At 34.6% G+C, this 115,343-nt stretch carries 113 protein-coding genes, 1 tRNA gene, 1 pseudogene, 1 riboswitch and 3 other annotated features (1 of these 119 cut by a window edge); of the genes and pseudogenes, 90 read left to right on the plus strand and 25 right to left on the minus strand.

Annotation, left to right across the window (positions count from 1 at the left end; translation table 11 throughout):
- From PGC35_RS06440 to PGC35_RS06460, 5 genes are all read left to right on the plus strand, one after another.
- Nucleotides 1-1,460 carry the 3' portion of a 2-oxoglutarate dehydrogenase E1 component gene (locus PGC35_RS06440; protein WP_375218578.1) on the plus strand. 1,345 nt of this gene lie to the left of the window's left edge, so only the last 1,460 of its 2,805 coding nucleotides appear in the window; its start codon lies beyond the left edge, outside the window; its stop codon occupies nt 1,458-1,460.
- Between the two features lie 30 nt (nt 1,461-1,490).
- Complete coding sequence (gene odhB / locus PGC35_RS06445; RefSeq protein ID WP_375218579.1) at nt 1,491-2,735, plus strand: 2-oxoglutarate dehydrogenase complex dihydrolipoyllysine-residue succinyltransferase; 1,245 nt, start codon at nt 1,491-1,493, stop codon at nt 2,733-2,735.
- Between the two features lie 381 nt (nt 2,736-3,116).
- Nucleotides 3,117-3,314, plus strand: coding sequence for a DUF6501 family protein (locus PGC35_RS06450; RefSeq protein ID WP_053589618.1), 198 nt, complete (start codon nt 3,117-3,119; stop codon nt 3,312-3,314).
- Nucleotides 3,315-3,401: 87 nt separating this feature from the next.
- On the plus strand, nt 3,402-4,265 hold the full coding sequence (locus PGC35_RS06455; RefSeq protein WP_275787020.1) for an AAA family ATPase: 864 nt from the start codon (nt 3,402-3,404) through the stop codon (nt 4,263-4,265).
- A 9-nt stretch (nt 4,266-4,274) separates the two neighbouring features.
- Nucleotides 4,275-6,158 (plus strand): vWA domain-containing protein, encoded by a 1,884-nt coding sequence (locus tag PGC35_RS06460; protein ID WP_375218580.1) that lies wholly within the window; start codon nt 4,275-4,277, stop codon nt 6,156-6,158.
- 51 nt (nt 6,159-6,209) lie between these two features.
- Here the strand turns inward: PGC35_RS06460 and PGC35_RS06465 are convergent, their stop codons facing one another.
- The 3 genes from PGC35_RS06465 to PGC35_RS06475 all read right to left on the minus strand — a co-directional run bounded on the left by PGC35_RS06465 (nt 6,210) and on the right by PGC35_RS06475 (nt 8,404).
- Complete coding sequence (locus PGC35_RS06465) at nt 6,210-7,394, minus strand: toxic anion resistance protein (RefSeq protein WP_375218581.1); 1,185 nt, start codon at nt 7,392-7,394, stop codon at nt 6,210-6,212.
- The gene (locus PGC35_RS06470) at nt 7,366-8,043 is read right to left on the minus strand and encodes a 5-bromo-4-chloroindolyl phosphate hydrolysis family protein (RefSeq protein ID WP_375218582.1); all 678 of its coding nucleotides are present in this window, start codon (nt 8,041-8,043) and stop codon (nt 7,366-7,368) included. Before PGC35_RS06470 ends, PGC35_RS06465 begins: the two co-directional genes overlap by 29 nt.
- Before the next feature lie 79 nt (nt 8,044-8,122).
- Nucleotides 8,123-8,404: an acylphosphatase gene (locus tag PGC35_RS06475; protein ID WP_056829750.1), complete on the minus strand. Its 282-nt coding sequence runs from the start codon at nt 8,402-8,404 to the stop codon at nt 8,123-8,125.
- Between the two features lie 160 nt (nt 8,405-8,564).
- Between PGC35_RS06475 and PGC35_RS06480 the strand changes: the two genes are divergently transcribed.
- The 3 genes from PGC35_RS06480 to PGC35_RS06490 all read left to right on the plus strand — a co-directional run bounded on the left by PGC35_RS06480 (nt 8,565) and on the right by PGC35_RS06490 (nt 10,195).
- A complete protein-coding gene (locus PGC35_RS06480) occupies nt 8,565-8,843 on the plus strand; it encodes a DUF1033 family protein (RefSeq protein WP_375218583.1) in 279 nt (92 codons plus the stop codon).
- 191 nt (nt 8,844-9,034) lie between these two features.
- Nucleotides 9,035-9,235, plus strand: a complete 201-nt coding sequence (locus PGC35_RS06485) for a cold-shock protein (protein ID WP_053589611.1) — start codon at nt 9,035-9,037, stop codon at nt 9,233-9,235.
- 135 nt (nt 9,236-9,370) lie between these two features.
- Nucleotides 9,371-10,195: an STAS domain-containing protein gene (locus tag PGC35_RS06490; RefSeq protein ID WP_375218584.1), complete on the plus strand. Its 825-nt coding sequence runs from the start codon at nt 9,371-9,373 to the stop codon at nt 10,193-10,195.
- 47 nt (nt 10,196-10,242) lie between these two features.
- On the opposite strand, the gene PGC35_RS06495 is transcribed toward PGC35_RS06490, so the two are convergent.
- Nucleotides 10,243-10,881: a hypothetical protein gene (locus PGC35_RS06495; RefSeq protein WP_375218585.1), complete on the minus strand. Its 639-nt coding sequence runs from the start codon at nt 10,879-10,881 to the stop codon at nt 10,243-10,245.
- A gap of 100 nt (nt 10,882-10,981) precedes the next feature.
- Here PGC35_RS06495 and PGC35_RS06500 point away from each other — a divergent pair, with 100 nt between their 5' ends.
- Together PGC35_RS06500 and PGC35_RS06505 are read left to right on the plus strand one after the other, a co-directional pair.
- The gene (locus tag PGC35_RS06500; protein WP_375218586.1) at nt 10,982-11,464 is read left to right on the plus strand and encodes a YkvA family protein; all 483 of its coding nucleotides are present in this window, start codon (nt 10,982-10,984) and stop codon (nt 11,462-11,464) included.
- Between the two features lie 130 nt (nt 11,465-11,594).
- Entirely contained in the window at nt 11,595-12,860 is a 1,266-nt protein-coding gene (locus tag PGC35_RS06505; RefSeq protein WP_375218587.1) for an S-adenosylmethionine decarboxylase related protein, read from the plus strand.
- Nucleotides 12,861-12,917: 57 nt separating this feature from the next.
- Here the strand turns inward: PGC35_RS06505 and PGC35_RS06510 are convergent, their stop codons facing one another.
- From PGC35_RS06510 to PGC35_RS06520, 3 genes are all read right to left on the minus strand, one after another.
- Nucleotides 12,918-14,513 carry an ABC-F family ATP-binding cassette domain-containing protein gene (locus PGC35_RS06510; RefSeq protein WP_375218588.1) on the minus strand — a complete coding sequence of 532 codons (1,596 nt, stop codon included), beginning with the start codon at nt 14,511-14,513 and terminating at the stop codon, nt 12,918-12,920.
- 335 nt (nt 14,514-14,848) lie between these two features.
- A complete protein-coding gene (locus PGC35_RS06515; protein WP_375218589.1) occupies nt 14,849-15,562 on the minus strand; it encodes a collagen-like domain-containing protein in 714 nt (237 codons plus the stop codon).
- 58 nt (nt 15,563-15,620) lie between these two features.
- Entirely contained in the window at nt 15,621-17,660 is a 2,040-nt protein-coding gene (locus tag PGC35_RS06520) for a PKD domain-containing protein (RefSeq protein ID WP_375218590.1), read from the minus strand.
- Nucleotides 17,661-17,974: 314 nt separating this feature from the next.
- Between PGC35_RS06520 and PGC35_RS06525 the strand changes: the two genes are divergently transcribed.
- The 8 genes from PGC35_RS06525 (at nt 17,975) to PGC35_RS06560 (ending at nt 25,304) form a co-directional block, all read left to right on the plus strand.
- Complete coding sequence (locus PGC35_RS06525) at nt 17,975-18,394, plus strand: hypothetical protein (protein ID WP_375218591.1); 420 nt, start codon at nt 17,975-17,977, stop codon at nt 18,392-18,394.
- Nucleotides 18,395-18,528: 134 nt separating this feature from the next.
- Complete coding sequence (locus PGC35_RS06530; protein ID WP_375218592.1) at nt 18,529-18,864, plus strand: hypothetical protein; 336 nt, start codon at nt 18,529-18,531, stop codon at nt 18,862-18,864.
- A 37-nt stretch (nt 18,865-18,901) separates the two neighbouring features.
- On the plus strand, nt 18,902-19,480 hold the full coding sequence (locus PGC35_RS06535) for an SCO family protein (RefSeq protein ID WP_375218593.1): 579 nt from the start codon (nt 18,902-18,904) through the stop codon (nt 19,478-19,480).
- 16 nt (nt 19,481-19,496) lie between these two features.
- On the plus strand, nt 19,497-20,234 hold the full coding sequence (locus PGC35_RS06540; protein WP_375218594.1) for a hypothetical protein: 738 nt from the start codon (nt 19,497-19,499) through the stop codon (nt 20,232-20,234).
- Nucleotides 20,235-20,268: 34 nt separating this feature from the next.
- A complete protein-coding gene (locus tag PGC35_RS06545) occupies nt 20,269-20,559 on the plus strand; it encodes a hypothetical protein (protein ID WP_053589599.1) in 291 nt (96 codons plus the stop codon).
- Nucleotides 20,560-20,577: 18 nt separating this feature from the next.
- A complete protein-coding gene (locus PGC35_RS06550) occupies nt 20,578-20,886 on the plus strand; it encodes a hypothetical protein (protein WP_053589598.1) in 309 nt (102 codons plus the stop codon).
- Nucleotides 20,883-24,527: a multicopper oxidase domain-containing protein gene (locus PGC35_RS06555; RefSeq protein WP_375218595.1), complete on the plus strand. Its 3,645-nt coding sequence runs from the start codon at nt 20,883-20,885 to the stop codon at nt 24,525-24,527. The genes PGC35_RS06550 and PGC35_RS06555 overlap by 4 nt, the downstream gene beginning before the upstream one ends.
- A 69-nt stretch (nt 24,528-24,596) precedes the next feature.
- Nucleotides 24,597-25,304 carry a hypothetical protein gene (locus PGC35_RS06560; protein WP_375218596.1) on the plus strand — a complete coding sequence of 236 codons (708 nt, stop codon included), beginning with the start codon at nt 24,597-24,599 and terminating at the stop codon, nt 25,302-25,304.
- Between the two features lie 78 nt (nt 25,305-25,382).
- Here PGC35_RS06560 and PGC35_RS06565 read toward each other — a convergent pair whose 3' ends face one another.
- Nucleotides 25,383-25,709, minus strand: coding sequence for a hypothetical protein (locus tag PGC35_RS06565; protein ID WP_375218597.1), 327 nt, complete (start codon nt 25,707-25,709; stop codon nt 25,383-25,385).
- Between the two features lie 467 nt (nt 25,710-26,176).
- On the opposite strand from PGC35_RS06565, the gene PGC35_RS06570 reads away from it, so the two are divergent.
- Nucleotides 26,177-26,299 (plus strand): YjcZ family sporulation protein, encoded by a 123-nt coding sequence (locus tag PGC35_RS06570; protein WP_082355197.1) that lies wholly within the window; start codon nt 26,177-26,179, stop codon nt 26,297-26,299.
- Between the two features lie 428 nt (nt 26,300-26,727).
- Here the strand turns inward: PGC35_RS06570 and PGC35_RS06575 are convergent, their stop codons facing one another.
- Both PGC35_RS06575 and PGC35_RS06580 read right to left on the minus strand, forming a co-directional pair.
- On the minus strand, nt 26,728-27,147 hold the full coding sequence (locus PGC35_RS06575; protein WP_056829781.1) for a universal stress protein: 420 nt from the start codon (nt 27,145-27,147) through the stop codon (nt 26,728-26,730).
- A gap of 12 nt (nt 27,148-27,159) precedes the next feature.
- Nucleotides 27,160-28,587, minus strand: coding sequence for a SulP family inorganic anion transporter (locus tag PGC35_RS06580; protein ID WP_375218598.1), 1,428 nt, complete (start codon nt 28,585-28,587; stop codon nt 27,160-27,162).
- Between the two features lie 92 nt (nt 28,588-28,679).
- Between PGC35_RS06580 and PGC35_RS06585 the strand changes: the two genes are divergently transcribed.
- Complete coding sequence (locus PGC35_RS06585; protein WP_375218599.1) at nt 28,680-29,231, plus strand: recombinase family protein; 552 nt, start codon at nt 28,680-28,682, stop codon at nt 29,229-29,231.
- A gap of 25 nt (nt 29,232-29,256) precedes the next feature.
- Here the strand turns inward: PGC35_RS06585 and msrA are convergent, their stop codons facing one another.
- Nucleotides 29,257-29,772 carry a peptide-methionine (S)-S-oxide reductase MsrA gene (gene msrA / locus PGC35_RS06590; protein ID WP_056830297.1) on the minus strand — a complete coding sequence of 172 codons (516 nt, stop codon included), beginning with the start codon at nt 29,770-29,772 and terminating at the stop codon, nt 29,257-29,259.
- Nucleotides 29,773-29,893: 121 nt separating this feature from the next.
- Here msrA and PGC35_RS06595 point away from each other — a divergent pair, with 121 nt between their 5' ends.
- The 8 genes from PGC35_RS06595 (at nt 29,894) to metA (ending at nt 38,364) form a co-directional block, all read left to right on the plus strand.
- Complete coding sequence (locus PGC35_RS06595; RefSeq protein WP_375218600.1) at nt 29,894-30,838, plus strand: LCP family protein; 945 nt, start codon at nt 29,894-29,896, stop codon at nt 30,836-30,838.
- A 70-nt stretch (nt 30,839-30,908) separates the two neighbouring features.
- Entirely contained in the window at nt 30,909-32,102 is a 1,194-nt protein-coding gene (locus PGC35_RS06600; protein ID WP_375218601.1) for an AI-2E family transporter, read from the plus strand.
- Nucleotides 32,103-32,107: 5 nt separating this feature from the next.
- Complete coding sequence (locus tag PGC35_RS06605; RefSeq protein ID WP_053589589.1) at nt 32,108-32,503, plus strand: sporulation protein; 396 nt, start codon at nt 32,108-32,110, stop codon at nt 32,501-32,503.
- Between the two features lie 100 nt (nt 32,504-32,603).
- Nucleotides 32,604-32,819, plus strand: coding sequence for a hypothetical protein (locus tag PGC35_RS06610; RefSeq protein ID WP_053589588.1), 216 nt, complete (start codon nt 32,604-32,606; stop codon nt 32,817-32,819).
- A gap of 65 nt (nt 32,820-32,884) precedes the next feature.
- Nucleotides 32,885-33,016 (plus strand): RAxF-45 family protein, encoded by a 132-nt coding sequence (locus PGC35_RS06615; RefSeq protein WP_305811854.1) that lies wholly within the window; start codon nt 32,885-32,887, stop codon nt 33,014-33,016.
- 111 nt (nt 33,017-33,127) lie between these two features.
- Nucleotides 33,128-34,996 (plus strand): ribosomal protection-like ABC-F family protein, encoded by a 1,869-nt coding sequence (gene abc-f / locus PGC35_RS06620; RefSeq protein ID WP_375218602.1) that lies wholly within the window; start codon nt 33,128-33,130, stop codon nt 34,994-34,996.
- Nucleotides 34,997-35,192: 196 nt separating this feature from the next.
- Nucleotides 35,193-37,199, plus strand: coding sequence for a methyl-accepting chemotaxis protein (locus tag PGC35_RS06625; RefSeq protein ID WP_375218603.1), 2,007 nt, complete (start codon nt 35,193-35,195; stop codon nt 37,197-37,199).
- 69 nt (nt 37,200-37,268) lie between these two features.
- A riboswitch (SAM riboswitch) is annotated at nt 37,269-37,377 on the plus strand.
- 78 nt (nt 37,378-37,455) lie between these two features.
- Entirely contained in the window at nt 37,456-38,364 is a 909-nt protein-coding gene (gene metA / locus PGC35_RS06630; protein WP_053589585.1) for a homoserine O-acetyltransferase MetA, read from the plus strand.
- 54 nt (nt 38,365-38,418) lie between these two features.
- On the opposite strand, the gene PGC35_RS06635 is transcribed toward metA, so the two are convergent.
- Nucleotides 38,419-39,351 carry an aldo/keto reductase gene (locus PGC35_RS06635; RefSeq protein ID WP_375218604.1) on the minus strand — a complete coding sequence of 311 codons (933 nt, stop codon included), beginning with the start codon at nt 39,349-39,351 and terminating at the stop codon, nt 38,419-38,421.
- Nucleotides 39,352-39,488: 137 nt separating this feature from the next.
- Between PGC35_RS06635 and PGC35_RS06640 the strand changes: the two genes are divergently transcribed.
- The 8 genes from PGC35_RS06640 (at nt 39,489) to PGC35_RS06675 (ending at nt 43,979) form a co-directional block, all read left to right on the plus strand.
- Complete coding sequence (locus PGC35_RS06640; protein ID WP_375218748.1) at nt 39,489-40,016, plus strand: DUF1572 family protein; 528 nt, start codon at nt 39,489-39,491, stop codon at nt 40,014-40,016.
- A complete protein-coding gene (locus PGC35_RS06645) occupies nt 40,016-40,660 on the plus strand; it encodes an alpha/beta hydrolase (RefSeq protein WP_375218605.1) in 645 nt (214 codons plus the stop codon). Before PGC35_RS06640 ends, PGC35_RS06645 begins: the two co-directional genes overlap by 1 nt.
- Before the next feature lie 65 nt (nt 40,661-40,725).
- A complete protein-coding gene (locus tag PGC35_RS06650) occupies nt 40,726-41,256 on the plus strand; it encodes a GrpB family protein (protein ID WP_375218606.1) in 531 nt (176 codons plus the stop codon).
- Between the two features lie 12 nt (nt 41,257-41,268).
- A complete protein-coding gene (locus PGC35_RS06655) occupies nt 41,269-41,895 on the plus strand; it encodes a histidine phosphatase family protein (protein WP_375218607.1) in 627 nt (208 codons plus the stop codon).
- Nucleotides 41,892-42,314, plus strand: coding sequence for a metallothiol transferase FosB (fosB, locus tag PGC35_RS06660; protein ID WP_375218608.1), 423 nt, complete (start codon nt 41,892-41,894; stop codon nt 42,312-42,314). Before PGC35_RS06655 ends, fosB begins: the two co-directional genes overlap by 4 nt.
- A gap of 29 nt (nt 42,315-42,343) precedes the next feature.
- Nucleotides 42,344-43,012 (plus strand): HAD family hydrolase, encoded by a 669-nt coding sequence (locus PGC35_RS06665; protein WP_375218609.1) that lies wholly within the window; start codon nt 42,344-42,346, stop codon nt 43,010-43,012.
- The gene (locus PGC35_RS06670; protein WP_375218610.1) at nt 43,009-43,671 is read left to right on the plus strand and encodes an aspartate/glutamate racemase family protein; all 663 of its coding nucleotides are present in this window, start codon (nt 43,009-43,011) and stop codon (nt 43,669-43,671) included. Before PGC35_RS06665 ends, PGC35_RS06670 begins: the two co-directional genes overlap by 4 nt.
- A gap of 17 nt (nt 43,672-43,688) precedes the next feature.
- Nucleotides 43,689-43,979 carry a GNAT family N-acetyltransferase gene (locus tag PGC35_RS06675; protein WP_375218611.1) on the plus strand — a complete coding sequence of 97 codons (291 nt, stop codon included), beginning with the start codon at nt 43,689-43,691 and terminating at the stop codon, nt 43,977-43,979.
- A 226-nt stretch (nt 43,980-44,205) separates the two neighbouring features.
- Here the strand turns inward: PGC35_RS06675 and PGC35_RS06680 are convergent, their stop codons facing one another.
- Nucleotides 44,206-44,370 (minus strand): YvrJ family protein, encoded by a 165-nt coding sequence (locus PGC35_RS06680; protein WP_082355195.1) that lies wholly within the window; start codon nt 44,368-44,370, stop codon nt 44,206-44,208.
- 442 nt (nt 44,371-44,812) lie between these two features.
- On the opposite strand from PGC35_RS06680, the gene PGC35_RS06685 reads away from it, so the two are divergent.
- The 9 genes from PGC35_RS06685 (at nt 44,813) to PGC35_RS06725 (ending at nt 56,398) form a co-directional block, all read left to right on the plus strand.
- The gene (locus PGC35_RS06685; protein ID WP_375218612.1) at nt 44,813-46,117 is read left to right on the plus strand and encodes a tetratricopeptide repeat protein; all 1,305 of its coding nucleotides are present in this window, start codon (nt 44,813-44,815) and stop codon (nt 46,115-46,117) included.
- Nucleotide 46,118: 1 nt separating this feature from the next.
- Complete coding sequence (locus tag PGC35_RS06690; RefSeq protein ID WP_375218613.1) at nt 46,119-46,250, plus strand: hypothetical protein; 132 nt, start codon at nt 46,119-46,121, stop codon at nt 46,248-46,250.
- Nucleotides 46,251-46,683: 433 nt separating this feature from the next.
- Nucleotides 46,684-46,926: a binding site (T-box leader), on the plus strand.
- Nucleotides 46,927-46,979: 53 nt separating this feature from the next.
- Nucleotides 46,980-50,069: an isoleucine--tRNA ligase gene (gene ileS / locus PGC35_RS06695; RefSeq protein WP_375218614.1), complete on the plus strand. Its 3,090-nt coding sequence runs from the start codon at nt 46,980-46,982 to the stop codon at nt 50,067-50,069.
- 790 nt (nt 50,070-50,859) lie between these two features.
- Nucleotides 50,860-51,077: a binding site (T-box leader), on the plus strand.
- Nucleotides 51,078-51,254: 177 nt separating this feature from the next.
- On the plus strand, nt 51,255-52,286 hold the full coding sequence (gene trpD, locus PGC35_RS06700; RefSeq protein WP_375218615.1) for an anthranilate phosphoribosyltransferase: 1,032 nt from the start codon (nt 51,255-51,257) through the stop codon (nt 52,284-52,286).
- Nucleotides 52,283-53,074, plus strand: a complete 792-nt coding sequence (gene trpC, locus PGC35_RS06705) for an indole-3-glycerol phosphate synthase TrpC (protein WP_375218616.1) — start codon at nt 52,283-52,285, stop codon at nt 53,072-53,074. Before trpD ends, trpC begins: the two co-directional genes overlap by 4 nt.
- On the plus strand, nt 53,071-53,691 hold the full coding sequence (locus PGC35_RS06710) for a phosphoribosylanthranilate isomerase (protein ID WP_275786904.1): 621 nt from the start codon (nt 53,071-53,073) through the stop codon (nt 53,689-53,691). Before trpC ends, PGC35_RS06710 begins: the two co-directional genes overlap by 4 nt.
- Nucleotides 53,678-54,880: a tryptophan synthase subunit beta gene (gene trpB / locus PGC35_RS06715; protein WP_275786901.1), complete on the plus strand. Its 1,203-nt coding sequence runs from the start codon at nt 53,678-53,680 to the stop codon at nt 54,878-54,880. Before PGC35_RS06710 ends, trpB begins: the two co-directional genes overlap by 14 nt.
- Nucleotides 54,877-55,668, plus strand: a complete 792-nt coding sequence (trpA, locus tag PGC35_RS06720) for a tryptophan synthase subunit alpha (protein ID WP_375218617.1) — start codon at nt 54,877-54,879, stop codon at nt 55,666-55,668. Before trpB ends, trpA begins: the two co-directional genes overlap by 4 nt.
- 460 nt (nt 55,669-56,128) lie before the next feature.
- Nucleotides 56,129-56,398, plus strand: coding sequence for a YqhV family protein (locus tag PGC35_RS06725; protein WP_053589571.1), 270 nt, complete (start codon nt 56,129-56,131; stop codon nt 56,396-56,398).
- A 50-nt stretch (nt 56,399-56,448) separates the two neighbouring features.
- On the opposite strand, the gene PGC35_RS06730 is transcribed toward PGC35_RS06725, so the two are convergent.
- Both PGC35_RS06730 and PGC35_RS06735 read right to left on the minus strand, forming a co-directional pair.
- Complete coding sequence (locus PGC35_RS06730; protein WP_375218618.1) at nt 56,449-57,690, minus strand: MFS transporter; 1,242 nt, start codon at nt 57,688-57,690, stop codon at nt 56,449-56,451.
- Between the two features lie 95 nt (nt 57,691-57,785).
- Nucleotides 57,786-58,424, minus strand: a complete 639-nt coding sequence (locus tag PGC35_RS06735) for a LysE family transporter (protein ID WP_056829825.1) — start codon at nt 58,422-58,424, stop codon at nt 57,786-57,788.
- 166 nt (nt 58,425-58,590) lie between these two features.
- On the opposite strand from PGC35_RS06735, the gene PGC35_RS06740 reads away from it, so the two are divergent.
- The 15 genes and pseudogenes from PGC35_RS06740 (at nt 58,591) to PGC35_RS06810 (ending at nt 73,936) form a co-directional block, all read left to right on the plus strand.
- The gene (locus PGC35_RS06740) at nt 58,591-59,481 is read left to right on the plus strand and encodes a GNAT family N-acetyltransferase (RefSeq protein ID WP_375218619.1); all 891 of its coding nucleotides are present in this window, start codon (nt 58,591-58,593) and stop codon (nt 59,479-59,481) included.
- 17 nt (nt 59,482-59,498) lie between these two features.
- Nucleotides 59,499-59,984 carry a tetratricopeptide repeat protein gene (locus PGC35_RS06745; protein WP_375218620.1) on the plus strand — a complete coding sequence of 162 codons (486 nt, stop codon included), beginning with the start codon at nt 59,499-59,501 and terminating at the stop codon, nt 59,982-59,984.
- 95 nt (nt 59,985-60,079) lie between these two features.
- Nucleotides 60,080-60,451, plus strand: coding sequence for a cytochrome-c oxidase (locus tag PGC35_RS06750; protein ID WP_053589567.1), 372 nt, complete (start codon nt 60,080-60,082; stop codon nt 60,449-60,451).
- Between the two features lie 147 nt (nt 60,452-60,598).
- The gene (locus tag PGC35_RS06755; RefSeq protein ID WP_375218621.1) at nt 60,599-61,495 is read left to right on the plus strand and encodes an aminoglycoside phosphotransferase family protein; all 897 of its coding nucleotides are present in this window, start codon (nt 60,599-60,601) and stop codon (nt 61,493-61,495) included.
- An 80-nt stretch (nt 61,496-61,575) separates the two neighbouring features.
- Entirely contained in the window at nt 61,576-62,151 is a 576-nt protein-coding gene (locus PGC35_RS06760; RefSeq protein ID WP_375218622.1) for a lysophospholipid acyltransferase family protein, read from the plus strand.
- Nucleotides 62,152-62,300: 149 nt separating this feature from the next.
- Nucleotides 62,301-63,104, plus strand: a complete 804-nt coding sequence (locus tag PGC35_RS06765) for a DUF4097 family beta strand repeat-containing protein (protein ID WP_375218623.1) — start codon at nt 62,301-62,303, stop codon at nt 63,102-63,104.
- Nucleotides 63,105-63,730: 626 nt separating this feature from the next.
- A complete protein-coding gene (locus PGC35_RS06770) occupies nt 63,731-64,537 on the plus strand; it encodes a YitT family protein (RefSeq protein ID WP_375218624.1) in 807 nt (268 codons plus the stop codon).
- A 120-nt stretch (nt 64,538-64,657) separates the two neighbouring features.
- Nucleotides 64,658-65,560, plus strand: a complete 903-nt coding sequence (locus PGC35_RS06775) for an aminoglycoside phosphotransferase family protein (RefSeq protein WP_375218625.1) — start codon at nt 64,658-64,660, stop codon at nt 65,558-65,560.
- A gap of 103 nt (nt 65,561-65,663) precedes the next feature.
- A complete protein-coding gene (locus PGC35_RS06780; protein ID WP_375218626.1) occupies nt 65,664-67,028 on the plus strand; it encodes a sigma-54 interaction domain-containing protein in 1,365 nt (454 codons plus the stop codon).
- Nucleotides 67,029-67,210: 182 nt separating this feature from the next.
- A complete protein-coding gene (gene brnQ, locus PGC35_RS06785; RefSeq protein WP_375218627.1) occupies nt 67,211-68,533 on the plus strand; it encodes a branched-chain amino acid transport system II carrier protein in 1,323 nt (440 codons plus the stop codon).
- A gap of 181 nt (nt 68,534-68,714) precedes the next feature.
- Entirely contained in the window at nt 68,715-70,298 is a 1,584-nt protein-coding gene (locus PGC35_RS06790; RefSeq protein WP_375218628.1) for a spore germination protein, read from the plus strand.
- Nucleotides 70,299-70,337: 39 nt separating this feature from the next.
- Nucleotides 70,338-71,488: pseudogene (locus tag PGC35_RS06795) on the plus strand (Ger(x)C family spore germination protein).
- A gap of 5 nt (nt 71,489-71,493) precedes the next feature.
- Nucleotides 71,494-71,721: a hypothetical protein gene (locus tag PGC35_RS06800; RefSeq protein WP_375218629.1), complete on the plus strand. Its 228-nt coding sequence runs from the start codon at nt 71,494-71,496 to the stop codon at nt 71,719-71,721.
- A 20-nt stretch (nt 71,722-71,741) separates the two neighbouring features.
- Nucleotides 71,742-72,854 (plus strand): GerAB/ArcD/ProY family transporter, encoded by a 1,113-nt coding sequence (locus tag PGC35_RS06805; RefSeq protein WP_375218630.1) that lies wholly within the window; start codon nt 71,742-71,744, stop codon nt 72,852-72,854.
- A gap of 125 nt (nt 72,855-72,979) precedes the next feature.
- Nucleotides 72,980-73,936, plus strand: a complete 957-nt coding sequence (locus PGC35_RS06810) for a tyrosine recombinase XerC (RefSeq protein WP_375218631.1) — start codon at nt 72,980-72,982, stop codon at nt 73,934-73,936.
- Nucleotides 73,937-74,064: 128 nt separating this feature from the next.
- Here the strand turns inward: PGC35_RS06810 and PGC35_RS06815 are convergent, their stop codons facing one another.
- Nucleotides 74,065-75,810, minus strand: a complete 1,746-nt coding sequence (locus tag PGC35_RS06815) for a glycoside hydrolase family 13 protein (protein ID WP_375218632.1) — start codon at nt 75,808-75,810, stop codon at nt 74,065-74,067.
- Between the two features lie 363 nt (nt 75,811-76,173).
- Here PGC35_RS06815 and PGC35_RS06820 point away from each other — a divergent pair, with 363 nt between their 5' ends.
- The 8 genes from PGC35_RS06820 to PGC35_RS06855 all read left to right on the plus strand — a co-directional run bounded on the left by PGC35_RS06820 (nt 76,174) and on the right by PGC35_RS06855 (nt 85,317).
- A complete protein-coding gene (locus PGC35_RS06820; RefSeq protein ID WP_375218633.1) occupies nt 76,174-77,466 on the plus strand; it encodes an extracellular solute-binding protein in 1,293 nt (430 codons plus the stop codon).
- Nucleotides 77,467-77,610: 144 nt separating this feature from the next.
- Entirely contained in the window at nt 77,611-78,891 is a 1,281-nt protein-coding gene (locus tag PGC35_RS06825; protein ID WP_053589554.1) for a carbohydrate ABC transporter permease, read from the plus strand.
- Entirely contained in the window at nt 78,891-79,733 is an 843-nt protein-coding gene (locus PGC35_RS06830) for a sugar ABC transporter permease (RefSeq protein ID WP_375218634.1), read from the plus strand. Before PGC35_RS06825 ends, PGC35_RS06830 begins: the two co-directional genes overlap by 1 nt.
- Before the next feature lie 21 nt (nt 79,734-79,754).
- On the plus strand, nt 79,755-81,284 hold the full coding sequence (locus PGC35_RS06835; protein WP_375218635.1) for an alpha-amylase family glycosyl hydrolase: 1,530 nt from the start codon (nt 79,755-79,757) through the stop codon (nt 81,282-81,284).
- A gap of 84 nt (nt 81,285-81,368) precedes the next feature.
- Nucleotides 81,369-83,033 (plus strand): alpha-glucosidase, encoded by a 1,665-nt coding sequence (locus tag PGC35_RS06840; RefSeq protein ID WP_375218636.1) that lies wholly within the window; start codon nt 81,369-81,371, stop codon nt 83,031-83,033.
- A gap of 129 nt (nt 83,034-83,162) precedes the next feature.
- The gene (locus PGC35_RS06845; RefSeq protein WP_056829866.1) at nt 83,163-84,209 is read left to right on the plus strand and encodes a LacI family DNA-binding transcriptional regulator; all 1,047 of its coding nucleotides are present in this window, start codon (nt 83,163-83,165) and stop codon (nt 84,207-84,209) included.
- 201 nt (nt 84,210-84,410) lie between these two features.
- Nucleotides 84,411-84,977, plus strand: a complete 567-nt coding sequence (locus PGC35_RS06850) for a GNAT family N-acetyltransferase (RefSeq protein WP_375218637.1) — start codon at nt 84,411-84,413, stop codon at nt 84,975-84,977.
- Nucleotides 84,978-85,059: 82 nt separating this feature from the next.
- Nucleotides 85,060-85,317 carry a phage holin gene (locus PGC35_RS06855; RefSeq protein ID WP_053589548.1) on the plus strand — a complete coding sequence of 86 codons (258 nt, stop codon included), beginning with the start codon at nt 85,060-85,062 and terminating at the stop codon, nt 85,315-85,317.
- A 50-nt stretch (nt 85,318-85,367) separates the two neighbouring features.
- On the opposite strand, the gene PGC35_RS06860 is transcribed toward PGC35_RS06855, so the two are convergent.
- Nucleotides 85,368-86,186 carry a GNAT family N-acetyltransferase gene (locus PGC35_RS06860; protein ID WP_275786844.1) on the minus strand — a complete coding sequence of 273 codons (819 nt, stop codon included), beginning with the start codon at nt 86,184-86,186 and terminating at the stop codon, nt 85,368-85,370.
- Nucleotides 86,187-86,459: 273 nt separating this feature from the next.
- Between PGC35_RS06860 and PGC35_RS06865 the strand changes: the two genes are divergently transcribed.
- Together PGC35_RS06865 and PGC35_RS06870 are read left to right on the plus strand one after the other, a co-directional pair.
- Nucleotides 86,460-87,752 carry a CitMHS family transporter gene (locus PGC35_RS06865; RefSeq protein WP_375218638.1) on the plus strand — a complete coding sequence of 431 codons (1,293 nt, stop codon included), beginning with the start codon at nt 86,460-86,462 and terminating at the stop codon, nt 87,750-87,752.
- Nucleotides 87,753-88,093: 341 nt separating this feature from the next.
- A complete protein-coding gene (locus PGC35_RS06870; RefSeq protein ID WP_375218756.1) occupies nt 88,094-88,216 on the plus strand; it encodes a hypothetical protein in 123 nt (40 codons plus the stop codon).
- Between the two features lie 98 nt (nt 88,217-88,314).
- Here PGC35_RS06870 and PGC35_RS06875 read toward each other — a convergent pair whose 3' ends face one another.
- The 3 genes from PGC35_RS06875 to PGC35_RS06885 all read right to left on the minus strand — a co-directional run bounded on the left by PGC35_RS06875 (nt 88,315) and on the right by PGC35_RS06885 (nt 90,850).
- Nucleotides 88,315-88,536, minus strand: coding sequence for a (4Fe-4S)-binding protein (locus PGC35_RS06875; protein ID WP_053589545.1), 222 nt, complete (start codon nt 88,534-88,536; stop codon nt 88,315-88,317).
- Between the two features lie 29 nt (nt 88,537-88,565).
- On the minus strand, nt 88,566-90,236 hold the full coding sequence (locus tag PGC35_RS06880) for a ribonuclease J (RefSeq protein ID WP_275786837.1): 1,671 nt from the start codon (nt 90,234-90,236) through the stop codon (nt 88,566-88,568).
- Nucleotides 90,237-90,778: 542 nt separating this feature from the next.
- A tRNA-Asn gene (locus PGC35_RS06885) sits at nt 90,779-90,850 on the minus strand.
- Between the two features lie 141 nt (nt 90,851-90,991).
- On the opposite strand from PGC35_RS06885, the gene PGC35_RS06890 reads away from it, so the two are divergent.
- The 5 genes from PGC35_RS06890 (at nt 90,992) to PGC35_RS06910 (ending at nt 95,718) form a co-directional block, all read left to right on the plus strand.
- A complete protein-coding gene (locus PGC35_RS06890; protein ID WP_375218639.1) occupies nt 90,992-91,780 on the plus strand; it encodes an ion transporter in 789 nt (262 codons plus the stop codon).
- A 406-nt stretch (nt 91,781-92,186) separates the two neighbouring features.
- A complete protein-coding gene (locus PGC35_RS06895) occupies nt 92,187-93,497 on the plus strand; it encodes an aspartate aminotransferase family protein (RefSeq protein WP_375218640.1) in 1,311 nt (436 codons plus the stop codon).
- Nucleotides 93,498-93,519: 22 nt separating this feature from the next.
- Nucleotides 93,520-94,314 (plus strand): transporter substrate-binding domain-containing protein, encoded by a 795-nt coding sequence (locus PGC35_RS06900; protein ID WP_375218641.1) that lies wholly within the window; start codon nt 93,520-93,522, stop codon nt 94,312-94,314.
- Nucleotides 94,315-94,343: 29 nt separating this feature from the next.
- Nucleotides 94,344-95,003, plus strand: coding sequence for an amino acid ABC transporter permease (locus PGC35_RS06905; RefSeq protein WP_375218642.1), 660 nt, complete (start codon nt 94,344-94,346; stop codon nt 95,001-95,003).
- A complete protein-coding gene (locus PGC35_RS06910) occupies nt 94,996-95,718 on the plus strand; it encodes an amino acid ABC transporter ATP-binding protein (protein WP_375218643.1) in 723 nt (240 codons plus the stop codon). Before PGC35_RS06905 ends, PGC35_RS06910 begins: the two co-directional genes overlap by 8 nt.
- 360 nt (nt 95,719-96,078) lie before the next feature.
- Here PGC35_RS06910 and PGC35_RS06915 read toward each other — a convergent pair whose 3' ends face one another.
- Nucleotides 96,079-97,923 carry a penicillin-binding transpeptidase domain-containing protein gene (locus PGC35_RS06915; RefSeq protein ID WP_375218644.1) on the minus strand — a complete coding sequence of 615 codons (1,845 nt, stop codon included), beginning with the start codon at nt 97,921-97,923 and terminating at the stop codon, nt 96,079-96,081.
- Between the two features lie 282 nt (nt 97,924-98,205).
- On the opposite strand from PGC35_RS06915, the gene PGC35_RS06920 reads away from it, so the two are divergent.
- The 3 genes from PGC35_RS06920 (at nt 98,206) to lysS (ending at nt 101,492) form a co-directional block, all read left to right on the plus strand.
- Complete coding sequence (locus tag PGC35_RS06920) at nt 98,206-99,390, plus strand: GTP-binding protein (protein ID WP_375218645.1); 1,185 nt, start codon at nt 98,206-98,208, stop codon at nt 99,388-99,390.
- 57 nt (nt 99,391-99,447) lie between these two features.
- Nucleotides 99,448-99,597: a 50S ribosomal protein L33 gene (gene rpmG / locus PGC35_RS06925; protein WP_053589536.1), complete on the plus strand. Its 150-nt coding sequence runs from the start codon at nt 99,448-99,450 to the stop codon at nt 99,595-99,597.
- Nucleotides 99,598-99,678: 81 nt separating this feature from the next.
- Nucleotides 99,679-99,944, plus strand: a binding site (T-box leader).
- Between the two features lie 189 nt (nt 99,945-100,133).
- Nucleotides 100,134-101,492, plus strand: coding sequence for a lysine--tRNA ligase (lysS, locus tag PGC35_RS06930; protein WP_375218749.1), 1,359 nt, complete (start codon nt 100,134-100,136; stop codon nt 101,490-101,492).
- Nucleotides 101,493-101,599: 107 nt separating this feature from the next.
- Here the strand turns inward: lysS and PGC35_RS06935 are convergent, their stop codons facing one another.
- Nucleotides 101,600-101,869 (minus strand): hypothetical protein, encoded by a 270-nt coding sequence (locus PGC35_RS06935; RefSeq protein ID WP_056829890.1) that lies wholly within the window; start codon nt 101,867-101,869, stop codon nt 101,600-101,602.
- A gap of 266 nt (nt 101,870-102,135) precedes the next feature.
- Between PGC35_RS06935 and PGC35_RS06940 the strand changes: the two genes are divergently transcribed.
- The 10 genes from PGC35_RS06940 (at nt 102,136) to PGC35_RS06985 (ending at nt 111,137) form a co-directional block, all read left to right on the plus strand.
- Nucleotides 102,136-102,402, plus strand: a complete 267-nt coding sequence (locus PGC35_RS06940; RefSeq protein ID WP_375218646.1) for a Rossmann-fold NAD(P)-binding domain-containing protein — start codon at nt 102,136-102,138, stop codon at nt 102,400-102,402.
- 73 nt (nt 102,403-102,475) lie between these two features.
- Complete coding sequence (locus PGC35_RS06945) at nt 102,476-103,192, plus strand: SDR family oxidoreductase (RefSeq protein ID WP_375218647.1); 717 nt, start codon at nt 102,476-102,478, stop codon at nt 103,190-103,192.
- A 202-nt stretch (nt 103,193-103,394) separates the two neighbouring features.
- The gene (locus tag PGC35_RS06950; protein ID WP_375218648.1) at nt 103,395-104,177 is read left to right on the plus strand and encodes an alpha/beta fold hydrolase; all 783 of its coding nucleotides are present in this window, start codon (nt 103,395-103,397) and stop codon (nt 104,175-104,177) included.
- A 515-nt stretch (nt 104,178-104,692) separates the two neighbouring features.
- On the plus strand, nt 104,693-106,045 hold the full coding sequence (locus tag PGC35_RS06955) for a TRAP transporter large permease subunit (RefSeq protein WP_275786807.1): 1,353 nt from the start codon (nt 104,693-104,695) through the stop codon (nt 106,043-106,045).
- A gap of 23 nt (nt 106,046-106,068) precedes the next feature.
- Nucleotides 106,069-106,326, plus strand: coding sequence for a hypothetical protein (locus PGC35_RS06960; RefSeq protein ID WP_275786804.1), 258 nt, complete (start codon nt 106,069-106,071; stop codon nt 106,324-106,326).
- Nucleotides 106,327-106,363: 37 nt separating this feature from the next.
- Entirely contained in the window at nt 106,364-107,038 is a 675-nt protein-coding gene (locus PGC35_RS06965) for a FadR/GntR family transcriptional regulator (RefSeq protein ID WP_375218649.1), read from the plus strand.
- 24 nt (nt 107,039-107,062) lie between these two features.
- Nucleotides 107,063-107,749, plus strand: a complete 687-nt coding sequence (locus tag PGC35_RS06970; RefSeq protein ID WP_275786798.1) for an RraA family protein — start codon at nt 107,063-107,065, stop codon at nt 107,747-107,749.
- Nucleotides 107,750-107,766: 17 nt separating this feature from the next.
- Nucleotides 107,767-108,813 (plus strand): Ldh family oxidoreductase, encoded by a 1,047-nt coding sequence (locus PGC35_RS06975; protein WP_375218650.1) that lies wholly within the window; start codon nt 107,767-107,769, stop codon nt 108,811-108,813.
- A 162-nt stretch (nt 108,814-108,975) separates the two neighbouring features.
- The gene (locus PGC35_RS06980; protein WP_375218651.1) at nt 108,976-109,920 is read left to right on the plus strand and encodes an HpcH/HpaI aldolase/citrate lyase family protein; all 945 of its coding nucleotides are present in this window, start codon (nt 108,976-108,978) and stop codon (nt 109,918-109,920) included.
- A gap of 5 nt (nt 109,921-109,925) precedes the next feature.
- A complete protein-coding gene (locus tag PGC35_RS06985; RefSeq protein ID WP_375218652.1) occupies nt 109,926-111,137 on the plus strand; it encodes a CaiB/BaiF CoA transferase family protein in 1,212 nt (403 codons plus the stop codon).
- Nucleotides 111,138-111,220: 83 nt separating this feature from the next.
- Here the strand turns inward: PGC35_RS06985 and PGC35_RS06990 are convergent, their stop codons facing one another.
- Nucleotides 111,221-111,376 (minus strand): hypothetical protein, encoded by a 156-nt coding sequence (locus PGC35_RS06990; RefSeq protein WP_375218653.1) that lies wholly within the window; start codon nt 111,374-111,376, stop codon nt 111,221-111,223.
- Nucleotides 111,377-111,493: 117 nt separating this feature from the next.
- On the opposite strand from PGC35_RS06990, the gene PGC35_RS06995 reads away from it, so the two are divergent.
- Nucleotides 111,494-111,658, plus strand: a complete 165-nt coding sequence (locus PGC35_RS06995) for a hypothetical protein (protein ID WP_375218654.1) — start codon at nt 111,494-111,496, stop codon at nt 111,656-111,658.
- 814 nt (nt 111,659-112,472) lie between these two features.
- Here PGC35_RS06995 and PGC35_RS07000 read toward each other — a convergent pair.
- Both PGC35_RS07000 and PGC35_RS07005 read right to left on the minus strand, forming a co-directional pair.
- Nucleotides 112,473-112,757: a hypothetical protein gene (locus PGC35_RS07000; protein ID WP_053589529.1), complete on the minus strand. Its 285-nt coding sequence runs from the start codon at nt 112,755-112,757 to the stop codon at nt 112,473-112,475.
- Nucleotides 112,758-113,078: 321 nt separating this feature from the next.
- Nucleotides 113,079-113,951, minus strand: a complete 873-nt coding sequence (locus PGC35_RS07005) for an LppY/LpqO family protein (protein WP_375218750.1) — start codon at nt 113,949-113,951, stop codon at nt 113,079-113,081.
- Between the two features lie 651 nt (nt 113,952-114,602).
- On the opposite strand from PGC35_RS07005, the gene PGC35_RS07010 reads away from it, so the two are divergent.
- A complete protein-coding gene (locus PGC35_RS07010; RefSeq protein WP_053589527.1) occupies nt 114,603-114,878 on the plus strand; it encodes a hypothetical protein in 276 nt (91 codons plus the stop codon).
- Nucleotides 114,879-115,343: the final 465 nt, after the last annotated feature.

The raw sequence follows: 115,343 nt of genomic DNA on the forward strand, positions 1-115,343 counted from the left end.
ATTTACTTGGATACCGTCGTTATGGTCATAACGAAATGGATGAACCACTTGTAACTAATCCAGCTATGTACCATATTATTCACAAGCATCCAACAGTTCGTGAAATTTATGGGAAACAATTAGTAGAGGAAAATTTAATACAGGATACAGATGTTAAATCATTAGATCAAGATGTTTTCAGCGGTATGCAAAAGGCATATGATCGTGTGAAAGAACTTCCACAATCAACAGCACATGATATTATTATTCCGGAAGCTGTATTAAATGGCATGCCTGAAATTCAAACTGGGGTACCAGAAAGTCAATTAGCAAAAATTAATGAAGAGCTATTAACTTGGCCAAAAGAATTTACTGCATTTAAAAAACTAGAGAAAATATTAAAACGTCGTGAGGAACCATTTAAAGGAAAAGGTAAAGTAGACTGGGGACATGCAGAAACATTGGCATTCGCTACTATTTTACAAGAAGGAAATTCTATTCGATTAACTGGACAAGATGCACAACGTGGGACTTTCTCTCATAGACATTTAGTTCTTCATGATGAAAAAACAGGTGAAGAGCTAACACCAATTCACAGTATTAGTGATTCAAAAGCATCATTCGTTGTTCACAATAGTCCATTAACTGAGGCTGCAATACTCGGTTATGAGTTTGGATATAACCTGGAAGATAGTAACTCCTTATCCATTTGGGAAGCGCAATATGGTGATTTTGCAAATATGGCACAAGTTATGTTTGATAACTTTATCAGTTCAGCGCGTTCTAAATGGGGATTAAAATCAGGGCTGGTTATGTTACTTCCTCATGGATCTGAGGGCCAAGGTGCTGAACATTCTAGTGCTCGATTAGAACGTTACTTACAGCTTGCTGCAGAAAACAACTGGACAGTAGCTAATCTATCAAGTGCGGCAAACTATTTCCATATTTTGCGCAGACAAGCTAAAATGTTAAAAGAAGAAGCAATTCGTCCATTAATCATTGTTTCTCCGAAATCTCTTTTACGCCATCCTTTAGTAGGGGCAGATGTAGCAGAGTTAACTACTGGTCAATTTGAAACAGTTATCGAACAACCAGGTCTTGGGCAAAATACGAAAAAAGTTGAAAAAATCGTTTTCGCTAGTGGTAAATTGGCAATTGATTTAGCTGATAAAGTAAAAGATGGAAAAGGATATGATTATTTGCATATTGTTCGTATTGAACAAATATATCCATTCCCAGCTGAAAAAATTCAAGCCATTATCGAGCGCTATCCTAACGTAAAACAATTAGTATGGGCACAAGAAGAAACAGAAAATATGGGTTCTTGGAATTTTGCTCTGCCATATTTACTAGATCTAGCTAAAGGAAAAGATATTTCGTACGTTGGGCGGGTTCATCGTTCAAGCCCAGCAGAAGGTGATATTGATACTTATAAGTTAGAACAATCACGCATTATTGAAGAAGCATTAAAAAGCAATTAAGGTAAGGTTAGATAAGAGGAGGAAATTAAAGTGGCAGAAATTATTGTTCCAGAATTAGCAGAATCGATTACAGAGGGTACTATTGCACAGTGGTTAAAACAACCTGGTGATACAATTGAAAAAGGTGAGTTTATCGTTGAGCTTGAAACTGATAAAGTTAACGTTGAAGTAATTTCAGAAGAAGCTGGTGTTGTTAGTGAATTATTGTTTGCAGAAGGCGATACAGTACAAGTTGGGCAAGTAATTGCTATTGTAGGAGCTGGTTCAGGCTCTGCAGCTCCAGCAGCACCAAAACCAAGTGCTGAAACAAAAGCGTCAGAAGCTCCTGCTTCTACACCATCTGAAGCGCCAAAAGCAGCAGAAGTTGTTGAAAACAATAATGAACAAGACCGTACTATTGCTAGTCCGGCTGCACGTAAACTTGCTCGTGAAAAAGGTATTAACTTAAGTGAAATTTCTCCGGTAGACCCTATGGGACGCGTACGTGTTCAAGATGTTGCAGCACACGGTTCTGCTCCTGCAAAAGCGGCAACACCTGCTCCAACGCCTGCAAAAGCAGCTGGACAAGAAGATGATGGGCGTTTTACTCGCGAGAAAATGTCTCGCCGTCGTCAAACAATCGCTTCTCGTTTATTGGAAGTTAGACAAAGCACTGCGATGTTAACTACTTTCAATGAAATTGATATGACTAACGTGATGGCTTTACGTTCTCGTAAAAAAGATAAATTCTTTGAAGAAAACGATGTTCGTCTTGGATTTATGTCATTCTTCACAAAAGCTGTAGTAGCAGCACTTAAAAAATATCCTTATGTGAATTCTCAAATTGATGGGGATTATATTGTAAAAAACAATTTCTATGACATTGGTATCGCAGTTTCTACGGAAGGCGGTTTAGTTGTTCCAATCGTACGTGATGCAGATCGTAAAAACTTTGCTGAGATTGAGGGTAATATTGGAGAACTTGCTAAAAAAGCTCGTGATAACAAATTAGCACTTTCTGATATGTCAGGTGGTTCATTTACAATTACAAACGGTGGAGTATTTGGTTCATTATTATCAACTCCTATTCTTAATGGTACACAAGTAGGTATCCTAGGAATGCATACAATTCAAAAACGACCAATCGCTGTTGGCGATGAAGTTCAAATTCGCCCAATGATGTATGTGGCACTATCGTATGACCACCGAGTAATCGATGGAAAAGATTCCGTTGGATTCTTAAAAACAGTAAAAGAACTTCTAGAAAACCCAGAAGACTTAATGTTAAATTCTTAATTAGTAATAAAATGCAGACTCTCATTTTTGAGGGTCTGTATTTTTTTGCGCCAATATTCGATTGTAGGGGTCAGTGAAAATTCTATTTTATAGGTAGAGGGAAAGACTCATGAGGGCACTGAAAAAGTCTAACAGTATGTGAACGACAAGTTGTTCACATAGTCGAATTTTATTTTGGACCCGTTAATTTCCTATTCAGGCGGACGCGTTCCGCCGGCATGGCTTCAGCCGCTTCCCTAGCTACGCTCAGTCCAGGGTCTTCACCTCATGCTATTCCGGCTGGAGTCGCCGCTTGAAACGAAAATCAACTATTATCCGTATTACTTTCGTTTGAAATCTTCTGTGCACCATCGTATACTATAATATAAAGGAAGTGGTTATATGATACATACTAATTGGGCAACAAAGCCAACACTTAAGACGGTAAAATGTGTTCATACAGATGCAAAAAAATTCTTAGTGAGTAACGTTCTTACTGTTGGAAACACATATGAAGTCAAAAATGAAACAGAAGAATTTCTATTTGTCATTGACAATACAGGAAAAGTTGGCGGCTATTATAAAGAATATTTTCAATAAGAGAAAATAATTATGTTAAATGTATGTAGGAGTCTGACAAAAAAGCCGGTGGAAACATCGGCTTTTTTTACATAAGGAGAATTAGAAATGATTAATGTCATCGAACAAGAAAGACAGAATAGATTGCAGAGAACTCATAATGATGGAGACAAGCAATTAATCGGTGAAGGTGGCTATATGTCACCAAATGAACATTTGCTAGAAGATGTATTACTAGCTGTGACATTAAAAAAGCCGGTATTACTAAAAGGTCCTACAGGTGCAGGAAAGACCAAATTGGCTGAAACAATATCTGCATTTTTTCAACAGCCAGTGCAAAGCATTAATTGTTCAGTTGATTTAGATGCGGAAGCATTACTTGGATTTAAAACGATTGTTTTAAAAGAAGGACTTAACTCGATTGAATTTGTGGAAGGGCCAGTTCTCGAAGCAATGAAAAAAGGACATATATTATATATTGATGAGATCAACATGGCAAAATCCGAAACTTTACCTATACTACATAGTGTATTGGATTACAGACGAATGTTAACCAATCCGTTTACTGGTGAAGTCATAAAAGCACACCCTGATTTTTCGGTTATTGCTGCAATCAATGAAGGGTATATAGGTACTACACCAATGAATGAGGCATTAAAGAATCGATTTGTATCCTATTCTATTCCCTATATCTCAGGAGAACTTCTTGAAAAACTATGGATGGATCTTTTTCCAAATTCATCTAAAGAATTGCATGTTTTAATGTTAAATTTAGCAGAAGATCTGATGAATCAAGTGAAACAAGGGTTATTATCAGAAGAGGCGGCTTCGATTAGAAGTATGCAATATGCTATGGAACTAGCTGAATATATTGATCCAATGAGGGCAATCACCTATGCAATTGCAGAAAAATTAGAGGACGATCAAGAGAAAAAGCTTGTAATAGAATTAGCCTCTTCTTGGATGAAGTGAGGGATATAGATGCCTTCTATAGATCGTTTTATACAATTTAATAATGAAACTATTGATGCAAGGCAGTTAATGCATTATGAAAATGTCGCCAAGGCTTTAACTTCAAATTCAATGTTAATGGTAAAAGAGCGTAAGTTAATGGAATTTCAACCAGAAGAGCAGTCTTTGTCAATTAGTGTGTTTTGGAGACATCGTGAAGAAAGCCTAATGAATGCTGGTAGAATGTCTGATATCTATTTACTTGCTGAGGGATTTTGGAAAGATTTCAACCTCCATATATGGAGAGATTACAAAGAAAATCAGCCAGTAACATTTTCAAAATGGATGGATCAATTAGTGTTTTGTTTAGAAGAATTTCGCTTAATTGAAAAAATCCAGAAAAAAAGAGTTGGAACGATTAAAGTATTTGAGAAAAGAATTCAAATGTACTTGTCATTTCATAAACAACAACTAGTTGTAAATAGTCAAAAAGGCTTTTTAGCTGATGCTTTTATTAGTTACTTATATGTTTGTCTTTACGAAGGTACTATGCGTGTAACAGGGCCTGAATTATTTCATAAAGCAAATAGTATTATTCAGAAAGCTTATGAAAATAGCCATACACAATCTTCCATTAGTATGGTATATGAATTTTTTTATCTATTTATGGATGATTTAAAAGAAGATACGATTCATGAATATTATTCGATTATTTCAAGTTCCAATTTACGAGAATCTGATTTTCATTACCATAAAGGTGTGAAAAATTCTGAAACAGGGGAAGAGGAATCGAAAAAAACGATTGAAGAGGTATTTAGAAGTTGGCACCGAGAAAATGAAGATGAAAAAGGACTTCATTTACAATTTGAATTGGAACATGGAAGAGATGGGAAAACTGATCAACGTATAGCCACAGAAGAAGGGCAAGAAGGACATGATATTACAGAAATAGGGAAAGGGCAATCTACTGGTAGCACAGCTGAGCTTAATAGTGACAATCTTTCTTTAAAGGGTTCTGATTCTCTAAAAAAAGCGGGTACTGCTTTTGGTAAAGAGAATGTTCATGTAGTGTATGATGAAAAACGAATAATTACAAATTCTATCGCTCAAGATAATAGATTATTGGAAAATTACCGACAAGAACAAGCACCTTATGTAAAAGCATTTGTTGATGAGATGAAAAAGCGGATGGAACAAAAACAAATAGCTAAGCGTGAGAATTTATCAAAAGGTAGGCTTTCATCAAAACTGTCCGTTTTTTGGACAGAAGAACGACCAAAACCATTTTATAAAAAAACTGCACCAAGCACACAATTAAACGCAGTATTCGGCTTGCTAGTAGATGGTTCCGCATCTATGCAAGACAAGCTTGAAGATACGAAAAAGGCAGTACTACTATTTCATGATGTATTAAGGAAACTACAAATTGCACATGAAATTGTACTACATTACGAAGATGCATATGAAGCATCTGAGTCAAAACAGCCGAACACATTTGAATGGATTCATAAATTGGAAGACGGACAACAAGATAATGGATTAGATATTCTTTCCATAAATGCACATGAGGATAATCGCGATGGATTCGCTTTAAGGTGGATGGGTAAAAGACTAGAACATAGACCGGAGCATCATAAATTTTTGCTTATGTTTTCTGATGGAGAACCTTCCGCATTTGGATATGCCCAAAACGGAATAATGGATACAGCAGAAGCAGTAGTAGAGCTTGAAAGAAAGAATATAACAGTATTACATTTATTTTTAAATGATGCAGATGCAACCGAAGAACAATTAGAGCTGTTCCGCTTAATCTTTGGGAAAAAAACTGCAACCGCTTCCTCATTAGAAAAATTCTCGGAAGATACTTTAAGAATATTAAAAAAAATACTACATCATGTAGTAAAGAGTTCATAAAAAACCGCCTTTTTTGAAGGCGGTTTTGTTTTGAGTATAACTCGTTAGTTGTTAATTCTTTTGAGATTGTTCTGCAATTAATAGGAGACGTTGTTTTAATTCTTCCTCCATACGACCGATTTCAATTTCTGCAGCTTTTCGTTTGACTCTGCCGTCTGCTTGAATACGAATTGTTTCTTCAATTGTTTGTAAAAGGTTTTCTTGGGTTTTCTTCAATGTGTCAATTTCAACAATACCACGTTCATTCTCTTTTGCTGTTTCAATACTATTCACTTTTAGCATCTCTGAGTTCTTTAAAAGTAAATCATTTGTAGTTTTTGTCACTTGTTTTTGAGCTTCTACGGCTTTTGCTTGACGATTGAGTGTTAACGCAATCGCAATTTGGTTTTTCCAAAGAGGAATAGAGGTCATAATTGACGATTGTATTTTTTCAGCTAACGTTTGATTGGTTTGTTGTATCATACGAATCTGTGGAGCACTCTGGATGGTAATTTGTCTTGATAATTGTAAGTCATATACTCTTTTTTCTAATCGATCTAAAAACTGCGCCATATCGTTAACTTCCTGATAAGCCATTTGATCATTGGAAGCTTCTGCTTTTCTACGAAGTTCTGGAATTGTATTATTAATAATCTCTTCTTTTTTTAATTCCGCTGCAGCAATATATACATTTAATGCTTGGAAATAGGTTTTATTTTGCTCATAAAGTTTGTCCAGCATATGAACATCTTCTATAAGTCCTCGTTTGGAATGTTCTAACTGTATACCAATTCTATCAATTTGAGTACTTAACTTTTGATATTTTGTCATCATTTCCTGAACAGAGCGACTAACTCGATTAAATAATTTTTTGAGTCCTGATTTCTTTTGTGTAGTTAATTCTTCTGGATTTATTTCAGAAAGCTTATTCATTAAATCCCCTAAAATATCTCCTACAGGACCAATATCTTTCTTTTGAACATGATCAAGCATTTGATGGGAAAAACGAGAAAGTTCAGTTTGTGCATTAGCCCCATATGTTAATATAGCCTCATAATTTCCAGCAGGAATTTGATCTGCCAATTGCTTCGCTTTTTGCTTTTCAACTTCAGATAAACGATCAATTAGTTTTGTTGGAGCTTGTTCTCCAGAAGTAGTTGTTACTGGCTGTTCTTGAGGCTTTGCCATTTCAAATGGACTTTCTAATAATTCATCCATTAAGAAATCATTATTTGTATTCGATAGTTTTTCGGTCATTTTCTGATTCTCCTTTTAAATATAAAGGTTGTTCTTTTTTGCCAACAGACAATTTAGCGAAATCCAATTCCATTTTTAAATGTTCAATATCTGTGGCGAGGACATCCTTTAAATCTTCCTCCATTTTAGAATTAATAGCTTGTAAAGTATCTCTCGTATCTTGTAGAGCGATTTTCATGTCATTGTTTTTAATAGGCTGACTTACTAATAACGTGTATTTCGAAGTAAGCTCAACTGCTGAGTCTAAATGTGCATAGAAAAAGTTCTCAGCATGATAAAATTTCTTTGGATTTGCTTTAACCAATGAAATAATTCGTTTTGCAAGTCGAGTCATTTCGAAAAGTTGTTTAAATGAACTTATGGATCTAACCTTTAAGTATAGGCTATTTAATGTACGAATTTTAACATTCGCCTCTTTTAACTGCTTTTGAATATGAAAATATTCCGAAACAGTCAGCTGGTGTTTTTTCATAATTCTTCTTTGTTGTAACTTTTTTATACTAAAATTTGATATAAAATAAATTCCAATAGCTAGAGCTGAACTAATAAGAAAACTTGTATCAAATGCAAAAAAGAAAATGAACCAAGATGTGATCATTATAGGTATATTTAAAAAATGTCGAATGAAAGTTTGGGCAACTTCAGTCATAATTTGTAACCTCCTTATATATACAATACATTATACGAATGGGAGACAAGAAGGTTTCATATAAAGAGTGAAAAGGGAATTATACAATATCTGTTTCCATTGTAGTATATCCAATTAAATCGTCAAAGAACTCAATTTCAAAAGAGTTGTTTTTCATAAAAGGAGACACGCCTTTTTGAATAAATTGAATGAATTCTTCCATACTCTTTGTATTCCCTTCAATGTCTATCATTATGTCTTTCTCGTTATTTTGCTTGCACTGCCCTTTTAGTCCAAGAGATTGAGCCTTTTGTTTAACTAAAAAACGAAAACCCACACCATCTACATCACTCCGCATAATAATATGTGCTCGTTTATTCAAAAAATCTTCCCCTTTGAGATGTATAATAACTTGTACATTTTACTTAACTGAAAATTAAAGGATTTTCAATTTATTAATGTTCTGAATAAGTCATTTGAGTAGACTTTCTTAGAGATAGCAGTAAAATATGAAATAACAATATATGTTAGAAGGCGATTAAATGATTGAAATTATTTATATGAAAGCAGATTACGAACCTTGGTATGAATTTGATGGTTGGGAAGAGCATATAGTAGAACTGGTTTCATTTAAAGAAGAAAATGAGGCACTTGAATTTTTAAATAAGAAACTGGAGGAATTTAGACGAAATTTCCCTTTTGAAAAAGTAAAAAGAGATAAATATTGGGCATTTTGGTCAGTAAAAGAACAATGTTTTTGTGATTCATGTGACGAGGATCTCCAAATTTACCATGGTATCATTTGGAATGATCTTCGATAAACGATTTTGAATTATAAAATTATTTGTTGACTAAATTTATCCAACTGATATAATTTAAATAACAATTCATAGTGAGAAGCCGGTTTTGAAATTCACATATCCTATGTAGTGATCGATGTGATGTCGGTACTTCATGGAATATGTGAATTTTTGTTTTTCACATATTGATTAATACTTTTGGAGGTAATAGAATGAAACAAGGTACTGTAAAATGGTTCAACGCTGAAAAAGGATTTGGATTTATCGAAGTAGAAGGCGAAAATGATGTATTCGTACACTTTTCAGCTATTCTTGGAGAAGGCTTCAAATCACTTGAAGAAGGTCAAAAAGTAGAATTTGAAGTAGTTGAAGGAAACCGCGGACCTCAAGCTGCAAACGTAACAAAACTATAATAATAGAAGAGAAGCTCATCATTTCGATGGGCTTCTTTTTTTTTGTAAAATTTATTTATAGTTTATGTTTAAAGATTGCTTAAAAGGGGAAAAGAGAATTCTTGAAAGTATTAATAATTTCTGGGGGGAAATGATTTGGAAAAGGTACTTATAGATGAGGATATAAAAGGGTATTTTAATAAACATAAACAAGATTTTGAAAACCAATTATTGAGTCACGCAGTAAATGTAAGAGATAAAATAAACGACATCTTAAGGGTTGGTGAAATTGACCTTATTAATAATGCACACAAACTAATTAATTTTATCCTTGAAGGCGATAAACAAACAGAACTTAAGTTATTTGCAAAACAAGAAGGAATCGCGTGGGCAACACATTCCTTAACTTTATCTTTTAAACTGGAATGGGTACAAGCGATTCGCAGGACCCTTTGGAGCTTCATGCAGGAACTTAACAAGGAAAAGCAAAAGTTCGATTTAGATTCAATATTCTTATTGGAAAAACAACTCAATAATCAAATTGATGACTTTTTAAATTCATTCTTTATTAACTATTCAACATTTAAGGATGCATTACTTTTATCTCAAAGGGAAGTAGTTGAAAACTTATCTGTTCCAATTATTCCGATAACACCAACTATATGTATACTACCTTTAATTGGAACAATGGACTCATTTAGAACGACTATTCTAGAGGAAAAGGTTTTAACAGAGATTAATAGACTTCATATACAAATATTAATTATTGACTTATCAGGCATAGCTGAAATGGAAAACAAAGTTATTGAAAACCTAATGAAAACTATATACGGTACTTCCATGATGGGATGTCGCACAATTATTACTGGCTTGCGTCCAGATGTTGTTAGACAAATGATTAAACTAGGGATTAATTTTGATAAAGAAACAAAAACTTTTGGTACTTTACAACAAGCTTTAAATGAATTCTTAATAAAATAATTGATCACATAGAAGAAGCTAATCTAATTATGATCAGCTTCTTTAAATTATATTAACTTTTCAAATGTAGAAGTGACGATTACTTCTGCTTCATCTGAAACCATAATAAATTCTCTTTTAATTTCTCCATAGTCTTTTACTAAGAACTTTCGAGTAATATTTCCCTGTTCTTCCTTTTTTTCTATTACAATAACATTTTCAAAGGTTTGGAATTCTGTTTCTACAGTTTCTTTAGTAGAAACAATTTCCCAATCATTGAATCGTGTACCCACCTCAAGTGGAGCAGCTAAATATATATCAATTACTTGCATAGATTCCAATTCTTTAAAAGAAGGTATAACAGGATCATATGCTTCTCCGATTTCTGAGAGCAGACCGATATTGTCTTTTGTAATCCGGTAAATTCTTTGAACAATGGTACCACCATTATCTTCATACGTTACGACGTAGTTTTCATATGGATGTTGTGTTTGCAAAGTGTAAGAGGCATATTCATTTCCTTCACCTTTAAAATTTGCAATAGTTTGATCTTCTTGGAAAAATTCAGCTAAGGTTTTATATTGAATTGTAGTTTCATTTTCTGTACTAGTGGTTGGGTCGTTATTAAGTTCAATGATTTCTTCCTCATTCGGTTGGCAAGCAATAAGAAAAAGAAATGGTATTATTAGAAAAAGTAATCTTTTCATTTTAACCCTCCTATATTTGTTAAAATAGTCGCTTACAAGAGCTGTAATGTTTCAAAATAATTGTTTTTTGGTATAGTAAAATGAGAGAGGGGAGATTCTAATGAGCTTTGAACTAAAAAAAGATATACCAGCTTATGAGGAACAGAAAGATTTTTATGAAAAGTTACGTGTAAAAATGACGGATTTCTTAGAAAGTAAAACAGGAAAAGCGAGTAAATTCGCTCCCTATTTATTATTTGCTCCTGATCTTTTTCATTTATTAGTTAAAGCAATGGTCGATAATCGTATTGATACTAAAAGTAAGACTTTGATTGGTAGTGGAATATTATATTTTATTACTCCAATCGATGTGTTGCCAGAAGGTTTAGTTGGTCCAGGTGGCTTTATTGATGATATTATTGTTGCCACGTTTGTAATTAATATGTTATTAAATAAATTTTCCCCTGACATTATTGAAGAGCATTGGGCAGGGGATCATAAGTTGTTAGATGCTTTAAAGAAAATATCTGAGTCAAGTAATTCGTTGCTCGGTAAGCTTCCTGCAAGATCTTTGCTTAGCAGATTGTTGAAGACTTCAAAATAATCATAATAGAAATGACTTTAAATTTTCTCGTGAATTTAAAGTCGTTTTTTATTTAGGAATCTATAAGTCGTTTGTCTAAACTCTATTAATTTTATCTCATATATTAATAAAAAATATACGAGGTGGTAGAGTGAATTTTAATCATACAGTGATATCAATACTAGGGAGTAGTGGAGGGGTTGCAAAATCCATACTCTCTGTTTTAAATCAGTCGGTGAGTGATACAGAGGATCCAATTCATTGTCATATAAAGCATAGTAAGATTCATTTAATTGATCAAAATCAAAGAGAGGAATGCTATTTTACAAATTTGTTTCCTAATTTAATGAACCAATTCGAAATCCATCAATTTGATTTAAATGATATTAATTATTTTAGGAATCATCTTAAACAATCGATGACAACTGTAGTTATAGATGTTTCTCGTGCAGATACTGTTAAAATGCTTGAAATTTGTGATCAATTAGGTATTAAATATGTAAACACAGCACTAGAGAATACAATAATTGATGGAGATGAAGAGCAAGACGAAAGATTTGGGTTAATTGAGCGATTAAATATTCTAGAAAAGAAGAAAGATTTATTAAATAATTCCACTTCTATAATTGGTTCTGGAATGAATCCAGGTGTAGTGCAATGGATGGCAATCGAGTTACTAAATATGCATGCATCAGAAGGTAAAGCTCTTGGTTGTTATATTGTTGAACATGACAATACATTTTATAAAAACAATAAAATAGCTAAAGAGAATGTCATTTACACTACTTGGTCTCCAGAAAGTTTTTTAGATGAGGCTATATTAAACTATCCTATGTTTATGAAGCAACACACTCCCCATTTCTTATATGAAAAGGTTTATAATATTGAATATAAGGTGAAGTTAGGGGACAAACAGTTTTATGGATGCTTAATGCCGCATGAGGAAGTACTCACATTAGGAAAGCAATATGATTTTGAGTGTGGCTTTTTATATAAGGTAAATGACCATACAACAGAGTTAATCCGTTCGAATATAGATGAATTGCATAAGCTTTGGAGTTTGGAAAAGAAAGTATTGGATCCTCTCGAATCGCCTTTAATTGGAGAAGATTTAATTGGCGTGCTTCTAGTTTATGAGGATAAAGAATGTTTTATATACAATATAGGAAATAATAATGAGATTTTAAAGAAATTCAAAACGAATGCAACCTACTTTCAAGTAGCTTGCGGAGTTTATGCATCATTAGCAGTATTGCTTTTAGACCAAATACCAAAAGGTTCGTATTATGTTGATGAGCTATTGTTGAAAACGAGTAATCATTATGGCAAATATCTTTCCTATTATATGACTGATTTTGTAATAGGTGAAAATAATCAATCAGATGGACTTTTACATCAAAGACTAAATAGACCATAGTAATAAAAAAAGGGTATTCTCATTCGATAAGTATCGAATAAGAATACCCTATTATTTTTATTGTTGTTCTTTCCAATCCAAATATTCATCATATGATAACTGCTTATCTAAGATTGAACCGTCTTCTTTAATTTCAATAACACGATTTGCAATCGTTTGAATGAATTGATGGTCATGAGATGTAAATATCATTGCGCCTTTAAATGCTATTAGTCCATTATTTAATGCTTGAATTGATTCGAGATCCAAATGGTTCGTTGGCTCGTCAAGAAGCAGAACATTTGATTCGGATAGCATCATTTTAGATAACATACAGCGAACTTTTTCTCCTCCTGAGAGGACAGATGGTTTTTTCTTCACTTCTTCACCAGAGAATAACATACGTCCTAAAAATCCTCGAAGGAATGTTTCACTTTCGTCCTCAGGAGAGTACTGGCGTAACCAATCTACAAGTGTAGCTTCGCTGCCTTCAAAATATTTAGCATTGTCGAGAGGGAAGTATGCACGTGAAGTAGTTACACCCCAACGAATGGAGCCTTCTTGTGGTTCCTCCTCTTCAGCAAGAATTCGAAGTAAAGCAGATTTAGCTAATTCATCACCAATAAGAATAATTTTGTCATCTTTATTCATAGTGAAATTTATTTGAGAAAATAATTTTTCTCCCTCAAATGTGTACCCCAAGTCCTGAACTTGAAGAACATCATTACCGATTTCTCGTTTCATCGCAAAGTTTACATATGGATACTTACGTGAAGAAGGCTTGATATCATCTAGTTCAATTTTATCTAACATTTTTTTACGAGAAGTTGCTTGTTTTGATTTGGAAGCATTTGCACTAAATCGAGCAATAAATGCCTGTAGTTCTTTAATTTTCTCTTCTTTTTTACTATTCTGATCTTGCGACATTTTAAGGGCAAGTTGACTTGACTCATACCAGAAATCATAGTTACCAACATAAACTTGAATTTTACTAAAGTCTAAATCAGCAATGTGTGTACATACTTTGTTTAAGAAATGTCGGTCATGGGACACAACAATAACTGTGTTCTCAAAATTAATAAGAAAGTCCTCTAACCACTTTATAGCTTTAATGTCTAAATGGTTTGTTGGCTCATCCAGTAAAAGAACATCTGGCTTACCAAATAATGCTTGAGATAATAACACTTTTACTTTTTCAGAACCAGTTAACTCAGACATTTTCTTTTGATGCATGCTATCTGGAATTCCTAAACCTTGTAAAAGGATAGCTGCTTCGGATTCTGCTTCCCAGCCATTCAAATCAGCAAATTCGCCTTCCAATTCAGCTGCTCGCATGCCATCTTCATCGGAAAAGTCTTCTTTCATGTATATAGCATTTTTTTCATTCATTACTTCATATAAACGTTTATGACCCATTATTACTGTTTCTAAAACAGTATATTCCTCGTACTCAAAGTGATTTTGTTTTAAAATCGCTAGACGTTCATCAGGGTTCATAATTACGTTACCCTCTTGAGGCTCTATTTCCCCAGAGAGAATTTTTATAAATGTTGATTTTCCTGCTCCATTAGCACCGATTAATCCATAACAGTTACCTGGAGTGAATTTTATATTTACGTCTTCAAATAACTTACGGTCACCAAAACGAAGACTAACATTACTTACTGCAATCATACTCGTACCTCCTAAATTCACAATGCTCTTATTATAGCATGGAATTTAAACAAAATAAATAATCCCTTTATTTAAAGGGATTCAAGTTAATTAGCCGAGTGACTTTGACTAGTAATTAATCAGGATTATAAACGACTTTCTGGCACATAAGAGAAAGTAGGGCCTTAGAATAAAATTGTTACGGAGGTAAAGGAGAGGCACAAGAGATAAAAGATACGCAGAATAGGTAATCCAAGTTATTACTACAAAAAGAGTTTTTTAGTTTCTATTGAATTTATAGAAAAAAAGCTACAAATATCGCCTATTAGCTGTAAGTGTAGCTTTTAAATTTTAATTTATCCAACTTGTATAATTAATAATGTTGCCAATCTATAACTAAAACCTTCCTGTAATTCTGCAACTAGCTTAACAATGTCTCCTTCCAATAAAGAAAATAATTCAGTGGAAGTTAGAGTAGTAGAAGTAGTAGATTGTGTCGTTGATGATGCTACCTTAACAGCATCATTGATTTTGATTTGAAACTTTGAAGGAATGTTCGTTTCATCATTTGTTTCCAATATTACTTTATAGCTAATTTGATATACCCCAGCTTTTGCCACCGCAAGGCCATCACGTTTTAATTCAACATCTTGTAATGGACCAGCAATGATAAATTTCACATCACCAGATACAAAACTTTCAGATTCGGAATAGGCAAAGCCATAAGCTGAATCTAAGGTGCCGGCCGGTCCTCGTTCTCCTCTTGGTCCTGGAGGGCCATGTTCCCCTTTTAATCCTGGAGGACCTTGTTCACCCCTTGGTCCTGGAGGCCCTCCACTAGGTCCTGGAGGGCCATCATAGCCTCTTGGTCCTCTTAGTCCTTCTGGTCCTTGTTTACCACGTCCTGTATCTCCTTTTGGTCCTCTTGGTCCTGGAGGGCCTTGTTCCCCTTTTGGCCCTGGGGGACCTTGTTCACCCTTTGGTCCTGGAGGGCCTTGATATCCTCTTGGTCCTCTTGATCCAAGTTCGCATTCACAATACTTCTCGTTGCATTTTGGACATTGATCCATGCGATCTTCTCCTTTCTTTATTAAACTAGTTTAGAATAGCCGAATTTCTCTATTTATCCTAATTACGAATATTGAGTGGGATATTATTGAGTGTTCCACCCGAGCTAGATTGAATCGAAATTGCTCTTGTTTCATCAGGTTGTACGGTAGATCCTGCTACTCGATACTCCCATTCTCCAAGCGTATCTACTGACACTTGTGAGAGTAGACGACCTCCCGACACATTACCGATATAGATGGAAATGATGACTTCAGGACCAGTCACATTCGATGTTCCAGTAATTCGCCATTCAGTATCCCCAGTTCGAAATTCTGCTCGAGTCACAGTAAGGTTTTCGGGGAAGCTTGTTATTTGGATGTCGTCAGACGAAGTGCCTCCAGGACCACTCACGGTTAATCGGAAAGATAGGGTTGTTGATTGTGCAGGAAAGGTAAAGGTAGCTGTTGATGTGTTCGCATTGGTTAACTGAACCGGAAACCCAGAGATTTGTTCCCATTGATAGCTTGTAACACTGCCCGTTGCATTCCCCGCCAACGTTACGACTGATCCTATTGGAACGGTTTGATCCGGTCCTGCAATTGCAATAGGTATTGGTGCAAATTCTATTACTGAAACATTCACTGTGTCTCTGGATGGGCCACCTTCACCGTCAACAGTTAATTCAAATACAAGAGTTGTAGTTGAATTAGGTGCTATAAAGGTTGGTGTTGGAGTATTACTTCCTGTTAATGTAATTGGTGTACCTAAAAGCTGAGTCCAACTGAAAGATGTAATAACTCCAGTCGAGTTAGATCCGTTAAGGGTAACCGTAGAACCGAAAATGACTGTTTCATCTTCACCGGCATTGGCTGCTACAGGAATCGGACCATCTGGTGACCCTGTTACAGTTACCGGAATAGAACTTTTTCCTCCTGCGGTTGAGTTAATGGTCACAATGGCTGGTGCAAAAGTGAGATTTGTCGTACTAATCCCATCTGATGGAATGATTATTTCACCAAAGCCAAAGTCTGCTATTGATAAAATAGGTGCACCAATTGAATCGCTAGATGTAGCGGTGATAATAAGGTCTTGAGTATTCGTGTCATAGTTTGCTGATGCGGTAATAAAGTCAACTGGGACAAATTCTTTTATACTGTTAGGATTATCACTTAAATTAGTAACTGTAATAGTACTGGGAGGACGTGCCCCGGTATAACGAAGACGAGTAAAATATTGGCCGTCGCTACCTTGTAATAATGTAGAGTTAAAACCGGTTCCAGTAACATTAATAGTTTGAGCTGTATCGTCAGAGGTAGCGAATACATCTAACAATCCGCCTAAACTTTCGTTTTGTGTGTAAGTAGCTCTTGTTACATCAACCCCAGAAATTGTTGAGATTTTTCCTAATAACGTAAAGTTGTTCGTTTCAATACAGTTATCTCCGTTAATTCCTGGGGTAGTTGAACGATCTGGTGAGCCGATCCCGATTCCGGGACCTTCAATACGAAAATAGTTTTGAGGCTGACCGAATCGATCAGTAAATAAACTTCCGACAATTGGATGTAAAACAGCAGGGTTGCCAATATATCCTCCAGGGGCACTTGGTGCTACCGACGGATCCCATTGTAAGAAAGGATGCACACGACTATTCAGTGCAAGATGAAACTCGCCACCATTTAATCCTCCAATATCTTCAGTAAAATTAATTTCTCCGAAGCCCTCTCCATCTGGTTCAGCGATGAATGTGTCGACTCCATAAGGGTGTGTAACCGTATATTCTACATTTGGCAGTAATCCTGCAACACGAATACGAACTCTACCAAACACAACCTGCTCATCGTCTCTTGGAACTTCATTTACAAATGCAGCTTCCAATGCCAAAACGAGCCTAGCTCTTTCACCCGTACCCGTTGTCATTTCTGCCTCGGCCTGCATATAAAAAGCCTCTCCTGGATAATTATTTGGGAAAGAGACTGGTTGTGATGGATCTGGTAAATCAGCAGGAGTGATACCTGAGAATGGATCAGTAGGGTCAACGTTTAGTTGAAGCCGTAAACCATTTTCATCTTTATACCATATAGGAAATCCATCAAAAGCGTTAATCGGTCCAACTTCCATAAAATACCTCCCGAATAATAGTAAATAGCATAATAGATTTAGTATTTAAAACAAAGAAAAACTTTTCTTATTCCTCTCTTTATATTAGTAGAATAAAGTGTTTTCGAGTGTTTCCAGTTCTAAGTATATTTATTATGCTTTTAGTCCTCACATATAACGTGAAACTGTACATAGTGTATGAACAATGGATAAAAAGAGTTAAAGAGGTGACTGCTGATCTGTCAGACTGCCTACTAGCTTATATCTCAAAGAGTTTTATATTGGACACGTTTCGTTTTCTTCCAATATTACATAACGTATGTAGAGGTGGGGCTATGGAACATACTAAAATCTTGCTTTTCCTATATTTAGATGTCTGTTTAATTATTGGTTTTTATATGTACTTACGAAAAATCAAGAAACTTATTGGTTTTCAATTAGGGATGAATATTAGTGTTGTTATGGGAGGCATGATTTCTTTATTATTCGGTGTACTTCTAATAATCCAATTTCCTTTTCATTTCACATTAATTACCATTATAGCCACGTCGTTAGGAATGATAACGGGGGGATCATTTGGAAAGTTATTCGATTATCAAACATTTGTGACAGGCTTAACAAATGGAATGCTCGTAGGGTTGATGTCGCCGATGATTGGAACAGTATTAGAAATGCCAACCGTGTTTGTTTGGTTCATGCATATTATTTTTGTTTTAAGTTTAATGACAATTATTATTTCAATAAAAAGGTCGTGATGTAATCCTTGTTAATCATCATGATGTTATTTACGTGGAATCTAATTGAATTAGGCTTTGTTTATAGAATTTTCAAAAAGAAACATTGGATTTTCGATGATCGATTTATTAAGACAATGTGTATGGCCATAACCATGAGTTCTTCATTGGTCTTAGCACTTTATCTTGAACTATTGCTTCCTTCCATAGAAAGAATTTTTTCTCTTCTTCCAGTAGTAATTGGATTATTCATTGGATGGAAATTTAGTGCAATCATGAAGGCTCCTGCTACACTGATTGGTATTTATAATGGCGCAATGGGCGGAGTAATGGGGACAATGCTAGGAGCTGTTCTAAAAAATCCTGCACTATGCAATATTCCGATAGAGTCAGAAACGATGATTGCAACAAATATGTATAGTATTACTATTTTTGCTGCTTGTCTTCATGCGCTCATAAGTCATTTCATCCGTTATTCGTTTAAAGTGTAAAAATACTCTTTTCACAATAAGTTATTTGGAGGGACCAATGAAAGCATTTGTCAGTATATTGATATTAGTTATAGGTTTTATGGCATTCTTTTTCTTATGGCCAAAATCAATTGATTTACCAAATATTGGTGAAGTAAAAGAATGGAAACTGTCTGAAGTGAGTGGAAATGATTTGTCCATAGAGAAAAAACCAAAGCTTATTTCTTTCTACTATACTAATTGCCCGGATATTTGCCCTACCACCATGATGGACCTAATAAAATTGCAACAATTAATGAAGGAAAAGGGGATATCAGAAGATCAGTATATTATCCTATCTGTCACGCTGGATCCAGAATATGATACAAATAAGCGAATCCTGCAGTATAAAAATTTATTTGAGATATCAAGCACTAATTGGTTGTTTTTAAGAGGCTCAGAAGAAGATACTAAAGAATTAACTAATAACTTCGATTTTTACTATAAAAGAGATGAGAATGGATTTCTTACTCACTCCACCTCCATGTATATTGTAGATTCAAATGATCAAATTCGAGCTCATCATGACATGGCGATAGGTAATAAACGAGTAAATATAGAAGAAATTGCAAATCATTTACAACAGCTAATAAAGTGATTGGGGGAAATCATTTATGGATGAAGAGTTTGTGAAAATAGAAAAGATCACACAAGCAGAGGAACGATCGAAGAACCCTCCATCTTTTTCGTCACCTACAAGTGCAGTTTCTATAGAAGAAACAAGAATTCTTACAGAATTTAATAACCAGAAAAATTTATTTAACGTGGTCACTCAAGATGAAACACGCAGGAAGCCTCTTATTCTAAAACAATTTTTTAAAATGAAACGAAATCAAGAAGTAGTCGTTTCTTCTATTATCGAAAAAGATGCAAATATAACAACAGAAGGAAAAGTCGCAACGATTGGAAGAGATTTCATAATGCTAACGAACCTTAAAAAAAGGATTTGGATTCCTTATACTGCAATCGAAGCTGCAAACATCCCTTTCGGTTTTCCTTCCTATTCCAATCCCCATCAACACTTTATATATGATAACCAATTGCAGCAAAAGCTCGTTCTTCAATTTGGAAAAACAGTGGCTAAAAAGGATGCGCTAATTAGACAATTCTTTGAAGAATCTCTACGAACAAATCTTAATTCATGGGGTGGACTGTGGGTTGAAGTGAAGACAGGTGAGAAAATATTTGTGGGAAAAATAACGAAAACAACCAAAAAAGAGCTAATTCTTCATATGTTCAAAACAGAAAAGAAAATCTCACTAAACGAGATTCGATACGTCTCAACGGTTGGTCTTTTTCCTTTATGGAGTAATATATTGAAGTCATATTTAAATAAACTTGATATAAAATGAAGGGTTATGAAATTTAATTATAGGAGGCTTTATATTGGACCAAACGGAAGATAAATTATATTTGGAATTAAAAAAATGGATGGGAGAAGAAGTACTTGTAATTACAGAGGCAGTACAACTTAACTTATTGGGGCAAGTATTTCGTCCCGTTTTTTCAGGAACAATTTCTGACGTCCATCAAGGGCATATAACGCTGTCACCTGTCATTATCAAAATGGTGAATGCGCCTTTTTATAGATTTCCATTTCCACTTAGTATTCCACTTGAGCAGATTGTATCTTATTCAACTGAAGTACCTAGTGACTTGGTGTTCCCATTAGCATAATTGAGGAGGGATGCGTGAATGACTAACCAGAACAAAGCTAGTATAGTTAATGACTATCGAGAAGTAGCTCTAGTCAATCATTTTAGTAAAAATATTGGGCGAAGAGTGTTTATACTGACAGAATCATTTCCATTTATGTTTATCGGAAAAATTAAAGATGTACTTGGAGATATAGTCGTATTGGATGTGCAAACGACATCGGTACCTGCTTTAGAGGGGAAAGAATGGTACGTGCATATCGACTCAATTGATGTGTTCTATATTGAAACGGGGATTGGAGCAAAAATTCCACATTTAAAAGATAATTCGGATGGGGAAGAAATATGAAAAGAAGGTACCACGTAATAGCTATTCCAATTCGAATAGTTTTGAACTCATTTGGTGACCACAATCCAAATGGAATGATGTATGTATTAAAAGAGAATGAACAGAAAGTAAAAGAATTAGTCAAAAAAAATCCTTTCTCAACAGTTGATCTCGTTCAGCCTCTTGTAATCAGGGCGAATGAAGGAGAAACAGTGGAAATTTTACTCGAAAATAAACTGCCATTTAACATTGGGATGCATTTTCAGCAAGCGGAATATGAAGTGGACCGAGCTGACGGAGCGAACGTTGGGTTAAATAAAGATAGTACGGTAGCTCCTCTAGATTCCATTTTATATCGAATAAATGCTGTAAAAGAAGGAACGTATTATTTTTCTGATTTAGGAAATCCTTCTAGCGGTCAAAATGGTTCCAACTCAAATGGTCTGTTCGGAGCATTGTTTGTGGAGAAACGCTTTTCCTGGTGGACAGATCCTGAGACCGGGAAGCCGATGAATAGTGGAGTGTATGCTGATGTACATCATCCGCTTTTACCCTCATTCAGGGAATACGCATGGATATTTCATGATGAAATGGAAGTAGACGATTTAACGGGGAATCGACCAATCAATCATTTAACTAACCAAGAAGAGGAATCTTTTCATGGAGCTAATTATAGATATGAGCCGATAAACAGACGTCAACAACTAATTGCAGAAGGTGTTGTTGGTCCGAATACTGAGGGGGAAGAAGTCCATCATGATTCATGGGTATTTGGAGATCCATCCACGCCTATTTTGCGAGGTTATGTTGGAGACCCTGCAAAAATTCGAGTTATACACGGCGGTACGCAAGAAACGCACGTCTTTCATTATCACGTTCATCAATGGTTGAGCGATCCGCAAGACCTCAACTCGGAAATTATTGATTCACAATCTATTAGTCCTCAATCACATTATACTATTGAGCCTTTATATGGTTTAGGATGCTTACAAGGATCTTTTGGAGATGCTATTGTTCACTGTCATCTTTATCCACATTTTGCTGCTGGTATGTGGGGATTGAATCGTGTTTTTAATACACTTCAGGATGGAAGTCAGTGCTATCCAAATGGGGTTCCCATAAAATCTTTAAAGCCTTTGCCTGACCGAAAAACGCCTCCAAAGCCGACAAAAATAAAACCTGGATTCCCTAATTTTATACCCGGTAAAGTTGGGTTTAAGGCACCTCGCCCACCGCTTAGTATTAAAGGTGGGCGTGGACTAACAGAGTTAGAACGTCACGCTGCTATTAACAATCCTAGACCCGGAGCAGTATTTACAGATCCTTGCCCTGAAGGGACACCGGAGAAGGAATTTAACATCTCAGTAATCGAGCTGCCGATTATATACAATAAACAAGGTTGGCATGATCCAAAAGGAAGAATTTTTGTTCTCGACGAAGATCTAGAAGATGTTTGTTCGGGGAAAAAAGAACCAGAACCACTAGTGATTCACGCCTCAGCACATACTTGCTTTCACATTAATTTTATGAACAAATTACCCCACATTCTCGACGGAGATGCATTTCAGCTCGTCACAAGAACTTATGAAACTGGATTCCATATCCATTTTGTGAAATTTGATGTGCTTGTTAATGATGGAGCAAATGTCGGCTGGAACTATGATTCCTCAGTATTACCTGGAGAAACAATACAGTATTCCTATTACGCAGATGTTGAGTTAAAAGCATGGTTTTTCCATGATCATTTATATCCAAATGCTCATCAGCAACATGGAGTATTTGGATCAGGTGTAGTTCATCCGCGCTTCTCGAAATTCCTCGATTCAAGTTCAGGAGAGAAAGTCGATCATGGAACACAGATTACTACTGTCAATCCATTAATTCCTGATTATCGTGACTTTGCTTTATTTGTCCAAGATTTCACTATGCTGTTTGATAAAAATGGAAAACCACTCCAACCACCAAAATTTCCAGGTTCCGAAGATGACCCCGGACTATTTGGAGTAAATTATAAAAACGAGCCGCTGCAATTTCGTTTAGGACCTGACTGTGATCCAGCTTATTCCTTCAGTTCCTTCGTGAATGGTGATCCGATTACACCAATTTTTAAAGCATACGAAGGTGATCCGATTCGAATACGGCTACTTCAAGGAGCTCAGGAAGAATCACACAGTTTTAATGTTCATGGACTTGTCTGGCATAAAGAGAGAGGCAGTTTGAATTCTAAGTTAGAAGATCAACAGCATATCGGTATTTCAGAATCATTTACTCTGGAAACGTTTATCCCTCGAGCTGGAGATTACTTATGGGCATTCGAGACAGAAGAAGACTTATGGAATGGTCTTTGGGGACTGATTCGAGCATTTGACGAAAAAGTACCAGATTTAATTCCTTTATCAGATCGTCCAGAGCCATTAAAACGATCGAAGCCACTACCTGAATGTGAAGGAAAAAAGCCACCGCAAGCTGAAAATCCTGTTCCTCATAAGGATGAAAACGGACCAATTTGCTATTTTGACATTGTCGCTTTCCAACTACCTATTCCTTACAACGATTTCGGAGATCACGATCCACATGGAATTATTTTTTCATTAAAGGAAGATATGGATGATATATTAAAAGGCACAAAAAAGCCGGAACCTTTAATCATACGTGCCAATGTTGGTGATACAGTAGAAGTTACTTTAACGAGCATGTTGAAATTAGATCTATTCCCCTTCAAAGATGGAATATACCCTTATCCTGAAGTGAAAGAGCAAGCATTTTATCCTCCATCCTTGCGGATCTCGCTTCACCCTCAATTGATTCAGTATGATGTGAAAACTTCTGCAGGGGAAACAGTAGGTTTCAATGGAGACCAAACAGTTGGACCAGGAGAAAAAAGGGTGTACCGATGGTGGGTCGATTCTCAAGTAGGAGCTTGTGGGATGTGGGATATGGCGGATATTCGCAATCATAAATCACAAGGGGCATTTGGTGCCTTTATTGCAGAACCACGGGGAACGACATATCTGGACCCTTATACACTAAAGCCGGTTAAATCAGGAGCTAATGTTGTATTGCGCAATCCTTTCTTACCGGATATTAGAGAGTTTGTCATGATTATGCATGATGGAGTGAGACTGCTTGATAAAAACGATCAGGTTATTCTCGACCCAATTGATGGAATACTCTTGCCGCCGACAGATGCTGAAGAAGAAGTAGTTGACACGTATGATCAAGGATCGAGGGGCTTTAACTATCGAAGCGAACGATTAATCAACCGCTATAAACAACATCCGGTACTACATGAAGTATTTAGTTCACAATTGTTCGGGGATCCGGCAACCCCGTTGTTTGAATGCTATGCAGGGGAACCAGTGACAATTAGGCTAGTTACACCAGCGGAAAGACGAAGAACTCATACGTTTAATCTTCACGGTCACCGCTTTCGCTTTGACGTTACGGATATTAATTCTCGAACAGAATCATTCGTTGGATTCAACGTCGCAGGTGCTAAACGAAACTTAGAACTATTAGGCGGTGCCGGAGCTTATGGAAACTTCCCAGGTGATTATATGTACCGTTCAGGAAACATTCAATGGGATATAGAGCAAGGCATGTGGGGGATTATGAGAGTCCACGATGAGGAAAAAGAACACTTACCCCCGCTAGATCAATAGGTAATTAGGAGAGAAGAGAATTTTCTTCTCTTTTTTCTACATAAACACTAGGAGAAAGGTGGTGAGAAAATGGAAATAGAAAAGGATATGGATTGTTTAATACTTGAACAAGAACAAACTAAAGATTTATGTTTTCCAAAAGATTGTTGCCCCGAACGATTCCCTTCACCAAAACTTCCATCCCCAACGGACTGTCTACAACAAGGAGATCTTAAAAAACTTCAGGAAGAGATTAGAGATGCAAATGAACTTCTTTTGGATCTTGCTTTAGCTGATGAACGCCCTCCAGAGGAAACATTTCAAAAAGCTTTTGATGGTTTGATTGGTTTACGAGTTGAAATTACAAATTTGCTAGGTGAAAAAATCGAGGGAACCGTAAACTTAGCTGGATATAATTTTGTTGTCCTTCGAGAAGAAGAGATGATTATCATTTTTCCTTATAGTCAAATTGAAACAATCAAGCCCTATGGTCGGTTTGCAGAGCTTTACAATGACCCAGAACTGAGTGAGATAGATCCATGCTTCAGACGGGATTTAACATTTCACTTTGGTGAAATAGTTTCATCTTCCCCAGAATTGATTCATTTATTTTTTAGAATCCGTTTAAATATCTATTTACTTAATATGGAAGCTAAACGATTTCAAGTGAAAATAGAAGAATCACTAGTTGACGGAGTTCTTGTAGATGTAAATAAAGAAACGATTGTTTTAAAAATGGAAGAAGAAATAAACATCATCCCAATAGATAGGATCTCACTAATTACAATTAATTCTTAAATAAAAAAGTCAGCAAGTGAAATTTCACTTCACTTGCTGACTTATTTTTTGAAGAAAAAGGAAGTACAACTATCAAAACTAATGACTTGAGATTTGATGGTTAGAACTTGATAATTTAACATTTGCAATTAGTTCGATGGAAAAAATCCATGTTTTACCTTTCCTATGATGTCTTGTTTCAGACTCATTTAGTTTATTTTCTTCTGCTGGCGATTCCTGTGTTAACTCTTTGTCCAAATCTTGCAATGAATCCTCCACTATTTCATCTACTTGCACCTCAATAAAATTAGATCCAACAAAGACAATCATACCCTTAATTATATTCCCGTTATCAAACTCGAACTCAGCTTCGCGCCACAGTTGCTGACTTAGTCGGAAGTTAAGCCCACCTTGTAAACCAGCCAATCGGATTTTAAAATCAGTGCCGCATAAATCTTCACGGCAAAGGTTACAGTGACAAGTTCTGCAACATTCATTGTGGCAACACCGCTTGCATGAACAGTTTTTGTGTTCCAGGCAGTTTTTTTTGTTATGGCATGTTTTTTGGCAGTTACAATTCAAAGAATAATGTTTTTCCATTTATAATCCTCCTTTCCTCTTAATGTAGTAGCATATGAGTTTTCAGATGTAATAAATGGTTAGTAAACCTAAATCTGCATACACTCTATAAACAAAAGGAAGAGTGGATTTCTTAATTCGTTATGAAGTTGAAAAATGTTTTATGAAAGTAACAACCACAAGTAGAAGAGTGCCCATTAAAGCGTTCTAATTAAATACTCCGATATTAGGTAAATAACCTTATCAATTAACCTTATCAATTACATAATCTTTTCATAATCTATAAATAGTAATATGAAAGGAGGGGGTATAAGATGTCTGGATACGGTGGAAGTGGTGGATACGGCGGATACGGTAATAGTGGATCGGGCTTCGTGTTGATTGTTGTGCTGTTTATCTTACTAATTATTGTAGGAGCATCTTTTATTAAGTACTAACAAATTTGATGTACATTATTTGAATTGTTCAAGAGAGTTTCACTCTAACAAGTATTGCTCTTAATAGTAGTGGGCAATTTGTCTGTATTATCGTTTTTAGAGAGATGTTTCATTTTAATTAGTATAAAATAATATCGATACAAACCCATTTTGTATCTTCTCTTCAAAAAAATCGATCGCCTCTCCAGTGAGTTGGTCGATTTTTTGAATCGTTTAGCGGCAGCTATCTTATCTTTAGTTGTACATTTATCATAAAAAAATACACCTCCAATTGTTAGATCGTGTCTAACAATTGGGGTGTAATTCATGAAGAGGTGCTCTTTGACCTAATCACCCGTACATATTGCTGTGCATTTGCCGTTTTTTTGTTTTTATTAGTACTAAACTGGCCACATTAATTTGTATTCGTTACTCTTTTTCATAAGTATCTATTTTACGATAAGCGCAGGACAGTGAACACGTTTCATCACCTTATGGCTTACACTACCTAGCACCATTTCTTGTAGATTATTAAGACCTCTACTTCCTATAATAACAAGATCAACATTTTGTTCATTTGCTTGTTTAATAATTTCTGGTCCAGGAGTACCGTGGAGAATGGACACTTTGTATGCAATATTATTTTTCTTTAGCAGTTGTTCGATATGAAATAATTTTTGTCGACGAGTAACTTCCAAAGCTTCAGGTGAACCAACATGTAACATTTCTGTTTTTACTTTTTCGAAGTCTGCAACATAGACGACTTCAACAAACGATTCTTCTGTGCATCTTGCAATTTTGACCGCTTCCTTTGCAGCACGTAGAGCATTTTCAGAGCCGTCAGCTGCAAGTAAAATATGCTTATACATTAATATCCCCCTTTAGTGGTTAGGTGATAATCCTAACAATATATTATATAGTTTTTGACTAGATGCATTTAGACCTACGATTTCAACTGTCGTCCCTTTATCTTCTAATTTTCTTGCAACTTTCAATACACTACCAACCGCAGATTCATCCCAAAGATTGCTGTTCGTAAAGTCGATTTGAATCTTTTTGTCTTCAACATTTTCAAAAGCTTTGATAAAACTTTCGGTTGAGGCGAAAAACAATTGACCTTCTACAATAAATCTTCCATTACGTTCAATTACACTTATTTTAGAAATATTTGCAACAAAGAAAATAGCACTTAATAAAACACCAGCTATGACACCCTTTGATAGGTCATGAGTTGCAACAACAATTATTACTGTTGAGAGCATCACAAAAGCATCTGTTTTCGGTGCTTTGATAATATATTTAAAGGAGCCCCAATCAAAAGTACCGATGCTAACCATAATCATAATACCTACAAGAACAGGCATTGGAATTTTTACAACAAGATTCCCTAACACAATTATTAAAAACATTAAAAAAAGTCCTGCAATAAGTGTAGAAAGGCGTCCTCTACCGCCAGATTTGACATTAATGACGGATTGTCCAATCATTGCGCAACCAGCCATTCCACCAAAAAAACCATTAATGAAGTTTGCAATTCCTTGACCACGCGCTTCCTTATTTTTATCACTTTCTGTATTCGTCATATCATCCACAATAGATGCAGTTAACAATGATTCAAGTAAACCTACAATAGAAAGAGCAATGGAATAAGGGAAGATGATAGCCAACGTTTCAAGATTGAAAGGGACATTCGGTATTAAAAAGTTAGGTAAAGATTGTGTTAGATTTCCTAAGTCACCTATTGTCTTAAGTTCTGCTCCACTAGATATTGCAACAAATGATAATAAAACAATCGCAATAAGCGGGGCGGGAATTGCTTTAAAAAAGCGAGGTACTACATAAACAATTACAAGAGTTATCGCTACATAAATATATGTTAATGTATTAATACCTATAAAATGAGGAACTTGAGCCATAAATATTAGAATTGCAAGTGAATTTACAAAACCAATCATTACGGCATTGGGAATAAATTTCATTAATTTTGCTATTTTAAAAACACCAAATAATATTTGAATAACTCCAGTTAAAATGGTCGCTGCAAGTAAATAGTCCAGACCGTGTTCTTTAACTAGTGGCACCATAAGAAGAGCCATTGCTCCTGTTGCTGCTGATATCATCCCAGGTCTCCCACCAACAAATGCTATAATGACTGCTATACAAAAAGACGCATATAAACCTACCATGGGATTAACACCAGCGATAATTGAAAAAGCAATAGCCTCTGGAATTAGCGCAAGAGCTACAACGATGCCCGAGAGTATATCACCACGAATATTTCCAAACCATTGTTCTTTGATCGTTTGCATGTTAAAACTCCTTCGATTAAAATTGACTAAAATATCATAGCACGCATATTCCTAAAAAGGAACCTTTATGAGACTGATTTGAGGCGATAAATATGATTTATGGATACAAAAGACCTTTGTATAACGACGAAGATTGTATAGAACAAACCAAAAAATTAAATGATTTTCAAGTAAGTTATGTTTTAAAAGAGAAACACGGCTCACCTAAAAAAAGGGAGGCCTTAGAAGAATTATTGATGACAATGCAAAAAGGGGATGTAATCGTAGTTGAAAAATTCATCGTTCTTGCAGATACTTTGCATCACTTAATGGATTTATTAAAAATAGTAAAAAAAGATGGAGTATCTATTCGATTTATTGATGAAGAGTTATCAAGTGATCAAGTTTTGGAGGAAAGTTTGTCAACTATTTTGTCGTACTTCATACGGTTTCATTCTGAAATTATTAAACAATCAACGAAGCTTGGACTAGAGACCGCAAAGAGCCAAGGGAAAAGTTTAGGACGTCCCAAAAAATCAGATGAAAATATTAAAAAAGCTATTGAAATGTACCATAGCAATCATTACACATTGTTAGATATTAAAAATGAAACAGGCATTAGTAAATCAACATTGTATAGATACTTAGAAAATATGGAAGTATAAAAAAGAGAGCTAGCAAAGCTAGCTCTTATTTCCAGTTTTTCTCTATAAATTCGTCTCTGCCAGATTGGGCTCTGTCTTCTTTGTAATGATTCGGACTCTTTTTATAAAAATCCTGATGGTACTCTTCTGCTTCGTAAAAAGTCTTTGCTTCTCGAATGCTCGTTACAATTGGCTTTGAAAATTTACCGCTTGCTGCAAGTAATTCCTTCGATTTTTCAGCTTGCTTTCTTTGCTCCTCTGAATGTACGAAAATTGCTGTAGTGTAACTTTCACCGCGGTCTTGAAATTGACCTCCAGCATCTGTTGGGTCTATTTGTTGCCAATAAATTTCTAATAATTTTTCATAAGAAAAAACTTCAGGGTTGAATTGAATTTCTACAACTTCTAGATGACCCGATTCACCTTTTTTAACATCTTCATATGTTGGATTTTCTAAATGCCCTCCCATATAACCAGATGTCACTTTATGTATACCATCCCATGAATCAAACGGTTTTACCATACACCAAAAACAGCCGCCTGCAAAAGTTGCTTTTTCTATCAAATTTACCCCTCCTAATCTTCTAAAACTTATTCTATCATTTCAAGTAACGATGCACAAAAAACTGAAACTAAATGTTTCAAAATACGTTATTATTATAATATGAAGGAGAGATTTTAGGATGGATGAAATTCAAGAAAAACAAACAAGGCGAAAGCGCAAAAGAAAACTTAGATTAGGTAGAGTTTTTATTTCTTTATTAGTAGTAGTCATATTAATTGGGGGAGTATATTCTATTGTTCAATATAATATTGGATACAAATTAAGTAGCAATAATAGTAATAATAATCCTTCAGAATTTAAGGGTGATGTACTTGCTTCTGGGGAAAGGGAAAATATTTTAGTTCTCGGTGTGGATTCTCGTGGACAAGATAAAGCTCGTACAGATACTATGATGATTATTTCTTGGGATAAAAAGGAAAATGATGTGAAAATTATTTCTTTTATGCGAGATATATATGCAGATATACCAGGGCATAAATCATATAAACTAAATACTGCCTATTATTTAGGAGAAGTTCAATTATTGACAGAAACACTCAAAGGAATGTTTGATATACCAATTCATCATTATGCGCTTATTGACTTTAGCAGTTTTGAATCATTGGTAGATATAATTGCTCCTGAAGGGGTGCCGATAAAGGTTGAAAAAGATATGTCAGAAAAAATTGGTGTTTCTTTAACTAAAGGCCAACAGAACCTAAATGGTAAAGAATTGCTTGGTTATGCAAGATTCCGCTCTGATGAAGAAGGAGATTTTGGAAGAGTTTCTCGTCAGCAAATCGTTATTGAGGCATTAAAGGATGAAATGCTTTCTTTTCAAAGCTTACCGAATGTACCCAAATTTGTAGGTGCTATGGAGGGTTATATAGAAACAGACTATTCTAAAACCGATAAGGGAAAACGAGTGATTGATGCTATTACAAGTGGAAAGCTTGAAATTGATAAATTAACGATTCCAGTGGAAGGGTCGTATTCCTTTAATAGCTATTCTCATGCTGGTTCTGTTATTGAGATTGATACAGAAGAAAATAAAACAGCCATTACGAAATTTTTAGAAAAGTAAATCGTATACGTTGCTAAACTTTTTTTTCCTCCGTAAAATAAGAATATATAGAAAAGGGAGTTTGATAAAAGTGGAGCCTGAAAAACCTTCTTTTTTTTCTACGAGATACATAAAATTTCTAGGTGGACGTAATACTTTCTTTACACTAATTATGCTTTTGTTAATCGGACTTGTCATTATGATATACGACAAGATATCATTTATATTTGTTCCGTTAACTGTTTTTTTAGGTAATGTAATTTTACCTATCATACTAGCAGTCATTGTATATTATTTGCTAAGACCATTACTACGCATGCTCGAGCGTATTAAAATTCCGAGAGTATGGGGTATATTAATTATCTTCTTAGCATTAATTGGTATTATCACCCTACTTGTCTTTTTAGTCTTTCCTTTTTTAAAGGCACAGTCTACGAAGCTGGTTGCAGAGTTCCCTGGGTATTTTATACAATTGTTTAATTCACTTGATACTTTTTTACGAACATCTATAGTTTCCGATTATTATTCACAAATCGAAACTCAAGTAAATACCATTTTAAAAGATCTTCCAGCTGAAATAGGTGAGTTTATTCAAAGCACTGTAACAGGGATAGCTACTGGTTTATCTTCATTAGTAGGTATGTTGACTAGCTTCATTTTGGCAATTGTAACTGTACCATTTATCGTATTCTATTTATTAAAAGATGGTGAAAATCTACCAAAATATGTTATGAAGCTTTTTCCACCACGTATGCGAGATGATTTACAATCCGTTTTCCATAATATCGATAAACAAATTAGTTCATACATTCAAGGACAGATTTTAGTTTCGATATGTATAGGATTTATGATATTTATCGGTTTCTCCATTATTGGAATGGATTATGCATTACTACTTGGAGTTATAGCATCTGTAACAAGTGTCGTACCATATTTAGGGCCAGTGATAGCAATTACACCTGCTGCAATAATTGCTCTTGTTACTTCTCCTTTAATGTTAGTAAAGCTTGCAGTAGTATGGACAATAGTACAATTAGTAGAAGGGAAATTTATCTCTCCACAAATAATGGGTAAATCTCTACATGTACATCCTATAACTATAATATTTGTTTTAATTACCTCTGGATCTTTATTTGGTGTACCAGGTGTAATACTAGGGATTCCAGGGTATGCAATATTAAAGGTTATAATTTCACATTTTTATACTTTATTTAAAAGACGTTACAATAAATATGAACCACTTATAGAAAATCATTATGAGTATACAAATAACAAGGTGGATTGAGAGTAATGGCGAGGAAATTTGAATCTTGCATTGAGGTACAATCAATAAAAATAGAAACAGTAGTTGATCATCCATATATTGAACATGGTATTAACTTATCAGGGACAATATATATTAACGGAGTACATGATGATGAATCAATTGAAAATATCAAACTAGAGGTTTTCAAATTAGTAAATGGGGAAGTTACAAAAGTTATCTCCAAGCATTCGATTGAACTTGTCGGAGCTGTGGCTTCTAAAGATGTTCAAATGATTCCCTTTGAAATAATGCCAGATGAAAGATGGCTTCCAGATGGCGATGACGACGTAAGCAATCTTATACTTAGAACTACCGTATTATTCGAAAATGGTTCTGAATATAATGACGAAGATGAAATTCACTTTGATATTGAAGAATAACCAAACGGTTTCATTCACTCCAATACATTTTGTATTGGAGTTTTTTTATGGATAAATGTTGTGGATTTGAGCAATCTAATCAAAAACGAGGAGACATTTTATGCGAAAATTTATAAGCGTTACTCTAGTTTTTCTATTGCTCAGTCTATCTGCTTGCGGTTCAAATCGTGATACAAATGGTCCGCCAAAACCGGAAACGCAGCTTGATAGTAAAACAGGTAATAGTCCTGTTACCGGTAATGAAGATGTAAATATAGAAAATGAAGAAGGTGTTATTGATAAAAACAATGACAATGATCATCTAATTGATAAATGATTATTGTGTTGGAAAAAATTATGTGTTAGAATATTCGTAACTAACTGAACGGAGGTGAAGAAAGAATGAAAAACACTGTGAATGCACATGGATTTATATTGGAATTTTTATCCACTTCGTGTGCGATTACTCATGAAATTTCTAACAACGGGATAAGTCTGCCCATTTTTAGCAAATTACATGTAATTCACAGCTGATAAGTCATTCTTTCTGAACCATAATATGTGGGAAAGACTGCTTTTTAAGCAGTCTTTTTTTATGCAGAAAAATGCTTCCAGCTATATTGAACTTGAAAGGAAGCGGAAATAATGATTTGTACAATTAAAGATGTAAGCAAAATGCTCGGAGGAAATACCATTTTTGAAAGCTTATCATTGTCGATTAAAACTGGAGAAAAATTAGGTATTGTTGGAAGAAACGGCTCAGGTAAAACGACACTTTTTAAATTAATCATCGGTACGGAGGCACCTGATAAAGGTGTTATCAGCTTTAAAAAAGGAACTAAAATTGGATATTTAGCACAGATACCTACCTTTTCAGATGAAGTAACAGGAATGGATGTTTTAAATAGTGCATTTGAAAAGCTAAAAGCACTACAAACAAAAATGCAACAATTAGAAGAAAAGTTATCGTGTACCGATCAACCTAATATGGAAAAATTACTCCAGGAATATGGAGATGTGCAAGAGGACTTTACTAATCAGGGCGGTTATTCTTTGGATTCAGAAATAGATAAAGTCATCCAGGGTTTACAATTATCTTCATTTGTTCATCAATCTTTTACAAACCTAAGTGGAGGAGAGCAAACAAAGATAATGCTAGGTAAATTATTGTTATCACAGCCTGATTTACTGTTACTAGATGAACCTACAAATCATTTAGATTTATTTGCAGTTGAATGGTTGGAGCAATATTTAGTTAACTACACAGGTACAGTTGTAATTATTTCGCACGATAGATTTTTCCTAGATCAAGTAATTACAAAAGTAGCTGATTTAGAGGATGGAGAACTAACTCTCTACCATGGTAATTATTCTTCTTATATTGTTAACAAGGAAGAACGACTCATGCGGGAATTTCAAGAATATGAGGAACAACAAAAAAAGATAAAGAAAATGAAGGAAGCCATTAAACGGTTAAGACAGTGGGCAAATGAAGCTGTTCCTCCAAATCCAGGTCTTCATCGGCAAGCTAGGAACATGGAACGTGCATTGGAAAGAATGGAGAAACTGAGAAAACCAATTATCGACCCTAAAAAGATGAGTTTATCATTCGAAGCTGCATCTAGAAGTGGAAAAGAAGTTGTCATAATGGATAACGTTTCTAAATCATTTGGCAATAAGGTTTTGCTTCATAAATCAAATTTGTATGTGTATTGGAAAGAAAGAGTTGCGATCGTTGGTAGAAATGGAACTGGAAAATCAACAATTTTACGATTATTGCTAGGAGAAATTTTGGCTGATGAAGGAAATGCTAGAATAGGCAGTAATGTTAGGATCGGATTTCTTTCACAACACTTTGAAATATTGAATCCAAAAGAACGTTTAATAGATGTATTTAGAAGTGAAGTGAGTGTTGTTGAAGCGGAAGCACGGCATATTTTAGCTAAGTTTATGTTTTATGGTCCTGATGTCTTTAAACGAGTTGGGGATTTAAGTGGAGGAGAACGTATGCGTCTTCGTCTTGCTCAACTAATGCACCAAGATATAAATTTGTTGATATTAGATGAACCAACAAACCATTTAGATATTGAATCGAGAGAAGTATTGGAAGATGCTCTAGAAGATTTTCAAGGAACAATCCTATGCGTTTCTCATGATCGATACTTTTTAAATAAGTTATTTCATCGTACAGTTTGGTTAGATTCCGGTCATTTGACAACTTTTGAAGGTCCCTATAATTGGGCTCGAGGGAAATGGAACGAGTTACTAGTAAAACAGGAGTCGATCAATACAGTAGAAAACATGGATAAGGTAAGAACTTATAAAAATAGAGATAAAAAAGAAAAATCAACAGAAGAACAAATTTTTGAATTGGAAAACGAACTAAGTAAACTAAAGAAAGAAAAGGATATTCAGAAGGACTGGAATGATTATGAAAAATTATTATTGTTGATTGACGATAAGGAACAAAAACTAGAGAAATTAATAGAGATCTGGTTGGAGAGACAAGAATGATGAATGTTAATGGTTATAAAGTCCACTTAATTCAAAAAAATGTGAGATAGTCCCTATTAAATTAAAAATTCAATATTAACTTTCTCGTTTTTAGCCGATATAATCAGAAAGATATACTATGTCCTAGTTTTAGAAATAGTAAATTTATCCTTATTAAGGCAATTATATCTTAAAAAAAACAGAAAGTAGATGAAATATGAAAATTTCTATCAAATGGAAAATAATTATTACTGTAATGATTTTAATTGTAATTAGTATGACTGCATTAAGTTTTATAAGTACTTTTACGATTAAAGACAAAACGGAAGAGAGTTTAACTGATCAAAGTCATGTATTAGTGAACGAAATGTCCTCTTCCATTCAAAATTATCTCAGTGTCTATGAAAAGGGGGTTATGCAAATATCCACTACAAAGGAAGTGGTGGATTTTCAAGCGGAATCTAGTACTTCAGATGCAATCATTGCTTCACAGCTAGAGAAACAATTAGATTCTAAATTTACTGAGTTTACAACGTTGTACGACGCGGTTGCTTCCGTTTACTATGCATTACCGAACAAACATATTGAAATAATACCTGAAGCTGATTTAGGGAAAGACTTCGACGCAACAACGAGAGATTGGTATAAAAATGCAGTAGCCAATAAAGATGATTTTAATTGGTCCAAACCTTATTTAGATGCTGCAACGGGAGAATATGCAATTTCTGGTGCAAAAGCAGTACTTAAGAAAGGTCAAGTTGTTGGAGTTGTCGGAATTGATATATTACTTTCGAAGTTAACAGAAACAATTTCATCCAATGAGTTAGGATTTGAAGGTTTTCCGATTATCGTGGAGAACGACGGCACAGCAATTGTTCATCCTACCATGTTTGGTGAGAATTTGTCAGAATATGCTTATATTAATAAAATATTTTCTAGTTCTTTAAATGAAGGAGTAGTCAAAGATACTTCCGAAGGACTTTCAACGGTTACTGTATTTACGACAATACCTGATTTGAACTGGAAGCTTGGTGCAGTATACGAGCAAGAAAAAGTTAATCAAACAGCTGACAGTATTCGAAATCTCATTTTAGTTATTACTGCTGTTATATTAGTGCTGATGTTTATTGTGCTATATTACACTACCCATCACATTTTAAAACCGATAGATCAATTAAAAAAACTAATGGATTCGGTTGCAGAAGGAGATTTAACTGTTCACGCGAACGTAAAGTCATCCGATGAAATTGGACAATTAGCTAAAAATTTCAATAAAATGACGGAGAGCATGCATGAAATTATTCAAGTAGTAAAAGAATCTGCAAGTAATGTTCAAGTAAGTTCTGAAAGTCTTAGTGCAGTTGCAGAGGAAACAACTGCATCATCAGAACAAGTATCCGTAGCTGTGGGTGAAATAGCTGAAGGTGCTTCAAAATCTGCTGAAGATGCGGAAGAAGTAACAGATAGCTCTTCACATTTAAGTAATCAAATTAATTTAATTAATGAAAAATCGCTTGTAATGACTGATATTGCTACGAAAGCAAATAAAATGAATGCAAATGGCCAAAAACAAATGGGTGAACTTAAATCATCCTTTAACAATTGGGAGTCCAATTTAAAGTCTATGTCTGATGTAGTCGATACTTTAGAAAACAAAGTAAAAGCTATTGGAGGGGTTATGGAAACCATCATGGAGATTTCTGCTCAAACAAATCTACTTGCATTAAATGCAAGTATAGAAGCAGCAAGAGCTGGTGAACATGGAAAAGGTTTTGCGGTAGTAGCAGAGGAAGTAAGAAAGCTTGCTGAGCAATCTGCCAGAGCGACTGAAGATGTTAAAAAGACTATTACTGAATTACAGAAAGAATCCGTTTTAGTAAGCCAACAAATGACTGAAACTAGGGAAACTTTCCGTATACAAGGGACAGTAGTTACAGATACGGAAATAACATTTAGTGAAATCTCAAATTTAATGGAGAATATGCAATCCTCTATTGATGAGGTTTCCGACGAAATTAACCAAGTTTCTAAATACAAAGAACAAGTAGTTGAAACGATTCAAATGATGGCAGCGACTTCTCAACAAACTGCTGCTGCATGCGAGGAAGTTAGTGCATCTTCAGACGAACAGCTTCGGGCAATCCAATCCGTTGCAGATGCTTCTGAAACATTAACAGAACTTAGCGATAAATTAGCAGAAGCAGTGAATCGTTTTAAAGTATAATAATCCATTGCTTAAATGTTCAGAAAATGATAGTATAAAAAATAATGTAGTAGAATAACAAAAAATATACTCTTATCAAGAGAAGCAGAGGGAAATGGCCCTGTGAAGCTTCAGCAACCTCTGACACATGTCAGAAAGGTGCTAACTCCTACAAGATATCAATCTTGAAAGATAAGAACTGAGAGCATTTGCTTACCCTCTTTTCTTATTTATTAGAAGAGAGGGTTTTTATTTTTACGGAAATGAGGAGAAATGTATGCCAATTAAGATTCCCAAACAATTGCCAGCAGCTGAATTGCTGAAGAAAGAAAAGATTTTTATCATGGACGAGGAGCGCGCAATTGCTCAGGATATCCGTCCTCTAAACATAATTATATTAAATCTAATGCCAGAAAAAGAAAAAACGGAATTACAACTACTAAGACTATTAGGTAATACACCATTACAAGTGAATGTTACATTTATGAATACAGCAACACATGAATCCAAAAATGTAAGTAAAACGCATCTAGACACTTTCTATACTACTTTTGAAGAGATTAAACTTCGCAAATATGATGGGATGATTATTACTGGAGCACCAATTGAACATTTGAATTTTGAAGATGTAAATTATTGGAGTGAGATGACAGAAATAATGGATTGGTCGAAAACAAACGTCACTTCTGTCTTACATATATGTTGGGGTGCACAAGCTGCACTTTATCATCATTATGGAATTGGTAAATTTGAATTGTCTAAGAAATGCTTTGGTGTATTTTCTCACCGTTTATCCGATCCAACTGTGAATTTAGTCCGTGGTTTCAATGACGAGTTTTATGCGCCCGTTTCTCGTTATACTTCTGTTTCATATGATGAAATAATAACTGATTCCAGACTTAATCTGCTTTCTAATTCTGAAGATGCAGGGGTATTCCTTGTAATATCAAATGACGAAAAGCATATCATGATTACTGGTCATTTAGAATATGATGCAACAACTTTAGCGGAAGAATATGCTCGGGATGTGAATAAAGGTATTGAAATCGATGTACCTGAAAATTATTTTCCTAATAATGATCCTTCGACACAACCATTAAATTCTTGGCGTTCGCATACTCATTTATTGTTTTCTAATTGGTTAAATTATTATGTCTATCAAGAAACGCCATACGAATGGGAATAATTCAGAAGAGGCTGAGAAAGACTTTTCTTTCGTTCAGCCTCTTGTTCTATTTTTTTATTGAAATATTTGGTCAATTCTATCTATTTCTTGTTTTGTTAATTGAACATCTACAGTTTTCAAATTATCTATAACTTGTTCAGGTTTTTTAGCCCCTGGAATAATCACATCAATATTTTCTTTTGTTAAATACCATGCAAGCACAATATTAGAAACACCTACATTTTTATCAATGGCAATTTGGCGAAGCTGCTCTACCTTTTCTAAGTTGTTAATATATGTTTCTCCTTGGAATAACGGATTTTTTGTGAGACCTTCTCTAAAAGTACTGCCTTTATCATACTTACCTGTTAATAAGCCCGAAGCAAGCGGAAAATAAGGAATAAAGGAAATATTACGTTCATTTGTATATGGAAGCAAATCCTTTTCTGCATCGAGTTTTAATAAGTTATATCCAGATTGAAGAACTTCAATATAACCATCTTGGTTACCTTCTTTTAACTGTTCTAAAGTAAAATTGGATACTCCAATTGCACGGATTTTTCCTTCTTCCTTTAAACGTTGAAGAGTACCAACTGCTTCAGCTTTTGGTGTGTTTTCATCGGGGAAATGAATATAGAATAAATCAATATAGTCCGTTTGAAGACGTTTTAAACTGTTTTCCACAGTTTCTCTTAAAAATGCAGGTGAGTTGTCAATGACTACTTTTTCACCGGTCATTTTATGTGCGCCCTTAGTAGCAAGAATTATTTCACTACGTTTCTTCGTTTCTTTTAATACTTCCCCAATTAACTCTTCTGATCTTCCGATGCCGTAAATAAAGGCAGTATCTAGAAAACTAATCCCATGATTAAGTGCTGTAAGCACAATGTCTTTTCCGGTTTCATCATTTAAATTCGGAAATAAATTATGGCCACCAACTGCATTTGTTCCAAGGCCAACGGGATTTACAAATAATCCGGTTTTACCAATTTCTACTTTTTTACTCATAGTAGTAAAAACAACTCCTTTTCAATATATTCTAGTATAATATTACCAATAATGTCCTTTTACTCAAAGAATTTTGGTTTATCAAAAGAAATGGGGAAGGAGGTTCATAATATTTATTGAACTATGTTTTAAAGGAGATGATTAGATTGTCAAATTCAACTAATTTTCATGCTGACTTTATTCGAAATATACGGTCAAAATTGGAGGAATTGAAAAGTGATACAAAGAAAGCGATCATGCAAATGGAGGAAGAATCCATTTTTTGGTCACCAAACGAACAATCAAATAGTGTAGATGTACTGGTGAAGCATATGAGTGGAAACTTAAATTCTCGTTGGACAGACTTTTTAACAACTGATGGAGAAAAAAAAGACAGAGATCGTGATAGTGAATTCGAAAGTACGATAGAATCACGGGAAGAGTTGCTTAAAGTGTGGGAAAATGGGTGTGATGCATTTTTCAAAGCGATAGACAGTATAGAAGAAAAACACTTACTTCAAACTATTTATATTCGCAATAAACCACATACTGTTTTGGAAGCAATCATTCGGAGTATTACACATATTTCAATTCATGTGGGACAGGTAATATATATAGCCAAACAAGTTACACCAGAAGACAAGTGGACAACTTTGTCGATACCTAAAAGAAAGGATAAGAAGTAATGAATTCAAATTTTACTTATATTCATAGTTCTCCACAAATTTCAGATGAGAATAAAAAATATCCAGCATTATTTTTATTGCATGGAATGGGAAGTAATGAAAACGATTTGGTTGGACTCGTTTCTAACTTAAAGGAGAAATGCCATATATTTAGTATACGTGGGCCAATTTCTCAACCACCTGGATATGCCTTTTTCACGATAGAGGGTCTCGGAAAACCTCATCGTGCAGTATTTGATCAGGTAGTACAAGATCTTCAGTCATTTATCGAAGAAATAACTAATAATCATTCGATTGATTCAAATAAACTCTTCCTTCTTGGTTTTAGCCAAGGTGCTATATTGACTCAATCATTAGCATTAGTAATGGGTGATAAAATAAAAGGAATTGTTGCACTAAGTGGCTATATTCCGTCGTTTGTGAAAGATGAGTATGCACATCAACCCGTAAATAAATTAAATGCATTTATATCTCATGGCGAATTTGATAATATGCTTCCATTTGAATGGGGAACTGCTAGTAGAGACTATTTCTTAGAAAAGGGAGCAAGTGTTACCTTTAAGAACTATCCTGTTTCACATGGTGTTGCACCAGAAAATCAAAGAGATTTAGTTACCTTTTTAGACGAACTATTAGTGAAATAAAGGATTATCCTCCCCTCTTGAAGAATATGTAAGAGGGGTAATTTTATGAAAAAGGAGTGTTTTTCATGAGGCTAGGATTATCTAAAGATGAAGTAAAACTAAATAAGTATACGACTGAATGGAATACAGAATTTAATAGTGTTAAAGAAGAAATCATGTTGGTAACTAAATTAGAAACAAAACGAATAGAACATATTGGTAGTACAGCAATTAAAGATATGGTGGCAAAACCAATCATCGATATTTTAATCGGCATTGAAGATATAACACATATAGATAACAACATGATGAAAGCTCTGCAAAATATTGGTTTTCTTCCATTGCGAGTGGAAAGGCCGGGAGAAATTGTATTAGCAAAATTTATAGATGATACATACAAAGTAAAAACACATTATATCCATTTAGTCGATTACGATAAAGAGCTTTGGAAAAACTTCATTTTTTTTAGAGATTACTTAAATACTAAAGAAGAGGCAAGAGATGAATATAAAAAGTTAAAAGTAGCTTTAGCTGAAAGAAAAAGTATAAATATAACAACGTATACAAATTTAAAAGAACCTTTTGTGAAAGGTATATTTTCTTTACGTACAAATTAAGAGGTGAAAATTATGATTACAAATTTATATTTTGTTAGACATGCGCATTCTACATATACTACGAATGAACTTGAAAGACCACTATCAGTCCAAGGAAAAGAAGACGCAAAGTTAGTAACCGAACGATTAAAGCTAGAAAACATTGACTTTGTCATTTCTAGCCCATATAAACGGGCGATTCAAACAGTTGAAGGTATTTCCGAGTACCTTGGCTGTAACATTGAGATTAAGAAAGATTTTAGAGAACGAACTTTGTCTTTACTTCCTGTAGAAGATTTTAATAAAGCTATATCAAAAGTATGGTCAAACCCTGATTTCTTTTTTGATGGTGGTGAGTCGAATAAAAAAGCACAACAACGAGGGATTACAGCAACCATGCAAGTTCTAGATGAATACAAAGGAAAAAATGTTGTTATTGGTACACATGGTAACATCATGGTTTTGATCATGAACTTCTTTAATCAGCAATATGATGTTCATTTTTGGGAGATGCTCGCTATGCCAGACATATATAGGCTATCTTTTTATGAGAATCACTTAATAGAAGTTAGAAGAATAGATGAGAATAAAAAGAACTCGTTAAATACCGGATACACCATATATAAACCTATAGAAATTAGTAACGAGGGTAAGAAGTGAAGATTAAAGGCTTAAATCATTTTTTATTTTCAGTATCCGATTTAGAGCAATCAATCAAATTTTATCAAGATGTATTTGATGCAAGGCTACTGGTGAAAGGAAAAAGTACCGCTTATTTTGATTTAAGTGGAATGTGGCTTGCATTAAATGAAGAAAGAAACATATCACGAAATGAAATTAATGAGTCCTATACACATATTGCTTTTACAATAGAGGAAGCCGACTTTGAAAATACACACGTTAGATTAATGGAGTTGGGAGTAAATATACTTGTAGGAAGAGAAAGAGACAAAAGAGACAAGAAGTCTATTTACTTCACTGATCTAGACGGACATAAATTCGAATTTCATACTGGTACATTACAAGACAGACTTGATTACTATAGACTTGAAAAAAAGCATATGGAATTTAATGATTAAATAATATAAACCATAAGGGGAATCTTAAAATGAAAGCCATTATTTTTGATTTTGACGGAACGCTAGCGAATACATTGCCAATTTGTTACTACTCTTTTCAGAGTGTTTTCAAAGAGTTTGATAATAAAGAATTATCTTCAGAAGAAATTAAAGCTATGTTTGGTCCTTCTGAGACTGGAATCATTAGAGAAAACCTTATAAATCATAACAAAGAGAAGGCAATTGAGAAGTTTTATGAAAGCTATTTAGAAAAACATCACCATTTTGTAGAAAGTAACTTAGAAATAGAAGATTTACTAACTTATATAAAAGGATTGGGTATAAAGCTTGGAATCGTTACAGGTAAAGCAAAGAGAAGTTTAGATATTTCTTTAAAAGCGCTCCAAATGGAGGAACTATTCGATGTAATAATAACAGGAGATGATGTACAATTCCCAAAGCCTCATCCAGAAGGAGTAAATAAGGCATTGTCTATTCTAAACGTTCAAAAAGAGGAAGCGGTATTTATCGGAGATAGCGAGGCTGATATTTTAGCAGGCGTTCAAGCAGGAATTTTTACAATTGGAGTACAATGGTTAGAAAATTATCAAGCAGATGATTTTATTACAAAACCAAATCAGATATTCACTAAAATTATGGATTTCAAACATTCTCTCAAGAATCTAAATTACAGCATGTATTCAGGAGAGCTAAAATGAAATTAGCATGTTTACACGCACATCATTCAAATATCGAATATATAGAATCTGCTTTAGTGTCTTATGAAATAGAACTAGTTCATTTTGTAGACCCTGGTCTTGTGAATAGGGTTACTCATGATACTAGTTTCTGTATTTCAGATGCTCAACAAAAAGTTAAGGAACAAATAGAATGGATTTCAAAAAGTAACGTAGATGCAATACTTATAACTTGTACTAACTACGTTGCATTGCTTAATGAGGCTGATCATTTATTATCCATACCAATTATCAAAATCGATGAACCTTTTTTCGAAGTAATAGCTTCAATTGATGAACCACAAGTTATTCTGTTTACTAATCCTGCAACTGTCGAAGGTACTTTGGATAGATTAAATAATTATTTAAGTGATCGTCACAAGAATATAGAGATGGATGTTGTCATAATTGAAGATTCATTTGAACTACTTATGCAGGGTCTAAGTGAGAAATACTATGAAGCAATATCTAAATGCATACATAAATTATTGGAAGCGGAAAATAAAATTATTTCAGTTGCCCAATTATCGATGGTGAATGCTTCTATTCAAGTGGAGAAGGAGACCTCTATTACTATTATTAATCCGCTTCATACTTTAATAGATTCATTGGCTATTCAGTTAAATCTTAAGCATAAATGAGAAGAGCAAGAATCAACATGCAAAAGTTGATTCTTGCTCCATTTTCATTTGAACAATGGAAGATGAAAGTATCATTTGGATTGTACGTTAGTGTGTATTCAGGTGTATGGGAGGTCAGTATTTATATATATCCAAATGCAAAGGGGAAAGGGATCGGTAATTTACTACTGCAAGCACTAACCAAAAAGTCGGAAGTAGCCGGTTATTGGACTTTGCAAGCTGCGATCTTCCATGAAAATAATACAGGAAAAATGGTCGTGAGAGGATTGCAAAAGGGAATGGAATATGGAGGGATAATCTTTTTTTAGAAAGAAGGAGTGTTACAGTTGGTGTAGATCTATTATTGACATGAAAAAAGTAATCCATGTCTGAGTTATCACTCGTGATGGATTACTTTTCACTACTGTCGATCTTCATAAAAGAGTATCGTTGGTCCAGAGTGAAAATAAGCTAAACTGCCGTATGAAAAAAGTAGTTTATTTTAAAAAAATTTATTTAATCAACAGGATATCAGTTTTCGTCCATGTTACACCATCACTTTCTTTTTTCAATACTATTGTTAACAACATTTGCTATATTGTGAATGGTATTTTCAAGAGACTCTATTTTATTCTCAAATCGGTGTAATAAATAAATAGTGACTACAATGGGAAATCCGAAGTTGCCAATTAATTGTACGATGTTTCCCTCCCCAATCATGAGTATCCTCCTTTCTTTATTTTATTTCACCATTCTTCTAACTACATGATATACCTGTTGAGAAATACATTATCATCATGACAAACTGACTTGTCCGAAAAAAATAATACTTCTAACTACCTCAAATACCTTTCATTGATAAAATAATAAATCTTTATTAGATTATACTAATTTTTTCGTATTTTTAGAATAATTATAAGTTGGGAAATAACCTTTTTTTTCCTGGATTATTACTACTAAAATCAAACAAATTTCATGTAATAATGAAATATTACTATTTTGTAATAAAAATTGGATATTGAAATCGCCTATATTCAACAATCTTCTACCTATTAATATGAATTTCTACAATGAAATAGTCGTTTTGAGTCGAGCGATTAAGAAAGGATATTTATTTTATTTCAAGAATTAGTACATTACTAATTCATAAGGGGTGAAGAAAATGAGTAGTATAGGTCATATAATAAAATCAGAAAGAATAAACCAAAGTATGAAACAAAACACATTGGCCAAGGGAATCTGCTCTACATCCTATTTAAGCAAAATTGAAAATAATACAACAGTTCCAAGTGACGAAGTTATAAGGCTTTTACTCAAAAGGCTTAAAATAGAAATAGATCAAGTTTCAAGTGAAGAAGAAAATAAGGTAATTGCATTGTTATTTGAGCTGTATGAAACTGGCATTTTGAGCAGGGATAAAAATTTAATAAGAACATCCTTGAAAGAGTTTACGAAAAGAAAGCATTACTTCTTACAATTAAATAATTTCTATAGTTATCACCTATTTATGTTTCGTCTCCAGTTAATTTTAAACGAAGAGGAAGATAACCTTCAAACGACCTACAACGTTCTTGTGAAAATAAAAGATGATTTAGACGATAAACAAAAGTTTGTTATGAATCTTAATCTTGGACTGTATTATTATTTGGATGGAAATTATCAAAAGGCATTAAATCAATTGGAAAAATCATTAAAATTCGTAAATAAGGAAACAAATGAAGAATGGGAGATCGCTGATTACTATAATGTACTAAGCTTAACGTACTTTAAATGCAATGAATTTTTTAACGCAATAAACTATGCTTCTAAATCTTTGGTCTACTATAAGGACAATCTCTTGTTCGAAAGAGCAATTGATAATTTCATCGTTATAGGAATTTCACATAAAAGAATGAGGAAATATGAAGAAGCAGAAAAGAATTATAATTTTGCTGGAAAGCTAGCAATAGATTATAAACTTATACACTATGAGGGGGTGATTTATCAAAATCTAGGTTCATTACACGCTATTCAGGGGAGTCATGAAAAAGCCATTGAGTTCTATGAGCGTAGTTTGAGATCCAAGGAAAAAATATGTAATACAGAAAGATACCTAATAACTATTCTTTCCATTATTAAAGAGTATTCAAAGCAAGCGGATCATGAACAAGTTCTAAACTGGTGTCAAAAAGGCTTAGAAAGGATAGAGGTGGGAAAAAATTCTAGCAATGAAAATATTTCATATTATTTTCATATAGAAATATATAGAACTTTCCATAGTTTATCCGAAGAACTTGAACTGGTACTAAAAGAAGCTATCCATCATTTTGAAAATATCCAAGATGATCGACATGTTCAAAAGTATTCTATTTTATTAGCAAATTACTATTTTAAACAAAATAAATTTAAAGCAGCTGGTTTATATTATCAAAAATCAAATCAGATTTTATTTAAAGAAAAATTTATTAATAAATGGGAGGATTTATAAATTGAAAAAGAGAATTGTATTTTTAGCCCTTTCTAGCATGGCCATCTTAGCTTTGAGCTTTACAATTAATTCAAAACAGATGGTCGAAGAAGAAACTCCAAGACCAACAACTATAGAAAATTCGTATATTTGAAAATTTTACAAGTGAAGAGATTTTGAGTACTGAAACGTGACACTCATTAGCTTGAAGGAGACATTGAATAGATTCTTCCTCTTGGCTCCAACAAACTTATGAGTGTCTTGTTAGTTTTAACCATATTACATAAATTGGGTTCATCTTTATGTAAAATTAGTGAGAATCGGATGGTTCCCATGGAAAATCGGGTGGTTCAACTGATTAATCGGTTGGATCTTTCAAATAATCGGGTGGCTATATACTAAAATCGGATGGTTTCATCAGAGTTTTCTATTGAAAATGATGAATGGACAGATTTTTTGATTTATTTTCAAAATAATACTGGAGTAGATAAAGTTAGAAAATAATTTGAGTAACTGGAACAAATTAAGCATATATTAAATTGACAGAACAATTTGATGTATGTTAAATTTATCCACAATAAAACCATACAAATTCGTTGATGAGAAAAAGTAGTTGTTGAAACTGTTCCAAAGAGAGCCGGCAAATGCTGAAAGTCGGTGTTCAGTTCATAGATGAAAATCCTCTCTGAGAAGTCGAGCTGAAAATGAGTAAGTGAGACCGGGTGTCTACCGTTAAAAGGAACACGTATGATTGTACGTGGCTAAGTGCTATTGTGTAACGAGAGTTCCAATAGAATTAGGGTGGTATCACGGTTAAACCCGTCCCTTTATACAGGGACGGGTTTTTTGTATGTTTTATTAATAAAAATAGGAGTGATATCGAATGGTTAAATCGAACGAAAAAGAAACTGTTCTACAAAGAGAAGCACGGATTCGAGCGCAATGGTTGAAAGGTGAAACCTTTAAGAAATCCATTGAGTACAGAGAAGATAGCCCGTCTTTTGTCTTTTATGAAGGACCACCTACTGCTAATGGCTTACCTCATGTAGGTCATGCATTAGGTCGGACAATTAAAGATGTCGTTGCAAGGTATAAAACAATGACAGGATATCAAGTAATACGTAAAGCTGGTTGGGATACACATGGTTTACCAGTCGAGCTTGGAGTAGAAAAGCAATTAGGCATTTCTGGGAAAAGCGAGATTGAAAAGTATGGTGTAGAGGCTTTTATTGAAAAGTGTAAAGAAAGTGTATTTACTTATGAAAAGCAGTGGCGAAATTTTACTGAACAGCTGGGTTATTGGGTAAATATGGATGACCCATATTTAACATTAAGTAACACTTATATTGAAAGTGAATGGAACATACTAGGTACAATTCATCAAAAAGGATTACTTCAGAAGGGTCATAGGGTTTCTCCATACTGTCCTAGTTGTCAAACTTCTCTTAGCTCACATGAGGTATCACAAGGTTATAAGACTGTGAAAGACTTATCTGCTACCGCAAAATTTAAAATAACAGATCGAGAAAATGAATATTTTCTAGGATGGACAACGACTCCTTGGACATTACCAGCAAATGTTGCTTTGGCAGTTAACCCTTCGATGAAATACGTTAGAGCAAAACAAGGGCAAAACATATATATTGTTGCGGAAGCTTTAGCTAGCACTGTATTAACAAAAGATTTTGAGATACTTTCTATTCATTTTGGGGAAGATTTAAAAGATATTTCTTATATACCTCTATTTAATTTTGTTGATGTGGAAAAAGGACATAAAGTGGTATTGGCTGATTATGTATCATCAGAAAGTGGAACAGGCATCGTTCATATTGCTCCAGCTTACGGAGAAGAGGATTATAAAGTAGTGAAAGAAAACGAATTATCCTTCATCAATGTTGTAGATGAAAAAGGAATGTATACTTCTGATGTAAAAGGTTTTGAAGGAAGGTTTGTAAAAGATTGTGATGTGGATATTGTTCGTAATCTTGCGGAAAGAGAATTACTTTTCAATAAAGAAAAATACGAACACAGTTATCCGCATTGCTGGCGTTGTGATTCGCCTCTTTTGTATTATGCAAGTGAAAGCTGGTTTATCAAAACAACAGCTCTAAAAGATCAATTTTTACGTAATAATGAAGGTGTCACTTGGCACCCAGAGCATATTAAACATGGCAGGTTTGGAAACTTTTTAGAGCAGATGGTAGACTGGAACATCAGTCGAAAACGCTATTGGGGAACACCTCTGAATATTTGGGAATGTGAGGAATGTAAGCATGAAATTGCACCCAAAAGTATTGAAGAATTAAAACTTCTCTCAATACAGCCTTTTGATTACATTGAATTGCACAAACCATATGTAGATAACATAAAGTTGAATTGTGTAAGTTGTAACGGCACGATGATTAGAACACCTGAAGTAATTGATGTTTGGTTTGATAGTGGTTCAATGCCATTTGCACAATATCACTATCCCTTTGAAAATAAAGAGTTATTTGAAAAACAATTTCCTGCAGACGTAGTTATTGAAGGAATCGATCAAACTCGAGGGTGGTTTTACAGCTTACTCGCCGTATCCACTTTATTTACGGGAAAAGCACCTTATAAACGTGTAATTTCTACAGGTCATATTTTAGATGAAAATGGACAAAAAATGTCTAAAAGTAAAGGGAATGCACTAGATCCAGTAGAGTTAATTCAAAAATACGGAGCAGATGCATTAAGATGGGCGTTATTAGTTGACAGTGCACCATGGAATACTAAACGTTTTTCAGAACGGATTGTACAAGAGGCTAAATCCAAATTAGTCGATACATTAGATAATGTGCATAGTTTCTATTCTTTATATACTAATTTGGATAACTATAGTCCAGATGAGCAATATGAAGTAAAAAATAACAAATTGGATGAATGGATATTATCACGATTGCATAGCACTATTAAAATAGCTCGAATGAACTTTGATGCTTATCATTTTACAAACGCTGCAAGGGAAATCGCAAAGCTATTAGAAGAACTAAGCAATTGGTATGTTAGACGATCACGAGAACGATTTTGGTCAAATGGCATGAATTCGGACAAAGCAGCTGCATATAAAACGCTCTATGAAGTTTTAACAAAAACTAGTCAATTATTAGCACCATTAACGCCGTTTATAGCAGAAGATGTGTTTATGGACTTGACAGGTAAAAGTGTACATTTATCAGATTTTCCTAAATCTGAAGAACACTTCATAAATCATAAGCTTGAGAAAGAAATGGATGCAGTCCTTCAAGTAGTGGAGTTAGGAAGGAGTATAAGGAATACAACTTCATTGAAAATAAAACAACCATTAGGTAGTTTATCTCTAATGAGTTCGCATCAAGATGTAAACTGGGACTTATATGAAGATATCATCAAAGAAGAGTTGAATGTAAAGCTATTTCGAGTAATAGATAATGATGATCAGTTTGTTTTTACTAAATTAAAGCTGAATTTTAAAAAATCTGGTTCGAAGTTTGGAAATCAATCTAATGCAATTAATACTTTTCTACAAAACTTAGACGAAGAACAAGTGAAAAAATTTATACAAATTGGTTATTTAAATATGAGAAACGCTGAAGAATTAAAAGTTTTAGTAGAAGATGTGCAGATTGAAAAAGTAGCGAAGCAAGGCTATGCTTCTGCTACTAGTGGCGATTATACAGTTACATTAGACCTTTCATTAACCGAAGAACTGATTCAAGAGGGAATGGCACGTGAATTAATAAGAGCGATACAGTCATATAGAAAACAGTTAAAGCTACCAATAGATATGCGTGTAGATATAATAGTAAAAACGGATGATGAGCTACAAATTGTAATTGAAAAGTTTAAGAACATGCTGCAACAAAACTTGTTGATGAATAGTTTAACATTTACTCAAAATGAAATGGTTGGTACAGAAATTGTAATAGGAAATCATACAATATTAATACAACTTGTTCCGAAAAATTGAAACTATGCGATAGAGAAATCAGGCTTTCAGAAGCTTACCGCTCGCTTTGCGCGGGCGTGCGGCGAGCTCGCTTGGCCCAACACGATGTTGGTCATGCAATCGTTGCCGCAAAAGTTCTTTTGCGACGAGCTTTGCGCAGGAGCAGGATGCGGCGAACTTAGATCGCCTTCCCCTCAACTGCGGGGTCTTCGGCTAACGCTATTCCCGCAGGAGTGTCGACTTTTTCAACGATTTTCTATAAATACTAATGAAATATAAGTGATAAAAACTTGCTCTATTATGTATGAAGATTTCGTAATTGAAAAGGGGATAATAGTTAATTGAAGTGGAAGGCGGCGACTCCAGCCGGAATAGCAAATGTTTTCTGCACCGAAAGCGAAGCGTCAGGTGCATGAGGTGAAGACCCTGGACTGAGCGTAGTGAAGGAAGCGGCTGAAGCCATGCCGGCGGAATGCGTCCGCCTGGAACGTAATTTAACGGGTCTAACATAAAAATCAGTATGTGAAAACTTTGGTTCACATACTGTCATGATATCTCATTGAGGATTTTTTCAGTTACTCGCTACGCTCCTGCAGGGTCACGTCTGTCTAGCTTTTTCTATAGGAATTGAGCTAACGCTTCTCCAAACCAATAAATGCTACACTAAATAATTTATTATAAAAATATAATTTGACAATTGTAAGTATTCCTACTATCATAGTAGTAACTTTTATGTTCGGATACGGGTAGAAGGAACCGAGAGCGGTTTCGCCCATTGAACAGACGAGCCGAGACTAGATGAGCATAGCTGAGAAATTGTTTGAATAAGAAGAGTAGCATTAGTTTGCAATGAAGAGAGTCAGTGGCTGGTGAGAACTGATTTGTATCTAGTGTGAATGGACTTATGAGAGCTATCTTGAGAACGAATATTCGTTTTAGAGGTGGACGTATTTCCTACGTTACAGGATAATGAAGTGGGAGCATTAAGCTCCAACTAGAGGTGGCAACGCGGTCAAAACCGTCCTCTTCAAAGGGATTCTTCTGAATTCCTTTGAAGAGGGCTTTTTTTGTTTTTAAGAAATCAAAGCACTTGCAGTTGTCTCAGATTTTTTATTAGAAACAACCCATTAAATAAATCGAGACACAGATATGCAAATGCATATTGATTATAAGAATTTAGTTGAGATGAGAAGAGGAGAGATTGAGATGAGAGATTTTATTGAAAAAGTAGAGAAGCAAGAGCAATTATTGTATGACGAAATGGTGGAGGCATCTCGTCTGATGTTTCAAGAAAACACCAATTTACAAGATATTGTTGATTTTTTAAATGCTCTTTCGAAAAAAGGAGAAACAGCTATGGAAGTTGCTGCTCTTGCTACAGTAATGAAGTCTTTTGCAATCCAGCTTAATGAACCACCAGGGGAGTATATGGATAACTGTGGTACAGGTGGAGATGGTTTAAATAGCTTTAACATTAGTACAACATCAGCATTTGTTCTTGCAAGTTCCGGAGCGACTATTGCCAAGCATGGAAATAGGAAAATCTCAAGTGCAGCAGGTAGCTCAGATGTATTAGAAGCTATAGGAATTCAACCTTCTATCGGGGCTGAAGCATCAATTGAACTGTTAAAACAAGAAGGTCTTACTTTTTTATATGCACCGAATGTTCATCCAAAGTTAAAACGTATTAGTAATGCGCGAAAGCAAATAGGAAAACCAACTATATTCAATCTAGTTGGACCTTTAACGAATCCTGTGGCACTTAAAACACAATATACAGGAATAAATAGAACAGATTTCACGATGGAATATGCAGAAGTACTACGAATACTTGGAAGAGAAAGAGCTATTGTCGTAAGTGGAGCTGGAGGTATGGATGAAGCATCCTTAGCAGGTAAAAACAAATTGGTTCTCGTAGACAAAGGTGATCTTATCCCATTTACCATTACACCAGATGATGTTGGATTATCATCTGCCCCTGTTACAGCAATACGTGGAGGAGACGGAGAAGCAAATGCAAAAATTATGCGAAAAGTTCTTCAGGGAGAAAGTAGTCCTTATTTAGATACCGTCCTATTCAATAGTGGTATCGGCCTCTTTGCGAGCGGCATCGCAAGCACTATCCAAGAAGGAGTTAAAATAGCGTCTGATACTATTCTATCTGGAAAAGCGCTAGAAAAATTAGAGGCAGTAATTGCTTTCAGTGAAAAAGCGGTTATGCAGGAGGTTGTGTCATGACAACTATTTTAGATAAGATTCTAGAAAAGAAGAAGGACCAAATTGAGGAAATGTTGAAAGAGAATTTGCAAAAGAAAAATATACAAATTACAAGACCTTCACTTTTTGAAGTTATGTATCAAAATAATCATTTACAAGTAATTTCGGAAATAAAACGTGCTTCCCCGTCGAAGGGATTGATAGCAGAAGGTGTAAATCCTAGCGAACAAGCTACAGCCTATTACCAAGCTGGAGCTGCTTGTATATCCGTATTAACTGATACCCCCTTCTTCAAAGGAACTTTTTCTGATTTAGAAGAGGTAGCACAAACTGTGCCAATCCCAATATTGTGTAAAGATTTTGTAATACATCCTATTCAAATAGATTACGCTAAAAATGCAGGTTCCTCTGTTGTTTTACTTATTGTAGCGGCGCTCAGTGAAGAAGAGTTAGCTAAACTTTATTCGTATGCAAAAGATCAAGGGCTTGAAGTATTAATGGAAGTACATGATGTAGAGGAATTGAAACGTGCCCTACAGCTCGATGCGAAGCTTATTGGGGTAAATAATCGAGATTTGCGTACATTTGAGGTCGATTTAGCTCGTACCGAAGAAATTGCATCTATCTTTCCTTTCCATGAGGAACGTGTATTAATAAGTGAAAGTGGTATTTGGACTTCTGAGGACGCATCCAAAGTTGCAGGATATGGAGCGAGTGGTGTCCTTGTAGGAGAATCGCTTATGAGAAGTGGAGATATCAAAAATGCAATAAGTTCTTTACAAGTGAAGCGTGGTGTAATAGCCAAATGACGAAAGTAAAAATTTGTGGATTGATGGAAAAAGAGGATGTAAGAGCAGCGATTGATGCTGGTGCTGACGCAGTTGGTTTTGTATTTGCACCAAGTAAACGAAAACTTACGATTAAACAGGCGAAAGAATTAGCCAAAGAGGTTCCAGTAGGCGTATTAAAGGTAGGGGTATTTGTTAACCCTACAGCTCAGGAATTAGAAGATACTGTAAGGGAAGTAGCATTAGATATTGTTCAGTACCATGGCATTGAAACGCCAGAATTCATTCAAGTGCATAATTACCCTTCCATAAAAGCATTTTCTGTAAGAAGTGAGGAAGATGTTGAGCGAGCCAAGCAGTACGACACAGATTATTTATTGTTTGATGCCCCACAAGCTGGTAGTGGTATTGTGTTTGATTGGCGATTAATGAAAGGGCACGAGGTTAAGCAAGAAAAGATAATATTAGCTGGAGGATTAAATCCTACAAATGTGAAAGAGGCCATAAAACGTGTAAATCCTTATATGGTAGATGTCTCAAGTGGGGTAGAAATAGACGGTAAAAAAAATAGCGAGTTGATTCGAGCATTTATTAAAGCTGTTAAAGATGAGGAGAGAGAAGCAAATGGTCAAAACTAATGAGGAAGTAAAAGCTGGTAGATATGGTCGTTTTGGGGGACAGTACGTTCCTGAAACTTTAATGACTGCATTGAATGAATTAGAACTAGCGTATGATGAGGCAATTGCGGATCCATCTTTTTTAGAAGAATTGAATTACTATTTAAAGGAATATAGTGGACGTGAAACACCTCTTTATTTTGCAGAAAGACTTACACAAGCAATTGGTGGAGCGAAAATATACCTAAAACGAGAAGATTTAAACCATACAGGAGCACATAAGATCAATAATACGATTGGTCAGGCAATACTTGCAAAACGTATGGGGAAAAATAAAATTGTTGCAGAAACAGGAGCAGGTCAGCATGGTGTTGCAACTGCAACTGTATGTGCATTATTCGACATGGATTGCGTTGTTTTTATGGGAAAAGAAGATGTCCGTAGACAAGAATTAAACGTATTTCGGATGGAGTTGCTTGGGGCGAAGGTCGTTTCAGTTGATCAAGGCTCAGGGACTCTTAAAGATGCTGTCAATGAAGCACTTCGGTACTGGGTATCCAATGTAGAAGATACCCACTATATTTTAGGTTCTGCCCTTGGGCCACATCCATTTCCTAGAATTGTACGAGATTTTCAACGTGTAATAGGTGTTGAAACTCGAAAGCAAATTTTCGAAAAGGAAGGAAGATTACCAGACGCTGTAGTTGCATGTGTAGGTGGCGGAAGTAATGCAATCGGTATGTTCCACCCTTTTGTTGAGGATGATACAGTATCTTTATACGGTGTAGAGGCAGGCGGAAGTGGTATCGCTTCAGGTTTACATGCTTCAGCAACTGCAGAAGCAAAAGAAGGCGTATTGCATGGAGCATATATGTATATTTTACAAGATGAAAATGGATTTATCCAAGAAGCACACTCTATTTCAGCAGGTTTAGATTATCCAGCAGTTGGACCTGAACATAGTTATTTACATGATATAGGACGTGTGAAATATACATCTGTAACAGATTCAGAGGCACTCGAAGGCCTACAATTACTTTCAAAAAAGGAAGGTATTATTCCAGCTTTAGAGAGTTCTCATGCTGTTCATTTTGCTGCAAAATTAGCGAAGGAAATGAATGCAGAACAAATTTTGGTAATATGTTTATCTGGACGTGGCGATAAAGATGTTCAAACAGTACGAGATGCGTTAGGAGGTGCAGGGAAATGATTAAAACAAAACTAACAGCGGAAATTGAGGCAGTACTTACAAAAGGTGAAAAAGCGTTTATTCCGTATATAATGGCTGGTGACGGAGGTCTTGAATTATTACAAGAGCAAATTCTCTTTCTTCAAGAAAATGGAGCAACGGCCATTGAAGTGGGAATTCCTTTTTCTGATCCTGTAGCAGATGGTCCTACAATACAAAGAGCTGGAGAACGTTCACTTGCCAATGGTACAAATCTTCGATTAATTATTCAAGCGTTAGATTCTTTTCATGAAAAAGTTCATATTCCACTTATATTAATGACATATTTCAACCCGATTTTAAGTTATGGTTTAGAAACATTTTCGAAAGACTGTCAACGAATTGGTATTGCTGGATTGATCGTTCCGGATGTACCTGTCGAAGAAAGTAATCAACTAAGAGTGTCCCTTCAAGATACTGATATAGCACTAGTTCCGCTAGTATCTTTGACAAGCCCACCTGAGCGTATTGCAAAAATTATTGCATTAGGGGAAGGTTTTATTTATGCAGTTACTGTAAATGGTATTACTGGCGTTCGAAATGGTTTTGATGAACAGCTAGAGCAACATTTAATATTATTAAAAGAACTATGTCCTATTCCAGTACTCGCAGGATTCGGAATCTCCTCGCCAGAACAAGTAGTATCCATGGGTGCTATTACAGATGGTGTAATTGTGGGAAGTGCAATAGTTGAAGCGTTCCACTTGAATAACAAGGAGAAAATAGTCGAGCTTATACAAGCTTCCAAAAAACAAGTTTCCATATCATAATCTATCAACGATTAATACTTATAAAAATTTGCATATAGAGATTTAAATAGTTATGCATTTACCTATTCGAATGGTTTTTTAGAAGGTATTAATAATTCAGTTATTAAAATGACAATGGTTATCGTATGTTCGAGTATTTTAAGGCGAAGATTTTACTTAGTCATTTATATAAAAAAGTAGGAAATCATCTTGGATAGCAGCGTTGTATGTAGCGAAAGGGAGACGACACCACCGGGAACAGCACGAGCTGAAAAAAATTAGTTGAAGCCGTGCCCGGGGTAAGCGTCCGACCCGTAGCGAAAATCATCGCGCCCTTATTAAGAAAGGGTGCAGTGAAATTGTTTGAACAATATTACCACACCCCAACTTTAGATTTAGCACCTTTTTAATTTGCATAATCGTTTGTATTAACTCGTATATATATAGTAGTGGGTTATAATAAGTTGGGGAGCGGGTATTCATTTTAATAGAAAAGGCGCTATTTTTTATCATTTTACTAAGATTGATTTCAGGAAGTATAGAAATAACAGCTGCTTTATTTATGCTAAAATTTAATGATTTAGAAAAAGCATTTTATATTAATACATTACTTGCTCTAGTTGGACCAACTGTTTTAATCGTTACTACAGCAATTGGACTATCTGGATTAGCTGAAAAAATATCTCTTACACGAATTATTTGTCTTTTTGCAGGAATATTCCTTATCATTTTTAGTTTAAAGTCAGATTAAATAATATAAAAAGGATCGCTTCAGCGTATTATGCTGTTCGATCCTTTTCTTTATTTTGACGTCGATTTGCTTTCAAACTCATCAACTTTAACGTATTTAAATACCAAAAATAAAAGAAGAAGGCCAATGATCCCTCCAATAATATAACTTAAATTGAGGTAGTTTTTCATTACTAAAGACATGATAGGAGGGCCAGCAGCAACACCTATAAACCTTGCAGAGCTATAAAAAGAAGAGACTGTTCCACGTTCTTCTTTTCTAATGTTCTCCGTTATAATTGCATCTAGAACGGGTAAAAGTGCACCTATAGCAATACCTACAATACTCGTTACGATTAATAGAAGAATAAGTTTTTCTTTTACAAAACCGACGAAGACGACACTTGCAGAGGTAATAATTAAACTTAGTACCATCATTCTTTTGATGGTCTTAATATCACCCTTAATGTTTCTACCGGTAATAAATGATGAAATACAAAGTAACAGTAGAGGAATAGCAATTACGAAACCTTTCTTAATCCCTTTTATGTTGTGTGTTATTTCTAGCATCTCGGATAAAAAGAAAAGAACTCCAAATAATATAAGCATTACGAAAGCTCCATTAAGAAATACGGTAAATAACCACTTACCTTCTTTTTTGAATGTTTTCTTTACATTACCAATAAATTCTTTGAGTTTTACAGGTTCATCGGAGTCTTTTGGCACTTTAACAAAGAAAAATATTAGGATAATGGAAATCAAGCTGAATAAAGAGATAGAAAAGAACGGTAAAAACCATAGAATGGCTGCAAAAACAGATCCTAATATAGGACTTAACACTTTTCCGAAGGTGTTCGAAGTTTCAATTATTCCTAAACACGAGCTTGTTTTTTCATCATCATCTTTATATAAGTCTCCGACTAGTGGTAATACTATTGGCATGGCTCCAGATGCTCCAATTCCTTGTAGAATCCTTCCTATAATAATCCATGTAAAAGGATTCTCCATTTTCCATGATGCATATCCAGCTATCAAACCACCAATAAGTGCAAGAATAAGACTCGGTAAGATAATTTTTTTCCTTCCCAGACGGTCAGATAAATAACCTGCTACGGGAATAAGTAAAATTGCAGCAATTGAATAACTTGTTATGATCATACTGGATTGAAAAGATGTAATTCCAACTTTTTTCTCTAAAATAGGTAGTACGGGTATAAGCATGGAGTTTCCAAGAGTCATGACGAGGGGGATTGATGCCAAGCTGACGATACACCATACACTAACCTGTGAATCCCCTCTGTTTATGTTATTCATTATCACACCTCAACTTCTTATTGTTACAGGTATGATTCCCATGCACCAACGTATTATCCTTGAAAGTATTTTTTAAAAAACGTAAAATATTTTATTTAGTTTATTAAATTTATAAGGGAACGATAAGCTTGAATACCAAAATATATTCCAAATCCAATCATGGATAACGAGGAGATAAGGGAAATAATTTTCAAAAATGGGCTCGATAAGATTTTTCGCGTGCTACTCGATAGGATGGACATTATTAAGTCTACTAAAGAGATACCGACTAATATGGTTAAACTGTAAATGATCACTTCATATCCAGTTAAATTCCCATTTCCCCCAATAAGTATCGAACCATAAATCCCTAACCAAAATAGAATAGTTAAAGGGTTCATTAAAGCCATTAAGAACCCTGCTAAAATAGAGTGTCTTAAACGGATAACTTTTCGAAATTTTGGATCCGTTGATATAGTATGGAGAGTCATGATATTTTCAATCCCTGTATACGTTAAGACAAAAAATCCGAAAGACCAAAGAAATGTCTTCATATAGGGAGAGTCAATGAATTGGGCTACTCCAAAATACACCATTAGCATATAAAGTATGTCTGTTACAATTGCACCTAAACCAAAAAACCAAGCATGATAAAACCCATTTTTAATACCAGTATTTAATAATGTTGCCTTAACAGGGCCGATAGGTGCTGCTAACGAAACACCTAATAGGAAATAGGTAATTAAAGAATTCATTTATTAGCCCTCCGAAATGTGATGTCTTAGAATCATATTCAAAGTGAACGAGCTATACGACTACTGCAAAGAAAATAAATAATGAAAATTTTTTGTTGTTTCTGTTATTCTAAAATTATAAATAATTTCAGAGAATTCAAATATCACTTCAAATGAGGGTTAGAAAATGACAATAACATTTACCATTCCAACAGATTTAAAAAAACTGGCACACTTTCTAGCAAGCTTAAATAGTAATTCGAACTACCATATTGGTTATTGTGGAGAAAATGAAAATGAAATTTACCAAACACTTCTTAGCGATTTTTCTGTTTTAGAATCTTCAAATTCGTTCATTGTCGCATATGAAAATAAGGAAATCTTAGGAGCATTAGGCCTTGATATAGACGAAGAAAATAAACAGGCAGAAGTGTGGGGTCCTTATGTTAAAGATCCAGAGAGGTTTCAAGTTATAGCAACTCAATTATGGAGCAAGCTGTCTATTCTAAACCAAAAGAACGTAAAAAAGTATTCATTTTTTATAAATACAGAAAACACCTTAGTAAGACAATTTGTGTTGGATATGAATAGCATCGAAAATGGAAATTATTTCATTTTGCATGCAAGTGCAGATAACATTGATTGTGAAGAAGAACAAGAGATTATTTATTATGGTCCATCCTATTATGATTCTTTTGTAAATCTACATGAACTATCTTTTCCAGACACTTATTTTAAAGCGGATGAAATCATAAGACGCATAAATGATCATAACCACTTATTAATTTACAAGGATAAAGATGAAGGGATAAAAGGATATGTGTATGTTGAAGCTGACCCAAAACATGGAGAAGGCTCGATAGAATATGTATCGGTTAATCCTGAATATCAAAAACAAGGAGTTGGCACAAAGCTTGTACGAGCGGCTTTAAATCATCTAATCTTTAAGGACTCATTAAACGAAATTACTTTATGTGTTGGAGCAGAAAATGAAAAAGCAGTCCATTTATATAAAGCATCGGGATTTCAAGTTAAACACGAATTAACTTATTTTAAAAGAGAAATCCCATCTACGTAACCCTGGAGGAACAAAAATTGAATGAAAAAATGGAGATTGCGCTTAAATTAAGAGAAGAAGGAAAGAATAAGGAATCAAATCAGTTGTTGATCAAGTTATCAGAAGCATTTCCTACTGATGCTATACTTCAATATCAATGTGCCTGGAGCTTTGATGTTTTAGGGGAAGAAGCAAAAGCTGCACCCTATTACGAAAGAGCGATTGAATACGGACTCCCTACAAGAGAATTAGAAGGTGCTATATTAGGTTTGGGAAGTACATATAGAACATTAGGAGAATACGAGAAATCAAAAAAGATATTTCTTAAAGGGTTGAACTTGTTCCCAAACAATAAGGCAATAAAAGTATTTTACTCGATGACTCTTTACAACCTAAACGAACATAATAAGGCTATGGAAATACTACTATCCAGTTTGCTGGATTCTACAAACGATGAAGAAATTATACGTTACCAAAAAGCGATCCGTTTTTATTCAGATAAATTAGATGATACGTGGAATTAATAAGTAACTGTGATAAGAATACTCACTTTATTCTCCTAATAGAATATATAAGCACTTATTTTATTATTCTATTTCAATGGAGGAAAACGAGAAAAATGGGTATTAAATTTATTAAGATTTCGGTTGTTTATTTTGCCATAGGGGTTATCCTAGGTCTTTACATGTCAATGGTGCATGACTATGCATTAAAAGGAGTACATGTACACATCAATCTGATAGGATGGGCTTCTTTTGCTCTAGCAGGTTTTGTGTATCACTTATTCCCAAGTACAAGCAACAACTTGTATGCTAAGTTACACTTCTGGAGCAGCAATATTGGGCTTCCTATGATGATGATAGCTTTGGCAGTTCTAATATTAAATGGAGCTCAAATAGCAACTGTTTTTACAGCAATCGGTGGGGTATTAGTTGTGTTCAGCGTTATTATGTTTGCTATAAACGTGTTCTTGAATTTGAAAGCTGTATAAAAAATTCGGATTCATTTTAAAGCCAGTCTCTTTTCTTTTAAAAGAAGAGCAGATTGGTTTTTTTGTTGTGTCATTGGGTGTAATAATTTAGTAATATTAATGCTAGTGTTGGAATTTTTAAAAAACAAAATTAGAAGGAGGTAAATGATGTTTAAACCAGATATTCCATTTCTAAAAAAATGTACATCTTATCAAAAAATAGATGAAGGTTATTCGGAAGACGAGAAATGGTGTGTAGATGGAATATATTTACTTCGTTTTTCTCCACAAACAGATATAAAAAAGTTAGAAATGCAAGCGGAACTAATAAATGCTGTTCATGCACTCGATTCCCATATTCCATTTGTACATAATATCGGAGTTTTTAATGACAAAGCCTATATGATTTTGGACTATATAAATGGAGAAAATGGGGAAACTGCCTTGCCGAGTAAAAGCGAAACGACTCAATACGAAATTGGCCTGCAGGTAGGAAAGACACTTAAGAACATGCATAGTATTTCAGCTCCTGTAGGGTATCCAAGTTGGGATGAAACATGGGGAAATAGAATAGCTAGACAAGCACCGCTGTTTGAAGAAATTGTTAAAAAAAATCCTAAATATAAATGCATATTGCCATTTATAAAGGAAAATCTTCATTTATTAAAAAATCGACCAAGTAGTATTCAACATTATGATTTTCATCCTGGTAATATATTAATCGATGAAAACCGATTTTCAGGCTTAATTGATATGCAAAAAATACGATATGCGGATCCTATCAATGAATTTTATAAGATGGAATATTTTAATGTACAGACAAGTAAAGCCTATTCATGTGGAGTAGTAGATGGTTATCACAACATGGAGGAGATCCCTTTCTCTTTTTGGGAATTACATCGGTTGTATGCAGCCATGCATATTGTGTCTGCAGAAGTATGGGGCCATGAAATTGCAATTAAACAGTTGGAGAAGTTTCAAGGATATACAAGGTTTACACTAGATCAGTTTGACAATTTTACGTTAGACGTTCCTAAATGGTACAACAAACCTAATTATTTTTAACCTTAAGTCTAGTTTTTTTAAAATTATTCTTTATAATTAGCACTAGGTACTAAAACTAGATGATAAAAAAGGTGAGAATTATGTATCGATTTACATTAACATTAGCAAAAATAGTTGTACGGTTGTTTGGGAAAGTAGAGGTTCAAAACAAGCATTTGTTACTTAAAAACGAAGGATATATTGTTACTTGTACACATAGAGGATGGTTAGAAATAGTAATTCTAGGGATGTGTATCCCAAGTCCGATTCATTTTATGGCAAAGAAAGAGCTTTTTCAAAATAAAATAGTTGGTTCATTTTTGAAAAAAATAAATGCATTTCCTGTGGACAGAGAAAATACTTCTCCAAGCAGCATAAAGAAACCTGTAAAATTATTAAAAGCTGGAGAAGTAGTTGGAATATTTCCGAGCGGCACACGCACTGCTGAGGAAGTGCCTCTAAAAAGAGGTGCTGTTACGATAAGCAATTTAGCTAAAGCACCAATTATTCCTGCACTTTACGTTGGACCGCGTACACTAAAAGAGTTATGGAATATGAAAAAAGCAACGATTATCTTCGGTGAACCAATATATATAAAAACCAATAACAAAGAAGAATTGACCGTATATACAGAGCTATTAAACGAAAAAACGAAAGAATTAGAACAACAGATTTAGTATTTCAACTTAGTTTCTCCAATTATATACGTACTTTTAAATACGTCTTAAGGCTGAGATCATTTCACTTCTTCAGGCCATTGGAATGATTTCTGCCTACCGTATAATAAGGTTATAACAAGTAAACCATTAATTGGGGGATATAGAAGATGAATCTAAAGAAAATTGCTATCATATCATTGTTTATTTTATTGGCGGGAGCAGCAATTAATATTGTCTTGAACTTAAAAGATACACTCGTGCTGAAATCAGACGAAATAATTGTGAAAGATCAATCATACAACAATATTCAGATAACGTCAGATAATGCTACTGTAGAACTTTTACCTTCGAAAAGCGAAGAAGCAAAAGTTGTATTCTCAGGAAAATCAAAAAAAAGAACGAAATACAATTTTTCCGTTGATGTAAAAGGAGATACGTTGGAAATTGAATTAATAGAAAAGCGCTGGGATTTTATTCAGTTTGGTTTTTCCTCTCTAAATACTAAGTTAACAGTATATGTACCAGAAAAAGAATACAATGAGTTAAAAACAGAGTTGGAAAATGGACGTATCATAGTGGAAAATGCGCATTTCAAAGATGCATTTCTAGTTACTAACAATGGTTCTATCCAATTAAAAGATATTCAAGCAGAGAACGTAAATGTTGAATCTGATAATGGACAGATACTAATGGAAGAAGTAAATGGTAAGATTAAAGCGGAAACAAACAATGGACGAATCATATTTCTTTCAACTAATTTAGAAAGATCTATTGAGTTGGAAACAGATAATGGATTTATTGAAATACAAACTGACAAAGAACCTCAAAATGTTACAATTGATGCAAATGTAGATAACGGTAAGATTGATATCTTCGGTTCATCCAACAAACAATCTATATTTGGAAACGGTGAAAACTTAATCAAGTTAGAAACAGATAACGGAAAAATTACGGTTAAAAATACAAAATAGCAAAAAATGTTTGAGTATAAAATTTATAGATAAGACTGTAGACAAACTTCAAGGATTTTGAGTTTTTCTATAGTCTTTTTTCTATTAAAATAAAAAAATTGATAAATAGAATTACGATTTCCGCTCGCGGCGGACGCTTTCCGCGGGCGGGGCCGAGCCGCTTCCTTCGCAAAGCTCAGTCCAGGGTCTCGGCTGTCCCGCTTTTCCCGCTGGAGTCGCCGCCTCCGCTCCAATCGTTATATTGGATAATTACAATGATATAAGTTATGGATTTACATTTGCTGCCATGAATTTGAAGAAACTCACCACTTTGAAATGGCTACAAGCTTAAGTATAGGGAAAAATGCTCAAAAAGTATTCCCTAAACTTAAGCTTGGTTTTTTCCTCGCCAAAATACATAATTATTGGCAAAAGGTATCGAGAGAAAGACCACTCGATACCTTTTGTCGACAATCTGATCTATTGATTAAAATCTATCGGTTTCTTCTTGTTGACTTGCTTAATTTTCTCTGATAAATTAAATTCTATCTAAATTTATAATGAATAAAACCTGTAAAAGATGTGAAAACTCGTCCTTTAATGAGGGCGAGTTTTTTTATGAAAAGGTAAGAAGGAGTATTAATTTTATGAAAAACTTAATAATTATCATCAGTTCACTCATTATAGCATTTGGTTTCAATTGCTTCCTAGTTCCGCATGGTATTTTGAGTAGTGGAATCAGTGGAATCGCTATTTTGCTTGGAATAATTACACCATTTGATACTGGTATCTTGAACTTTGCCCTAAATTTACCTATTGTCATTTTAGGTTATTTTAAACTTGGAAAAATGATAACCTTTAATACGCTTTTATGCGTTGTTTCTCTTTCTTTTTTCTTGTATATAATACCAACTGAACCAGTTACAAATAACATTTTGCTTTCATCTATTTTTGGTGGGATTATAGGTGGACTTGGAGTAGGGATTATCTTAAAGTACTCAGGTACTTCAGGTGGTTTAGATATCATTGCCATTATTGTATCAAGAATGAGTAATGTAAGTGTTGGCATGTTACTAACGGCCATGAATGGACTGATTGTTTTAATATCTGGTACGATTTTTAACTGGGAAATTGCTTTATATACACTTTTATCTATTTATCTTACTGGAAAAATGGTGGACACCATTTATACGAATCATGAAAAATTAACGATGCAAATTGTTACTACACAAGGGGAACTGATTCGAAAAGAGCTGTTGACTACGATTTATCGTGGTGTAACAATTACTGATGGATACGGTGGTTATACATTAGAGCAGAAGCAAATTTTGATGATGGTCGTTACCCGATACGAAACTATGCAAATAAAACAAATAGTACGTAAGCATGATAACAATGCTTTCATTAACATATTTGAAACAGTAGAAGTAGACGGAAAATTTGCTAGGAATTAAATTGAGAGCTGATGCCACCCAAGGTATCAGCTTTTCTTATTACTCATTTTTGTCTTTGCTGTTTCGTGGAATAGGGTTACACTTTAAAATGAAATTAGGGAAAAGGAGTTTTCAACTATTATGTACCCAGAAAGATTTGAGAAAAAAATAATAGGTGCTTTTGGTAAAGACGGAAAGGAATTCTTATATTCCTTAGAGACGACCATAAAAGAATTTTTACATAAATGGAACCTAATTTCAGAGGGGCCAGTCGATAATTTGTCTTATAATTATGTTTTAAAAGTAAAAGATCAAGATGAAAACCTTGCCATTTTAAAACTAGGTGTTCCAAATTACGATTTTAAGAATGAGATTCGAACACTTCAAACTTATAAGGGTAAGGGGTGTGTAAAATTATTAGATGCTGATGCGGAAAAAGGTGTAATGCTGTTAGAGCATTTGCTTCCTGGAACTATGTTAAATATAGTGGAGGAACAAGAGGCTATTAAGTATTTTGCTAAAGTATGGATGGAAATTCGGAGACCGATCAAAGGAGATTCTAATCATCCCTTCATAAAAAATTGGCTAACTGCATTTGATCGTTATTTAGAGACCTATTCTATAGAAGAGGGACCAATATCAAATGATTATATCTACTTGGCAAAAACTTTCTATAGCGAAATAACAGATTCTTCTAAAGGTAATGAACTATTGCATGGAGATTTACATCATGAAAATATTTTATTCTCGGAAACATACGGTTGGATTGCTATTGATCCAAAAGGAGTAATTGGTGATCCCTATTTTGATTTAATTTCTTTTCTCACGAATCAGTTGTTTGATAAACCGAATCCTCAGCAATTATTTAAGAATAGAGTGGTTTCTCTTTGTGATGAGATGAACTTGGACAAAGAGCGGCTTTTGAAAGCTGGGTTTACGATGTCTACTCTATATGCATGTTGGGGAATGGAGGATAATGATTCAGAATGGGAACGTTCTTTTACATGCGCGCAGTGGTTTAACGAACTAAGGGGTATCATATAATTGGTTACGCTACATCTAAATAGACTATAATAACAGAAAATATTGTATCTCAGTTGATCCCAATCTTCTCGAGTTGCTTAGTAAAGAAAGGACGGGCAAATATATGAATATCAATGAAATATATCATTTGTCTGATTATGACAATGTATTAATAGTCGATGAAAACGGGATTACAATTTTTTACGATCTGGCAGATTTAAATATCTTAAAACAACTCGGTCTTAGACCAGAAGAGTTTTTGAGAAAAAATGTAACATCCTTTTATCAAAACTTTACGAATGATAATAGTACTTTAATGACCGTATTAAGCACAGGTGAAGCATTATGGAATATAGAACAACGATTGACATCAACGAATGGTTTTTCTTATCTATCAAAAAGCTCTACCTTTCCTATAAAGAAAGGAGCTTCAATTATAGGGGCTATCGAGTTTTCTAAGCATTTTTATGAAATACAAGATATGGAGAAGCTTGAACGATTTGCTGATCATAAAATTTATAGAAAAAATAATACAATCTATACAATCGATAATTTAATTTCTGAAAGTACTGTAATGCAAGAAGTAAAAAATAAAATTAGCAAAGTTTCCAATACTGATTCAACCGTTCTTATTTATGGAGAAACTGGGACCGGAAAAGAGATTGTTGCTCAATCTATACATAATTTAAGTACTCGATATACTCAGCCATATATATCTATAAATTGTGCGGAAATCCATGAGGACCTCTTGGAAAAAATTCTTTTTGGGACCGAAAAAGATAGTTCGACTCTAACACCAGTTATTACTGGTTTGTTAGAGCAAGCTAATGGCGGAACTATCTTTTTAGATGAAGTGAACGCATTGGATATTAAACTACAAGCGAGGCTATTAAAAGTAATTGAAGACAAAACGATCAGAAGAGTTGGAAGTAATCAGGATATTCACTTGAATATTCGACTAATTGCTGCTACAAATGAGGATCCAGATAAATTAGTAAGTGAAAAGGGATTAAGGGAAGATTTGTATTACCGTTTAAGCGTTTTCCGAATAGACTTACCTTTATTGGCAGAGCGAAAAGAGGATATTAGAGTCCTAACCAATTATTATATTCAATTTTATAATCGTCATATGCAAATGAAAATCGATCATATAGAAGACGATGTTTTACTTGTATTTCAGCAATATAACTGGCCAGGAAATGTTCGAGAATTAAAGAATGCTATTGAAACTGCCTATAATAATGCAAGTACAAAAAATATTACTCTGAATGATATACCTTCAAAAATTTCGAAATTCAAAAATAAATTGGTAAATATATTTAAATCAGATAAACCTATAAATTTGAAAGATAAAGTGGAGGAATATGAAAGAGGTTTGATTGTTCTTGAGCTACAGCATACTGGTGGGAAATTAGCCGAAACAGCAAGAAGACTAGGAATATCCAAACAATTACTTAAATACAAAATGGAAAAATATGAATTAAGGTAAAAATATTTTTACAAAAGGGGGTGAAAAATTTACCTCCTTTTATTATTGTCACTAATTAATTATTATAAGGATAACTATTAGAAAATTAAAACTTGGGGGTCAATTAGGGCAGACGAACTGCTCTTGATTTCTTGTTAATTTTGTAAGGGTTTTCAAAGTGGTTTTATGAGAGAGGGTCAAAAATGAGTAAAAAAGTTCAACACAGTTTATTAGTAGGATTTGCTTTATTTGCAATATTCTTTGGGGCAGGTAATTTAATTTTTCCGCCTTCCATTGGTAACGCTTCTGGAAGTGAATGGATTATAGCATTAATCGGTTTTTGTGTTACAGGAATCGTTTTGCCGCTTCTAGCAGTGATCGCTATATTAAATGCTGGAGGGAAATTTGAAGATTTGACGAGACCAATTAGCCCTTGGTTTTATAAAGTATTTAACTTATTATTAATGGTTGGTATTGGAATGTTCGTTACAATCCCACGTATGTCTGCAACGACGCATGAACTTGGTGTTCATCAATTGTTTCCAGGCGTTCCTTCCATTGTGACTATCATAGTATTTTTTGCTATTTGTTTTTACTTTGCTATGGATAAATCAAATGTAATTGATAAGATTGGTAAAGTACTTACACCTTTGTTAGTCATTATTCTTCTATTTATCGTAGGAAAAGGTATTTTTGATCCAATTGGTATACCGGAAGTCTCAAATATTAAAAATGCTTTTTCAAATGCTTTTATTAGTGCTTACCAAACTGGAGATGTTGTAACAGGAATATTTTGTGCGCCTATATTTATAGCTGCTATTGCTAGTTATGGGTATAAGGGACAACAAGCACGTAAAATGGCTATTACTGGAACGATTATTGCCGGGTTAGGATTACTCGTTGTATATGGTGGATTATTATTTCTTGGAGCATCAGGAAGCGGATTATTCCCAACTGATATTGGAGATACAGCTTTAGTATCTGCGTTAATCGATATTTCACTTGGAGGTTTTGGTGCAATTGCCTTAGCAATCGCTATAGCATTGGCTTGTTTAACATCTGCTATTGGAGTTGTTGCAGTAATTGCAGATTTCTTGAATGATCTTACTAAAGAAAAATTAAGTTATCGTACTTGGGTTTTAATTATTTGTGTTACTGGAGTAGTTATCGGTTCATTTGGTGTCGAAAATATTGTGAATTATACAATGCCAATTTTCACAGCTTTATATCCCGTAGCAATCGTATTAGTTATATTAGGTACTTTCCGAAATTTTGTACCAAATGCTGGTTCATATAGAGGAACAATCTTATTAACATTTATCGTTAGTTTAATAGAAACAGTTAGTTCCTTAGGGGTTCAAGTTCCATTATTGTCGACTTTTGTTTCAAAATTACCATTAAGCTCAGATGGATTCAGCTGGTTAGTGCCAGCAATCGTAGGTTTTATTATTGGCACAATTCTTCACAAGTCTAAAGATCAACAGAATGACTCAATTAAACCAACTAAACCTATAGAAGCTGAATAAACATAAAAATTCGCATGTTAGGGGTTTTATGTAAGAGTTTCTGAGTGAAAATATATATATTGAAATACCAAGAGTGAAATGAACTCTTGGTATTTTTTTATTCTTATTCTAGTTAAAAAAGATTAAAACAACTAGTGATTGGTAATGCTTTCTTTATAATAGGAAAGAATTGAGGGAGATAATGAGTTTCTTTAAAAATAAACATAATATTGTCCTAAATCCCTTGTCTCCGACCGCTAGTATGAAAGTTGAGTCAAAGGACATGACTTTTTTATATTCAAACCTAAAAGAAAATTTACAACTTATAAAAGATTCCCTCGGAGAAAGCACAGATATTATTTTTCGTGAGCTTAAATTCGGTCCAGGTGGTGCTATAAGTGCCGGAATTATATATACAGATGGATTAAGCGATACAAGTTCTTTACAAAATTTCATTATGGAAACTTTGATGCTGGATTTTAAAAATAATGAACTAAATACTAATCCTAATCTGATGAACAACTTAAAGGACTTTGCAATGACGGTTGGTGAAATTAAAGATTTAACTAGATTTGAGGATTTATTCACTGCTTTGTTATCTGGAGATGCGATATTTTTAGTCGATGGCTATTCGACTGGATTTATCATCGGTAATAAGCACTGGATAGAACGGGGAGTAACAGAACCATCAGCCCAAAGCGTTATAAGAGGTCCAAGAGAAGCATTCTCTGAAAATTTACGAGTTAATACTGCATTGATCCGAAGAATTATAAAAGACAAGAATTTATGGATGGAATCATCAGAAGTCGGGAAACGCACTAAAACAAATATTGCAATAATGTATATAAACGGAGTAGCTGATGAAAAAGTAATCCAAGAGTTGCGACAAAGACTAAAACGGATAGATATAGATGGAATATTGGAAAGTGCAAATATTGAGGAGTTTATACAGGATTCTCAATATTCTCCTTTTCCAACTGTATATAATACAGAACGTCCAGATATCGTTTCAGCTGCATTATTAGAAGGCCGAGTAGCACTTTTAGTTGATGGGACACCTTTTGCATTAATTATTCCAGCATTATTTGTTCAGTTCTTTCAGTCTTCTGAGGATTATTATCAGCGTACAATCATGGCCAGTTTTATTCGATCTCTTCGATTTGTATCATTTGGAATATCCATGCTAGCTCCTTCCTTTTATATTGCTGTTATTACATTTCATCATGAAATTATTCCACCGGATTTACTCATTAGTTTGGCAGCACAACGTGAGGGAGTTCCTTTTCCTGCTTTTATAGAAGCAGTTATTATGGAACTTACCTTCGAAATATTACGCGAAGCAGGACTTAGAATGCCTCGTGTTATTGGTTCAGCAATGTCAATAGTAGGGGCATTTGTTATTGGAACCGCTGCGGTAGAAGCGGGTATTATTTCGGCAGCAATGGTTATCGTGGTATCTATTACTGCTATATCAAGCTTTGTATCCCCAACGTATGATATTGCAGTTGCCGGAAGAATACTACGTTTTCTTTTTATGATTATAGCAAGTGCGTTTGGATTATATGGCATACTCATAGCCTTAATCGCACTATTATTGCATTTATCTAGTTTAAAATCTTTTGGGGTTCCCTACATGTCTCCACTAGGACCATTTAGTGCTTCTGGACAAAAAGATACGTTTGTTCGTTTACCAATTTGGAAGATGTTATTTCGTCCTAGTTTAATATCAAAAAATAAAAGAAGACAAAATTACTCAAAACCATCTAGAGAATCAAGGGGAAAGTAAATGAAGAAATGCTTGATTGTTTTATCATTACTTAGTCTCATGTTAACTGGCTGTTGGGATAAACGAGAATTAAATGAGTTAGCTTTAGTAATGGGGCTAGGAATAGATAAGATAGATGATGAATATCAAGCTTCTATTCAAGTCGTCTTACCTGGAGAAGTTTCTCCTATAAAGGGAGGTACTGGTCGTTCTCCTGTTACTCTGTTTATAGCTAAAGGTAAAACTATTAATGAAGCGATTCGGAATGTAACATCAATTTCACCAAGAACATTGTACATAGGACATCTTCAAATGGTGATTATTGGAGAGGAGTTGGCGCAAGAAGGAATTGGTTCCCTTTTAGATTATTTATCAAGATATTGGGAAGCTCGATCTGATTTTTATTTAGCTATTGCAAAAGATAGTACCGCTGAAAAAATATTAAACGTGCAAACTACTTTAGAAAACATACCGGCTAATAATTTCTTTCATATACTTAAAACATCCGAAGAAAGTTTATCCAGTACCACAGCAATGACACTAGCTAAACTTATTATTGATTTAGAACGAGAGGGTAAAGAAGGCGTTTTAACTGGAATCAAAGTGTTAGGAGATGAGAAGAGCGGCTCTAGTAAACAGAACGTGGAGACTATACTTCCTTCTGCTTATTTAAAATTGGAAGAGATAGCTGTATTTAACAATGACAAGCTCGTAGGTTGGTTGTCTCCAGAGGAAGGTAAAGGATATAACATTATAACGAACCATGTAAAAAATACGATAGGTATCTTGTCTTGCCCTGATGAAGGGACATTAAATGTGCATGTATATACTTCTAAAACAAAATTAAAAAGTAAAATGGTGAATGGGAAACCAGAAATAGAAGTTAGTGTTGATCTAACTGGGAATGTTGGAGAAGTGGATTGTCAAATTGATCTAAAAAATGAAGAAACCTTGAAAAAGCTAAAGAAGCTCTACGAAGAGGAAATGAAAAAAATATAAATGATACGGTTAAATTTGTACAAGAGGAATTGGGTTCAGACATTTTTGGATTTGGTGCGGAAATCTATCAACAGCATCCAAAAGAATGGAAAAAATTAAAGAATAACTGGGATGAAGAGTTTAAAGAAGTACCTGTCAATATAAATGTAAAAGTTGAAATTAGACATACGGGTTCTGTTATTAATCCGATTCTAAAAACGATAAAGGATTGAAACTTGTGGTAAGTAGTGTAGGTATTTTATTATTGACGGCTGTGATAATAATTATAGAGGTTCCGTCACTTGTTCAACAAAAATTAAAAAAAGAATTAATAGTATTTATAATTCTGTTAGTGATTGGAGTTGTATCGGGTATTCTATATTCGTTTGATGTGAAACTGATGTCACCAGTAGATTTACTCGCTTATATTCTCCAACCAATTTACAATCTGTTTAGTAAAAGTTAAGTAATAGAGGATGTGTAAGGATGCAAAAAGAAAAAATAAGTTCCTTTCAATTTTTAGTTTTGGTTATTTTCTTTACGATTGGTTCAAGCATCCTCTATGTTCCATCCATTCTAGCTATTAAAATTGAGCAGGATTCTTGGATTGCAACTATTGTAGCCACATTGATTGGGTTGCTTGTTATTTGGTTATATACAATTATTTCTCTGTGGTTTCCGAAACTAACCTACATTCAAGTAAATGAAAAAGTATTTGGAAAAGTGTTAGGTAAAACCTTTTCAATACTCTTTGTACTTATGCTTTTTCTATATGCATCCTCTTTGCTCGCACACTCGGGTACATTTTTAATAACACAAATGTATCCGAAAACACCAATGGCTCCATTAAATATTTTGATGGCCATTATTATTGTAATGGGGGTTCGTTTAGGGATAGAAACAATTGCTCGTTCTGCAGAAATTTTAATAATTGTTTTTTTTATTCTCTTTATTCTTTTGAGTTTATCCATTTCTCCACAGATAAATTATGAGAATATCGAGCCATTTTTTCAAACAAAACCTTCAACTATTCTTGAGGCATCGTTTGTGTTGATAGTTGTTTCAACAGTGAATTCAATTACCTTATTAGTTATTTTTCCTGCTTTTTTGAAAGAAATTAAGAAAGCAAGGAGAAACTTTTTTGTAGGTAATATTGTTGGTAGTATTGTAATCATCCTAATCACCTTTTTGTGTATTTTTGTATTAGGTTCTAATACTATAGCAAGACAAGTTTATCCAAGCTATGCATTAGCGAAAGTGATTAATGTGGGCGACTTTTTAACGCGAATAGAGTCATTAATGGCTACCCTTTGGATTTTATGTTTATTTTTTAAATCTATTCTATATTTCTTTGCTGCAATTATTGGATTGTCACAAATATTAAATATAAAAGATTATCGCCCGTTGACGTATCCCTTAGGAATCATTATTGTTGTACTTTCCCTGCTCTTTTACCGAGATATTGTGGATCAATATGAGTTTGATGCAAAAATAGCGATAACACTGTCAACCATTGTTGGAATTGTAATTCCTATATTGCTAGTAGCGGTTTATATGCTACGTAAGAAAAAATTGAAGAAAGACCCTCAACACTTATAAAAACTTTAGAGTGGAATCACAAAAATAGAACAAAGGTTTCTTTTTTTGTAAATAAGGTTCCCAAATACATATTTGGGAACCTTATTTTGTGATAAAATAGGAGACAAAGAGGTGAGGTGAAAAAATTGCAAAGAGAGATACCGAAAATATTGAAGGACTTTTTAGTTTACTTAACAACTATTAAAGGAAAATCTTTAAGAACGAGAAAAGAATACGAGTACGACCTTAAATTGTTTTTTCGTTTTTTAAAGGCGATTGAAGATGACATAGATCCAGGTGAAATACAGACGATAAACATATCGGATATAAACATTGAATGGATTAGAGAAGTTACTTTAGAGAATATTTACTTGTTTTTGGAGTACTGTGAGGTCCAAAGAAATAATAGCACTGCTTCTAGAGCAAGAAAGGCAGCAACGATAAAATCATTTTTCAAATATTTAAAAGGAAAAAGAAGATTATTGGAGTATAATCCTGCAGATGAATTGGAGTCACCGAAAATAGGGAAAAAGAAACCAATTTATATGAATCAACAGGAAGCTGAACAGTTTATAGCAGCAATTAGAAGAAATAATCACTATTACCGTAATTTTAGTATGGTCATGTTCTTTTTAAATTTAGGGATTCGCGTTTCTGAACTATGCAATTTAAATATTAATTCGATACAAGGCAATTTGCTAAGTGTTATAGGCAAAGGTGATAAAGAACGAACAGTATTTATGAATAATGTATGCTTGAGATCTCTTGAAATATATAAAGAGAAGGAGAGAAAGTACATACATGGTGCAAGTAACCATGAAGCGCTCTTTTTGTCTCAAAAAGGAACGAGACTTACCCGTCAAACCGTTGCAAAGATTATTAAACAAATTAAGGAAGACGCTGGTATACAAAAAGAAAAAATAACCCCACATAAGTTAAGACATACTTCCGCAACAATCATGTATAAGAATGGGGCTGACATTCGAAGTCTACAACATATTTTGGGTCACACAAGTGTTTCTACTACTCAAATATACACTCATGTGGAGGATAAGGAGATTCAACAAGTAATCGATAATAATCCATTTAATCATTTAGAATAACATAATATTATTATGTAAACTAAATTATTTTATGGATTAGTTTACCAAAATAAAAGCAAACCGTCTCTTAACTATAGAGACGATTCACTTCTATTTTCATTTAATGTTTATGTCAGTCTATTCAATGTTTAGTTCGTGTAAGAGAGGATACAAAAACCTTTTTCTCCTATATTAATTTGTAAAGTCTCCATCTCAGCTTCGGAACTATAAAGAACCGAATAATCTAGATTTTCTTCTAAAGGAAAAGCTTGTTTTAAAGAGCTTGGGTTAAGTAGAACGATAATCGATTTGTTTTCAGAGAATTTTTGATAACCAAATATACCATTCTCTTCTGTTGGGAAAAGGAACTTTACCGATCCTTCATTTGCCAATAGTTTCTCTTTTTTTCGAAGTGTAATTAAAGTACGAATATGATTCTTTAACTCATCATGATGATTTTCAGTGTTCCATTCCATACATTTTCTACAGCCAGGATCCAATTCACCTGTAAGACCGATTTCGTCACCATAATAAATACAAGGCGTTCCCATAAATGTTAGTAGGATAGTGAAAACCTGCTTAGTTCGCTTTACATCATCTTCGCATTCAGTAAGAATTCTTGCAGTGTCATGACTACCAACTAGATTAAAAGTAAAATCAAAAATATTCTTCGGGTAACTGTAGTATACTTTACTCATATTTTCTACAAATTGTTTAGAACTGATCGTTTTCTTTGCTAACAGATTCAATACATTTGTCTTAAATGGATAGTTCATCACTGCATCAAACTGATCTCCTCTAAGCCAAGGCATTGAATCATGCCATATTTCCCCCAGTATATAAATATCCGGCTTTGCATCTTTGACTACAGTCCTGAACTCACGCCAGAAGGGATAGTCTACTTCATTTGCTACATCTAGTCTCCATCCGTCTATATCAAATTCTCTTATCCAATATGTCCCTACTTCAAGCAAATATTTTTTTACTTCTGGATTAGAAGTATTTAATTTTGGCATGGAGTCAACAAAACCAAATGCTTCGTAATTAGGTTTTGATCCATCTTGGACCGGAAAGCTATGAATGTGAAACCAATCTTTAAAACTAGAATTCTCACCTTTTTCTAAAACATCTTGAAAAGGAGGGAAATAGTATCCGCTATGATTGAAAACAGCATCAAGCATAACTTTAATTCCACGTTGATGACATTCAGTAATCAGCCTCTTTAAAGAGTCAGCGTCTCCAAACTGAGGGTCAAGTTCCATATAGTCGATCGTGTCGTACTTATGATTTGAATAAGCTTTAAACACAGGTGTTAAATAGATTCCATTCACGCCTATATCTGTTAGATGATCTAAGTGTTCTGTAATTCCTTCAAAATCTCCCCCAAAGAAATTATTCACTGCTGGTGGCTCGCTACCCCATGCTTTAGTGTTTTCCGGGTTTATAGAAGGATTCCCATTAGCGAAGCGCTCTGGGAAGATTTGATACCAAACAGTGTCCTTCACCCAACTTGGAGCATTGAAAAGTTCATTCTTATGAAGATAGGGAAAACAGAAATAATAATCACTGTCAGTAGGGGGGATATCATAAAATCCTTTTTCAGTATAGATGGATTCTTCAGTTAGGGATGTTAGTCTAAATCCGTATCGAATTCTACTAGTCTCGGAATAAGCATCCACTTCCCAGTAATCAAACAAATCGTCGTTTCCAACTAGGTTCATCGGAATTTCAGAAAACTGCCATTCTCCATTTTCCCATATATATGGATCACCCATAATTAATGAAGCCGCCTGTATATTACTTTTTTTCGTTTTAAGCCGTATTTGAAGGGTGTGATCGTCTAGTAAATATGCAAAATTGTCACTCGGTCTGTGAAAAATAGCTGCTTTTTCCATAACTTATCTCCTTTTGATGTTTAATCTCTTTCAGTACAATATTAAAGCTTTGGGATAGTAATACATGAAGCATTATAAATACGAATGAATAACGAAATATTAAATATTTTTTGAAAAAATAAAAAAGGGGATTGTGTACTCTTAGAATAAATGTATAATAAAACCATAAGTTGTGCAATCGCTTTCATAAATTTTATGTAAATAATAATCTCTTAATACCTTGAAAAATCAGTTCTGAAGAGATATTAGAAAAAATATATTCCTCTAACGAATTATATGTTAGCGTTTTCATTTAAATAATTGTGCAAGCGGTTGTCCAACTTGGGGAAGTCGAGAAAGATACAAATAGGAGGGGTTAAAGAAATGAAAAAGTCACTATCCATGTTAACCATGTTGGTTCTTATTGTTGCAATGCTTGCTGCCTGTGGACCAGATCGGGAAAGAACTACTCCAGTAAGCTCTAATGTCAATGAAATTACTGAAAACGCATCAGATGAACCTGCAAAACCAGAAAAACTAGTTGTATGGGAAGATACAGATAAATCAATTGCTTTGAAACCTGCAATTGAGTCTTTCGAAAAAGAAACAGGTATTAAAGTCGAGTTTAAAGAATTAGGTATGGCTGATAAAATGCGAGATCAGCTTCGTTTAGATGGTCCTTCTGGGACTGGAGCAGATGTCGTTACTTTACCGCATGATCAAATTGGTCAGGTTGTTACAGAAGGTTTAATTCAAGAAATAGAAGTAAGTGACGAAGTACTGTCAACTTTCACGGAATCTTCAGTGAATGCACAAAAATACGATGGTAAACTTTATGGATTACCAAAAGCTACTGAAACTCCAGTATTTATCTATAACAAAGCTTTGATGCCAGAAGCACCTAAAACAATGGATGAAGTATATGAGTTCTCAAAGAAATTTACAGATGGTAAACAGTTTGGATTTATCGCTGTGTGGGATGACTTTTACTTTGCTCATGGTGTAATAGCTGGGATGGGCGGATATGTATTTAAGGATAATGATGGTGCACTTGATCGTGAAGACGTTGGGTTGAATAACGAAGGAGCAGTTGAAGGAGCCGAATATATTCAAAAATGGTATAAAGAAGGATTGTTCCCAAAAGGAATCATAGGGGAAAGTGGTGGCTCTACTAGAGACGGACTTTTCAACGAAGGAAAAATTGCTTCTGTAATGAACGGACCATGGGCTTTCCAAAGCATGAAGGACGCTGGAATCGATATTGGGATTTCTGCTATGCCTACTCTACCAAATGGAGAGCATATGAAAACGTTTATGGGAGTTAAAGGTTGGCATGTAACAGCATTTACAGAGCATAAATATTGGTCTACAAAATTGGTGGAATGGTTAACAAACGAAGAGAATGCTAAAACTCGTTTCGAAACTACACAAGAAATCCCACCTGTAAAAACGTTGATTGAAGATCCAATTATTGCTGAAAATGAAGGTGCAAAAGCTGTAGCTCTTCAATCTCAGTATGCTGTACCAATGCCAAACATTCCTGAAATGAGTGAGGTTTGGGGGCCAGGTGCATCTGCATTGCAAACGATTGCTACAGGCAAAGCAGAGCCGCAAGCAGCAATGGATGATGCAGTAAAAACGATTAAGACAAATATTGAAACAAATCACCCTAATTAATGTTTGAAGGCAAAGGCATGTTTCCATCAGGAAGCATGGCTTTGCTTGTATATTAGTATTTTCATACAAAAAAATAAAAGCAAATGCTTGCGCAATAGTAGAGAAAACTCTCCTTTCAAAGGAAAGAAGGAGGCAACATGGGCAATGGACAGAAATGTCACAACCAAACATAAACGAAATGCGGGCATATTATCGATAATTCCTGGCTTCGGACAATTTTATAACAGACAGATTGTGAAGGGTATTATTTTCCTCGTATTAGCTGCAGCATTTTTTGGTAGCTTTTCTCAAACTTTAAGTTGGGGATTTTGGGGATTATTCACACTTGGTGAGATTCCAATTCTTGACCATTCCATCTTCTTGCTAATAGATGGAATTATCGCTTTGCTTGTAGCCATAATTGGTTTAGTTATCTATGCTTTTAACATTTATGATGCTTATTATAATGGGAGAAAACGAGATGAAGGCTTTGCTTTAAACAGTGTGAAGGAACAATATCATAACCTCTTGGACAATGGCTTTCCATATTTGATGATATCCCCTGGTTTTTTATTGTTAATCTTCGTTGTTATATTTCCTATCATTTTTGTTATTCTACTATCTTTTACTAACTATGATTTGTACCATTCTCCACCTGCAAAACTAGTTGATTGGGTAGGAATTCAAAACTATATTGATATCTTCAAATTGGATCTTTGGAGAAAAACATTCTTTGGAGTACTTGGATGGACTATAGTATGGACATTCGGAGCAACGACACTACAAGCAGCAATAGGAATCTTTTTAGCTGTATTAGTCAATCAAAAGGACTTGAAAGGAAAGGTAGTTTTTCGGACGATTTTGATTCTGCCATGGGCTGTACCGGCCTTTATCTCTATTCTAATTTTTTCTGGAATGTTCAATGAATCTTTCGGAGTAATTAATATGAGTATACTCCATTTTTTTGGTATTGAACCCCTTCCATGGATGACAGAAGAGTTATGGACACGTGTAGCCTTAATTTTTATTCAGTCATGGCTAGGCTTTCCATTTGTTTTTGCAATGACAACTGGGGTTTTACAGTCAATTCCTGATGAATTATATGAAGCTGCAAACGTGGACGGTGCTTCCATTTGGCAGAAATTTCGTAGTATTACTTTACCAATGGTTTTATACGCAACAGCACCGATTCTAATCACGCAGTATACATTTAATTTTAATAATTTCAATGTAATCTTCCTTTTCAACGGCGGGGGACCAGCTTTACCAGGGCAAAATGCCGGAGGTAGTGACATATTGATTTCCTGGATTTATAAATTAACGATGACTTCTGGTCAATATGGAAAGGCAGCAGCAATAACGATGTTATTATCAGTTGTTATTATTGCAGTTGCATTATGGCAATTCAAACGGACCAATTCATTTAAAGAGGAGGATATGATGTAATGACTAATAAGACAGAAAAGATTATCAGACTAACAGTTTCATATCTTCTCCTACTTATTGCAGTTGTGGTTGTCATTTACCCACTTCTTTGGGTAATAGGATCATCCCTTAATCCTGGACAAAGTCTTTCTGGATCCTCCATGTTTCCAGAAAATCCTACATTCAAGCATTATCTAGATCTGTTTGATACAGAAAAGTCTAATTATATTTTATGGTATATAAATTCCATGAAAATTAGTTTAATCACAATGGTTTTTGCTGTAATAAGTGTTTCTCTCACTGGTTATGCCTTTTCTCGTTATCGTTTTTTTGGACGAAAAAATGGGCTTCTTACTTTTTTGGTCTTGCAAATGATTCCTAACTTTGCTGCTCTTATAGCAATTTTTGTTCTTGCACAAAGAACAAATCTCTTAGACACTCATTTAGGGCTGATTCTTATATATGTAGGAGGACAAATCCCAATGAATACATGGTTGATGAAGGGATATCTTGATACTATTCCAAAGGAGTTAGATGAATCAGCTAGAATGGATGGTGCTGGACATCTTCGCATCTTTTGGCAGATTATTATGCCACTAGCCAAACCAATTATTGCGGTAGTAGCTCTATTTTCATTCATCGCTCCTTTTGGGGATTTTATCCTTGCTCGAATTATGCTACGTTCAGAGGAAAAATTTACGATGGGTGTTGGTTTATATGAATTGGTATCTAAGCAGTTCGGTAATGAGTTTACTACTTTTGCTGCCGGCTCGGTTTTGATTGCTATTCCAATTACCATCTTATTCTTGACTTTCCAGAAATACTTTATATCTGGCCTTACATCAGGTGGTACAAAGGGGTAAGAATTTGCCGGGAGGAAAGACATGAAAAAGTGTATTGTACTATTTGTATTAACTTTACTTTTAATTACTAATTTTAAATTTCAGCCTGTTCATGCAAACGAAGAGCGAAAGATGCAGGACGAGACCATCTATATGATTATGGTCGACCGATTCAATAACGGAGATGTTCGTAATGACAACGAAGCAAACTCAAATGACCCGCTAGCGTATCACGGTGGTGACTTTAAAGGCGTCATCGACAAGCTCGACTACTTAAAAGAAATGGGTTTCACAGCAATTTGGCTGACACCAATCTTTGAAAATACGGAAAAAGGCTATCATGGCTATTGGATAAATGATTTTTATAAAACAAATGATCACTTCGGTACGATGGAAGAATTCAAGACCCTCGTTAAAGAAGCTCATGATCGAGATATGAAGGTTATTTTAGATTTTGTCGTTAACCATGTAGGACCTAACCATGAGTGGCTATCCGATTCTAGTAAACAAGATTGGTTTCACGAAAAAAAACCGATTTCAAATTGGAACGATCCAAATGTAGTGGAGAATGGTTGGCTTTATGATCTACCAGATTTAAATCAGGATAACCCGGAAGTAAGAAAGTATTTAATAGATGCGGCAAAATGGTGGATTAACGAGACAGATATTGATGGTTACAGATTAGATACAGTAAAGCATGTTCCAAAGGATTTTTGGACGGAGTTTTCAGCTGCTGTTAAATCAGAAAAAGATTCCTTCTTTCTCATTGGTGAGGTATGGCATGATAATCCTAATGTAATTATAGGGTATCAGGATACAGGTATTGATGGGTTTCTTGACTTTTCGCAGAATGATAGTTTACGTACTGCTTTTGAAAAAACGGACCAATCATTAGGTTGGCTATTTTCAAATAATGATCGTAATCAAAAGACATTCGATAGACCTGAAAAGTTGGGGCAGTTTTTGGACACTCATGACATACCGAGGTTCGCTCATCTGGCAATTAACAATAACCAAGATCCGGTTACTCAAGTGAAGCAAGGTTTAACTTTTTTATATACGGCACCTGGAATACCAATTGTTTATTATGGAACTGAAAACGCTATGGATGGCGGAAATGACCCGGATAATCGTAGAATGATGGAATTTAATTCGAATGACGATTTAATTAACTATCTATCCAAGCTTGGGAAGTTGAGGCAAGACTTATCATCACTCACAAGAGGGAACATGGAACTTTTATATGAAGAAGAGGGAATGGCGGTATTCAAACGTACCTATCAAGCAGAAACAGTTGTTGTAGCAATCAATAATACTTCAGAAAGCCAAAAGGTAGTACTTACGGAAGGACTTGAAAAAGGAAAAGAATTAATAGGTCTGCTTAATGGGGGAAACTTTAAATCAGATGGGAAGCAATATTCCATTGAACTTAAAAGTGGCCAATCAGAAATATATGAACTTAGAAACCGCGGTGGAATTACTTGGATATATATAGCCGGTTCTATAGTTATTTTATTTGCAGTCTCCCTATATGTTTGGATTAAAAAGAGAAAAAAACAAAATGTGAATTAGCGAATGGCACGATCATATACGCTCCAGTCGACTGATTGCAGTAATATACTTTGTAAACTCAGAACGAGAGGAGTACTTTGTTATATGGAAAGAAAATGGTGGAAAGAAGCAGTATGTTATCAGGTGTATCCTAGAAGTTTTATGGATAGCAATGGGGATGGGATTGGTGATTTACGCGGAATCATTTCAAAGTTAGATTATTTGAAGAATTTAGGGGTAGATGTAATTTGGATTTGTCCGTTTTATAAGTCACCTAATGCTGATAATGGTTATGATATTAGTGATTATCAAGGTATTTCAAAACAGTTCGGAAACATTGAGGATTTTGATGAATTATTAAAACAGGTACATGCAAGAGGCATGAAGTTGATACTAGATTTGGTAATCAATCATACAAGTGATGAACATCCTTGGTTTATCGAATCCCGCTCCTCCAAAGATAATCCTAAGAGAGATTGGTATATTTGGAGAGATGGTAAAGAAGATGAAGCTCCAAATAACTGGGAGAGTATCTTCTCTGGAAGTGCATGGGAGTACGATTTGTTAACAAAACAATATTATCTTCATTTATTTGCTATTAAGCAGCCTGATTTAAATTGGGAAAACCGAGAAGTTCGAGAAGAATTATTTAAAATGGTTAATTGGTGGTTGGATAAAGGAATAGATGGATTCCGTGTAGATGCAATCAGCCATATAAAGAAGCGCGATGGAATGCCGGATATGCCTAATTCTCAAGGCGATAAATATGTCTCTGCTTTTGAAATGCACACAAACCAGCCTGGAATACAAGATTATTTAAAAGAGTTAAAAGAGGAAACTTTTTCAAAGTACGATATTATGACTGTTGGTGAAGCTAACGGAGTCAGCTTGGATGAAGCTGATGAATGGGTTGGGGAGGAAAATGGGAAATTTGATATGATTTTTCAGTTTGAGCACCTTGGCTTATGGAATAAGGAGCTAGATAAGACGGTAGATGTCATCGGTCTTAAAAAAACACTGACCAAATGGCAGAAAGGTTTACACCTTAAAGGCTGGAATGCTCTTTTCTTAGAAAATCATGACCAACCACGTAGCGTTTCTAGTTGGGGAAATGATCAAGAGCACTGGAACGAAAGTGCAAAAATGTTGGCTGCATTCTATTTTCTTATGCAGGGGACTCCTTTCATCTATCAGGGGCAGGAAATAGGGATGACAAATGTCAAATTTCCTACCATTGAAGACTATGATGATATCGGCATGAAGAATTACTATACTCTCGAGATTGCTAAAGGACGTTCACATGAGGATGTAATGGAAACAATTTGGACGAATGGACGTGACAATTCTAGAACGCCAATGCAATGGGATGATACGTTAAACAGTGGATTCACCGATGGTCTCCCTTGGATGAAAGTTAACCCTAACTATTTGAAAATCAATGTAAATTACCAACTGAATGATGAAAACTCTATTTATCATTTCTACAAAAGGATGATCCAATTGCGAAAAAATAACCCGATTTTTGTTTATGGGGAATATGATGTATGGCTTGAAAATCATCCTGATGTATATATATATACACGCTCATTCTTGGGTCAGTTTGCTGTTGTGCTTTGTAATTTCCGCCATTATGAATCGGAACTGAAGTTAGATGATCTTCCAAACCTTGAGGCTGAATTATTACTATTTAATTATGAAGATGCTCCTAGTCAATTAACAAAGGATGTTTTCCTCAAGCCTTATGAAGTAAGAGTGTATTTATTCAAATAGTAAGAAATGTATATGGAAGCTCCCAGTTTTAAAAATATAGTATTAGATACAATGTTTTAATTATCAATGTTTTAATGGAAACGATGATTTTGTATAATGTTATTTATGGAAGAGAGTGAGGGAATTTTAATGGCTATTACGATTAAAGATGTGGCAAAATTGGCAAATGTTGCACCTTCTACAGTTTCTCGCGTGATTGCAAATAGTCCTCGTATTAGTGAAACGACGAAGAAACGTGTGAGAGAAGCGATGGAGCAGCTAGGATACCATCCTAATTTTATCGCACGCAGTCTTGCAAGCCAATCCACAAAAGTGATAGGTCTTGTATTACCTCACTCGTCTGGTGTGTTTTTTCAAAACCCATTCTTTGCAGAGGTTATTCAAGGATTAAGTGAAGGTGCGCATGAAAAACACTATGCTCTTCAAATGACTACTGGCAAAACGGAAGAGGAGTTATATCATGGAGTTGTGCAAATGGTCCAGGGGGGAAGGGTTGATGGAATAATCCTTTTATACTCTCGTATAGACGACAAAATTCTTTCCTATTTAAAATATAGAAAATTTCCTTTTGTCGTGATAGGTAAACCTTTTGACTTTGTGGAGAAAATAACTCATGTAGATAATGATAACTATCTAGCAGCAAAAGAAGCTACTGAATACATAATTGGTCTAGGACATAAAAAAATTGGCTTTATTGGAGGCAGTCCTAGTCTAACTGTAACGATGGATCGTTTGCTTGGATATAAAGAAGCTTTGAAGGATTCTAACATAGTGCTAAATGAAGACTATATTATCCACGAGGAATTTTTACGTGAGGGTGGACAAGAAGCAGTAATGGAACTTCTAAGAAGAAGCATTCCACCTACAGCCTTTATTGTTACAGATGATTTGATGGCTTTGGGAGTAGTTAATACACTGACAGAAATGCAAATTGACATTCCAACGGAAGTATCGATTGTAAGCTTTAATAACGCTTTATTTGCTGAAATGTCCAGGCCGCCGCTTACTTCAATTGATATTCATATTGTAGAACTAGGCTATCAAGCTGCGAGGAGTTTAATTCAAATGCTAGAGAATGAAAATGAACCAGTAAAACGAATAATCATTCCTCATCATTTAGTTGTTAGACAGTCATGTGCGGTTCCAACAGAGCTAATAAGTTTAGATGCAGAGTAAAAGTAATCATACATAATGGGTGCTGTAATTCTACCGAGCATGAAAACTAAGTTATATTGCCACTCACATAAGTGAGTGGTAATATTTTTTCATAGAGATTGTTTGCTGTTCATGAATAGAATTTCGTGGAAATTGTTTAATAATAATATTATGTAAACTAAATTCTATGAAACATGTAAAATTAAGGGGTTGGGAAAAATAATGTTTACTTTCAAAATTGATGATAAAACCGAGCTGAAAATGCTTGACTTGCAAGATGTACAACAAGTATATGATTTAACTATTCGTTCAAAAGATACATTAAGAGAATGGCTACCGTTTATAGACTACACAAAATCAATTGGAGATACTCAAAATTTTATACAGTCTACTATGAAGCAATTTAGTGAGAATAATGGAGTACAGGCTGGTATATGGTATGAAGGAAAAATTGCTGGGGTTATCGGTTTTCACAAGATAGATTGGAACAACAAATCTACAAGTATAGGCTACTGGCTTGGTGATGGCTATAGAGGCTTAGGATTAATGACAAAATCGATGAAATCTTTTGTCCATTATGCATTACTAGACTTAAAGTTAAATAGAGTTGAGATACGGGCGGCCGTAGAAAATAAAAAAAGTAGAGCAGTACCAGAAAGATTAGGTTTTACGGAAGAAGGTTGCGTACGTGAAGCAGAGTGGTTATATGATCATTATGTAGATCATGTTATTTATGGAATGCTTGCAAAAGATTGGCGTCAAATTGAAAGCGATAATAAAAGACATTAACAGATAGTCCAATGCAGAAACCCTTAAAGACATATGATTATAGTATATAAACATATTATTTTCTTAAGGAGGCGAATCTGTAATGTCAAGTAATGATAAACTAGCACCTTTCGATAAAATGATGATTATACGGTCTATTATTCTTTTTATAGCCTGGATCAATCAATTTTTAGTTATGAAAGGGTATAGTCCACTACCATTTAATGATGAAGAGCTAGAATTAGGAGTGACGCTTTTAGTAACTTTTTTAGTATCTATTTGGGCGTGGTGGAAGAATAATGATGTTCGCTATAAAGCGCGAAGAAATACGCAATATTTAAAGGAAAAAGGACTCAAATAAGTAAGATAGAACCAAAGTGATGATAAAATCACTTTGGTTTTATTTTTTTCTTATTTATAAGCGTAATAATCTTGCGCATGGACCACTTTGAATCCAATTGATTCATAAAGTCTGAGTGCATGTGCATTTTTAGTTTCTACCTCCAGATGTACTGATTGTCCAGAGTTAGATTGTTCGAGTACTACTTGTTGTAATACTTTTCTTCCTATACCTTTGCCTTGATGTGTAGGTAAGATGGAAAAACCATATATCCAAGCCTCTCCATTTTCTCTTCTAATGCGAATTTTCCCGATTGTTTCATTTTCAACATCAATCATTAACATGTCAGAGTCCTTATCTTCGGTAATTCTGACTTCCATTTCTTCGGCATCTAATGCGGGTAATCCGAATGCTTCAACTGATAAACGTATTCGCATATCTAAATCATTGTCATTTGCGTGGCGTAAGGAAAACCCATCTACCGTTTCTAACACCTTTTCTTCCCATGTCATTTGATGTTCTGAAAAACTGTATATTGCACCTTGTTTTGTTAAAAAAGCTTTCGCTTCAATTGAACTAGCTGGAGCATTTAATAAAACTTTTCTAAAAGATTTTTTTTTGACAACTTCCATACCTTGTTTAAATAAGAGAGTAAAGTAATTTTTTCTTCGCTCACTTGGTTTAACCATTCCACATACTTCTACTGTTGATCCGAAAGGATATAATCCTAAAAAAGCTATTAATTCTTCATTTTCATAAAGCAGGAAATCCAATTCTTTGGAAGTACGATTACGAAGCATCTCCCAATTTAGCTTTAATTGAATGTGATCATGATTCTCACATTCTTTTTGTAGTTTTTCTATATCTAGTAATTGCTGTTTAGTTAACATAATTTCTCCTTTTAATATATACAAAATAAATGACTTGGTTTTAGTTTACAATAATTTTTTGAAAATACAATCACTTAAGTTATATATAAAGGATGAAATTCCATTAGGGAAGTTAATCTATATATGAACGTTTTTTGTTATTTCTTACATTTATTAATATTCTAAAAATTATGTTGACTTAGAAAAATATATTGCATAAAATATACTCTATGTACTTATTACACTACTAAGCTAAAGCGTTATTAGAAAAGTAAAAAAGAGAGGAATTATTTTATGTTGTCAATTTTAGGATTTTGTATGATTGGTATTTTTTTAATACTAGTTATCACTAAAAAACTGTCCGTGGTTGTTGCTTTCATCAGTGTTTCTGTTGTATTTGCATTAATAGGTGGTTTTGCAGGTGATATGGGTGAGATGATGATGGCCGGGATTCTCAATGTAACACCAACAGCGGTTATGATTGTTTTTGCTATTTTGTATTTTGGATTAATGATAGATGTAGGATTGTTTGATCCAATGGTTAATAAAATCTTAAGCGTTGTAAAAGGGGATCCTTTAAAAATTGTAGTTGCAACTGCTATCATAACTATTTTAGTTGGGCTCGATGGAGACGGTTCTTCAACGTTTATGGTTACTGTTTCGGCAATGTTACCTCTATACACTAGACTTGGGATGAATCGCTTAATATTAGCTTCGGTAGTAGGGCTGGCTGCTGGAGTGATGAATATTATTCCATGGGGAGGACCTTTGGTTAGAGCTTCAGCCAGCCTTCAGGTAGATGTATCTGATTTGTTTATACCACTGATTCCTGTAATGATTTCAGGGCTATTATGGGCACTTTTTGTAGCATACATATTAGGCAAGAGAGAAAGAAAGAGATTAGGCATTGTTAAATTAGAGGAAACTTCCACTGCAATTCTTGAGATTGCGGCAACAAGTAAGGGGACTTCTACTAAATATTGGTTTAATCTTTTTTTAACGATTGTCCTTATGGTTTTACTTGTAATGGATGTGTTACCAATTGCCATTTTATTTGCGGTAGCTTATGCTATAGCACTTTTTGTCAATTATCCAAATGCGCAGAAACAGCAAGATCAGATTTTAAGCCATGCAAATAGTTTTGTTATGATCAGTACGATGGTATTTGCCGCTGGTATTTTTACTGGAATTTTTAGTGGAACAGGTATGATGGATGCAATGGCATCTACTTTAGTTTCTGTAATTCCTGAATCACTTGGAAGCCATTTGCCTGTTATCGTAGCTATTACTAGTATTCCAATGAGCTTTGTGTTCTCACCGGATGCTTACTATTTTGGTATTCTTCCCATTCTAGCTGAAACGGCTGCCGGTTTTGGTATTGACCCAGTAGAGATTGGACGTGCCGCTTTGCTTGGACATTCAACAGCTGGATTTCCACTATCTCCTTTAGTACCTGCAACATTTATATTAATTGGACTAGTTGGAGTGGATTTTGGAGAGCATCAAAAGTTTTTATTTAAGTGGGCTTTTGGAACGACGATTGTCATGACCATAACTGCTGTACTTACTGGAGTAATTTCGTTATAAAATCAAAAAGTACCGTTCTAATTTATAAATAGAACGGTACTTTCAGACTGTAGACAAACTCAAAGAAATTTGAAATTGTCTTTTTTTATTTATAATACATAGTAAGAAATCGTCGATTTCCGTTTCAGGCGCTACGCTTTCCACGGGCACGGCCTCAGCCTTCTCCCTTGCTCCTGCGCAAGCTCGTCGCAAAAATTAATTTCGCTACGCTCAGTCCGGGTGCTTCGGCTCGTGCTGTTCCCGTAGGAGTCTTCGCGCCTTCCACTCCAATCGACTAGTGTTGGCTATTCTAAAAAGTGTTGAGTTTATAAATCTTCTAATACTTTGAGGTGTTGAATATCATGATGACTAAAAACCAAATAAATGAACGTGAACAACTTGAAATGCTAACGATTGAGAAGCTTGTACCGAAGGATCCACTTGGACATGGAAGTTGCCTAATGCAAGTTGAATACGTCTCGTAGAGACTACTCACACATAAAATTCAGTGGAATTTTGAACTCAAATACTTTCAAAATTGACAAAGTACCGTTCTAATTTATAAATAGAACGGTACTTTTCGTTATTTGAACTTATTTTCCTTATATAGCAAAGCACCGCTTGGGCAGGTAGCAATTACTCTTTTTACATCCTCAATTAGTGCTGCATCAGGTTGAATCCATGGCTTTCGATTCACATTGAATACAGAAGGTAAATATTTCACGCAGTTCGCTGCATGAGTACATTTATTTAAATTAAAATAGACATCAATATCTTGGCTTGTGTATATTTTATAATCCTTCATTCTAGCCTCCTGGATTTTTCATACGAGATTTAAATGTCAATCATTATTGGAAGAATCATTGGTCTTCTTTTCGTTTTCTTATATAAAAGATGTTCTACAGATTTTTTAATATTTTGTTTTAGGACACGTTGATTTTTATTTTTATCTTGCAGCTGGTTGATAGTCGATCGAACTGAATTATTTACTTCATTAATTAATTCTTCTGCGTCTGGACCATACACGAAACCTCTAGAAATAGTGTCCGGACCGGTAACTATTTGATTGTTAGATTTATTGATTGATGTGACGATAACAAGCATGCCATCTTCTGAAAGTAGTTTTCGATCTCTTAAAATAATATTCCCAACGTCTCCTATTCCAAAACCATCCACAAACACATTTCCAGATTCAATAGTTCGGGTATGTCTAGCTTCTTCATTTTCTATATCAACTACACCGCCATTACTGACAATAAATATATTCTCTTTTTTCACACCAACTGATTCTGCTAATAAGCTGTGATGTCTAAGCATTCGATACTCACCATGAATAGGAATAAAGTATTTCGGTTTCATTAGTGTTAGCATAAGTTTTAGTTCCTCCTGGCATGCATGACCTGAAACATGCATCCCAGTAACACTACCTGAGCCATAAATTACTCTAGCTCCTAATTGAAATAAATTATCGATAATTTTAGAAATACTTCGCTCGTTTCCAGGAATAGGACCTGCTGCAAGAATCACTGTATCATCAGGCAAAACTTCTACTTGGCGAAAATTAGAGCTGGCTAGACGTGCTAAAGCAGCCATAGGTTCTCCTTGACTTCCTGTACAAATAATCACTACTTTTTCAGGATTCATTGATTGTACTTCACTTGCATCAATAATCATTCCTTCTGGAATCTCTAAATAACCACGTTCTCTTGCAACTGCTACAACATTAACCATGCTACGGCCGAGCAATGCAATTTTTCGATTTGTTTTAATAGCTGCTTGTACTATTTGTTGTATACGATGAACATTGGAAGCAAAAGTGGAAATAAAAATCTTTCTTGGCGCTCGACGAAATTCCTCTTCTATATGATCGCCAACAAGCTGCTCCGATGGAGTAGAACCTGGCCTTTCAGCATTCGTACTTTCTGATAATAATAGCAATACACCATTTTGACCTAATTCTGCCATTTTATGAATATCTGGAGATTGATTGTCCACGGGAGTTAGATCGAACTTAAAATCACCAGTATGTACGATTGTACCTTGTGGTGTATGGAAAGCTATGCCTAAGCAATCAGGGATACTGTGGCTAGTTCTGAAAAATGTTGCGTTAATAGTACCTAATCTAAGTTTTGATTCTGAATCAATCAATAGAAGTTTTGTTTCTCTTAATAAGCCATGTTCTTTTAATTTTATTTCAATTAAACCTAGTGTTAAGTTTGTTGCATAAACAGGCACTTTTAATTGTTTTAAGAAATAGGGGATACCTCCAATATGGTCCTCATGACCATGGGTGATAATCAAGCCTCTGATTTTTTCAATATTTTCCTTTAAATAAGAAACATCTTGAATGATTAAATCAATTCCTAGTAGACTTTCATCTGGAAATTTAGATCCGCAATCAATCACAACAATATCGTCATCAGACTGTATAACATACATATTTTTCCCTATTTCATTTACGCCACCGAGAGCAAAAACAGCTATTTTAGAATCAGTTGTATACAATTTTCAGTACCTCCATATTAAATTTATATATATACAAGTATGGCCTTTTAATTGGGTTTTATAAGGTGTTATTAAAAAATCCTCTCAATCCAAAAAGATAGAAAGCACCTCTTCATAAAAAGATGTGCTCAGACAAAGTATCCCGTGAGTCGTCTCTTTGGGTACTTTGTCAATTTTCACGGTTTTGATTTTTAGTCATCATGATATTCAACACCTATCGTCTTAGAAGATTTAGAAACTCAACTCTTTTTAAATTTGCCAACACTAGTCGATCGGAGTAGAAGGCGAGAAGACTCCTACGGGAACAGCACGAGCCGAAGCACCCGGACTGAGCGTAGCGAAATTAATTTTTGCGACGAGCTTGCGCAGGAGCAAGGGAGAAGGCTGAGGCCGTGCCCGTGGAAAGCGTAGCGCCTGAAACGGAAATCGACGATTTCTCACTATGTATTGAAATAAAAAAAAAAGACCATGACAATTTCAAATTTCTTTGAGTTTGTCTACAGTCTGAGCACCTCTTCATACAAAGAGGTGCTTTATCTATACTCCGGAGGTAGGACTCGAACCTACGACCAACCGGTTAACAGCCGGTTGCTCTACCACTGAGCTACTTCGGATTAATAAAATTTTCTAATTATATTGTTACCATCCTGATGAAAAATTATTCGTGAGATTTATTTTTATGATCTTATAAGTAATATATTTCAATTGAAAAGGGTATAGAGAGAAAGGAGTGATAGATATAGGAGAGTGAAAAGATGAAAAATAAGACGATTATATATGAATTTGTCATCTTCTTGTTTATCTTATTGTACTTAACAATAATTGTCACAAGCTATTCAGGTAGTGAAATTTTGACAGCACAACAAATTAAATGGGCAGACTATATTTTTATTATCTATTTCTCCATTGAATATATCGTTAGATTATATAATTCAAATGACAAGAAAAAATTTGTGAAAGAAAACGTATTTGACCTTATTGCACTCATTCCGTTTGATGCTTTTTTCAAAGTTGCTCGTCTTATGCGTTTAGTTCGATTAATAAGAATTATTAAAGTATCAAAGACTTTACAAGAAATTTTTAAGTCAGGCGGATTATCAAATGTTTTTATATTTACTTTTCTAATCATGACATGGGGAGCAGTTAGCAATTATATTTTAGAAAAGGGAGAGAATCCAAATATAAATAGTATGGCCGATTCCATTTGGTGGTCAATTGTGACTGTTTCTACAGTAGGATATGGTGATATCTCACCGGTCACAATCGGAGGAAGAATTATTGCAAGTATTCTTATGTTAGTGGGTATTGGTTTAATAGGATCTATTACAGGAAGTATGGCAATTTATTTCTCTAATATTGAACAAACAGTTGATCCCGAAGACGATCCACTCGTTAACAATGAGGACGATTTAGATACATACATTAGGAAGCAACTAAAAAAAATTGATAAATTAAATGAGGAAGAATTTGATCATTTACTAAAATCAATAAATGTATTGTACCAGAAAAAAAATAACGTAAGAGGGGATTCAAATGATGTGTAAAAAGTGTAAAGGGACCGGGAAAATTAAAATAACTTTGCCTATTCCAATGGAAATAAAATGCCCTATTTGTAAAGGGAAGGGAGTAATTTAGAAAATTATATGCGTACATGATGCTAAAGAAGCAACCAACAATTGGCCGTGTGAGTTAAAAACATCAACGGCTTTTTTTGTTCACAAATGTATTTATTCTTAATAAATAGGGATTATTTTATCAATTCATATTATTTAAACTTTAATTTACACAAAATTTCTTCTTGTATAATTATACATAAAGTCATATATTATATTAATATCAAATCTATTTTTGAATGATTTGAATGTATATATTCTTATTTACAATTGTAAAAATACATTTCGTCCCTAATAATCGGTAAACAAACTTGAAAGAAAAGTGAAGGTGAACAACATGAGTAACTGGCTAGAGCTTTATGATAATATGGGAGATTATTTAGCACCAAGTATGGCTAAGGATCATCCGAATATTCCAATAGTGAAAGAAGAGGGCTGTTATTACTATGGAGTAGATGGTAAGACTTATTTGGATTTCACATCTGGAATCGCTGTAGCGAATACAGGGCATCGTCATCCGAAGGTTGTACAAAGCATTAAGGATGCCGCTGATCAGCTTGTACATGGACCATCAGGCGTCATAATGTATGATTCGATTTTAAAACTTGCGAAAAATCTTGGTGATGTATTACCAGGTAACTTAGATTGCTTTTTCTTTGCAAATAGTGGAACTGAGGCAATTGAAGGTGCTTTAAAGCTTGCGAAATTTGTAACCCAACGTCCTTACGTTGTGTCATTTACCGGGTGCTTCCACGGTCGTTCTCTTGGCGCTTTGGGTGTAACAACGTCGAAGAGTAAATATCGAAAGTTTTTACAACCTTCGCATTTGTCTTATCAAATTCCTTATGCGGACGTAAAGGGTTGTCCTGAAGGATTGGATCCTGAAGTTTACTGTGTAGAACAACTAGAGAAGGATTTTAAACGACTCTTTAATCACCAAGTTACTCCTGAGGAAGTAGCATGTGTTATTTTAGAACCAGTTTTAGGTGAGGGTGGTTACATCATTCCACCGAAAGCATGGGTAAAGAAAATAAGAGAAATTTGTGATCAGCATGGTATTTTATTGATTTTTGACGAAGTGCAAACAGGATTCGGACGAACAGGAGAATGGTTTGCTGCGCAATATTTTGACGTAACACCAGATATTATGGCTATAGCGAAAGGTATCGCATCTGGTTTACCGTTAAGTGCCACTGTTGCTTCCAAAGAATTAATGCAACAATGGCCTTTAGGAATGCATGGTACAACATTTGGAGGAAATCCTATAGCTTGTTCAGTAGCGTTAACAACTTTAGAAATTCTTCATGAGGAAAAACTAATTGAAAACTCTAAAGTAGTTGGAGCTTATGCTACGGAGAGTTTAAAAAGACTTCAATCAAAATATTCCATAGTAAGTGATGTACGTTCAGTAGGCTTAATGATTGGAATTGAAATTTCGAACCCAAAAACAGGCGAGCCAGATGGACAAGCGGTAATGAAAATTCTTGATTATGCATTAGAAGAAGGTGTTCTATTCTACCTTTGTGGAAACGTCGGTGAAGTTATTCGGATGATTCCACCATTAACTATTACAAAAGAACAAATAGATGACGGCTTAGAAATGTTAGAAAAAGCAATTATTCGTTTTATTCAAGAAAAATCAAACTGAAAAAGAAGAGGAGTCAACAATTATGAAAAATAAACTATTTTTATTCATGTTAGTACTTGTTATGTCTATTTTAGGAGCATGTGGAACTGCGGAAAAAGAAGAATCAACAAATGGCGAAGGTTCAGCAACAGAGGATAAAAAGGTATTGGTAATGGGGACGTCTGCTGACTACGCACCATTTGAGTTTGTGGATACAGAGAATAGTAATGAAATTATTGGATTTGATATAGATTTAGCTAATGCAATTTCAGAAAAAATTGGATTTAAAGTAGAAGTAAAAGATATGGATTTCAACAGTTTAATCCCGGCATTACAAGCAGAAAAAGTAGATTTTATATTAGCTGGAATGAGCCCAACTCCTGAACGTGATGAGGTAGTAGACTTTTCAATTCCTTATAACGAAACAGTACAAATGGTAGTGACTAAAAAGGATAGTGGTATCGAAAAAGTAGAAGATTTAGCTGGTAAAACCGTGGGAGTACAAATTTCTTCTATTCAAGAAGAATTAGCAAATGAAGTAGCGAAAACAGTAGATATGAAAGTAGAAAGCCGTAACCTTATTCCAGAAGTAGTACAAGAATTAATGACAAAACGTTTTGATGCAGCGATTATCGAGGATATTGTAGCAGAAAACTATGTACAAAGAAATGCTGAACTAACTTATTTCCCAGTAGAGGTAGATGTAGCAGATTATAAAGTTGCTGTTTTACCAGAAGGAAGCGACTTAAAAGCTCAATTTGATCAAGCAATTCAAGAATTAATTGATAGCGGTAAAATTGAAGAGCTTCAACAAAAATGGTTTGTTGTGGAAGAATAAATAGTAAGTAAAGAAAGGAGGGGGACGTTGTGAACTTAGATTTTACAGCAGTCTTACCCTCTATTCCTTATATTTTAGAAGGAATAGGTATAACGCTTCAAATCGTATTGTGCGCAACCATCATTGGTTTCTTATTAGGAATTTTATTAGCTTTATTTAAAATTGGACGTATTAAATTGTTACGCTGGATTGCGGATATATATACATCCATTTTTCGAGGAACACCGCTCGTATTACAATTAATGATCATTTACTATGCAATACCACAGTTATTAGACATTCAAATTGATCCAATGCCTGCTGCTATATTAGCATTCGGTTTAAATTCTGGTGCTTATATTTCGGAAATCATTCGTGGAGGTATTAATGCAGTTGATAAAGGCCAACAAGAGGCAGCCCTAGCATTAGGAATTCCATATTTTAAAATGATGAAAGATATCATTTTACCACAGGCATTAAAGAACATTCTGCCGGCATTAATGAATGAATTCATTACACTAAACAAGGAATCTGCAATTGTAACAGTTATTGGAGCCCTAGATATTATGCGCCGTGCCTATGTTGTCGGAGGCTCAACATATCGATATTTGGAGCCATTATTAATTGCTGGTGTAATTTATTATATTATGACGCTCATTTTGACATTCCTTGGGAAAATGCTAGAAAAGAGGATGAATAGAAGTGATTAAAGTAGAAAATTTGCATAAATCATTTGGAAAAAATGAAGTATTAAAAGGAATTTCGACTATCATTAAGGAAAAAGAGGTAATTGCAGTAATTGGACCATCCGGTTCAGGAAAATCGACGTTTTTACGTTGTATGAACTTATTAGAAGAGCCTACAGAAGGCGTTATTACTATTGGTAATGATGTTGTAACAGACAAACAGACAAATATCATGAAGGTAAGAGAAAACGTAGGAATGGTATTCCAACACTTTTACTTGTTCCCTCATAAAACAGTACTAGAGAATTTAACGTATGCTCCAATTAATGTGCAAGGAATTTCAAAACATCAAGCAATAGAAAAAGCAGATATACTATTACGCCAAGTTGGCTTATTTGAAAAACGAGACGAGTATCCAAATCGCTTGTCAGGTGGACAAAAGCAGCGTGTTGCGATTGCACGTGCTTTAGCGATGAATCCTTCCGTTATGCTTTTTGACGAACCTACCTCAGCGCTTGATCCAGAAATGGTAAAGGAAGTACTTGCTGTGATGAAGTCACTTGCTGAATCAGGTATGACGATGGTTATTGTGACACATGAAATGAATTTTGCGCGAGAAGTAGCAGATCGTATATTATTTTTAGATGGTGGCCAGCTTGTAGAAGACACACCACCAGATCAGTTTTTCACGGAACCTAAATCAGTACGAGCGAAAGAATTTCTACAAAAGGTATTATAAACTAGTGAAGCAAACCCAAAGTAATGGGTTTGCTTTTTTTACATATGATTACAGATAGAATTTGGTTATGTACAAACAAAACAAAAGAACGGGTACATTAATATACTTACATATTTTTTGACCTTTGTTGTTTCTTTTATATAAGAGGTACGAACTGGACCAACAATCATGAGAACAATGAAGAGAGGGAAAATAACTGATTCTGTTACTTCCATCACTAGAAAAGTTATTGACTGCGTAGGATTGAGTGGTGGAGGTGCTATATTATTTAAGATATTGGAGAGAGGTATGATTGTATTTCTTTATAGAAAAATGCACATGACGAAATATTATTTCATCATGTGCAATTTGATTCATTTATTAATTTGTTGTATATACATGAATTGTTCCATCTAATGGAATTAAGCTATTTTCTTCTGGTAACTGAGAAAGTATTTGATTACCATCACCATGCCAAACGATTGAAAAAGGATACATATACGCAGTTATTTCCTCTTTCTTAGTACCTACTAGATTTGGAACTCTAGTTTGTGGTACATCACCCCATCTATACTCTTTTTCGATTTGTTCACCGGATCCAGTTTTTTGAAGTGTGTCTTCTAAAATTTGTCCTACAATCGGAGCTGCTATAACCCCACCAAATTGAGCACTATGTTTTGGGTTATCAATTGCTACGTATACGATGAGTTCGGGATTGTCTGCAGGAGCAAAACCTATAAACGAAACAATATATTCACCGTCGACATATCTGCCATCTTTAACTTTTTGAGCGGTTCCCGTTTTACCACCAATTCGCAATTGGTCTCTAAATGCATTTCTGCCAGAACCTTCTGCAACAACATGCTCCAATGCATCACGTACTTTTGCTGATGTTTCTTCCCGAATTACTTGGCGTTTCATTTCTGGTTCAGTACTGGATAATAGCTCGTTTGACACTCCATCCAAAACGTTCTTAACGATATACGGTTTGTATAAGTAACCACCATTTATGGCTGCAGCAACAGCTTGCACTTGTTGAATAGGGGTAACGGAAATACCTTGACCAAACGAGGTAGTTGCATGCTCGATAGGACCATAATTCTCCTCACTAAACAAGATTCCCGTTGATTCACCAGCCATACCCGACTCGGTAGATTCTCCAAAACCAAATTTACGAATATATTCCGATAATCTATCTTCTCCTAATCGCTGACCAAGTTCGATAAAACCTGGGTTACATGAGTTTTGGACTACTTCTAAGAATGTTTGAAGTCCATGCCCATCTCTTTTCCAACATCGTAACTTTACACCATCCACTATTGCATATCCTGGATCATAGAAAGTATCTTTTTCTAAGTCTACAACATCTTCTTCAAGTGCAGCGCTTAATGTAATAATTTTAAATGTTGAACCAGGTTCAAAAGTCATCCAAACAGGTAAATTTCTATTGTAAATCGCTTGGTCTACCTCTTGGTACGATAATGGATCAAAATTTGGTGCGGAAGCAAGAGCCAAAATTTCTCCATTATTAGGATTCATCACTATAGCGACACCTTGAGTTGCCTCATATTTTTGCATCGCTTGAGATAATTCACGCTCTACCACTTGCTGAATATGTAAATCTACAGTTAATTGAATATGATTTCCTGTTAATCCATTTTTCCAACCATCATCGACGTGTGGAAGTGGAATGCCTTTAGCATCCGTATATAAACGTATAGCAGAATCTTCTCCTTTTAATATGGAATCATATTGATATTCTATTCCGGCAAGACCTTGTGCATCAGAGCCTGTAAATCCTAATAATCTTGATAGCATATTACCATGTGGATATTCCCTAATATAATCAATCCCGGCATAGAGACCTTTAATATTTTTGTCTTGAATTTCCATAGCAAGCTCTGAGGTTATATTTTTACCTGCAGGAGCCAGCTTTATTATGGAAGCTCTTTTGGATAATTGTTCTAAAATAACATCTTCTTCTGTTTTTAAAAGTGGTGCAATTTGCTCCGCAACTTTTTTCGGATCATCATTTTGTGAGGGCATATAAAAGAGTGTTGGTGATAGTTTGTTCCCAACTATCACTTCTCCATTTCTGTCCAAAATGTTTCCTCTAATGGAGGCATAGGGTAACTCTCGATCCCAGCTTTCTTTAGCTTTTAAAGTAAGCTCTTCAAACTGAAAGACTTGCAGGTGAATTAATTTCAACATTACTACCATAAACATGATAAAAGTTACAATCCATATTGTTCGAAGCCGAATAATTTGTTTAACCTTGGAAATCTCATTTTCCCCTTTTAAACTTTTTAGATAACATATGAAAATTTGATTTTGAATATGTCCTAGTAAATGTAGTGATTTAGTTTTTCTATTTTGGAAGAGTAGTACTTGACTGGTTTACAACTCCGAATAAATAAAAAATATACATTAGTATTGCACATTAATTAAATAAATTGTATTATATAAATCGTAATCATTACGATTTAAAATGAATGAAGGAGGAAATGTATGAATAAAAAGATACCGGTCACCGTTTTAAGCGGTTATCTAGGAGCAGGAAAAACTACAGTACTGAACTACTTATTGGCAAATAAGGATGGAAAGAAAATAGCTGTAATAGTAAATGACATGAGTGAGATTAACATTGATTCTCAACTTATCCAGAACGGGGGTTTTTCACGAACTAAAGAAACACTAGTCGAACTAACAAATGGTTGTATCTGTTGTACACTTCGTGAAGATTTGATTATGGAAGTCGAGAAGCTCGCTAAAAATGGGAATATCGATTATTTAGTTATTGAATCGACCGGTATTTCTGAACCTATACCTGTAGCACAAACATTTACATACATTGATGAAGAAGTTGGTATTGATTTATCTAAATTTTGTACGTTAGATGCCATGATAACTGTGGTAGATGCCTTCCGTTTTTGGAGTGATTATGAAAGTGGAGAATCGCTTCTTGAACGGAAACAAACAGACGATGTTCAAGACATTCGGGATGTTTCGGATCTATTGATTGATCAAATTGAATTTGCAAATATTTTATTGATAAGTAAAACAGATTTAGTCACACCTGAATATTTGCAAGCATTAAAATCCTTTTTAAAAAAATTAAATCCTGAAGCAACTATTGTTCCAATGGTAAATGGGGCAGTTCCCCCGAAGGAAATTTTGGACAAAAGACTCTTTGACTTCGAGAAAGCAAGTCAAGGTGCTGGATGGATTAAAGAATTAAATGATGAACATATCCCGGAGACTGAGGAATATGGAATAACATCTTTTGTATATAGAAGAAAACGCCCATTCCACCCAGAACGTTGGTACGATTGGTTGAAAGCATTTCCTCAAGAAATTGTTCGGTCCAAAGGATTCTTCTGGTTAGCAACTCGTAATAATATGTCAGGTATATTATCCCAAGCTGGATCTTCAATCCAAATTCAGGGTGCTGGTAATTGGGTAGCATCTCTTTCGAAAGATGAGCAACAAATGATTTTACAAGAAGACTCTTCTTTGACATCTAGATGGGATGATATTCATGGAGACCGACTGACAGAAATGGTATGGATTGGGCTTGAGATGAATAGATATGAAATTGAAACCGGTCTTGATTCATGTTTATTAACAGATGAAGAAATGGTTAGTGACTGGACAAAACTATCGGATCCACTTCCTCCGTTTAGTTCAAATTGAGCTATTATTTGACACATAGTATTTCCGAAATTGGTACGAAAATTAGGAGGAAGATCAATGAGGTTAAAAATCACCCTTGCTTGTACAGAGACTGGTGACCGCAATTACATTACGAAGAAGAACAAACGTAATAACCCAGAACGTATAGAGCTGAAAAAATATTGTCCTCGATTACGTAAAGTGACTTTGCATAGAGAAACAAAGTAATTAACATTAAAGATATATTGACTAAACTAAATATATCGATTAATATTATTTCTATTATTAAAAATTATTAAATAATATAGGTAAATAGCGATGAAGAGAAGAGTAATTATGATTAATTATTTCCAGAGAGCTCCTATTGGTGAGAAGGAGTAATAATTATCCTAGTGAAAAAAGGCTCGGAGCTTCGCACGGATCTAAGATATAATCTTAGTGATAATGCGACGGGATCTCCCGTTATAGAGATAGGGTATAATCAATGTGTTAATTGCCGTACCCGAAAAGGTTGATATGGTGACATATTAATAAACTGGGGTGGTACCACGAAGCTAATAACTCTCGTCCTCAAGATTAATAATCTTGGGGGTGGGGGTTTTTTTGTTGTTTATAAATACAGTAATTACATGTGACAATATAAAAAGTATGGAGTGATGAAAATGAGTAATGAAGAAACAATACGAAGAATAGAGAAAATAAGGTTGCTTAAATCTCAGGGAATAACAGTATATCCTGAAAGATAAGAGACAAATTATGAACTTATTGAAGCGAAAATGCTGGAAGATGGAACTTCTGGAGTACAAGTTGCTGGAAGAATAACAGGTATTAGAAACTTTAATCATTTAAGTTTTATAACTATATCCAACATATGCGGAAATTTACAACTTCTATTGAAAAAAGATGAAGTTGGTGAACCTACTTATAACCAATTTCATCATTTATTGGATATTGGAGATTTTATCGGAGTTACAGGAATTATGTACACAACTAAAACTAATGAGAAAACACTACGTATCGAAAGTTATAAGTTTCTAGGGAAGGCATTGCATTCTCTTCCGGAGAAATGGCATGGATTAAACGATATTGAGTTAAGGTATAGGCAACGCTACTTAGATTTAATAATGACAAAAGATACGCAAAATCGTTTACTAGCTAGAACAAGTTTGGTTCGATTTATTAGGAGATTCTTTGAAGAACAGAATTTCTTAGAAGTAGAAACTCCTATATTACAACATACTTCATCTGGTGCAATCGCAAAACCTTTTAAGACGTTTCATCATTCTTTGGATACGGAACTGAACTTGCGAATTGCACCAGAAACTTATTTGAAGAGATTAATTGTTGGAGGCTTTACAAAAGTGTTTGAATTTGCAAAGTGCTTTAGGAATGAAGGAATCAGTCCTCAACATCTTCAAGAATTTACAATGGTTGAAGGATATGCAGCTTATTGGAATTATGAAGATACGATGAAATTAATGCGTGAAATGGTTCTGTTTGTTCTTGAAAATACATTTAATACAACTTCCATTACGATACGAGGTCAAAAAATTGATTTTTCATTAGAGTGGGATATTGTATCTTTTAGAGATTTAATATTAAAGGACACAGGAATTGACATAGATCTTTATCCAGATGTTAAAGATTTATACATGGAAACGAAGAGAAAAAATATTCAAATAGAACATTCGGATATTCAATCTTTAGGTAGAGGTAACTTCATAGATCTGCTTTATAAGAAAATAAGTAGACCTCAAATTGTAAAACCAACTTTTTTAATTCAACATCCAATTGACTTATCACCATTAGCAAGAGCTAATGACAATAATTATACGCTTACAGATCGTTTTCAATTAGTGGTAAACGGTTCAGAAATTATTAATGCTTATTCAGAGCTAGTTGACCCGTTAGAGCAAAGAAGAAGGCTAGAAGAACAAGCTCTACTTAAAAGTAATGGTGATTTGGAAGCTATGGAGATGGATGAAGAGTATTTAACAGCTATGGAATATGGAATGCCTCCAATTTCAGGTTGGGGATTTGGTATTGAACGATTATTAATGGTTCTAACTGATAGTGAAACGATAAAAGATTGTGTTTTCTTTCCATTAACTAAAAAGCTTTAAGACAATTGCTATTCCTTTCTCAGTAAAAAGATTTTAAAGACAAAAGCATTAATCCAATGGGATTAATGCTTTTCTATATGTTTGTGCTTATATAGGAGAGTATACAATTATTTATGAAAATAAGGGTTTACATTGTTTACTTGTTTTTTTAGTTTTTCTAATTCAGAGCTTAAATAGTCAATCTGTTTTTGCATACTTTTATTATCACTGTTATCACTTTTATTATTTTCTGCTTGACGCTCTTCTTCTATTGCAAGCACTGCTGATATAGTTGAAAGAAGATCACCAAACGTTGACACTACTCCGGCAATAACAGCAAGTTTTGCTGATTCACTGACGGATTGGAGGTTTTCGTTATTATCTTGATTAAATACCAAATAGTTGCCCTCCACTTATATAATGATCACTATATTATTGTATGCAAATCCTTAGCTAATAGTGAAATGTATTTGGATAAAGGATATGAAATTTGATAAATCTTTTCATTAGAAAAAGACACTCCCAATGGAGATGTCTTTTTCTAAATATAAAAGTATAATTGTAAAAAATTCTACGAGACTGCCGAATTTGTAATGGCAATATTAACGAGGTGTGTCTTGAAGATTTTGCTTTAGCTACAGGAGCAGCTTTAACAGGGAAGGGCATGATAATAAAATCATACATTCAGGTAAAACCACAGCGTTGGACTTTTGATGAGCTTACTGAAGTGATATCTGAAATCTCAGGTAAACGAGTTACACATAGAAAAGGTTCATTTAATGATATGAAGGATTATTTTAGAAGTGTTGGACTACCTGCTCCAGTCGCTGAACTTATTGCAGGGATTTACCAAGCAGTAGCCGAAGGGGAAACAGAAAAAAATTCTTATGATTTAACAAATATTATTGTTCAACAAACGCCATTAAAATAACTGGTACAACAAGCATTAAAAGCATAACGTATAGAAGTAATTAATAATATGGATGAATGGGGAGGTCTTTTCTATGTCATTTCAAGGAAAACGTGTAGTAGTTGTTGGTGGTACTTCTGGTATTGGATTGGCGACTGCCAAAGCGTTTCTCGATCAATCTGCTCAAGTGGTAGTTGCGGGTCGTTCTACTTCTAAATTAGCCGAAGCAAAAAACAACTTGGGTAAAGGTGTGGAGGGGTATGAATTAGATTTTCGTAGTAATGAAAGTATTGCCGCTTTCTTTAAGAAGGTAGGAAATTTTGATCATTTAGTAATCACTGCAGGTGAGGGAGCTATGGGTCTCTTTAAAGAGTTGCCAGTGGAAACTGCGAAAGAAGCTTTTAACAGTAAGTTCTGGGGTCAATATGCTACAGTCCATGCAGCACTCCCTTACTTAAATGAAGCGAGTACTATCACGTTTACATCAGGTGTTTATGGTCAACGTCCACCACAAGGTGCATCGACGTTTGCTGCAATAAACTCAGCAGTTGAGGGATTAGTTCGCGGGCTTGCTATTGAACTATCACCAATGCGAGTAAATGTTGTAGCTCCTGGAACTGTAAATACTCCAATTTACGCCGGTATGCCAGATGACCAACGTGAAGGGATGTTTAATAGGATCGCTGAGCAGCTCCCTGTAAAACGAATCGCTCAACCAGAAGATATTGCTCAGTCTTACGTGTATTTGGCAAAAAACGGATTTACAACTGGATCTGTGGTCGCAATTGATGGTGGGGCACGTTTAGTTTAATAAAAATTGAGAAGACATTTCTTTTAAGGAATGTCTTTTAATTTTGTTAGGACCTATTGATGCTTTCCATACTTGGCATGAAGAAAAATTTTTGCTACAGGCTACTCTAAATTTTAAACCTCTGTAGCATTAGTTAAGAAGGAAATAACAAAATTCAACGAGAATATAATTGTTAAATAAGACAAACTGAGTGAGGTGTAATTTGAAAATAGAGAAATATAAAATAGAGACATTAAATGGAAAGTTACAATATAGTATTAGTGGAAACGGTAAACCAAATATTGTTCTGATTAATGGTGGCTCTGGACCAATAGAAGCTTGGGTGAAAATACTACCAGAAATTTCGAAAACATCCTCTGTATTTTCTTATAATCGTTTTGGTATTGGTGGAAGTGATAAACCGAAAGAACCTCAAGATGGACTGGCGATTGTAAAAACTCTCCATGAAGCACTTAAATTAGTAGGATTTGATCCACCACTCTTATTAGTTGGACATTCATTAGGTGGATTATATGCAAATTTATATGCGCGACTTTATCCGAACGATGTAGCTGGAATAATCTTTATAGAATCAAGTCATCCGAAGGATCTAAGCTTAAATGAATTTCAGGGTAAGGCAATTAAAACAATAAACAAATTGTTTACAATGTTTGATTCCTTGTCCTCGTATAAACAATACAATGAAGTTAATTTTGTAAAAGATACTGTAATTCAAATACAACAAAATGATACTTTTCCTGAAATACCTGTATATGTTATTACAGGCGGTAAGGAAAACCGAATGATACCAGAGGAAGTTCGAAGAAAAAGAGTAGAACACCAATTGGAATATCTTTCATTATCTAAAAAGAGCAAACATATGGTTGCTGATAACAGCGGTCATTTTCCACAATTATCTGAGCCAAGAGTCGTTATAAACACTATAAAAGATTGTGCAAACCAATTAATTACTACAAACAATAAAGTGGAGGGGAATATATTGTGAATAAAGAATAAGTAAATAAAATTGGATGGATTATCATGTTTATTTTAATTTCAATTTTGCTAATTACACATATTAATAGCTATTTCAATATGAAAGAGATTAATTTAGCTAGTACAAGGTGTAATGAAATTGGAGGAGAAATTCGACTAATCATCTATAATTACCTGACGGGTGACTATAGTTTTGAATGTAAACCGAAATAAATGTTAATTATTGATTGAAATAAAATAAAAGCTGATTGTAAAACCATACACCGATATTTAGGAAATACTTATATCTACAAACTGAGTCTGCATTTTTAATGCGGGCTTTTTATAAATAGATGACTAATTATAACTGAACAAAATATTCAGAATATAAAAAATAGATTGACAAACTTTATTTGTTATTTTAACCTATTGGTAGATCCAGTTATCCAATTTTGGGGATAGGATTTCTGTGATCTGTAGGATTACTTAAGTTAGAGCTAATGTAATTCATATCGAGATGTAAAAATTTATAAAAGGGGTGTATGTATGGGTATTGGGTTTATTGCGTTAATTGTTTTTATTGCACTAATTATTTTTTGGTCTGCTGTTTTAAAAAGAAATATTGGAGAGGCAATGATTGTCGGCTTTATTGTAACCGCTTTATTTGGTGGGGCAGATGCTCCAAGATTGATTTGGGAAGGGGTAATATTTGGGGCCACAAACGAAGTTCTATTTGCTGCCATGGCATTTGTATTTATGGCTTACGTTATTGATAAAACACTAATCATTAACAAGTTAGTGGAGATTTTAAATTCTTTATTGGGTCGTATACCAGGAGGAGCTGCACACGTTTCCACTTTCGGATCTGCTTTGATGGGTATGATTTCAGGTTCCGGATCTGGTAATACCGCTAGTGTGGGTTCAATTACTATTCCATGGATGATACGTTCTAACTGGAAAAAAGAACAGGCTGCAACAATAGCGGCAGGTAATGCTGGTTTAGGAACTATTTTTCCTCCGAGTGGTTCAATGTTTATCTTACTAGGATTTGCTCCGATAGCTGCAGTGGTATCAGAAGGGCAGTTATACATAGCGATGCTTGTCGCAGGAACTTATCAAGTTGTTTATCGAATACTATTAATCTCATGGTTTGTTTATCGAAACAAAATTAAAGCGCTTCCAATGGACTTTATTCAACCGCTTAAACAATCCTTCCGTGTTGGGTGGACATCCCTTTTTATTTTCTTAGGGATTATTATTCCGGTTCTTATTACCATTGGACCGCTTGCGGAGTCGTTTATAGCGAATCCTAACATTGGTGCTGATGCAATGGATGAAATATCACTAATTGTATGGGTTCCAATTCTTATTATATTTATTAGTCTATTAGTAGGATTTGCAAAGTTGCCAAAAAGTGGTTCAGATTGGTCAAATTTCTTGAAGAATTCTATACCTGGTTTCTCTGTTACCGGAGTTCTTTTATTATTTGCATTTGCTGCAAGTGAAGTATTAAATCAATTAGGTCTAGCTGAAGATTTAACTGCAATCATGGAAACTTTAAATCTTGCTCCATGGTTAATCGTTTTATTGGTAGGTATTTTAGTAGTACTAGTGGCTGGTCCTTTATCATCGACAGCAACTCTTACAGCTGTAGGATTAGTTTCGTTTTCTGCTCTTGTATCAGCTGGAGTTAATCCAGTTATAGCAGTAATAGCGCTATTAATGTTCTCATCGACTGAAGGGGCATCACCACCTTCTTCTGCACCTATATTCATAGCATCGGGTATAGCGGGAGCGGAGCCACAGAAGACTTTTGTTCCACTGATTGTATATTATGTTATTCCAATATTTATCCTTGGATATTTGATGGCAATGGGAGTATTACCAATCCCGGTATAAAAACTAGAAAGTAGGTTGTGAAAATGAAAAAGATATTAGAGTCGCTTTTTATTGTTTTTTTAGTATTATTTATATTAAGCGGAGCCTTATTGGTAATTGGCCAACTGTTTGGTTTAATCACACAAAGTGGTAAAACTATTCTATTTAGTCATAATACACTTGCAGACGTTGCCTTTATATTAAGTGCCATTACAAGTGTGATTGCGTATATCTGGAACATGGTATACAACAAAAAACCAAAAAACAATGAGGAAACAGAACCGCTAAACGAAACTTCTTGACAGAAAAGTCGGGAGTTTACAAGGTGGAGTGAACCGAATGGAACATCAAAAAATAAAACCAAAAAGATTATACGAGCAAGTCATTGAGCAAATTGAAAAACAATATAAATTAGGGAATTTGAAATTAGGAGATATGCTTCCTACAGAAAGAGAGCTTTCGAAAGAACTTGGGGTAAGCCGAGGGACTTTAAGAGATGCATTTCGCATTTTAGAGTCCCAAGGTGTTATTGAAACTCGTCCTGGTGGAGGGAGATATTTTCGAAATAATTTCTTATCTAATCCTAGTGCGGATAAATCGATCATTGATGAACTAAGAAAAGCTGCTCGTATCGACTTAGTAGAAGCACGTGAAATTTTTGAACTTGGAATGATAGAACTGGTATGTGAAAGAGCAACAGATGAAGACTTAAAAAGACTAGAAGAAATCGCAATGATGTCTAAAGAAGATAGTACTAATACAGATAAATATATTCCATTTAATATTGCACTAGCAGAATGCAGCAAAAACATAGCGATTATTAACTTTATGAAATTACACATTGAAATCTTGAATCAAACGATAGAATTAAGTTTTCGGGAAACTGAAAACTTTAAAAATGCACAGCGTGAGCATTTAGAAATTTTGGAAGCAATCAAAGCTAGAGATGTTGCTTTGGCTAAGGAAAGAGTAATCGAACATTTACATCAAATTAAGAAACGTTCTAATAAGTAAAATAGAAAGCGTGGGGTTATTTTTATGATAGAAACAAATAAACCGACTTTATTACCTGACTATATTATCGAAAGAGCATCAAAACTCAACTCCACACTTCTAAGTGATGCAATGGGATGTACTGGCGGAATGGATTATCAAATCAAACCTGTTACTTCAAAAATGAAGGTCGTGGGTACTGCAGTTACATTAACAATGAGACCAACCGATAATCTTTTTTTGCATAAAGCAATTTACGATGGTAGCGAAGGCTATGTTCTTGTAGCTGATGGGAAGGGTGATACAACCCACGCATACATGGGCGAATTAATGGCTAGAGCTGCCAAAGCAGTAGGACTAGAAGGTATCGTAATTGATGGAGCTATAAGAGACCGGGAAGAACTTGAAAATTTAGGTTTACCTATATTCTCAAAAGGATTTGTCCCTAATGGCCCATTAAAAGACGGTCCAGGCACTATGAACACATCTGTGACTTGTGGAGGGATAATCGTAAATCCGGGGGATTTAATCGTAGGGGATGCAGATGGAGTAACGGTTGTTCCAAGAGATCAAATCGAAGAGGTTTTTATCAAGGCTGAAAAGAAATTTGAATACGAGAAAAAACGGATCGAGGCAATTAACGATTTTGAAGAAAAAAGAAAGCGTGGAGAGATTCCAAATTCGTTGGCACCAGACTGGCTCGATGAGAAACTTAAGAAGTTTGGCTATTAAAAGGAGGTAATAAGGCAATGAAAATGGTTTCTCATGTAAGTAAAATAGATTTAGAGAATTTTGTTGCTAACGTATTTCAAGCTGCGGGTATCGAGCAAAAGCACAGTGAGATTGTTGCAAAGCATCTTGTTCTAGCAAATTTAAGAGGTGTAGACTCTCATGGTGTTACTCGAGTAAATAACTATATACAACGATTGGAAAGTGGAGTTGTTAACAAAAATCATGAAATGACAATCATAAAAGAGACAGCATCCAGTGCTCTAATTGATGGGGCAAATGAGTTAGGTATCATAGTAGCAACAGAAGGGATACGTATTGCAGTAGAAAAGGCAAAAGAAGTCGGGATAAGTGTAGTGGGAATCAAAAATTCTAATCACTGTGGAATGCTAGCTGATTATACTAACTTTGCAGTCGAAAATGACTGTATTGCATTTGCCACAACCAATGCTCCTTCTAATATGGCTCCATGGGGGGGCAAGGAACGTTATTTCGGAACAAATCCTATTTCATACGGCGTTCCAGGTGGATCAGCGGGAAATATCATATTTGACATGGCAACGAGTGTCGTCGCTAGAGGTAAGATAAAACTTGCTGTAAAAAATAATCAAGACATTCCTCTTGGATGGGCACTTACAAAAGAGGGGGAATCAACAACGGATGCTAATGCGGCAATGGATGGTATTGTTCTTCCGGTAGGGGGACCAAAAGGTTATGGCCTTGCATTCTTTGCTGAAGTTTTATCTGGCCTGTTTACAGGAGCAGGATTTGCTGCTAATCTTGGACGCCCAGAGGATTTAACTACTCCTCAAAATGTAGGACAATTTTTCTTTGTTATGCGTGCCGATCTGTTTGAAGAATTGGATACGTTTAAACAACGCATGGAGTTAATGGCAGAAGAAATTAAGCAAGTACCACTTGCTAAGGGATTTGAGAAAATTTTTCTGCCAGGTGAACTCGAAGATATTAAGGCTAGGGAAAATGAGCAAAATGGAATTCCTTTAACTTCAGAAGTTTTGATGGAATTGCGCATGGTTGGCGAGCGATACGGGGTCAGTAGACTATAAGATAGATACATTGGAAAGCTGCAGAGTTTGAGGAGTCAAGAAGCAGAAAGATAGGGTTAAGTGCTTGTGCTGATTGCCTCCCCAACATACATAAATAATTGATACTTTAAAAGAATAAGTTTTATAGTAAGTAAATTTTATACATAGAACAGGGGTGTAAAAATGGAAAACAAATATTTAGATAATTTAATTAGACGTTCCAGACTGATCATGCCTGCGAATAATAAAAAATTTATAGATAAAGCATATGCAAGAAATGCTGATGCCATCGTTCTAGATTTAGAAGACAGTGTGGCTGACTCCGAGAAAGTTGCAACACGAGAGCTTATAAAAGAATCGATTTCCATAGCGGGTAAGGGTGGCAGTGATGTTCTTGTAAGAGTCAACCATACAAATGAGCTATTGAATGGTGACGTAGAAGCAGCTGTTTGGCCTGGGCTAAGCGGTATTTATTTTCCTAAAGTAGAAAGCAAGCATCAAGTAATAGAAATGGATCAGCTAATTACTAAATTAGAAGAAAAACGGGGAATACCTGTAGGAACAATAACGATTGGGATATTGATTGAAAGTATTAAAGGGTATATGAATGTCCACGAAATTGCAAAGGCAAGTGAGCGTATTGATTCTTTAACGTTAGGAGCGGAGGACTTTGCGTTGGATACAGGTATGGAAGTATCACCTGATACCTTTGAAGCACTGCTAATCCCGAGAATGCAAATTTTGTTTGCCGCTCGGGAGAATGGTATTTTGCCACTAGGTTTAATGGGTAGTTTAACAACCTACAGTGATTTGAATGGCTTTTTGGAAAGTGCCCAATTAGCTTATAAGCATGGGTTCCTTGGTGCAAGTTGCATACACCCTCAAAATGTAGAAGTATTGAACAAAGGATTTTCGCCGTCAGTCGAAGATGTGGACCATGCAAAAAGAGTGATAGATGTCTTCGAATTTGCTGCTTCAGAAGGTAAGGCAGCGACAAAATTAGATGGAAAAATGATTGATACACCTCATTATGAAATAGCAAAACGCTTACTGAAGAGAAGTGTGGCAATAGAGAAATTTGAGCTTAAGAAAAAACAGGCAAGAGAAATGGTTATAAATGGGGGATAGATGTCATGACATCCAATGAAGGAAGACTACCTTTAGAAGGAATTAAAATACTAGATGCATCAACCATGTTGGCGGCACCATGGTCATGTACTTTTCTTGCGGATTATGGTGCAGAAGTGATTAAAGTGGAACATCCAGATTTCGGAGATCACGCACGAAATTATGGTTCTAAAAAAGATGGTATTCCACTTCTATGGAAAACACTGAATCGTAATAAGAAAACAATCACCCTTAACTTAAAAGAAGAAGAAGGTCAGCGATTGTTTAAAGAATTGGCAGCACAAGTCGATGTTGTGGTAGAAAACTTTAAACCGGGGACTTTTGAAAAGTGGAATTTAGGCTGGGATGTTTTATCTGAAGTCAATCCTTCGCTCATTATGTTAAGAACCACTGGATACGGTCAGACAGGACCTTATTCTACTCGTGGAGGATTTGGAACCGTTGCAGAGGCGATGAGTGGGTTTACCTCCGTAAATGGTGCAGCAGATGGTCCGCCTATATTGCCGGGAATTGCATTGGCTGATGGCGTAAGTGGTGTTTTTGGGGCATTATCTATCATGATTGCTCTTCATGAACGTATAAATAATCCTGAACATAAGGGTCAAGTAATTGATATTTCTCTTTATGAACCATTGATGAGGTTTTTAGAACCGCATTTAATGGCTTACAATCAACTAGGGAAAGTTGCGGAACGATTAGGGAATGGAAGCAATACAACAGCACCTAGAAATGCTTACCAAACAAAAGATGGAAGTTGGGTTGCATTATCTGCATCCACCCAAACAATTACCACCAATGTCTTTAAGGCAATTGGAAGAGCAGAGCTAATCGAAGATGATAAGTTCTCTACTAATGTAAATCGATTAAAACACGTAAATGAAATAGATGAAATATTAGGTAACTGGATAAAAGAACGTGATTTGGATGAAGTTGTTGATATACTGAGCGAGTCCGGTGCAGTAGTCGGGCCAATGTATGATGTGTCACAGTTATTTGAAGACCCTCACTATCAACATCGAGAGACGTTCATCAAGCTAGAAGATGAAGAATTAGGAGAAATAGAAGTTCCGAACGTAGTGGCGAAATTCTCTAGAACCCCAGGTAAAGTAAGATCTTCTGGTGCAACAAAAGGAAAGTATAATGAAGAGATTTATAAAGAAATGCTTGGTCTTTCGGATGAAAGATTAGAAGAGTTAAAAAAGTTGAATATTATTTAACAAAAAGCGAAGTGAAGATGATTTCATTCTATAAAAAGGTGAACCCCCGACCAGTATCAAAACTAATCGGGGGTTATTTGCCGTTATTTTAATTTATATGCTGCTAATACACTCATTAAAACTAATATTCCGGTAGCTGCAAAGAAAGTAGCAATACTCGTCAATTCGGTAAAAACACCTGCAATCTCCAATCCGATTAGAGCGGTTAGTAACGAAACACTGCCGATAAAGCTAAACACTCTTCCAAGTAAATGGGGTTCAATTTCTGTCTGGATAAGTGCATAAAAAGGTGTTGAAAACCAATGGTCCGGAGAAGCCGATAAGCAAACTCATCACAATAAAGACATAATGGAGGAGTGAGACCAGAGATAATTAACGTAAGCACCATTATGATGATGGAGATAGCCATCGTTTTCACCTTATCAAAACGAACCTCCATTATACCAATAAGAGACCCTTCTAATATTAATCCAGTTGCAAATATAGCTTCGACTATACCTGCTTACAGCTCTTTAAGTTAAAACCATTTTACTCGATTCACCAAAAGACAGAGAGGAATATTGGAAAAGCATATTTCATATTCCCAAAGAAACTATGTAAATTTATATGAATGCATAGATGTAATTTATCAAACTTGGGGCATTGAGAATTGTACTATCAATTAAAGAGAAGATAAGCTATATCGGTCTTTAAAGAGCGGTCTGTTAATGAAAATCCATATGTTCCAGTTGAGTTATACTTAAATTATCATTTAGATACAGGAAATATGATTACAAAGAGGTTTTTACTATGGATACTTATGAAAGACTCTTAAAGTGTGCTGTTACAAATGAACTTAACCTTCGTGAAGTGATAGAAGTTGCAGTACAAGAAAAATCGCAATTATTTTATCAAACCGTAAAGTAGTTTATATATAAACTAGGAGGTAAACGTAAATAATATGAGGGTTATCAAAGTCGAGACTTTTGATCATACACATCAATTTATAGAGGAAAAAGGAGGAACCATAATGATTGATTCATTTGAGTATAAGTCACCTCTTCGTACAATTGGCATATTTGCTGATAAATTTTTTTTGGAGAAATATATGTCGAGGTTTATAACTAATCGAGCAAAAGAACTCAAAAGGGGTTCTGTAAATTTTATATATAGTTGTTATTCCTAACGGGAGGTTCGTAAAAGAAAAACAAAGTTCAAATAGAGGATTTTGGTTTTCTTGTTCGAATAACTTCAGAAAAAATATTGAAGCAGCAACGTGATTTAATTTTTAAAATTGTGTTGGTCTCCTAATACAGTAATCCTAATAAAAATCATACCGATGGTTTGGTGTGATTTTTATAAATTATTGGCAGCGACAATCTTAGTAAAAGCACTTAATTGAGCCTTGCTGAATTCCACAACCTCTTCCAAACCTTCGGCATTGGGATGAATAAAGTTTTGGGTACCCAAATTTTGTCCCTCAGTATGTTTAAGGATGGCAACTACTAAATTTTCTTGCTTAGGGTCTACAATCGAGTATATTTCCCATACAACGCCAGCTATGTCCGCGACATTTTTAAAAACTAAATCAAACTCTACCTCTTGTAGAATTTTTTTTACTTGATAAATGTATAGCCCCATACTTTCTAACTCCATTCCTTTACATTTACTATATTATATTTGTCTTCAATTCATATTGTTAAATTTTTTTATAAAAGAAAAATTATTTGTATGAGTAAACCGATAGAGGTAGCAAAGTTCATACTCGTAAAACATTTTCGCATCAAAAAAAGTAGCAAAGTAGGATGCTTCTTTATCTAATGGCGCTTAGTTACAGGTACTTTTTCATGGTTTAATTTACTGAATAATAAAACAAACCACTTCGGAACCAATCATCTTTAACATCAAGATGTGATGAAGCAATAAAAAAGGATCTCCCACTGGAAAATCCTAATGTCCTCATTATTTAGTATCGAAGGATACCTTCTTTGTAGTCAACACTTCTAAAGCATCTTTTACCTCTTTCGCAAATCGAATTGGTTTTTCAATTTTTACAAAATGGATATACATCAGCCTTGGATCCTCAAACAACCAATGATTATGAAAGCCGGTAACAATAATATCATGTTTCAGAAGCTCATCAATGAATGGGTTGATTTCCTCTTGCAGGATCACCGTTTCCCCACTGCAAAGAGCTCTGCCATCTGAAGATAACGATTCAAAGGCAAACATTTGTGGAATCAATAAAAATGACGTTCCTCGCCTTCCTAGAACTCGAGGCATAATATTTGTACGAGATTTCATCACAATACAAGCCCCACCTTCAAATGTATGCATGCTGCCTTCTAAAACTCGATTGAACTCCTCACAAAGCTCTTCTCCCCGTCTATCCGATGTTCTTTGATTTCTTCGGGAACCTCCAATATTGCGAGTAGTTAAGACTTTTAAGGCACTTCTTACTTTTCTAGCAAAAGATAAAGGTTCATCAAGGGATTCAAAATGCATATACATCAATCGCGGATTTTCAAACAACCAGTGATTATGAAGGGCGGTTACAATGATTCCTTCTTCACGCAACCTCGCCATAAATGGATTCGCTTCTTCCTGGAGGAGGACAGTTTCACCAAGACACAATGCCTTTCCGTTTTCATCAAGGTTTTCAAAAGAAAATGCCTGAGGTACAAACATAAAGGAATCAGCTCTCCTGCCTAGTACAACCGGATGAATATTTGTCCGGGATCTTGTTGCAGTACAAACCCCATTAATGATAGAGGGAGCTGCCCCCAAAATTTCCGCAAATTTTTCACAAAGGTCGTCTGGACGAATATTATTCATGTTATCCAATTGCAAACCATCTCCCAAATACAATTTTCTAGTTATTTTATTCTAGAAGTCAAATAAAGGGACTGGGTATATGCCCTAAAAGAAGATTACAATGTTCCAATTGTAAATGCAGATGGTTGGAATTTTTTCCAAATACTTTAATTGGCAAATGGAAGTAGGTGGGATCTAATGTTTAGGAAAATACGAATCCTTATCGCTGGTGATTCTTTTTTTTAGTTTTCTACCCAATAATAGTTTTGTCACGAGATTCACAATGATTCTCACAAAAATTGCAGAGGAATTAGTAGCGCCTTGTTATCTAATAATATTTAAATCTGCTGTTAAAATTTGTTCTTCTTTAAATGTCATCGCTTGCTTAAAAAATTTGTTTTCCGATGAAAGTTAACAGTAGTCTTTTTTCAATCTTAAAGAGATTATGATTCTTCAATCTAAAAATTCTTTGAAAATAAATCATACTTATCTGTGTAAGACCGCAATGGTTAAATTAGCTACAAGTAGACTTAATTTTGGAGCAGTCCAACCATCAGTATATTATTCTTGCCAGAGAACCAAAGTTCAAGGAGAGAACTTATGAATGAAAAGTTATTTTATATAATATATTAATTAAGAAAGATTAAACTATAGAATCTATAGGAGGAAATTATGTTTTTTTTATTCTTTGTATTCTTTTGCATTAGTTCTATTATTTTTGGACCTATATTTTATTTTGTACCGACAGAAAAACAAAAGAGATACAATCTATTTTTCCTAGTAGTAATGATTTTTTCATTCTTAACTATTCTTGTAATAAGTCCTTTTATGCAAATAGAAGAAATACTTCTTCTCATGTTTTTATCTATACTAGTAGCTTCGGTTTCGAGCTCAGGATATTTATTTTCTAAAACAAACCCTGAAAATGAAACTAAGTTAACGACGTAGATAAGTCTAGAAGAGATAAAGACTAGAATTAGCAACAGAATATAAGACCTTTAGAAGTAAAAACTACTAACTTATTTCAAGACATTTCTTTTGGAAGTTCTATTAAGTATGAAGTAATAGACCAACTCCTTACTGCTACAATCTCAGCTCAAATTTCTCCAGCTGGCTTTGTTGGTCAACTTGTAATTGTGTATGAATATCGTGACAAAATGTATCAAGCAAAATCAATTGAATTTCAACCTTCACCCGATTTATAAATTATTCAACTAACGAATGCTTTTGTAAAAATAGACCATTTTTCGATGGTCTATTTTTATGTGGAAAATATTAAGTAGATTTCGGTGATCCAGTATGAAATGTTACACTTCAACTAACGCAGCAGTATAGTTGAAGAAAAATTTTTTTTACAAAGAGTTATAATAGAACATATATTCGTGTTATAATTTATTTCATAATACTAACAAG

The sequence above is a fragment of the Psychrobacillus sp. PGGUH221 genome (assembly GCF_042055255.1).
GTDB lineage: Bacteria > Bacillota > Bacilli > Bacillales_A > Planococcaceae > Psychrobacillus.

Bases quoted from the DNA above. Each gene is read 5' to 3' on its own strand.
- PGC35_RS06755 (WP_375218621.1), top strand. From the start codon at position 60,599: ATGTTTAAACCAGATATTCCATTTCTAAAAAAATGTACATCTTATCAA.
- PGC35_RS06750 (WP_053589567.1), top strand. From the start codon at position 60,080: ATGGGTATTAAATTTATTAAGATTTCGGTTGTTTATTTTGCCATAGGG.
- PGC35_RS06865 (WP_375218638.1), top strand. From the start codon at position 86,460: ATGTTGTCAATTTTAGGATTTTGTATGATTGGTATTTTTTTAATACTA.
- PGC35_RS07010 (WP_053589527.1), top strand. From the start codon at position 114,603: ATGTTTTTTTTATTCTTTGTATTCTTTTGCATTAGTTCTATTATTTTT.
- PGC35_RS06985 (WP_375218652.1), top strand. From the start codon at position 109,926: ATGACATCCAATGAAGGAAGACTACCTTTAGAAGGAATTAAAATACTA.
- PGC35_RS06980 (WP_375218651.1), top strand. From the start codon at position 108,976: ATGGAAAACAAATATTTAGATAATTTAATTAGACGTTCCAGACTGATC.
- PGC35_RS06920 (WP_375218645.1), top strand. From the start codon at position 98,206: ATGAATAAAAAGATACCGGTCACCGTTTTAAGCGGTTATCTAGGAGCA.
- PGC35_RS06975 (WP_375218650.1), top strand. From the start codon at position 107,767: ATGAAAATGGTTTCTCATGTAAGTAAAATAGATTTAGAGAATTTTGTT.
- PGC35_RS06615 (WP_305811854.1), top strand. From the start codon at position 32,885: ATGAAAAACACTGTGAATGCACATGGATTTATATTGGAATTTTTATCC.
- PGC35_RS06850 (WP_375218637.1), top strand. From the start codon at position 84,411: ATGTTTACTTTCAAAATTGATGATAAAACCGAGCTGAAAATGCTTGAC.
- PGC35_RS06515 (WP_375218589.1), bottom strand. From the start codon at position 15,562: ATGGATCAATGTCCAAAATGCAACGAGAAGTATTGTGAATGCGAACTT.
- PGC35_RS06765 (WP_375218623.1), top strand. From the start codon at position 62,301: ATGAATCTAAAGAAAATTGCTATCATATCATTGTTTATTTTATTGGCG.
- PGC35_RS06860 (WP_275786844.1), bottom strand. From the start codon at position 86,186: ATGTTAACTAAACAGCAATTACTAGATATAGAAAAACTACAAAAAGAA.
- PGC35_RS06530 (WP_375218592.1), top strand. From the start codon at position 18,529: ATGAGTTCTTCATTGGTCTTAGCACTTTATCTTGAACTATTGCTTCCT.
- PGC35_RS06580 (WP_375218598.1), bottom strand. From the start codon at position 28,587: ATGCAAACGATCAAAGAACAATGGTTTGGAAATATTCGTGGTGATATA.
- PGC35_RS06780 (WP_375218626.1), top strand. From the start codon at position 65,664: ATGAATATCAATGAAATATATCATTTGTCTGATTATGACAATGTATTA.
- PGC35_RS06655 (WP_375218607.1), top strand. From the start codon at position 41,269: ATGATTACAAATTTATATTTTGTTAGACATGCGCATTCTACATATACT.
- PGC35_RS06685 (WP_375218612.1), top strand. From the start codon at position 44,813: ATGAGTAGTATAGGTCATATAATAAAATCAGAAAGAATAAACCAAAGT.
- PGC35_RS07000 (WP_053589529.1), bottom strand. From the start codon at position 112,757: ATGGGGCTATACATTTATCAAGTAAAAAAAATTCTACAAGAGGTAGAG.
- PGC35_RS06900 (WP_375218641.1), top strand. From the start codon at position 93,520: ATGAAAAATAAACTATTTTTATTCATGTTAGTACTTGTTATGTCTATT.
- PGC35_RS06960 (WP_275786804.1), top strand. From the start codon at position 106,069: ATGAAAAAGATATTAGAGTCGCTTTTTATTGTTTTTTTAGTATTATTT.
- PGC35_RS06775 (WP_375218625.1), top strand. From the start codon at position 64,658: ATGTACCCAGAAAGATTTGAGAAAAAAATAATAGGTGCTTTTGGTAAA.
- PGC35_RS06535 (WP_375218593.1), top strand. From the start codon at position 18,902: ATGAAAGCATTTGTCAGTATATTGATATTAGTTATAGGTTTTATGGCA.
- PGC35_RS06605 (WP_053589589.1), top strand. From the start codon at position 32,108: ATGGCGAGGAAATTTGAATCTTGCATTGAGGTACAATCAATAAAAATA.
- PGC35_RS06825 (WP_053589554.1), top strand. From the start codon at position 77,611: ATGGACAGAAATGTCACAACCAAACATAAACGAAATGCGGGCATATTA.
- PGC35_RS06525 (WP_375218591.1), top strand. From the start codon at position 17,975: ATGGAACATACTAAAATCTTGCTTTTCCTATATTTAGATGTCTGTTTA.
- trpA (WP_375218617.1), top strand. From the start codon at position 54,877: ATGATTAAAACAAAACTAACAGCGGAAATTGAGGCAGTACTTACAAAA.
- PGC35_RS06790 (WP_375218628.1), top strand. From the start codon at position 68,715: ATGAGTTTCTTTAAAAATAAACATAATATTGTCCTAAATCCCTTGTCT.
- PGC35_RS06945 (WP_375218647.1), top strand. From the start codon at position 102,476: ATGTCATTTCAAGGAAAACGTGTAGTAGTTGTTGGTGGTACTTCTGGT.
- PGC35_RS06550 (WP_053589598.1), top strand. From the start codon at position 20,578: ATGACTAACCAGAACAAAGCTAGTATAGTTAATGACTATCGAGAAGTA.
- PGC35_RS06835 (WP_375218635.1), top strand. From the start codon at position 79,755: ATGAAAAAGTGTATTGTACTATTTGTATTAACTTTACTTTTAATTACT.
- PGC35_RS06645 (WP_375218605.1), top strand. From the start codon at position 40,016: ATGAATTCAAATTTTACTTATATTCATAGTTCTCCACAAATTTCAGAT.
- PGC35_RS06650 (WP_375218606.1), top strand. From the start codon at position 40,726: ATGAGGCTAGGATTATCTAAAGATGAAGTAAAACTAAATAAGTATACG.
- PGC35_RS06840 (WP_375218636.1), top strand. From the start codon at position 81,369: ATGGAAAGAAAATGGTGGAAAGAAGCAGTATGTTATCAGGTGTATCCT.
- PGC35_RS06560 (WP_375218596.1), top strand. From the start codon at position 24,597: ATGGAAATAGAAAAGGATATGGATTGTTTAATACTTGAACAAGAACAA.
- PGC35_RS06675 (WP_375218611.1), top strand. From the start codon at position 43,689: ATGCAAAAGTTGATTCTTGCTCCATTTTCATTTGAACAATGGAAGATG.
- PGC35_RS06770 (WP_375218624.1), top strand. From the start codon at position 63,731: ATGAAAAACTTAATAATTATCATCAGTTCACTCATTATAGCATTTGGT.
- PGC35_RS06890 (WP_375218639.1), top strand. From the start codon at position 90,992: ATGAAAAATAAGACGATTATATATGAATTTGTCATCTTCTTGTTTATC.
- PGC35_RS06845 (WP_056829866.1), top strand. From the start codon at position 83,163: ATGGCTATTACGATTAAAGATGTGGCAAAATTGGCAAATGTTGCACCT.
- ileS (WP_375218614.1), top strand. From the start codon at position 46,980: ATGGTTAAATCGAACGAAAAAGAAACTGTTCTACAAAGAGAAGCACGG.
- PGC35_RS06680 (WP_082355195.1), bottom strand. From the start codon at position 44,370: ATGATTGGGGAGGGAAACATCGTACAATTAATTGGCAACTTCGGATTT.
- PGC35_RS06485 (WP_053589611.1), top strand. From the start codon at position 9,035: ATGAAACAAGGTACTGTAAAATGGTTCAACGCTGAAAAAGGATTTGGA.
- PGC35_RS06510 (WP_375218588.1), bottom strand. From the start codon at position 14,513: ATGATTGCAGTAAGTAATGTTAGTCTTCGTTTTGGTGACCGTAAGTTA.
- PGC35_RS06460 (WP_375218580.1), top strand. From the start codon at position 4,275: ATGCCTTCTATAGATCGTTTTATACAATTTAATAATGAAACTATTGAT.
- brnQ (WP_375218627.1), top strand. From the start codon at position 67,211: ATGAGTAAAAAAGTTCAACACAGTTTATTAGTAGGATTTGCTTTATTT.
- PGC35_RS06875 (WP_053589545.1), bottom strand. From the start codon at position 88,536: ATGAAGGATTATAAAATATACACAAGCCAAGATATTGATGTCTATTTT.
- PGC35_RS06500 (WP_375218586.1), top strand. From the start codon at position 10,982: ATGAGCTTTGAACTAAAAAAAGATATACCAGCTTATGAGGAACAGAAA.
- PGC35_RS06610 (WP_053589588.1), top strand. From the start codon at position 32,604: ATGCGAAAATTTATAAGCGTTACTCTAGTTTTTCTATTGCTCAGTCTA.
- PGC35_RS06760 (WP_375218622.1), top strand. From the start codon at position 61,576: ATGTATCGATTTACATTAACATTAGCAAAAATAGTTGTACGGTTGTTT.
- PGC35_RS06555 (WP_375218595.1), top strand. From the start codon at position 20,883: ATGAAAAGAAGGTACCACGTAATAGCTATTCCAATTCGAATAGTTTTG.
- PGC35_RS06730 (WP_375218618.1), bottom strand. From the start codon at position 57,690: ATGAATAACATAAACAGAGGGGATTCACAGGTTAGTGTATGGTGTATC.
- PGC35_RS06465 (WP_375218581.1), bottom strand. From the start codon at position 7,394: ATGACCGAAAAACTATCGAATACAAATAATGATTTCTTAATGGATGAA.
- PGC35_RS06635 (WP_375218604.1), bottom strand. From the start codon at position 39,351: ATGAGTAAAAAAGTAGAAATTGGTAAAACCGGATTATTTGTAAATCCC.
- PGC35_RS06570 (WP_082355197.1), top strand. From the start codon at position 26,177: ATGTCTGGATACGGTGGAAGTGGTGGATACGGCGGATACGGTAATAGT.
- PGC35_RS06520 (WP_375218590.1), bottom strand. From the start codon at position 17,660: ATGGAAGTTGGACCGATTAACGCTTTTGATGGATTTCCTATATGGTAT.
- PGC35_RS06895 (WP_375218640.1), top strand. From the start codon at position 92,187: ATGAGTAACTGGCTAGAGCTTTATGATAATATGGGAGATTATTTAGCA.
- PGC35_RS06955 (WP_275786807.1), top strand. From the start codon at position 104,693: ATGGGTATTGGGTTTATTGCGTTAATTGTTTTTATTGCACTAATTATT.
- PGC35_RS06455 (WP_275787020.1), top strand. From the start codon at position 3,402: ATGATTAATGTCATCGAACAAGAAAGACAGAATAGATTGCAGAGAACT.
- PGC35_RS06830 (WP_375218634.1), top strand. From the start codon at position 78,891: ATGACTAATAAGACAGAAAAGATTATCAGACTAACAGTTTCATATCTT.
- PGC35_RS06915 (WP_375218644.1), bottom strand. From the start codon at position 97,923: ATGTTTATGGTAGTAATGTTGAAATTAATTCACCTGCAAGTCTTTCAG.
- PGC35_RS06665 (WP_375218609.1), top strand. From the start codon at position 42,344: ATGAAAGCCATTATTTTTGATTTTGACGGAACGCTAGCGAATACATTG.
- PGC35_RS06595 (WP_375218600.1), top strand. From the start codon at position 29,894: ATGGATGAAATTCAAGAAAAACAAACAAGGCGAAAGCGCAAAAGAAAA.
- PGC35_RS06670 (WP_375218610.1), top strand. From the start codon at position 43,009: ATGAAATTAGCATGTTTACACGCACATCATTCAAATATCGAATATATA.
- PGC35_RS06870 (WP_375218756.1), top strand. From the start codon at position 88,094: ATGATGACTAAAAACCAAATAAATGAACGTGAACAACTTGAAATGCTA.
- metA (WP_053589585.1), top strand. From the start codon at position 37,456: ATGCCAATTAAGATTCCCAAACAATTGCCAGCAGCTGAATTGCTGAAG.
- PGC35_RS06625 (WP_375218603.1), top strand. From the start codon at position 35,193: ATGAAAATTTCTATCAAATGGAAAATAATTATTACTGTAATGATTTTA.
- PGC35_RS06470 (WP_375218582.1), bottom strand. From the start codon at position 8,043: ATGACTGAAGTTGCCCAAACTTTCATTCGACATTTTTTAAATATACCT.
- PGC35_RS06640 (WP_375218748.1), top strand. From the start codon at position 39,489: ATGATTAGATTGTCAAATTCAACTAATTTTCATGCTGACTTTATTCGA.
- PGC35_RS07005 (WP_375218750.1), bottom strand. From the start codon at position 113,951: ATGAATAATATTCGTCCAGACGACCTTTGTGAAAAATTTGCGGAAATT.
- trpD (WP_375218615.1), top strand. From the start codon at position 51,255: ATGAGAGATTTTATTGAAAAAGTAGAGAAGCAAGAGCAATTATTGTAT.
- rpmG (WP_053589536.1), top strand. From the start codon at position 99,448: ATGAGGTTAAAAATCACCCTTGCTTGTACAGAGACTGGTGACCGCAAT.
- PGC35_RS06855 (WP_053589548.1), top strand. From the start codon at position 85,060: ATGTCAAGTAATGATAAACTAGCACCTTTCGATAAAATGATGATTATA.
- PGC35_RS06450 (WP_053589618.1), top strand. From the start codon at position 3,117: ATGATACATACTAATTGGGCAACAAAGCCAACACTTAAGACGGTAAAA.
- PGC35_RS06585 (WP_375218599.1), top strand. From the start codon at position 28,680: ATGATTTATGGATACAAAAGACCTTTGTATAACGACGAAGATTGTATA.
- PGC35_RS06575 (WP_056829781.1), bottom strand. From the start codon at position 27,147: ATGTATAAGCATATTTTACTTGCAGCTGACGGCTCTGAAAATGCTCTA.
- PGC35_RS06495 (WP_375218585.1), bottom strand. From the start codon at position 10,881: ATGAAAAGATTACTTTTTCTAATAATACCATTTCTTTTTCTTATTGCT.
- trpC (WP_375218616.1), top strand. From the start codon at position 52,283: ATGACAACTATTTTAGATAAGATTCTAGAAAAGAAGAAGGACCAAATT.
- PGC35_RS06710 (WP_275786904.1), top strand. From the start codon at position 53,071: ATGACGAAAGTAAAAATTTGTGGATTGATGGAAAAAGAGGATGTAAGA.
- PGC35_RS06940 (WP_375218646.1), top strand. From the start codon at position 102,136: ATGATAATAAAATCATACATTCAGGTAAAACCACAGCGTTGGACTTTT.
- PGC35_RS06820 (WP_375218633.1), top strand. From the start codon at position 76,174: ATGAAAAAGTCACTATCCATGTTAACCATGTTGGTTCTTATTGTTGCA.
- PGC35_RS06815 (WP_375218632.1), bottom strand. From the start codon at position 75,810: ATGGAAAAAGCAGCTATTTTTCACAGACCGAGTGACAATTTTGCATAT.
- PGC35_RS06970 (WP_275786798.1), top strand. From the start codon at position 107,063: ATGATAGAAACAAATAAACCGACTTTATTACCTGACTATATTATCGAA.
- trpB (WP_275786901.1), top strand. From the start codon at position 53,678: ATGGTCAAAACTAATGAGGAAGTAAAAGCTGGTAGATATGGTCGTTTT.
- PGC35_RS06735 (WP_056829825.1), bottom strand. From the start codon at position 58,424: ATGAATTCTTTAATTACCTATTTCCTATTAGGTGTTTCGTTAGCAGCA.
- abc-f (WP_375218602.1), top strand. From the start codon at position 33,128: ATGATTTGTACAATTAAAGATGTAAGCAAAATGCTCGGAGGAAATACC.
- PGC35_RS06480 (WP_375218583.1), top strand. From the start codon at position 8,565: ATGATTGAAATTATTTATATGAAAGCAGATTACGAACCTTGGTATGAA.
- PGC35_RS06540 (WP_375218594.1), top strand. From the start codon at position 19,497: ATGGATGAAGAGTTTGTGAAAATAGAAAAGATCACACAAGCAGAGGAA.
- PGC35_RS06965 (WP_375218649.1), top strand. From the start codon at position 106,364: ATGGAACATCAAAAAATAAAACCAAAAAGATTATACGAGCAAGTCATT.
- PGC35_RS06805 (WP_375218630.1), top strand. From the start codon at position 71,742: ATGCAAAAAGAAAAAATAAGTTCCTTTCAATTTTTAGTTTTGGTTATT.
- PGC35_RS06740 (WP_375218619.1), top strand. From the start codon at position 58,591: ATGACAATAACATTTACCATTCCAACAGATTTAAAAAAACTGGCACAC.